Annotated in this window: 92 protein-coding genes and 2 pseudogenes (1 of these 94 running past the window's edge); 34 read left to right on the top strand and 60 right to left on the bottom strand. The window is 66.3% G+C overall.

Translation table 11 applies throughout. The features are described 5' to 3' along the window. The 4 genes from QFZ47_RS03690 to QFZ47_RS03675 form a co-directional block, all read left to right on the top strand. On the top strand, positions 1-457 hold a 457-nt coding region (locus QFZ47_RS03690; RefSeq protein ID WP_307654343.1), incomplete at its 5' end, for a helix-turn-helix domain-containing protein. Next, the gene (locus tag QFZ47_RS03685) at positions 451-741 is read left to right on the top strand and encodes a hypothetical protein (protein ID WP_307654342.1); all 291 of its coding nucleotides are present in this window, start codon (positions 451-453) and stop codon (positions 739-741) included. The genes QFZ47_RS03690 and QFZ47_RS03685, both read left to right, overlap by 7 nt. A 568-nt stretch (positions 742-1,309) precedes the next feature. Further along, positions 1,310-2,323 carry a phytanoyl-CoA dioxygenase family protein gene (locus QFZ47_RS03680; protein WP_307654341.1) on the top strand — a complete coding sequence of 338 codons (1,014 nt, stop codon included), beginning with the start codon at positions 1,310-1,312 and terminating at the stop codon, positions 2,321-2,323. Between the two features lie 341 nt (positions 2,324-2,664). Beyond that, entirely contained in the window at positions 2,665-3,090 is a 426-nt protein-coding gene (locus QFZ47_RS03675) for a winged helix-turn-helix domain-containing protein (protein WP_307654340.1), read from the top strand. A 25-nt stretch (positions 3,091-3,115) separates the two neighbouring features. On the opposite strand, the gene QFZ47_RS03670 is transcribed toward QFZ47_RS03675, so the two are convergent. Then, on the bottom strand, positions 3,116-3,541 hold the full coding sequence (locus QFZ47_RS03670; RefSeq protein WP_307654339.1) for a MerR family transcriptional regulator: 426 nt from the start codon (positions 3,539-3,541) through the stop codon (positions 3,116-3,118). A gap of 69 nt (positions 3,542-3,610) precedes the next feature. Between QFZ47_RS03670 and QFZ47_RS03665 the strand changes: the two genes are divergently transcribed. Both QFZ47_RS03665 and QFZ47_RS03660 read left to right on the top strand, forming a co-directional pair. Continuing rightward, positions 3,611-4,639: a hypothetical protein gene (locus QFZ47_RS03665; RefSeq protein WP_307654338.1), complete on the top strand. Its 1,029-nt coding sequence runs from the start codon at positions 3,611-3,613 to the stop codon at positions 4,637-4,639. Then, positions 4,524-5,135 carry an EAL domain-containing protein gene (locus QFZ47_RS03660; protein WP_307654337.1) on the top strand — a complete coding sequence of 204 codons (612 nt, stop codon included), beginning with the start codon at positions 4,524-4,526 and terminating at the stop codon, positions 5,133-5,135. Before QFZ47_RS03665 ends, QFZ47_RS03660 begins: the two co-directional genes overlap by 116 nt. A gap of 213 nt (positions 5,136-5,348) precedes the next feature. Here the strand turns inward: QFZ47_RS03660 and QFZ47_RS03655 are convergent, their stop codons facing one another. From QFZ47_RS03655 to QFZ47_RS03630, 6 genes are all read right to left on the bottom strand, one after another. Then, complete coding sequence (locus QFZ47_RS03655; RefSeq protein WP_307654336.1) at positions 5,349-5,876, bottom strand: Csu type fimbrial protein; 528 nt, start codon at positions 5,874-5,876, stop codon at positions 5,349-5,351. Beyond that, positions 5,873-8,842, bottom strand: coding sequence for a fimbria/pilus outer membrane usher protein (locus QFZ47_RS03650; RefSeq protein WP_307654335.1), 2,970 nt, complete (start codon positions 8,840-8,842; stop codon positions 5,873-5,875). Before QFZ47_RS03650 ends, QFZ47_RS03655 begins: the two co-directional genes overlap by 4 nt. Before the next feature lie 60 nt (positions 8,843-8,902). Continuing rightward, the gene (locus QFZ47_RS03645; protein WP_307654334.1) at positions 8,903-9,697 is read right to left on the bottom strand and encodes a fimbrial biogenesis chaperone; all 795 of its coding nucleotides are present in this window, start codon (positions 9,695-9,697) and stop codon (positions 8,903-8,905) included. After that, positions 9,694-10,218, bottom strand: coding sequence for a spore coat protein U domain-containing protein (locus QFZ47_RS03640; protein WP_307654333.1), 525 nt, complete (start codon positions 10,216-10,218; stop codon positions 9,694-9,696). The genes QFZ47_RS03645 and QFZ47_RS03640 overlap by 4 nt, the downstream gene beginning before the upstream one ends. A 438-nt stretch (positions 10,219-10,656) precedes the next feature. Beyond that, positions 10,657-11,112: a hypothetical protein gene (locus tag QFZ47_RS03635; RefSeq protein ID WP_307654332.1), complete on the bottom strand. Its 456-nt coding sequence runs from the start codon at positions 11,110-11,112 to the stop codon at positions 10,657-10,659. Between the two features lie 22 nt (positions 11,113-11,134). Continuing rightward, positions 11,135-12,667: an FAD-dependent oxidoreductase gene (locus QFZ47_RS03630; RefSeq protein WP_307654331.1), complete on the bottom strand. Its 1,533-nt coding sequence runs from the start codon at positions 12,665-12,667 to the stop codon at positions 11,135-11,137. 303 nt (positions 12,668-12,970) lie between these two features. Between QFZ47_RS03630 and QFZ47_RS03625 the strand changes: the two genes are divergently transcribed. Further along, a complete protein-coding gene (locus QFZ47_RS03625) occupies positions 12,971-13,264 on the top strand; it encodes a hypothetical protein (RefSeq protein WP_307654330.1) in 294 nt (97 codons plus the stop codon). A gap of 12 nt (positions 13,265-13,276) precedes the next feature. On the opposite strand, the gene QFZ47_RS03620 is transcribed toward QFZ47_RS03625, so the two are convergent. After that, a complete protein-coding gene (locus tag QFZ47_RS03620) occupies positions 13,277-14,119 on the bottom strand; it encodes a YihY family inner membrane protein (protein ID WP_307654329.1) in 843 nt (280 codons plus the stop codon). Between the two features lie 254 nt (positions 14,120-14,373). Between QFZ47_RS03620 and QFZ47_RS03615 the strand changes: the two genes are divergently transcribed. Genes QFZ47_RS03615 through QFZ47_RS03605 form a run of 3 tightly spaced genes read left to right on the top strand, consistent with a single transcriptional unit; the run spans position 14,374 to position 16,947 of the window. Continuing rightward, positions 14,374-15,810 (top strand): cytochrome ubiquinol oxidase subunit I, encoded by a 1,437-nt coding sequence (locus QFZ47_RS03615; protein ID WP_307654328.1) that lies wholly within the window; start codon positions 14,374-14,376, stop codon positions 15,808-15,810. Further along, complete coding sequence (cydB, locus tag QFZ47_RS03610) at positions 15,810-16,817, top strand: cytochrome d ubiquinol oxidase subunit II (RefSeq protein WP_307654327.1); 1,008 nt, start codon at positions 15,810-15,812, stop codon at positions 16,815-16,817. Before QFZ47_RS03615 ends, cydB begins: the two co-directional genes overlap by 1 nt. Then, entirely contained in the window at positions 16,798-16,947 is a 150-nt protein-coding gene (locus QFZ47_RS03605; protein WP_307654326.1) for a DUF2474 domain-containing protein, read from the top strand. The genes cydB and QFZ47_RS03605 overlap by 20 nt, the downstream gene beginning before the upstream one ends. 31 nt (positions 16,948-16,978) lie before the next feature. On the opposite strand, the gene gntR is transcribed toward QFZ47_RS03605, so the two are convergent. Beyond that, positions 16,979-18,010, bottom strand: a complete 1,032-nt coding sequence (gntR, locus tag QFZ47_RS03600; RefSeq protein WP_307654325.1) for an HTH-type transcriptional regulator GntR — start codon at positions 18,008-18,010, stop codon at positions 16,979-16,981. A 187-nt stretch (positions 18,011-18,197) separates the two neighbouring features. Between gntR and QFZ47_RS03595 the strand changes: the two genes are divergently transcribed. The 3 genes from QFZ47_RS03595 to QFZ47_RS03585 are packed head-to-tail and all read left to right on the top strand — an operon-like array spanning position 18,198 to position 22,078. Beyond that, positions 18,198-19,550, top strand: coding sequence for a GntP family permease (locus tag QFZ47_RS03595; RefSeq protein ID WP_307654324.1), 1,353 nt, complete (start codon positions 18,198-18,200; stop codon positions 19,548-19,550). A gap of 12 nt (positions 19,551-19,562) precedes the next feature. Then, positions 19,563-21,122 (top strand): gluconokinase, encoded by a 1,560-nt coding sequence (gene gntK / locus QFZ47_RS03590; RefSeq protein WP_307654323.1) that lies wholly within the window; start codon positions 19,563-19,565, stop codon positions 21,120-21,122. A gap of 53 nt (positions 21,123-21,175) precedes the next feature. Next, entirely contained in the window at positions 21,176-22,078 is a 903-nt protein-coding gene (locus QFZ47_RS03585; protein ID WP_307654322.1) for an AraC family transcriptional regulator, read from the top strand. A 104-nt stretch (positions 22,079-22,182) separates the two neighbouring features. Here the strand turns inward: QFZ47_RS03585 and QFZ47_RS03580 are convergent, their stop codons facing one another. After that, positions 22,183-23,133: a TRAP transporter substrate-binding protein gene (locus tag QFZ47_RS03580; protein WP_307654370.1), complete on the bottom strand. Its 951-nt coding sequence runs from the start codon at positions 23,131-23,133 to the stop codon at positions 22,183-22,185. A gap of 597 nt (positions 23,134-23,730) precedes the next feature. On the opposite strand from QFZ47_RS03580, the gene QFZ47_RS03575 reads away from it, so the two are divergent. Together QFZ47_RS03575 and QFZ47_RS03570 are read left to right on the top strand one after the other, a co-directional pair. Then, complete coding sequence (locus QFZ47_RS03575) at positions 23,731-23,994, top strand: helix-turn-helix domain-containing protein (protein WP_307654321.1); 264 nt, start codon at positions 23,731-23,733, stop codon at positions 23,992-23,994. Between the two features lies 1 nt (position 23,995). Continuing rightward, entirely contained in the window at positions 23,996-25,333 is a 1,338-nt protein-coding gene (locus QFZ47_RS03570; RefSeq protein WP_307654320.1) for a type II toxin-antitoxin system HipA family toxin, read from the top strand. Between the two features lie 225 nt (positions 25,334-25,558). Here QFZ47_RS03570 and QFZ47_RS03565 read toward each other — a convergent pair whose 3' ends face one another. From QFZ47_RS03565 to QFZ47_RS03545, 5 genes are all read right to left on the bottom strand, one after another. Beyond that, positions 25,559-25,996, bottom strand: a complete 438-nt coding sequence (locus tag QFZ47_RS03565; protein WP_307654319.1) for a CBS domain-containing protein — start codon at positions 25,994-25,996, stop codon at positions 25,559-25,561. 45 nt (positions 25,997-26,041) lie between these two features. Then, complete coding sequence (locus QFZ47_RS03560; protein ID WP_307654318.1) at positions 26,042-27,097, bottom strand: 2-oxoacid:ferredoxin oxidoreductase subunit beta; 1,056 nt, start codon at positions 27,095-27,097, stop codon at positions 26,042-26,044. Then, a complete protein-coding gene (locus QFZ47_RS03555) occupies positions 27,094-29,013 on the bottom strand; it encodes a 2-oxoacid:acceptor oxidoreductase subunit alpha (protein ID WP_307654317.1) in 1,920 nt (639 codons plus the stop codon). Before QFZ47_RS03555 ends, QFZ47_RS03560 begins: the two co-directional genes overlap by 4 nt. Beyond that, complete coding sequence (locus QFZ47_RS03550) at positions 29,010-30,809, bottom strand: FAD-dependent oxidoreductase (RefSeq protein WP_307654316.1); 1,800 nt, start codon at positions 30,807-30,809, stop codon at positions 29,010-29,012. Before QFZ47_RS03550 ends, QFZ47_RS03555 begins: the two co-directional genes overlap by 4 nt. 115 nt (positions 30,810-30,924) lie before the next feature. Continuing rightward, positions 30,925-31,386, bottom strand: coding sequence for a hypothetical protein (locus QFZ47_RS03545; protein WP_307654315.1), 462 nt, complete (start codon positions 31,384-31,386; stop codon positions 30,925-30,927). Between the two features lie 129 nt (positions 31,387-31,515). On the opposite strand from QFZ47_RS03545, the gene QFZ47_RS03540 reads away from it, so the two are divergent. Then, positions 31,516-32,061: a DUF4256 domain-containing protein gene (locus QFZ47_RS03540; protein ID WP_307654314.1), complete on the top strand. Its 546-nt coding sequence runs from the start codon at positions 31,516-31,518 to the stop codon at positions 32,059-32,061. 30 nt (positions 32,062-32,091) lie between these two features. On the opposite strand, the gene QFZ47_RS03535 is transcribed toward QFZ47_RS03540, so the two are convergent. From QFZ47_RS03535 to QFZ47_RS03450, 18 genes are all read right to left on the bottom strand, one after another. After that, positions 32,092-33,888: a tannase/feruloyl esterase family alpha/beta hydrolase gene (locus tag QFZ47_RS03535; protein WP_307654313.1), complete on the bottom strand. Its 1,797-nt coding sequence runs from the start codon at positions 33,886-33,888 to the stop codon at positions 32,092-32,094. Between the two features lie 384 nt (positions 33,889-34,272). Next, a complete protein-coding gene (locus QFZ47_RS03530; RefSeq protein WP_307654312.1) occupies positions 34,273-34,407 on the bottom strand; it encodes a hypothetical protein in 135 nt (44 codons plus the stop codon). A gap of 36 nt (positions 34,408-34,443) precedes the next feature. Continuing rightward, entirely contained in the window at positions 34,444-34,653 is a 210-nt protein-coding gene (locus QFZ47_RS03525) for a hypothetical protein (RefSeq protein WP_307654311.1), read from the bottom strand. 16 nt (positions 34,654-34,669) lie between these two features. Further along, the gene (gene paoC, locus QFZ47_RS03520; RefSeq protein WP_307654310.1) at positions 34,670-36,880 is read right to left on the bottom strand and encodes an aldehyde oxidoreductase molybdenum-binding subunit PaoC; all 2,211 of its coding nucleotides are present in this window, start codon (positions 36,878-36,880) and stop codon (positions 34,670-34,672) included. 5 nt (positions 36,881-36,885) lie between these two features. Further along, a complete protein-coding gene (locus QFZ47_RS03515; RefSeq protein WP_307654309.1) occupies positions 36,886-37,836 on the bottom strand; it encodes an FAD binding domain-containing protein in 951 nt (316 codons plus the stop codon). Beyond that, complete coding sequence (gene paoA / locus QFZ47_RS03510; protein ID WP_307654308.1) at positions 37,833-38,474, bottom strand: aldehyde dehydrogenase iron-sulfur subunit PaoA; 642 nt, start codon at positions 38,472-38,474, stop codon at positions 37,833-37,835. The genes QFZ47_RS03515 and paoA overlap by 4 nt, the downstream gene beginning before the upstream one ends. A gap of 219 nt (positions 38,475-38,693) precedes the next feature. Beyond that, positions 38,694-39,656 carry an AraC family transcriptional regulator gene (locus QFZ47_RS03505; protein WP_307654307.1) on the bottom strand — a complete coding sequence of 321 codons (963 nt, stop codon included), beginning with the start codon at positions 39,654-39,656 and terminating at the stop codon, positions 38,694-38,696. 133 nt (positions 39,657-39,789) lie between these two features. Beyond that, a complete protein-coding gene (locus QFZ47_RS03500; protein WP_307654306.1) occupies positions 39,790-40,779 on the bottom strand; it encodes a Bug family tripartite tricarboxylate transporter substrate binding protein in 990 nt (329 codons plus the stop codon). A 22-nt stretch (positions 40,780-40,801) separates the two neighbouring features. Further along, a complete protein-coding gene (locus tag QFZ47_RS03495; RefSeq protein WP_307654305.1) occupies positions 40,802-42,040 on the bottom strand; it encodes an SDR family oxidoreductase in 1,239 nt (412 codons plus the stop codon). Further along, positions 42,040-42,585, bottom strand: coding sequence for a nuclear transport factor 2 family protein (locus tag QFZ47_RS03490; protein WP_307654304.1), 546 nt, complete (start codon positions 42,583-42,585; stop codon positions 42,040-42,042). The genes QFZ47_RS03495 and QFZ47_RS03490 overlap by 1 nt, the downstream gene beginning before the upstream one ends. Continuing rightward, the gene (locus QFZ47_RS03485; protein WP_307654303.1) at positions 42,582-42,962 is read right to left on the bottom strand and encodes a VOC family protein; all 381 of its coding nucleotides are present in this window, start codon (positions 42,960-42,962) and stop codon (positions 42,582-42,584) included. The genes QFZ47_RS03490 and QFZ47_RS03485 overlap by 4 nt, the downstream gene beginning before the upstream one ends. Then, positions 42,959-43,717: an SDR family NAD(P)-dependent oxidoreductase gene (locus tag QFZ47_RS03480; RefSeq protein WP_307654302.1), complete on the bottom strand. Its 759-nt coding sequence runs from the start codon at positions 43,715-43,717 to the stop codon at positions 42,959-42,961. The genes QFZ47_RS03485 and QFZ47_RS03480 overlap by 4 nt, the downstream gene beginning before the upstream one ends. Then, on the bottom strand, positions 43,714-45,852 hold the full coding sequence (locus QFZ47_RS03475; RefSeq protein WP_307654301.1) for an acetate--CoA ligase family protein: 2,139 nt from the start codon (positions 45,850-45,852) through the stop codon (positions 43,714-43,716). The genes QFZ47_RS03480 and QFZ47_RS03475 overlap by 4 nt, the downstream gene beginning before the upstream one ends. A gap of 159 nt (positions 45,853-46,011) precedes the next feature. After that, positions 46,012-46,773 carry an enoyl-CoA hydratase/isomerase family protein gene (locus tag QFZ47_RS03470; protein WP_307654300.1) on the bottom strand — a complete coding sequence of 254 codons (762 nt, stop codon included), beginning with the start codon at positions 46,771-46,773 and terminating at the stop codon, positions 46,012-46,014. Further along, on the bottom strand, positions 46,770-47,879 hold the full coding sequence (locus tag QFZ47_RS03465) for an acyl-CoA dehydrogenase family protein (RefSeq protein ID WP_307654299.1): 1,110 nt from the start codon (positions 47,877-47,879) through the stop codon (positions 46,770-46,772). The genes QFZ47_RS03470 and QFZ47_RS03465 overlap by 4 nt, the downstream gene beginning before the upstream one ends. Before the next feature lie 3 nt (positions 47,880-47,882). Beyond that, positions 47,883-49,043 carry an acyl-CoA dehydrogenase family protein gene (locus QFZ47_RS03460; RefSeq protein ID WP_307654298.1) on the bottom strand — a complete coding sequence of 387 codons (1,161 nt, stop codon included), beginning with the start codon at positions 49,041-49,043 and terminating at the stop codon, positions 47,883-47,885. Positions 49,044-49,072: 29 nt separating this feature from the next. Further along, positions 49,073-50,008, bottom strand: coding sequence for a flavin reductase (locus QFZ47_RS03455; protein ID WP_307654297.1), 936 nt, complete (start codon positions 50,006-50,008; stop codon positions 49,073-49,075). A gap of 21 nt (positions 50,009-50,029) precedes the next feature. After that, on the bottom strand, positions 50,030-51,121 hold the full coding sequence (locus QFZ47_RS03450; RefSeq protein WP_307654296.1) for an LLM class flavin-dependent oxidoreductase: 1,092 nt from the start codon (positions 51,119-51,121) through the stop codon (positions 50,030-50,032). 102 nt (positions 51,122-51,223) lie between these two features. Between QFZ47_RS03450 and QFZ47_RS03445 the strand changes: the two genes are divergently transcribed. The 3 genes from QFZ47_RS03445 (at position 51,224) to QFZ47_RS03435 (ending at position 52,986) form a co-directional block, all read left to right on the top strand. After that, the gene (locus tag QFZ47_RS03445; protein ID WP_307654295.1) at positions 51,224-52,132 is read left to right on the top strand and encodes a LysR family transcriptional regulator; all 909 of its coding nucleotides are present in this window, start codon (positions 51,224-51,226) and stop codon (positions 52,130-52,132) included. 185 nt (positions 52,133-52,317) lie between these two features. Beyond that, positions 52,318-52,554 carry a DUF2281 domain-containing protein gene (locus QFZ47_RS03440; protein WP_307654294.1) on the top strand — a complete coding sequence of 79 codons (237 nt, stop codon included), beginning with the start codon at positions 52,318-52,320 and terminating at the stop codon, positions 52,552-52,554. Positions 52,555-52,566: 12 nt separating this feature from the next. After that, positions 52,567-52,986, top strand: a complete 420-nt coding sequence (locus QFZ47_RS03435) for a putative toxin-antitoxin system toxin component, PIN family (RefSeq protein WP_307654293.1) — start codon at positions 52,567-52,569, stop codon at positions 52,984-52,986. Between the two features lie 91 nt (positions 52,987-53,077). Here QFZ47_RS03435 and QFZ47_RS03430 read toward each other — a convergent pair whose 3' ends face one another. Then, positions 53,078-53,959, bottom strand: coding sequence for an SMP-30/gluconolactonase/LRE family protein (locus QFZ47_RS03430; RefSeq protein ID WP_307654292.1), 882 nt, complete (start codon positions 53,957-53,959; stop codon positions 53,078-53,080). A 138-nt stretch (positions 53,960-54,097) separates the two neighbouring features. On the opposite strand from QFZ47_RS03430, the gene QFZ47_RS03425 reads away from it, so the two are divergent. Continuing rightward, a complete protein-coding gene (locus QFZ47_RS03425) occupies positions 54,098-55,054 on the top strand; it encodes a Bug family tripartite tricarboxylate transporter substrate binding protein (RefSeq protein WP_307654291.1) in 957 nt (318 codons plus the stop codon). 75 nt (positions 55,055-55,129) lie between these two features. On the opposite strand, the gene QFZ47_RS03420 is transcribed toward QFZ47_RS03425, so the two are convergent. The 7 genes from QFZ47_RS03420 to QFZ47_RS03390 form a co-directional block, all read right to left on the bottom strand. Further along, positions 55,130-56,338 carry a CaiB/BaiF CoA transferase family protein gene (locus tag QFZ47_RS03420; RefSeq protein WP_307654290.1) on the bottom strand — a complete coding sequence of 403 codons (1,209 nt, stop codon included), beginning with the start codon at positions 56,336-56,338 and terminating at the stop codon, positions 55,130-55,132. A 41-nt stretch (positions 56,339-56,379) separates the two neighbouring features. Further along, positions 56,380-57,546, bottom strand: a complete 1,167-nt coding sequence (locus QFZ47_RS03415) for an acyl-CoA dehydrogenase family protein (protein WP_307654289.1) — start codon at positions 57,544-57,546, stop codon at positions 56,380-56,382. 278 nt (positions 57,547-57,824) lie between these two features. Next, positions 57,825-59,123 carry an aspartate carbamoyltransferase gene (locus tag QFZ47_RS03410; RefSeq protein ID WP_307654288.1) on the bottom strand — a complete coding sequence of 433 codons (1,299 nt, stop codon included), beginning with the start codon at positions 59,121-59,123 and terminating at the stop codon, positions 57,825-57,827. 113 nt (positions 59,124-59,236) lie between these two features. Continuing rightward, on the bottom strand, positions 59,237-59,572 hold the full coding sequence (locus QFZ47_RS03405; RefSeq protein WP_307654287.1) for a cupin domain-containing protein: 336 nt from the start codon (positions 59,570-59,572) through the stop codon (positions 59,237-59,239). 389 nt (positions 59,573-59,961) lie between these two features. Continuing rightward, a complete protein-coding gene (locus tag QFZ47_RS03400) occupies positions 59,962-61,230 on the bottom strand; it encodes a type II toxin-antitoxin system HipA family toxin (RefSeq protein WP_307654286.1) in 1,269 nt (422 codons plus the stop codon). 4 nt (positions 61,231-61,234) lie between these two features. Beyond that, a complete protein-coding gene (locus tag QFZ47_RS03395) occupies positions 61,235-61,927 on the bottom strand; it encodes a helix-turn-helix domain-containing protein (RefSeq protein WP_307654285.1) in 693 nt (230 codons plus the stop codon). A 576-nt stretch (positions 61,928-62,503) separates the two neighbouring features. Then, positions 62,504-63,400, bottom strand: coding sequence for a LysR family transcriptional regulator (locus QFZ47_RS03390; protein WP_307654284.1), 897 nt, complete (start codon positions 63,398-63,400; stop codon positions 62,504-62,506). Between the two features lie 123 nt (positions 63,401-63,523). On the opposite strand from QFZ47_RS03390, the gene QFZ47_RS03385 reads away from it, so the two are divergent. Next, a complete protein-coding gene (locus QFZ47_RS03385) occupies positions 63,524-64,159 on the top strand; it encodes an FMN-dependent NADH-azoreductase (RefSeq protein ID WP_307654283.1) in 636 nt (211 codons plus the stop codon). A 32-nt stretch (positions 64,160-64,191) separates the two neighbouring features. On the opposite strand, the gene QFZ47_RS03380 is transcribed toward QFZ47_RS03385, so the two are convergent. After that, complete coding sequence (locus tag QFZ47_RS03380; RefSeq protein WP_307654282.1) at positions 64,192-64,395, bottom strand: hypothetical protein; 204 nt, start codon at positions 64,393-64,395, stop codon at positions 64,192-64,194. A 180-nt stretch (positions 64,396-64,575) separates the two neighbouring features. Continuing rightward, the gene (gene fusA, locus QFZ47_RS03375) at positions 64,576-66,636 is read right to left on the bottom strand and encodes an elongation factor G (protein ID WP_307654281.1); all 2,061 of its coding nucleotides are present in this window, start codon (positions 66,634-66,636) and stop codon (positions 64,576-64,578) included. Positions 66,637-66,800: 164 nt separating this feature from the next. On the opposite strand from fusA, the gene QFZ47_RS03370 reads away from it, so the two are divergent. Next, positions 66,801-67,715 carry a bestrophin family protein gene (locus QFZ47_RS03370; RefSeq protein ID WP_307654280.1) on the top strand — a complete coding sequence of 305 codons (915 nt, stop codon included), beginning with the start codon at positions 66,801-66,803 and terminating at the stop codon, positions 67,713-67,715. Positions 67,716-67,743: 28 nt separating this feature from the next. Here the strand turns inward: QFZ47_RS03370 and QFZ47_RS03365 are convergent, their stop codons facing one another. Continuing rightward, complete coding sequence (locus QFZ47_RS03365) at positions 67,744-69,969, bottom strand: tetratricopeptide repeat protein (protein WP_307654279.1); 2,226 nt, start codon at positions 69,967-69,969, stop codon at positions 67,744-67,746. Next, on the bottom strand, positions 69,944-70,135 hold the full coding sequence (locus QFZ47_RS03360) for a hypothetical protein (protein ID WP_307654278.1): 192 nt from the start codon (positions 70,133-70,135) through the stop codon (positions 69,944-69,946). The genes QFZ47_RS03365 and QFZ47_RS03360 overlap by 26 nt, the downstream gene beginning before the upstream one ends. A gap of 20 nt (positions 70,136-70,155) precedes the next feature. On the opposite strand from QFZ47_RS03360, the gene QFZ47_RS03355 reads away from it, so the two are divergent. The 3 genes from QFZ47_RS03355 to QFZ47_RS03345 all read left to right on the top strand — a co-directional run bounded on the left by QFZ47_RS03355 (position 70,156) and on the right by QFZ47_RS03345 (position 76,444). Continuing rightward, positions 70,156-70,623 (top strand): DUF4019 domain-containing protein, encoded by a 468-nt coding sequence (locus QFZ47_RS03355; protein ID WP_307654277.1) that lies wholly within the window; start codon positions 70,156-70,158, stop codon positions 70,621-70,623. A 786-nt stretch (positions 70,624-71,409) separates the two neighbouring features. After that, the gene (locus tag QFZ47_RS03350) at positions 71,410-75,576 is read left to right on the top strand and encodes a YadA-like family protein (RefSeq protein WP_307654276.1); all 4,167 of its coding nucleotides are present in this window, start codon (positions 71,410-71,412) and stop codon (positions 75,574-75,576) included. 31 nt (positions 75,577-75,607) lie between these two features. Then, complete coding sequence (locus QFZ47_RS03345) at positions 75,608-76,444, top strand: OmpA family protein (RefSeq protein WP_307654275.1); 837 nt, start codon at positions 75,608-75,610, stop codon at positions 76,442-76,444. A 42-nt stretch (positions 76,445-76,486) separates the two neighbouring features. Here QFZ47_RS03345 and QFZ47_RS03340 read toward each other — a convergent pair whose 3' ends face one another. Then, on the bottom strand, positions 76,487-77,263 hold the full coding sequence (locus tag QFZ47_RS03340) for a metallophosphoesterase family protein (RefSeq protein ID WP_307654274.1): 777 nt from the start codon (positions 77,261-77,263) through the stop codon (positions 76,487-76,489). A gap of 130 nt (positions 77,264-77,393) precedes the next feature. Here QFZ47_RS03340 and QFZ47_RS03335 point away from each other — a divergent pair, with 130 nt between their 5' ends. From QFZ47_RS03335 to QFZ47_RS03315, 5 genes are all read left to right on the top strand, one after another. Then, positions 77,394-78,227 (top strand): nucleotidyltransferase, encoded by an 834-nt coding sequence (locus tag QFZ47_RS03335; RefSeq protein WP_307654273.1) that lies wholly within the window; start codon positions 77,394-77,396, stop codon positions 78,225-78,227. Positions 78,228-78,481: 254 nt separating this feature from the next. Further along, positions 78,482-79,126 (top strand): hypothetical protein, encoded by a 645-nt coding sequence (locus QFZ47_RS03330; protein WP_307654272.1) that lies wholly within the window; start codon positions 78,482-78,484, stop codon positions 79,124-79,126. Between the two features lie 22 nt (positions 79,127-79,148). Continuing rightward, positions 79,149-79,898, top strand: coding sequence for a Crp/Fnr family transcriptional regulator (locus QFZ47_RS03325; RefSeq protein WP_307654271.1), 750 nt, complete (start codon positions 79,149-79,151; stop codon positions 79,896-79,898). A gap of 503 nt (positions 79,899-80,401) precedes the next feature. Further along, complete coding sequence (locus tag QFZ47_RS03320; protein ID WP_307654270.1) at positions 80,402-80,749, top strand: type II toxin-antitoxin system prevent-host-death family antitoxin; 348 nt, start codon at positions 80,402-80,404, stop codon at positions 80,747-80,749. Further along, positions 80,749-81,396 (top strand): ATPase, encoded by a 648-nt coding sequence (locus tag QFZ47_RS03315; protein WP_307654269.1) that lies wholly within the window; start codon positions 80,749-80,751, stop codon positions 81,394-81,396. Before QFZ47_RS03320 ends, QFZ47_RS03315 begins: the two co-directional genes overlap by 1 nt. A 72-nt stretch (positions 81,397-81,468) precedes the next feature. On the opposite strand, the gene QFZ47_RS03310 is transcribed toward QFZ47_RS03315, so the two are convergent. From QFZ47_RS03310 to QFZ47_RS03285, 6 genes and pseudogenes are all read right to left on the bottom strand, one after another. Continuing rightward, on the bottom strand, positions 81,469-81,699 hold the full coding sequence (locus QFZ47_RS03310; protein ID WP_307654268.1) for a LysR substrate-binding domain-containing protein: 231 nt from the start codon (positions 81,697-81,699) through the stop codon (positions 81,469-81,471). Between the two features lie 85 nt (positions 81,700-81,784). Further along, a pseudogene (locus tag QFZ47_RS03305) lies at positions 81,785-82,357 on the bottom strand (LysR family transcriptional regulator); the annotation flags it as partial. Positions 82,358-82,385: 28 nt separating this feature from the next. Then, positions 82,386-82,475: pseudogene (locus QFZ47_RS03300) on the bottom strand (oxidoreductase); the annotation flags it as partial. 47 nt (positions 82,476-82,522) lie between these two features. Further along, positions 82,523-85,600, bottom strand: a complete 3,078-nt coding sequence (locus tag QFZ47_RS03295) for an efflux RND transporter permease subunit (protein ID WP_307654267.1) — start codon at positions 85,598-85,600, stop codon at positions 82,523-82,525. Beyond that, positions 85,597-86,715 carry an efflux RND transporter periplasmic adaptor subunit gene (locus QFZ47_RS03290; protein WP_307654266.1) on the bottom strand — a complete coding sequence of 373 codons (1,119 nt, stop codon included), beginning with the start codon at positions 86,713-86,715 and terminating at the stop codon, positions 85,597-85,599. The genes QFZ47_RS03295 and QFZ47_RS03290 overlap by 4 nt, the downstream gene beginning before the upstream one ends. Before the next feature lie 82 nt (positions 86,716-86,797). Then, positions 86,798-87,415 carry a TetR/AcrR family transcriptional regulator gene (locus QFZ47_RS03285; protein WP_307654265.1) on the bottom strand — a complete coding sequence of 206 codons (618 nt, stop codon included), beginning with the start codon at positions 87,413-87,415 and terminating at the stop codon, positions 86,798-86,800. Between the two features lie 105 nt (positions 87,416-87,520). On the opposite strand from QFZ47_RS03285, the gene QFZ47_RS03280 reads away from it, so the two are divergent. Then, positions 87,521-88,978, top strand: a complete 1,458-nt coding sequence (locus QFZ47_RS03280; protein WP_307654264.1) for an efflux transporter outer membrane subunit — start codon at positions 87,521-87,523, stop codon at positions 88,976-88,978. Between the two features lie 89 nt (positions 88,979-89,067). Here QFZ47_RS03280 and QFZ47_RS03275 read toward each other — a convergent pair whose 3' ends face one another. Continuing rightward, positions 89,068-89,763: a Crp/Fnr family transcriptional regulator gene (locus tag QFZ47_RS03275; RefSeq protein ID WP_307654263.1), complete on the bottom strand. Its 696-nt coding sequence runs from the start codon at positions 89,761-89,763 to the stop codon at positions 89,068-89,070. A gap of 102 nt (positions 89,764-89,865) precedes the next feature. Here QFZ47_RS03275 and QFZ47_RS03270 point away from each other — a divergent pair, with 102 nt between their 5' ends. Next, entirely contained in the window at positions 89,866-91,455 is a 1,590-nt protein-coding gene (locus QFZ47_RS03270; RefSeq protein WP_307654262.1) for a tannase/feruloyl esterase family alpha/beta hydrolase, read from the top strand. 27 nt (positions 91,456-91,482) lie between these two features. Here QFZ47_RS03270 and QFZ47_RS03265 read toward each other — a convergent pair whose 3' ends face one another. The 7 genes from QFZ47_RS03265 to QFZ47_RS03235 form a co-directional block, all read right to left on the bottom strand. Continuing rightward, positions 91,483-92,400, bottom strand: coding sequence for an oxidoreductase (locus tag QFZ47_RS03265; RefSeq protein ID WP_307654261.1), 918 nt, complete (start codon positions 92,398-92,400; stop codon positions 91,483-91,485). Between the two features lie 50 nt (positions 92,401-92,450). Next, a complete protein-coding gene (locus QFZ47_RS03260) occupies positions 92,451-93,020 on the bottom strand; it encodes a TetR/AcrR family transcriptional regulator (protein ID WP_307654260.1) in 570 nt (189 codons plus the stop codon). Positions 93,021-93,128: 108 nt separating this feature from the next. Continuing rightward, positions 93,129-93,809, bottom strand: coding sequence for a glutathione S-transferase family protein (locus QFZ47_RS03255; RefSeq protein ID WP_307654259.1), 681 nt, complete (start codon positions 93,807-93,809; stop codon positions 93,129-93,131). A 4-nt stretch (positions 93,810-93,813) separates the two neighbouring features. Then, a complete protein-coding gene (locus tag QFZ47_RS03250; protein ID WP_307654369.1) occupies positions 93,814-94,026 on the bottom strand; it encodes an isocitrate/isopropylmalate family dehydrogenase in 213 nt (70 codons plus the stop codon). Positions 94,027-94,071: 45 nt separating this feature from the next. Then, a complete protein-coding gene (locus QFZ47_RS03245; RefSeq protein ID WP_307654258.1) occupies positions 94,072-95,004 on the bottom strand; it encodes a Bug family tripartite tricarboxylate transporter substrate binding protein in 933 nt (310 codons plus the stop codon). A gap of 79 nt (positions 95,005-95,083) precedes the next feature. After that, positions 95,084-97,078, bottom strand: coding sequence for an aconitase family protein (locus tag QFZ47_RS03240; RefSeq protein WP_307654257.1), 1,995 nt, complete (start codon positions 97,076-97,078; stop codon positions 95,084-95,086). An 80-nt stretch (positions 97,079-97,158) separates the two neighbouring features. Beyond that, on the bottom strand, positions 97,159-98,055 hold the full coding sequence (locus tag QFZ47_RS03235) for a LysR substrate-binding domain-containing protein (RefSeq protein ID WP_307654256.1): 897 nt from the start codon (positions 98,053-98,055) through the stop codon (positions 97,159-97,161). A gap of 214 nt (positions 98,056-98,269) precedes the next feature. Here QFZ47_RS03235 and QFZ47_RS03230 point away from each other — a divergent pair, with 214 nt between their 5' ends. Both QFZ47_RS03230 and QFZ47_RS28925 read left to right on the top strand, forming a co-directional pair. Then, a complete protein-coding gene (locus QFZ47_RS03230; protein WP_307654255.1) occupies positions 98,270-98,590 on the top strand; it encodes a hypothetical protein in 321 nt (106 codons plus the stop codon). 18 nt (positions 98,591-98,608) lie between these two features. Then, positions 98,609-99,023: the 5' portion of a TetR family transcriptional regulator C-terminal domain-containing protein gene (locus tag QFZ47_RS28925; RefSeq protein ID WP_307654254.1), read on the top strand. It continues 227 nt past the right edge of the window; 415 of the gene's 642 nt are visible here — the first part of the coding sequence; its start codon is at positions 98,609-98,611; its stop codon lies off the right edge, out of view.

The following is a 99,023-nucleotide window of genomic DNA, read 5'->3' as shown; positions in this document are numbered from 1 at the left end:
GGCCATGGCGACACTTGCTGCGACGATCACTATGACGATGCGCGGAGCCGATCGGCTCAAGACGATTCAGGCGGTGGTCGACCGGATGCTGTGGGTCGGCCAGGCCGCGCAGCGACTGGGCCTGAGTCGCCGGCAGCTCGAGCGTCTGGTCCAGCGGTACAAGGACGAAGGTGTTGCCGCGCTCGCTCGTGGTCGAGCCAGGCATGTCCGGGCTGTCGTCGCGCGCGCGCAATGCGCCGCCGCTGTTGACGCAGCCGGCGGCGCAGCAAGGTCGCTGACGCGGCCGGGATCGTCACGCATGGATCAGCTGACTCTCTCGATGCCCGGCATTCGGCGTATCGATCCAAAGGTCTCGGCTTCGGCGCCACCCTCGCCTTCGAGCCGCGCACCGCGCTACGTCATGCGCGGCGACGTGCCGCCGCAGACGCTGCGAGAGCCGCCACCGCCTATGTGCTGACGGCGCAGCGGGCCGGTGTTCCCGCCTGGCTGCTGTTCGGCATCGCCTTGCAGGAATCGCAGCTCGCATTCGGTAAGGCGACCGTGCCCTTCCCTTGGACGCTGTGTGTGCGCGGTCGCGGCGAGCGCCACAACAGCTACCAGGCCGTCAGGGATGCGCTCCAGGGATATCTGCGCGCGGGCGTGACGAACGTCGACTGCGGCGCCATGCAGGTGACTGGCACTGGCATATCGGTTGAGCGTATTTCTGGGTTTGCAGATGCAGTCCATCGCCGCCACGCGTGACTGCAAAAGGGGGATACACGGGCTGCTCCGAGTCAGCCTTGAGTACGCCCGGCGCCCTGATGCCGGTGCACCATGGATCCATCGAAAGGACTTGGCAATGTTCCTGCAGACGATGCCGTGTAGTCCAGCCAAACCTCCAGTCGGAAGAAAGCAGCCATTTGGGGTTGGCCTGCGTGACAGCTCTGAGTTTGGGGCGCGCCTTCGCGGCCCGCGAGCGGAAATTCTCGATTCCGTTTGCGAAATTCATTTTCAAGAAAAATAAGCACTAGCACGACGCAACGTACTCGTATCTACATTTTGTAAACCAAAAAAGAGTTGGCATCTTGGGCACAGCAGAGCTCTCGATCAACTCGAACAAAGAAAGATCGCACCCTACGTTCGGTACTTTGATTGCAGCCTCTAGAGCCACAGTCCTTGATGGAATTTGCTGTTTCGTATCGATGCTTACACACGCAAACCCAATACGTTGTTCCAGTCAAAATCCAAGGCGTGACGAGTTCGGTGACAGCCAACATAATCTGTGTTGGTCGTCCATATGTTGGGCGGCAGCCCATATACCGAAGCCAGCATGGAAACGCAGAACCTACTCAGCGTCGAGCAAAAACAATTCTTCGACACCAACGGCTATATCATTCTTGAGCGGTTTTTCAATGAAGTGCAGGTCTCGGAATTCAAGCAGCGGATCGATCACTTCTGGATGGATCGAGGCAAAGGAAATCCGCTCACCATTGACTGCTATTTGGATCGAAAAGACCCCAACAGCCGGTGGCTGTTTCGTGAGGTGCATGGCGATGCAAGAAACCACCCCTACAAGCTGAACGACACCCACTTGGTTGATGGCTTGATTCAAGAATTTTCGATCAGCGAACGGCTTGCGAAAATCTTGAAAGAACTCTTGGGTGCCCCTGCCTCCGTCTGCAATTCATTGCTGTTTGAAAGGGGAAGCCAACAGGGCCCGCACTTTGACACGTTCTACATGCCGTCGAAGACGCCCAACAAGATGTGCGCATCGTGGATAGCTATCGACCCCGTCACAGACGCGAACGGCCCGCTGTTTTACTACCCTGGTTCTCATCTGATGGAGCCCTACAAATTCAGCGACGGAACGCTTCGCGCGACGCAGGAGGAATTCCCCAAGGCGATGGATTTCATCCGCAAGAAGCTCGAAGAGCACGATCTGAAGGCGGTTCACTTCTATCCGAACCCGGGTGACGTGTTGATCTGGCATGCGCAACTTCTCCACGGTGGAAGCGCGATCAAGGATATGAGCCAGACTCGGGCGTCGCTCGTGACTCACTACTGGACGACACTGGATTTCCCTGATCCAACGCAACATATCGACCTTGGCGACGGGCGCCTGATACTGAAGAAGCCCCACCAAGCAGCGATCTCCAGGGAAGAACACAAGATGGTCGACGAATTTGTCAATGGACTGACGACTCCAAAGGAACATCGGGTGGGGCTGCCCTTGAACTTTGATCCTCGATCGTATTTGCTCATGAATCCAGACGTTTTCCGCGCCGCATGGGATCCGTACACTCATTACAAGCTCCACGGGCAGGCAGAGGGACGGAAATGGTAGAAGTCGCTGGAACATGCCGGCTGAATAAGCAGGGCCTGGGTCCATCGAAGAGGACAGCCCTCCTCTTCTGGATGCCCGAAGCACCTGATTCAGTCGCATGCAGCGCCCGGATTGGCACGGCCTCGCGCTCGCCGTGCACAGCAGCCAGGGAAAACCCGCTGATTTCGCGATCCCTGGAGATGGCTGCTTCGGGCTTTGTATGCACCCGTGTCACCTCGCGCGTTGAGAGCTCAGGCTGCATTTGCACGCGGCGATCGCTTTGTGGGGCAGCCAGAGAAAACTCCAAGGAGATTCAAAGATGAAGTTCCAGTTTTCGGTCGCCAAACATTCTGGTCGCCCCAGTGATCTTCGTCGTTGCTCCCGTGATGGTGCAAGGCGCATCGCCCACCGCCCAAACGGACATGCCACCTTGGAGAGCAATCGTGCTTCGGTTTGCCGATCTCAAGCTTGATCAAATCAAGCGCACATGCTTGCGCGGGAGGACGGGCTTGAATCTCACCACGAAGGAGTTCGACCTGTTGCTCGCATTGCTGCGCCGCCGGGACCAAACCGTTTCCCACGCCACATTGGCCAAAGTAGTGTGGGGCAAAAAGTTGGAAGTCAACGCAAACGTGATACAGGTGACCATCCAACGCCTGCGCAGCAAGCTCGACGACCCGTTCGACATCAAATTGCTGCATACCGTGCACGGTGCCGGCTATGTCCTGGGAGACAACCTTCGGGCTTCGAGTTGGCCTCACGATGCGCATCCCAGGCACGCGTCGTAGATCGCCGGGTGTCCGCCCCTCCCTGTCAATCGCGCGTTGCGCAATGGCAGCTTTGCAATGCCGCGATCAGCGCGCAAGATCGCTTGTCGAGACTCGCGTCGCAGTCCTGAACCAACTTCTGCAGGATCGTCTCGAGCTTGTGGAGTTGCGCCAGCTCGGCGCGCACATCGCCGAGCTTCTGCTGCGCGAGTTCGCGCGCTCGCGCACAGTCCGATTCTTGGTCCAGCCGGAGCAGGCCCGCGACTTCATCGAGGCTGAAGCCCAAGCGCTGGGCGCTCTTGATGAAACGCAAGCGCCCTATGTCTGAGTTGTCGTAGCGCCGGATGCGACCTTGGATGCGTTCCGGTTCCGGCAGCAGGCCCTTGCGTTGATAGAACCGGATCGTCTCCACACCGACGCCCGTTGCCTTGGCAAAGGCGCCGATGCTCAGAGAACCTTCTTGCTCGTCCATTTGACTTGACTCCGTACACGGGTACGGAACTAAGCTTACATCAAGTTAACATTTTGAAACGAGTTCATCATGAAACTCAGCCCTGCGTTGTCGAGGCCGTCATCTGTTGCAGGCTCTCCCGCTATTCGCGCCTCACGCAGCACGAGTGAGGAAAGTCCGGGCTTTCATCGACCGCCCAGCGTCGCCGACATCGATGCGAGCCAGTATGTCGGCATTGAGATCGAAGCCTTGGTTGTTGTCCCGTCGCGTGTAGGTGTTGGAGAGGCATTGAAGGTTTTCACATCGGCGGACGAGGATCCCGTCGCGACGTATTCGGTGTTCCTGCGTTCCGGGCCCGATGCTTCCAAGCGGATCGGCGACTTTGCCACCTGCCTGGAGGCGGTCGAGTACGCCGAATCCGCCATGGCGTACCAAATGGCCCAAGGGGTTCACTGGACACGCGGCGGCAAGATCTTTGATCTCTACTGCGTGTCCGGCCACCCGGACGATCTGCGCTTTCTTGGACGAGAGTCAAAGAATGACTCGCTGCAGTGGGTGTCGGACCCGGCCGAAGCCATGGTGTTCAACCGGTGTGCAGGCCACGGCAAGTGCCCCGAGACTTTCTTGCCGGACGACGGGTTTCGCAAGCATCCGTGGCTGGCAGCACAGGTGCGGTTCGCACGGCACCGGAAAATGGAAGAAACGTCAGCGACGGCGGTATTCATCAAAACCATGCCCACGCATCGATTCGGCGCCTCGTTTGCAGAGGTGCAGGTGGACCAGGGATTCACCCTGCGGCTTCTGCGATTGCAGCGGCTGTGCATCAGCAAAAGGCTCAGCGAAGTTCGCGTGGATGCCGCGCCAAGAAGGTGGGGCCCGGGCGATGTCCGCGCCGACTTGGCCCTTTCGCACGATCAATTGATCGTCACTCAGGCGACGTTCCGATTCGCGGCGCGATCCGCGGGAGCGTGCGCCAGCGTCGAGACCTGCCCGCAGAACATCGTTGCATTTCTTCGAACGGTGCGCGCACATCGTCCAGAGAGCGGAACGCTGGTGGTGGAAGAGGACGACTGCGGCGGCCTGGCAAAGGGTACGGGCTGGAAGGACTGGCCGGCTTAATGCGCGGCGCAGAAGGCTGCGCGCTATCGAACAGGTCGCCAAGGCGCTCGAGGAAAGCGGGCTCGAAGCCCGGTTTCTCGAACTGGAACTGACCGAAAGCATGGTCATGGAAGACCTCGAGAAAGCCCTGCTGTCGATGAAGGCCCTGCAGGCGATGGGCGTGCAGTTCTCCATCGACGATTTCGGAACCGGCTATTCGAGCCTGAGCGCGCTCAAGCGCTTTCCCATCGCCAGGCTCAAGATCGATCGCGCTTTCGTGCGCGACATTCCCGGCGACGAAGAGGACAAGGCCATCGCCAAGGCCATCATCTCGCTGGGTCACGAGCTCAATCTCAAGGTCATCGCCGAGGGCGTCGAGACCGAGCAGCAGCTGGAATTCCTGCGCGCCCACGGTTGCGACGAAATGCAGGGCTATCTCTTCAGCCGGCCCGTGCTGCCTGCCGAGCTTGCAGCCCTGGTCAAGGCGCGATCTGATGGATTCAGCGGCGCAAGCTAAAGCCACGGCCAAGGACGGCATCAGCAATGGCGGATTGCCCTCGAGCCTCGTGCTTCGGTCGGTCGAACGAAGGTTCGACTGGCTGGCGCAATGCAATGCTCCAGAGATCGCCGCAGGCCGCTGCGTGAGCAGCCGCGGGCGCTCCACCCCCGCGGCGTCAAGCGCAAGATGCGCAACTTCAGCGTGCGCCATCGGGGCGCGCCGCTTCATGGGCTAGGGGTTGTACGTCAGCGTCACGGTCAATGAGTCAGAAAAGCTGCCCGCCTTCAGGGTGCTTTGCCCAGCGGGAATCTGGCCGTAAACCGTGTGCGATTGGTTGCTGTCACCGGTGGCAATCGTGCCGTTGAGCACCGCGCCAGTGAAGCCATTGCCCCAGACCGTGGTGTAGCTGGCGTTGGTGAACACGTTGAATGCCATGAGGTCGCCGCCGTTGGGGGTGTTGTTCAGGTAGCGAATGCTGAGGCGGTCACCAGAGCCATAGTTGCTGGCCCCCAGGCCGATGGTGTAGCCGCCACCGGCCGCGATATTGGTGCACACCACCGACACGGTGGCCGTGCTGGTTCTGTCTATCGAGGTCAGCTTGCCGGCAAAGGTGATCGGCTCGTAGGCACCAAACATGAGCCCGCTGGAACTCACCGAACAAGAGCCGGCCAGCGCCGAACTGGCGACGGCCGACAGGCCAACACCCATTGTCAGCGCGATGCAGTATCGCGTCGCCCGAACGCGCACTGATTTCTTCATGGTTGTCCTTCGTCGCAGGCCAACGGCCCGATTTTTTCTGGGGTGCCATCCGGGCTGGCCGGTACGGCCAACTCGAGCGTGCAACCCCCGTTGGGCCAGCTCGCCTGAAGGCGCTGACGGCTCTCGGCCAGGTCGGTCAGCCAGACCTCGCCCCGGCGGCCGGTGATGAACTCGGGGCCGGCGGGCAGCAGACGCACCTTGGCGCCCACCGGTACCGGCGCGCCATTGCGCTGCTGCAATACCAGCAGTACCTGACGCGTGCGCCGCACGGCAAAGTCCATCACCACGCCGCTGCGGGCGAAGGGTGTGACCTCCTGGCTGACGTTGGCCATCTCCACGTCCAGCGGCAAATCCGCCGGGTCGATCTCGATCTGGTTTTTTTGCCACGGCAGCAACCCGGGCACAAAGGCCAACCCACGCGCATCGGTGAGAGCGACCACCTGATTGCTCCGCTTGACCGGCACGCCCTCGATGCCATCCACCTTGACCACCGCGACGCTACCCTGGCCCACCGGCCGCGAAGCAAAGGCAACCCCTCCGAGCCAGCCCACGGTGCCCCGGGCGCCTGCGCGGGTGGCCATTTGGCCCTGTGCGTCCGAGACCACGTCCAGCGCGAATTCGGCCTGGCTGGTGTTGTACTGCAGCCCGGCTTGCGCGCGCTGGCTCTCGGTCGTGGCGGCCTGCACCCGCCAGCCTAACCCCGGCCCGGATGGCGGATTGCGCATGGCCGAGACCGCGCCGGTCAGGCGGCCGTCTGTGCGGCGATCCACCTGAGTGGAGATCGAAACGCCATCGTCGAGAGGCAGGTTGAACGACAGCCCGACACGCCAGCTTCGGACGCTATCCAGCCGCTTGTTGACCGACAGGCTCAGGCTGGCGCGCTGCCAGATTGGAACGCTCAATGACATGCCCAGCAATTTCACTTGATCTCCGTCCCAGCGGGTCTGGTGTACATAGCTCGCGCCACCGGTGATCCGCCCCCACAGAGGGCCACCCACGCTTGCCAGCCAGCGCGACCGGGCGCGCTGGCTCGCAGCCGCGGGTCCGATGGCTTCGCCAAACGGCGCGAATCCCCGGCTCGCGCGTTCGTACTGCAGCGCGCCACCGCCCCGGGGCGTGCTGCGCTCGATGCCCGCCTGCAGCAGATACCCGCTTTCGCGCGGGCCTTGTGTGTCGCCACTGGATGCCGCCAGCCCGCCACGCGCGACGCCCCAGGCACCCAGCAGGCCGCTCAGCTCCACGCCGAAGGCACGGCGCCGCCGCTGCAGTTCCAGACGGGTCTCGCCGGTGAGGCTGTTGGTCAGCCCCTGCCGCCAAGCGGCGGCGCCAAAGCTGTCGCCATAAGCACTGTCGCGCCCGTAACCGGTGCGCAGCCAACCCGCTTCAAACGAAAAATCCGTCAGTCCTGGCGCCAGCAACCGGGGCGAAGCGTAGTAGCTCTGCCGCACCATGGTTTCGCGTCCCAGCAGGTCGCGTACCACCAGACCGATCTCTCCGGCGCCGGTAACGATGGGCACCTGGGTCAGGTCGAACGGGCCGGGCTGCACCGGCAGGCTCAAGCGGCGCGCATTGTTCACCAGCAGCTCCACTGTGGAGGGCAAGGCGGCCTGACCTTCCAGCGCGAACTGCGGCAGGGTGACGAAACTCGGCAGTAAGCCGAAGTCGCGACCGAAGCGAATGCCCCCGTAGCGGGCCGGACGGCTCCACCCACCGCCCGCACTGACGGTGTCACCCACCACCAGGGTTTCCAGCCGCTGCGGCAGGTCATAGCGCCAGTAACTGTCGAGTCGCGTGGCCTTGTAGCCGCTGCCGCTGCCTGCGTTACTGACCAGGGCCGAGGTCACGAAGTTGCCCAGGCTGCCGAAAGCCACTGCTTCCAGCGCGGCACCGCTCGATGCGCTGCCTCCGTTGCGGCTGTACGAAACATCGTAGTTGAGCATCACGCCCGGACGCGGCCGCAGCGGTAGCACTGCCGCGTTGCCTTGCGCCCCCAACGCGGAGCCGACAAAGGCGGCGGCGGGGGCATTGATTTCCAGACTCAGACTCTGGCGATCGATGCGATAAGTGGCTCCGGGCAGCGCGTCCAACGCATAGCCCGGGGTACCGTCACTCAGCGTGGCGGCTTGCGCCAGCGGTGCCAGCCGGGCCTCAGCCCAGGCCTCGGCCGGCAGCAGCAGCGGACCGCTCGGCAATTGCTCGGCGCGCACCACGTCTTTCAGGCGCTGGCCATTGATGGAGACGTCGACCAGCAGCAACTCGGGGCTGGGCTTGGTGTGGATGTTCGCGGCGCCGGGACGGCGGGGTCGTGGTTCCGGGCGCGGCGGCGCCTCGTCAAGGGTTGGCGCAACAGCAGGCAATGCAAGGGATCGCGGCGGTGACGGGTCGATGGAAGCAATTGGGGCCATCGCTGACGGGCCCCCAACAGGCGTGAAAAGCTCGACAGGTGCGATCGCGGAGGCACCGGCGGGGATCGCAGGGCTCGCCCGGGCGACAGGCTCCAGCCGGAGCACCCAGGAGTCGCCGATGCGGCGCAGGTGGGGCCGCACCGCTTGGCTAAGCTGCAGCTCCAGCCTGGTTTGGTCCGGCGTACTGTGCAGAGCCAGGGCCCGCAGCGGGCCCGCGCTATCGGGCGGCAATCGCGGTAGCGCGCGCTCCAGCGTCATCGCGGCGTCATTCCAGATCAGCACCAGCCGGTAAGGACCGGGCACCGGAGTTTCCGACCAACGCACTACGGGCGCCACATCGATGCCCGTACGCACCCGCAACTGCACGGTGGCGCCATCGGGCTGCAGCAGGCTCACGGCCAACGGCATTCCCAAGGCGGGCGATGCCCAGACCAGCGACAGCGCCCCCAGCCACGACAAAGCCTGCGCGTGGTGCACCTGGGCGCAATTGCTGCGCGTGGCCGGAGCCAGAACGTCGACAACAGGGCGCAGGGTGCTATGGCACAACACAATCAAAAACACGCGGTTGCATAGGCTGGCGTCATGGACAACGGACGCCAGCCGCAGAGGGCGACACTTCCGTCAAAAGCCGCCTGCTTCGGCCTGCAGCGTCTCGCCGAGCGCCGTCTGTACCTGTACGCCGCGCAGCGCGCCGGCTTGGCCGTTCGCCAGCGGGACACGCCACTCTCGCTCCGCGCCCGCCAGCACGTTTTCTCCGTCTTTCAGCGTCAACACCTGTTGCCAGCCATTACCGTCCAGGGTCAGCGCCTGCACCTTGACGCGCCGGTTGCCGGCATTGAGCAGGCGCACGCAGGCTTGCGAGCCCCCGATGGCTTGCGGCTTGACCGGCGCAGGGGTTGCGGACGCGGGAACTGCTTGGGTCGGACACGGCTTCCAATGCATGGCGTTCACGACCTTGCCAGACGGCGCGACGAGGACCGGCAAGTTGTGAGTGAATTTGAAAGCCACCGAAGCCTGCCCGCTGCCCGCCGCCTGCTCCTCGGTAATGTCTTCCAGCATGACCCGGTAGCTTCTTTCCACCGGAGACGGGGCGCGGCTGCGCAACATCACGCGAAAAATCTGGCTGGTCTTGGCAGGCACTTCGATAATTGCCGGGACCACCAGCAGATCCGCGGTGGGTTCATAACGGTCCACACCCTTGGCCTGCAGCCAGACCATCGCCTCGGTCTGAAAGGTGGCCGGCTGATCGCTTGTATTGGTCACCGTGACGGCGATGGCCTTGCGCGGCGAGCCGATCTCGAGCACGACCGGCGAGATCGTGACACCGGCCGCCTCTGCCACTGCAGCCCACGCGATCCCACATGCCAGCACGGCCCCTGCCAACGCATGGCGCCGAACCGGCTGCACGACTGTCACGGCGTGTAGGTGATCGTCATTGCAACCGTATCCGCATAGGTCCCCTTCTTGGCGGCTGCGAGATCGGCTCCGAGAATCCGCCCGTAGATCGCCGTGGTCGTGGTTGCAGCCCCGGTGCCCGTATAGGCAATCGAATTGGTGGCATTGAATACCGTGGCGCGTCCGGAGGACGTATACAGTTCATAGGGAAGAAGGTCGGCTCCCGAAAGCATGTTCCGAACGCTACCCACAGCATTCGCGCCCCCACCTCCCGTGATGGCCGCCGAGGCGCCATTGGTGCAAATGATGGATATGCTCGTTCCGGAATCGGCGTCGACGTCAGCCGTCGTGCCCGCGGTGCCAGCGCTTGCAACAGCAGCCGACAAGGCACCGCCGAACGCCAGCGTGCCCGGTCCGATGGCGCACGCATTCACGACAGTGGCGCCGACCGTCAGATTGGCCTCCTCCGTAGCCGCCATCGATGCCCCGGCCATCACCGTCGCACCGACCGCCAATGCCACTTTGATCATCTTCTTGTTCATATTGAACCCCTGCGTTGCAAAACGGAGCAAAAGCGCCCCAACCGTCAACTTGTCGTGGAACCTAGCGGGCGAGCAAGACAAGCACGCTGTACCCACTGCATCTACCAACTCACCCAACCTCGTTGTGCGTCCGTCGGCGGGCGCGCAACAGCAAAAAGCAAACCCCGTATCCACTTCTCGCCGCTACAGCACTAGTAACATATATTGATTTTTGTGACATGGTTGTAACTTTATTGACGAGTAATGAATATTGAGTAGTTTCCTGTCGGACTTGTGCATGAGCAAAATCGACTCAAGGACACTTCCGATGGATGCGCTCAAGCAGCAGCTCGCGAGCTTGGCGCGCGAGGCCGATGTCCGGTTCCCGGACGGGGCACGAGAGCGCCCTGCAGGCGAGGAGGCCATAACCGCGCAGCCTATGAAGCCACGCGCGGAGGGTCAGTTCGGCTGCGGCGCCGCGCAACCATCGAGCAGCCCGGGCTGGCGCAGCAGTTCGGCTGTCCTACCCTCCTCGAGGGAGTAGACGCCTCGCTTCTCCTTCCAGACCAGCGACTTCTCCTGCAGTGCAGTGAGTGCCTGCTGGACATTCGACACCTCCGGCGTGAGCGTCTCATCCGGCGCGATCGCTTGCAGCATCGCCGACTGCAGCGGCGTCAGCGCGTGAATGACGCGCGGGGTCTGAACGTCGGCCTCCTCGATCTGCCCGTCGACTGCTTTGGCGAAGGCCGTGCCGACGTTCGCCGGATCGAGGCCGAAGTCGAATCGCAAGGTGTCGGCAGCAGCGCCGATGATTTCAGGGATAGCTGCATGCGCTCTTTCATGAGAGCGGCTCCGCAGCGCATGCATCAGTTGATTCTCTCTTGCCGGCAATGGCTTCAGCGCCGCGTGCATCATTCCGGCCCCGCGCATCGCAGGGCTAGGACCCCCGAAATTTTCCAGGTCCCAAGGGCGCGGCCGCCGGCCCGTGCAGCACTTCGCCATCCACACCGAAACGAGATGCGTGGCACGGGCAGTCCCAGGATTTCTCGGCCGAGTTCCACGCAACGACGCAGCCCAGGTGCGTGCAGATGGCCGAACGCACGTGCAACGTGGCCGATTCATCCCGGTACACGGCCAGCTTGCTCGCGCCTTGCCGCAGCACCGCGCCCTCGCCCGGCTTGATCTGGTCGGCTTCGTCGACGTCGCCGCCGGTCACGAGCTCCTTGTATTGCGCGAGCGTGTTGGCCTGCTCCTTGACGAAGTCTCCCAGGCCATGGGTCGCCTTGCGCGAGGGGTCGTAAAGGTCTGCCCACGCATTGGGTCGCTCCATGATCATGTCCGTGATGGCGATGGCACCCGCGGTGCAATGCGTCATTCCCGTGCCCGAGTCTCCCGTGATCAGGTAGACATTGCCCTGGTCCATGGGATTGCGGCCGAAATAGGCCACCTTGTCCGCTGGCTCCATCACCTGCCCGGACCAGCGGTGGGTCACTGCTCCCGCCATGGGAAACCGGTCGCGCACCCACTGTTCGATCTCGCCGTACCGATGCTCGGGATGAGAATCCTGGCCCACCTTGTGGTCCGCCCCGCCCACGATCAGCGTATCGGTTGAGGAGGCGGACGGCGGTGAATCCAGCCGCAGGTAATGGTAGGGATCCCCCGTGTCCCACAACAGGATGCGCGGGACCGACCCCCTGGGAACCTGGATGCCGATGACATAGGTCCGATAGCCCGACTGCTTCGTGTGCATGACGACGCGGTCCATGAACGGTGTGTTCGTGGCGACCACGACGGCGTTGGCCTGGATGTCGCCATGCGCGGTCTGGACGATCTGATTCGCACCGTTCCCTTGGATGTCCAAGGCGCGTGTATTGCAGTGGATGGCAACGCCTTGGCGTGAACATGCGTTGGCCACACCGGCCAGGTACCGGACCGGATGGAACTGGCCCAGTCCAACATACTTGACGCAGGGCCCGGTGTCGAACGGGAGTCCCGGGACATTCGCCAGCCGTTCGACCTCCACACCCGGCTTGGTGGCGGAGTCGAGCTCCTGCGCCAACACCTTCATGTCTTGCCCAGGCAGGCAATACAGGTAGCCGTCAAGCCGCTCGAAGCCGCAGTCAGGCGCTTCGGTCTTGGCGATGGTCTCAGCCAGATCGGTCGCGACGTGGAAGCTTGTCGCGACCTTGCGCGCACCCTCGGCGCCGAAAGACTTTTCGATCTCGCAATAGAAGTCGTCCGGCGGCACGAACTGCGCGGTGGTGCGGCCGCTTTCCCCGGCGGCGAGTTCGAAAGCTTCTATGAGAACCACGCTCTTGCCCTCGCGCGACAGCAGGTAGGCGGTCGTCAGGCCGGCCATGCCACCGCCGATGACGCAGACATCGGCCCGCGCCGGCCCGGCCAGTGGCGCAAAGGAAGGCATGGCGGCCGAAGCCAGCCAGAACGACGTGGACGCACCATTGGTTTTCATTGTTGCCTCCTACCGTTGCGTTGCTTCAATGAACCGCAAGAGCGCCTATGACCGGTTCGTTGCAATGGAACGCCAAGGCGGGTTGCGATGCACATCCAGAAAAAGCCTGTGGCTCAGAAGTGGCACCACTTGTCGGCCGCAGCACGAAGTCCATGTAGGGCGCTACCAAACGATCTGGTCCTTGAATCGCGACACCTGGGCGCAACTCCTACAGCGGCAGTCCCGTTCGGCCCACAGGACACCACCGCGTCGCAGCGAGCATTGGATCTTGGCGTTTTTGCCGGAATGACGAAAGGAGCAGGCATGCCAAAGCGAGCACAGGATCCTGGCGATGAGGCGGGCCGTCTTGACCCGATCGGCCCTCACGGCCCCAATCCGCCGTCGCGCGGCCGCGTGAGCCGCGGCGACGCCGGCGCGGAAGCCGAAGTCAATCTCGACGACGACGAGATCTACTCTGGCACTGGCAACAATGCCCGGCGCGGCGGGACTTCAAAAAGCACGGGAGCCGACAGCGGCGAACTCGGCCCGCCATCCGAGCAGCTGTCGGACAGCAACCAACCGCGCGAGAAGAGTCCGAACGCGACGCGCCGAGGCTGAAGCAGTGGTCCATCATTCGATTTTCCTTCCGCTGCGGTCGAGCGAACGTGCCTGCGGCCGCCGCCGCGTGAGCGCCAGGTTGGCCGTCATCATGGCCGCGACCAGCGTGACCAGCCACGAGAAGTACACCCACAGCAAGAACATGGGCAGCACCGCGAACGTCCCGTACAGCGCCTTGTACGTTGGCACCTTGACGAGATAGGTGGTGAAGCCGCGCTTGCCGAACTCGAACGCCACGCTGGCGATCAAGCCGCCCGCGAAGGCGTCGCGCAGCCGGACTCTGGTGTTCGGAACGAGGTAGAACATGCTCGTGAGCACAGTGACGCCAAGCATGAGCGGACCGAGGTCGAGCACGAATGCGAGCGAGCGGGGCAGCGCGCCGATCAGGCCCATGGAAATGCCCAGCAGATACGACGTTGCCCAGAGGCTCAAGCCCAGCACGGGCGGACCGACGGCCAACATCAGCAGGTACAGGCCGACCCTCCTGTAGAACGGCCGGTTCTTCCTGATCTTCCACATCTGGTTCAGCGCGTTCTCCACGGTGAGCAGCATCGCGATCGCAGTGCCCAGCAGGAAGAGCGAACCGACCCAGGTCAGGCCGCTGGCATTCGCGGCGAACTGGTTCAGGTACTTCAGCACTGTGCGTGCGATGTCCGCCGGAAGCAGCCTGCTGAGCAAGAACTCCTGAAGCGCGTCCTTGAATCGCCTGAAGACCGGAAATCGCGTGAACAGCGCGAAGCTCGCCGCCAGCAGGGGCACGATGGACAGCAGGGTCGTGAACGTCAGGCTGCCGGCGACTTGCGGCAGGCGCTCTTTCCTGGCGCGTTGGAATGTCGAGCGGATCAGGGTGAACATGTGGTCGCCGAGGAAGGCGGAATCGAGAGAGAGCTTCGTGGCGCCTTCAGGCCGGGATTGAATTGAGGTCGAGCTCCCGATCCGGGCTGGTGGGTGCCTCCGGCATTTTCGTGCCGAATGACTGGCGCCTGGCGGGGCATTCAGTCTGAATTGAGTTCCCTGGACGATGTGTCCTATTCCCATCGGCCGCGGCCTGATGTTGAATGAGGGTCGATGCAGCACCGCTGCAACCAACTCAATGGAGACGCCCGGAGATGGATTCACTCACGCTCGCCCGTGTCCAGTTCGGGTTCACCATCTCGTTCCACATCATTTTTCCGGCGCTCACCATCGGCCTGGCGAGCTACCTGGCCGTGCTGGAGGCCCTGTGGCTTCGCACCGGCCGCAAGGTCTATATCGATCTCTATCAATTCTGGATCAAGGTGTTCTCGGTGGCCTTCGGGATGGGCGTGGTGTCGGGGCTGGTGATGGCCTATCAATTCGGCACCAACTGGAGCAACTTCTCGCGTTTCGCCGGCGGTGTGACCGGGCCGCTGCTGGCCTACGAGGTGCTCACCGCCTTCTTTCTCGAGGCAGGCTTTCTCGGCGTGATGCTCTTCGGGCGTGAACGGGTCGGGCCCGGCCTGCACTTCCTGTCGACGCTCGCGGTGGCGGTCGGCACCCTGGTGTCGGCAACCTGGATCCTGGCGTCCAACAGCTGGATGCAGACACCCCAGGGCCACGAGATCATCGACGGCCGTGTGGTGCCGGTCGATTGGCTGAAGGTGATCTTCAATCCCTCCTTCCCCTATCGGCTTGCGCACACCGTGGTCGCCTCGTACATCGCCACCGCGCTGATGGTTGGCGGGGCGGGCGCATGGCATCTGCTGCGAGGGCGCGACAACACCCGCGTGCGAACGATGTTCTCGATGGCGTTGTGGATGCTGCTGGCGGCCGCACCGATCCAGGCGCTCATCGGCGACCAGCATGGACTGAACACGATGGAACACCAGCCCGCCAAGCTCGCCGCCATCGAAGGCCACTGGGAGCGCACGCCGGACGGCGAAGGCGTTCCGCTGGTGCTGTTCGGCTGGCCCGACATGGAGGCCGAAGTGACGCGCTATGCCATCGAGATCCCGCGAGCGGGCAGCCTGCTGCTCGCCCACAGCTGGGACGGCCAGATTCCCGCATTGAAAGACTTCGCCAAGGAAGACCGGCCGAATGCGACCATCGTGTTCTGGACCTTCCGCGCCATGGTCGGCCTGGGCTTGCTGATGATCGCACTGGCATTCTGGGGACTGTGGTTGCGCCGCGGACGGCAACTCTTCAGCCACCGCTTGTTCCTGCGTTTCGCGCTGATGCTCTCGCCGGCCGGCCTGGCGGCGATCCTGGCCGGTTGGTACACCACCGAGATCGGGCGGCAGCCTTGGGTCGTCTATGGCCTCATGCGCACCGCCGACGCGGCTTCACCGCAGCATTCGGCTTCGCAGGTGGGCTTCACGCTCGCGCTGTTCGTGCTGGTCTATTTCGTCGTGTTCGGTGCCGGCACGGCCTATGGGCTGCGCCTGATCGGCAAGGGCCCGTCGAGCGACGAGGGCGACCTGCCGCTGCACGGTGGCCCGGGTGAGCTCCACCAGCCGATGCGCCCGCTGTCCGCCGCGCACCAAGGCCTTGACGCAGAAGGCGATCTCGCCGCACCGGGAGCCAAGTGATGGGTATCGACCTTCCCCTGATCTGGGCAGTGATCATCCTGTTCGGAATCATGATGTACGTGGTGATGGACGGCTTCGACCTTGGCATCGGCATTCTCTTTCCGTTCTTTCCCGCCAAGGAAGACCGCGACGTCATGATGAACACGGTGGCGCCGGTATGGGACGGCAACGAGACCTGGCTGGTGCTCGGCGGCGCCGGTTTGCTGGCGGCATTTCCGCTGGCCTACGCCGTGATTCTCAGCGCCTTCTACCTGCCGCTCATCCTGATGCTGGTGGGGCTCGTGTTCCGCGGCGTGGCCTTCGAGTTCCGCTTCAAGGCGCGCGCGGGCAAGCGCCGCTGGTGGGATGCAGCCTTCATCGGCGGCTCTGTCACCGCCACCTTCTTTCAGGGCGTGACACTGGGCGCCTTCCTCAACGGGCTGAAGGTGGTCGACGGCAATTTTGCCGGCGGCCCCTTCGACTGGGTGTCGCCCTTCGCGATCTTCACCGGCTTGGCGCTCGTGGCGGCCTATGCGCTGCTTGGCGCCACCTGGCTGATCATGAAGACCGAGGGCGAGCTGCACGACCGCATGCGCACGCTTTCGCGGCCGCTGGTGTGGGCCATGCTCGGCGTCATCGGCGCGCTGAGCGTGTGGACGCCGCTGACGCATGCGGCCATCGCCGCGCGCTGGTTCACGCTGCCCAACTTGTTCTACTTTGCACCGGTGCCACTGCTGGTCGGCGGCGTCGTGTGGCGGCTGCTGCGCGATCTGCGCGGGTCCGGGCACGCGTCACCCTTCGTGCTCACGCTGGCCTTGCTCTTTCTCGGCTACACCGGGCTGGGCATCAGCCTGTGGCCGAACGTGATCCCGCCCGACATCTCGATCTGGCAGGCCGCCGGTCCGCCTCAGAGCCTGGGCTTTGCGCTGGTCGGCGCATTGATGATCATCCCGGTCATCCTGATGTACACCGCCTGGAGCTATTGGGTGTTCCGCGGCAAGGTGCGGCATGGCGACGGCTACCACTGAGCGCGCGCCGCGCCGCTGGCTGCGGCGATTCGGCTGGCTGGTGGCCATCTGGATCGCCAGCGTCGGCACGCTCTTCTTGCTGGCATCGCTCGTGCGTTTTCTCATGGCCTCGGTTGGCTTGTCACTGTGACGCCTGCGATGGACTTCGTCGCTCGTCCACCTCAACTGCTCTGCCGAACCACCAGTTGGAAGCCCAGGTCCACCGTGCGTTCGGCCACCGTCTCTCCGCGCATCAGCGCCAGCAGCATCGTTGCCGCGCGCTCGCCGATCTCCCGGCGTGGGGTGCGCACGGTGGTCAGCGGCGGCAGCATCTGGTCGCTGCCGCCAAGATCGTTGAAGCCGGCGATCGCCACCCGCTGCGGCACCTGCACGCCGGTGCGCAGCGCGGCCAGCAATCCGCCCTGTGCGAGATCGTCGTTGCAATAGAAGATGGCATCCACGTCCGGATGGCGCGCGAGCAATTCCTCGAACTGCCGGCCGCCCAGCGCGATGGAGGTCGGGCCCGGCACCAGCAGTTCGAGCGCCGGATCGTGGCAGCCGGCAGCGCGCAGCGCCTCGCGATAGCCCTCCAGGCGCAGCAGCACGCGCGGATCGAGCTGGCCGGCGGCATAGGCGATGCGCCGGCGGCCGCGCTGCAGAAGATGCAGGGCGATGGCGCGGCCCGCGTCCTGCTGCGAAAAGCCCACGCTGTGGATTCCAGGTGCGGCCGAGGTTTCCATCAGGTACACGCAAGGGGCATGGCTGCCCTCGAGCAGGCGCGACGCCGCGGCGCTGCGGTCGAAGCCGGTCAGCAACACACCGGCCGGCCGCTGCGAGAGGTAACTGCGCAGCAGCGCCTCTTCCTGCGCGGGGTCGTAGTGCGTCACGCCGATGAGCGACTGGAAGCCATGGGGCGCCAGCGCATCCTGCACCGCCTCGAGCAGTTCCACGAAGAGCTGATTGGTCAGCGACGGGATCAGCACCGCCACATGAGAGCTGCGCGCCGACGCCAGCGCGCGCGCCGCCACGTTGGGCACGTAGCCCAGCTGGTCGACCGCCGCCTGCACGCGCGCCTGCAGTTCGGGCGCCACGTTGCGCGCGCCGCGCAGCGCGCGCGACACCGTGATCGGGCTCACCCCTGACGCGCGGGCCACGTCGTCGAGGGTCGCGTGGCTGGAAGAACGGGCGCGCGGGCGCTCGGGAGCTTCGGACATGGTCGATTTAAGGGTTTATACGGAGTTTGAATTGGACAGCGCTGTCCTAGGATAGCGCTGTCCCAGACTTTGCCGACCCGGAGAAACCCGAGGAGCGCCAGAGCTGGCTTTTTTTGGATCGCGCGGGATAGCGCTATCCCATCCACCCCGGCGGCAGGTGCACCGCCCGGATTCAGGAGACAGACAAATGTTTGGAATGAGCAAAGAGGTGTTCTTGCTCGTCGACGCCCTGGTGGCGATCCTCGGGCTGATTTTTCTGATCACGCGCTGGCGCGTGCATCCCTTCATCGCGCTGACGCTGGCTGCCGGCTTCCTGGGCCTGACCTCCGGCATGCCGGTGGACCAGGTGATGAAGTCCTTCCAGGAAGGCTTCGGCGGCGTGCTGGGCTTCGTGGGCATCGTGCTGGGCCTGGGCACGATGCTCGGCAAAATGATGGCGGAGTCGGGCGGCGCCGATCGCATCGCGCGCACGCTGATCGACGCCTTCGGCCGCGAACGCGTGCACTGGGCAATGATGTTCGCGGCCTTCCTGGTCGGCATCCCGCTGTTCTTCGAGATCGGCTTCGTGCTGCTGATCCCGCTGGTGTTCATTGTTGCGCGCCGCACCGGCGTGTCGCTGATCCGCGTCGGCATCCCGCTGCTGGCGGGCCTGTCGGTCGTGCACGGCCTGGTGCCGCCGCATCCGGGGCCGCTGCTGGCCATTGGCGTGTTCAACGCCGACATCGGCAAGACCATCTTCTACGGACTGATCGTCGGCCTGCCGACGGCCATGATCGCAGGGCCGGTCTTCGGCAAGTTCATCTCCAGATACGTGCCGGGCGAAGCCTCGCCCGAGCTGATGGAACAGCTGGCGCACGAACCCGAGGCGCGCGAGCTGCCGGGCTTCGGCATCACGCTGTTCACCGTGCTGCTGCCGGTGGCGCTGATGCTGCTGAAAACCTTCGCCGACGTGGCGCTCGACGAGAAGAACGCCGTGCGGCATTGGATGGACTTCATCGGCCACCCGATCACCGCGCTGCTGGCGGCGCTGCTGCTGTCGCTCTACACCTTCGGCACCGCGCGCGGCTTCACCGCCAGGCAGATCATGAAGTTCGTCGACGACAGCCTCGCGCCCACCGCGGCCATCGTGCTGATCATCGGCGCGGGCGGCGGCTTCAAGCAGATGCTGGTGGCCAGCGGCGTGGGCAACGCGATCGGGCAGATGGCGCTGCATGCGCAGGTCTCGCCGATCCTTCTGGCCTGGCTGGTGGCGGGGCTGATCCGCATCGCCACCGGTTCGGCCACGGTCGCCACCATCACCGGTGCCGGCATCGTCGCGCCGCTCGCCACCATGGTGCCGGGCGTGAACCGCGAGCTGCTGGTGCTGGCCACCGGCGCGGGTTCGCTGATCCTCTCCCACGTCAACGACGCCGGCTTCTGGCTGGTGAAGCAGTACTTCAACATGACGGTGGCCGAGACCTTCAAGACCTGGACCGTGATGGAGACGCTGATCTCGGTCGTGGCCATCGTGTTCATCATGCTGCTGAGCATGGTCGTGTAAGGAGACAAGCCCATGGGCCGCATCGTCATCGGCGTCGACATCGGCACCACCAGCACCAAGGCAGTGGCCTTCACGCCGGCCGGGCGCGTGCTGGCGCACGACACGGTCGAATACCCGCTGCTGCGGCCCGAGGCCGCGGCCGCCGAGCAGGACCCGGAGCAGATCTTCCAGGCGGTGCTTTCGGTCATCGCAAAGTGCGTGAAGGACAGCAAGGCCGCGCCCGCCGAAGTGCTCGCCGTGTCCTTCAGCGCGGCAATGCACAGCCTGATCCTGGTCGACGGTGCGGGCACGCCCATCACCCACAGCATCACCTGGGCCGACCACCGCGCCTCGGCCTGGGCCGAGCGCATCCGCAGCGAATGGGACGGCGACGCAATCTACCGCCGCACCGGCACGCCGATCCATCCGATGTCGCCGCTCGCCAAGCTGGTGTGGCTGCGGCACGAGCGCCCCGAGCTCTTCGCGCGTGCCGCGCGCTTCGTCGGCATCAAGGAGTACGTGTTCTTCCGGCTCTTCGGGCAATGGAAGATCGATCACTCGATTGCCTCGGCCACCGGGCTCTTCAACATCGAGCGGCTCGACTGGGACGAAGGCGCACTGGCGCTCGCCGGCGTGCGCGCCGAACAGCTCCCGCAGCCGGTGCCGACCACCTGGCATGTCGAGGGCCTCGCGGCCGATGCCGCCACCTTGCTGGGCCTGGCGCGCGACACGCCCTTCGTCATCGGCGCCAACGACGGCGTGCTGTCCAACCTTGGCGTGAACGCGGTGGCGCCCGGAGAGGTCGCCGTGACCATCGGCACCAGCGGCGCGATGCGCACCGTGGTCGACCACCCGATGACCGACCCCGAGGGCCGCACCTTCTGCTATGCGCTCGCAGACCGGCGCTGGGTGGTCGGCGGGCCGGTGAACAACGGCGGCATCATCCTGCGCTGGGTGCGCGACGAGTTCGCCTCGGCCGAGGCCGAGACCGCCAAGCGCCTGGGCATCGACACCTACGAGGTGCTCACGCGCATCGCCGAGCGCGTGTCGGCCGGCTCGGAAGGCCTCGTGTTCCATCCCTTCCTCACCGGCGAACGCGCGCCCTACTGGAACGCCAACCTGCGCGGCTCCTTCTTCGGACTGGGCATCCACCACCGCAAGGAGCACATGATCCGCGCGGTGCTCGAGGGCGTGATCTTCAACCTGTACAGCATCCTGCCCGCGGTCGAATCGATCGCCGGCCGCAGCGCCCGCATCAAGGCCACCGGCGGTTTCGCGCGCTCGGGCATGTGGCGCCAGATGATGGCCGATGTGTTCGACCGCGAAGTGGTGGTGCCGGAGAGCTTCGAGAGCTCCTGCCTCGGCGCCGCCGTGCTCGGGCTCTATGCGCTGGGCCACGTCGATTCGCTCGACGTGGTCGCGGGCATGGTCGGCGCCACGCACCGCCACACGCCCAATGCCAAGAACGCCGCGCTCTACCGGCAGCTGCTGCCGGTGTACCTCTCGCTGCCGCGCAAGCTCGGCGAGGAATACCGCTTGCTCGCCGCGTTCCAGCAGCAGACGGCCGCGCCGCCGCCAGCGCCCCACCGCTGACGGCCTGGGTTCGCCGTCGTCGTCCATCGTCTATCGTCCGTTGGAGATCCGTCTTGCTGAACACGCTCCCGTCCGCCCCCGCCACCCGTCTGCACCGGAACCCCGCCCCGGCGCCGGACACCCGCGCCACGGTCCACCATGAGGCGGCCGCCCTGCCCCCGGCCCCCCGGCACGATCCACGCTGCCTGCATGACCACGAGCTGCACCTGATCGGCGCCATGCCCGCGCGTCTGCGCATCGGCAGCGGCGCGGACGAAGAGGTTCTCAGTCTGGCGCCCGGCACTGTCGTTCTGCTCGGCCCTCGCCTGCCGCACAGTCTCGCGCTCGAGCATCGAAGCCCGGCCAGCGGCCATCCGGACGGCCTGGTGCTGCGCTTCGGTGAAGAGCCGCTGCGCCGCGGCAGAGAGCTCTTTCCCGAACTCGGCGACGCGCAACCGCTCCTGGCTCGCGCCCGGCAATGCGTGCAGTTCGTCGGCCTTGGCGCAGGCACGCTCACGCGCCTGCGCCGTATCGAGACGCTGAGCGGCCTCGCGCGGTTCTCCGAATTCATCGCGCTGCTGAACGAGCTCGCGCAATGGACCGACTACCGCGTGCTCGCCGGCGCCGCCCTGCCCGACGGCGGCGCCGACGAACCCGGCCGCGCGTGGCGCATCCACAAGGCGCTCGACTACATCCGCGACAACTACGCCGAGGAGCTGTCCCTGGCCAAGGTCGGAGCAATCGTGGGCATGCGCGCGAATGCCTTCGCACGCAGTTTCCGCCGCGCCGTCGGCCAGACCTTCACCGACTTCGTGATCGGCCTGCGCGTGGCAAAGGCCTGCCGCCTGCTGGCATCGACGCGCCAGCACGTGAGCAGCATCTGCTACGAGGTGGGCTTCAACAACATCTCGAATTTCAACCGGCACTTCCGGCGGATCCAGGGAATGACGCCGGGCGAGTTCCGCGCTCGCCAATAGGCCATGTTCGTGCCATTGGCGGCATGCGGTGCGCCGCCAGGCAGGAAATTCACCCCGGAAAGATGGCGTCGAGGCGACATCGGCCGCCGCGCCGCCCTGAACCCTTACTGGTTGCCGACGATGGCGAACAATGCGCCACGGGTTGCCGGGTCCGCCATGTATTTGGTGTAGAGCGGCGACATCTTTCGGATGTAGGGGGAAAAGTCCTGCACGTTTGCAAACTGGACGCCCTCTTTTGTCACCGCGGCACGCGCAGCGACGATGCGTTTCTCCCAGAGCTCGCGCATCAGGATCGCCGATTTCTTTCCGGCTTTCTGGAACACGGCCTGTTCCTCGGCGCTGAGCCGGCTCCACAGCTTGCTGGACACGACCAGTGCTTCGGGAGAGATCATGTGGCTGTCCAGCAGCATGTATTTGGCCGCCTTGTAGTGGCCGGTCGCTTCGTACGAGGCCATATTGCCTTCGGCACAGTCGATGGTGCCCTTCTGGAATCCGTCGAGCACTTCCTTGTAAGGCACAACCACCGGAATGGCGCCCAACAATTTGACCATCTCGATGTACACCTCGGATTGCTGCACCCGGACTCTTTGCCCGACCAGGTCGTCGCGCTTGGTCATCAGCTTGTTGGCGCAGTAGAACGAGCGGGCGCCGCCGTCATACCAGCCAAGCACCACATAGCCCGAAGCCTTCAGGGCCTCCGCCAGGCGCGCCCCCGTCTCACCATCCAGGTAGCGAAACATGTGGGCCGAGTCGGTGAACAAGAATGGAAGATTGAAGGCCTTCAGACCCGGTGCAGCCTCGGACAGCGGCGCCGAATTGAACTCGGCGACATCGATCTCGCCGGCCTTGAGCATCGCGACCGCCTTGGTCTGGTCACCCAGCACGGCGTTGGAAAACAACTCGATCTTGTATTTTCCTTTGGTGGCCGTATCCACTTCCTGGATGAAGCTCTTCATGGCCTCCGTGACCGGATAGCCGTCGGGGTGAGTGTTCCAGGCCCGCAAGGAGGTAGGTTGGGCTTCAGCGACAGAACCTGCCAGACAGAGAGTGGTCACAACAAAACTGCAGAAGCCTGAACGCATGATTACGCCCCGTAACAAATGTGTTGCGCAGATTAGCAGAGAGGGTTACCAGAGTCCTGACGATTTGGTCAGGTTGGTCGCTTTTTTAATAAATTAGTACCCCTTTACAGCCTGACTCGCGTGGAGTATGCCGTGCGAGTCAGGCTGGCCTCGCTGGTTGTGAGAAGGCCGGTTGCCCAGCGTAAGACAACGAAAATGCGGGATTCGAACGGCCAGCCTGCGCGTTAGTCGGTGGAGTTCGACAACCCGCGATTCCGACCCTCCGCTCCTCGAAACGGCGTCCATGAAGCCAGGCCCGGATGGTTCGCTCACCCTTGCCCAGGTGAAGCGCCTGGGCGCCATCGGCAACCGAGCATCGAAGCCCTCAGCCAGCGAATGTCCATGAGTCGATTGGACGTAGCCAGATTCGCCGAAGCCTGCTTGCTCCTTCGAGTCCACGAGAGCCACGACGAGACGCGATCGTCCGTCGAGTAGCTGCATCTATGCCATTCGTCATTTAGCCTGATTTCAGCTGTTTGACATATATCTGGATTCGAGATAAATTGCAAATATCATAAATACGGCTAAGTCATGGACGCACTTCCCGCCCAAACTCTGGTATCTGACGATCAGTTGGGGCAGCTGCTGCGCAGCGCGCGCAAACGACTGAAGTTGAACCAGACGGCCATCGGCGCCAAGCTGAATCTCAGTCAGAACCGGGTTTCCTACCTCGAACTCCATCCTGGCGAACTGAGCTTCAAGCAGCTCCTGAGCTGGTGCTCAACGCTCGGCCTCGAGTTGAAGCTGGGCGCGCGCGGCGCGGCGGCGGTCAAGCCACGCACGACGGAGTGGTGAGATGGGCCGTCGATCACACAGTCAGTCCCTCGGCCTCTGGTCCAACGGCGAGCGCGTCGGCCGCTGGACGATCCCTGCGCGCGGCGAGATGGAGCTTCACTACGACGATGCCTGGGTTCGCTCAGATGTCGGCCGACCGCTGTCGCTGTCTCTGCCCTTCAATCCACACAACGAACCAGTCAAAGGGCCCGCCGTAGAGCATTACTTCGACAACCTGCTGCCCGACAGCAATGCCATTCGCAAGCGCGTGGCCGCGCGCTTCAAGACGGGCTCGGTCGACGCCTTCGACCTTCTACGCGCCATCGGGCGCGACTGCGTGGGTGCCATTCAACTGCTCGATGAGGCCGAGACACCGACGGCAGTCGATCAGGTGGAGGCGGTGCCCGTCGACGACGAGTCCATCGAGCGACACCTGCTGAGCGTCGTCAACCTCGACAAGTTCGACGCGTCGCTCGACCCGGACGACGACTTCCGCATTTCGCTGGCCGGTGCGCAGGAAAAGGACGCCTACTTGTGGTGGAACGGCGCTTGGCACAAACCTCGGGGCGCTACGCCGACCACGCACATTTTCAAGCTCCCACTGGGCCTGATTGGCGGGCTCCAGGCCGACTTCTCTACCTCTGTGGACAACGAGTGGCTATGCCTGAAGCTGCTGCAGGCCTACGGGCTACCCACAGCAGACGCGACCATCACATCGTTCGGGAAACAGCGCGTCCTTGTGGTCGAACGGTTTGACAGGCGGTTTTCGAACGGCCGCCTCCTGCGACTGCCCCAGGAGGACTTTTGCCAAGCCACGGGGACCTCGCCCCTGGTGAAGTACGAAAACGAAGGCGGCCCCGGCCTGCGCAAGCTCTTTTCGCTGCTGCAGCAGTCCGCAACTGCTGCGGATGACATGCGCACCTTGATGGCTTCACAGGTCCTTTTTTGGCTGCTGCGCGCACCGGACGGACACGCGAAAAACTTCAGTATCCACCTGCTGGCCGGCGGCGGTTTTCAGCTGACGAAGATGTATGACGTGATGTCGGCCTACCCTATTCTCGGTAACGGCCCAAACCGGTGGTCGCCACGCGATATCAAGATGGCGATGGCGCTTCTCGGCAAGAACAAGCACTACGCCATGGCCGCCATCCAGCGCCGGCACTTCAACAGCACCGCCCAGCAGGTGGGCTATGGCCACGACGCCGAAGCAATCATCCAGCAGCTGATCGAACGCACGCCAGGCGCTGTCAGCGAAGTGCAGGCGCAACTGCCGAAGGATTTCTCGCCATGGGTGGCCGAGCGCGTGCTAGGGGGGCTGCAGGCCGCGGTGGATACGCTCAAGAGCATGCCTTCAAACTGACCCCCTTGCAGGTGGAACGAGGCCCCGCGCCCTTGTGCAGAAGCAGGCTGTAAGTTGGCAGGAGGGATGGTGCGACAGTCACGAATATCCAGGACTTCGGCACTTGAGTTGGATGATCTCAAACCCCGGCTTGCACAGCATGGCGGCCTGCCGCTTTGTCGCTGCGGCCGGCCCACTCCCCGGATTCAATGCTTCGCGACGAGACGGGACGCCCGTCCCAGCGGCTTAGCCCAGCGCGTCGTTCACCTGCTCGCGGAACTCGGTCAGGCTGACCGCCGCGCCGATCTCCCGCGGCAGCGCGTCGCGCACCGAGAACACGCCGAGGATCTTCGTTCCCGCCACCAGCGGCAAATGGCGGAAGCCCCGTTCGAGCATCAGCACCACGGCGTCGGACACCAGCGTTTCGGGCGGCACGCAAATGGGGTTGGGCGTCATGACTTCGCGCACCGCCGTGCGGTCGGGGTCGAGCCCCCGGGCCAGCACGCGGGTCATCAGGTCGCGCTCGGTCAGGATGCCCAGCAGCATGTCGGGCAGCTCCAGCACGAGCACGCTGCCGCAGTTGGCGCGCGTCATCACGCATGCGGCATCGCGCGCGCTGGCCTGCGGACCCAGGCTGATCACGTGCGTGCGGGAGATGGATTGGAAAACGGTGCGCTCGGCCATGGTGCGCCCTCCGGAAGGAACGTGAATGGTGCCCCTGTCCGCCGCTCAGCGCAAGGAGGCGTTGAGCCGCGCGAGCGCCTCGGCGCCGGGACACAGCTCGGCCGGCCCCAGCGCATTGAGCGGCCGGTCGCTGGTGTTGAGCGCGGTGTGCAGGTCGCTGGCCAGCGGATCGACGAAGAGCAGCCCAGTCACCACCTCACCCATCTCCTGGTGCCGCTGCATGTGGGCCATGGCGGCATGGCGGTCGCCGGGGTCATAGCCGGGATGCAGGCTGCGCAGGCGCAGCAGCGTGCCGTCGTGCTGGCGCACGTCGACCACTTCGCCCGGCCCCATGTCGACGGTGATCTCCTCCCGTCCGCTGATGAAGTCGATGCGGCTCACCGCCTCGTTGTGCTCGCGCACGTAGTCGTAGCTCTTGGTGCTGCCCGGGTGGTTGTTGAAGGCGACGCAGGGGCTGATCACGTCGATGAACGCAGCGCCGCCGTGGCTGATCGCGCCCTTGATCAGCGGCACCAGCTGCGCCTTGTTCCCCGAAAAGCCGCGCCCCACGTAGCTGGCGCCCAACTGCAGCGCCATGGCCACCAGGTCCACCGGGCTGTCGGTGTTGACCACGCCCTTCTTGCTCTTGGAGCCCTGGTCGGCGGTGGCCGAGAACTGGCCCTTGGTCAGGCCATAGACCCCGTTGTTCTCCACGATATAGGCCATGCGCACGCCGCGCCGCATGGCGTGGGCGAACTGGCCCAGGCCGATGGAAGCCGAATCGCCGTCGCCCGAGACGCCCAGGTACAGCAGGTCGCGGTTGGCCAGGTTGGCGCCGGTCAGCACGCTGGGCATGCGGCCGTGCACCGTGTTGAAGCCATGCGACGCGCCCAGAAAATAATCGGGCGTCTTGGAGCTGCAGCCGATGCCCGAGAGCTTGGCCACGCGGTGCGGTTCGATGTCCAGCTCCCAGCAGGCCTCGATGATGGCGGCGGAGATCGAGTCGTGGCCGCAGCCGGCGCACAGCGTGGAGATCTTGCCCTCGTAGTCGCGCCGCGTGTAGCCGACCTTGTTGGTGGCCAGCGTCGGGTGGTGCAGCCGGGGCTTGGCGAGGTAGGTCATGCGGGTTCCTTCGTATCGGCGGCGCCCGACGCTTGCGTCTTGTGCACATGCGTGCCGATGGCCTCGACGATGAAGCGCGCCGTGATGGGCGTGCCGTCGAAATGCAGCACCCGCACCAGCCGGGCGGGATCGATGTCCAGCTCGTTGACCAGCAGGCTGCGCATCTGGGCGTCGCGGTTCTGTTCGACCACGAACACCTGCCTGTGCCGCGCCAGGAACTGCACCACGCTGTCCGGGAACGGAAAGGCGCGCAGCCGCAGCGCATCGAGGTGGATGCCGCGTGCTTCCAGCGCCTGCAGCGCCTCGTGCATGGCCGGGCTGGTCGATCCGAAATAGATCACGCCCAGCTCGGTCTTCTCGGCGGCCGGATGCAGCACCGGCTGCGGCACCAGCGTGGCCGCGGTCGCGAACTTCTTCAGCAGCCGCTCCATGTTGTAGATGTAGTCGGGCCCGCGCTCCGAATAGCGGGCGTAGGCGTCGCGCGTCGTGCCGCGCGTGAAGTAGCTGCCCTTGGTCGGATGCGTGCCCGGCAGCGTGCGCCAGGGAATGCCGTCGCCGTCCACGTCCTTGTAGCGGCCGAAGTCGCGGCCGGCCTCGAGCTCTTCGGCGCTCATGACCTTGCCGCGGTCGTAGGCCACGCTGTCGTCCCAGGCAAAGGGTGCGCACAGGCGCTGGTTCATGCCGATGTCCAGGTCCGTCATCAGGAACACCGGCGTCTGCAGACGGTCGGCCAGGTCCAGCGCCGCCGCTGCCTGCTCGAAGCACTCGTGCGGGTCCTCGGGAAACAGCAGCACGTGCCTGGTGTCGCCGTGCGAAGCGTAGGCGCAGGCGAGGATGTCGGCCTGCTGCGTGCGCGTGGGCATGCCGGTGGAAGGGCCGCCGCGCTGCACGTCGATGATCGTGACCGGAATCTCGGCAAAGTAGGCCAGGCCGATGAACTCGGACATCAGCGAAATGCCCGGACCCGAGGTCGCCGTGAACGCGCGCGCGCCGTTCCAGCCGGCGCCGACCACCATGCCGATGGAAGCCAGCTCGTCCTCCGCCTGCACGATGGCGAAGCGGTGCTGGCCGGTGGCCGGGTCCACGCGGAATTTGGTGCAGTACTTCTGGAAGGCCTCGGCCACCGAGGACGACGGCGTGATCGGATACCAGGCCGCGACCGTGGCGCCCCCATACACGCAGCCCAATGCCGCGGCGCTGTTGCCGTCCACGAAGATGCGGTTGCCCACCTTGTCGGCCCGCCGAACCCGAAGACCGAGCGGCTCGAGGTTTTCCCTTGCAAAGTCGCAGCCCAGGTGCAGCGCCTGCACATTGGAGGCCAGCAGCTTCTCCTTGCCCTTGTACTGCTCGCCGAACAGCTTCTCGACCACCTCGGGCTCGATGCCGAGCAGGATGGCCAGGGCGCCCACGTAGACGATGTTCTTGAACAGCTGGCGCTGCCGCGGGTCGTGATAGACCGCGTTGCAGATCTCGGTCAACGGCATGCCGATCACGCGGATGTCGTCGCGGAACTTCGAAGGCGGCAGCGGCCGCGTGCTGTCGTAGAACAGATAGCCGCCCGGCTCCAGCTCGGCCAGGTCGGCGTCCCAGGTCTGCGGGTTCATCGCCACCATCATGTCGGTGCCGCCACGCCGCCCCAGATGGCCCGCTTCGGTCACGCGCACCTCGTACCAGGTCGGCAGGCCCTGGATGTTGCTCGGGAAGATGTTGCGCGGACTCACCGGCACGCCCATGCGCAGGATGGCCTTGGCGAACAGCTCGTTGGCCGAGGCCGACCCCGAGCCGTTGACGTTGGCGAACTTGATGACGAAATCGTTGACCGCTTCGATGGGGATGACCCCCACGCTCGCCACTTCGTGCGCTTCGCTGCCCCCCGAGGGGGCCTTCGCGCCTTCGGGCGGCCGTACGGCGCTCATCGGGCCACCCCCTGCCCCGCCGGCGTCATCTTCAGCAGGAACTTCTGCATGTCCCACGCCCCCGTGGGACAGCGTTCGGCGCACAGGCCGCAGTGCAGGCAGACGTCCTCGTCCTTGACCATCACGCGGCCTGTCTTGAGCCCGCCGGACACGTACAGGTCCTGCGCGAGGTTGAGTGCCGGCGCCTTGAGCCGGGGCCGCAACTCCGCTTCCTCGCCATTGACCGTGAAGTTGATGCAGTCCATGGGGCAGATGTCCACGCAGGCATCGCATTCGATGCATGCGGCCTCGGTGAACACGGTCTGCACATCGCAGTTCAGGCAGCGCTCGGCCTCCTTGAAGGCCATGGCGGCGTCGAAGCCCAGCTCCACCTCCACCCGGATGCTGGCCAGCGCCGTCTCGGCCTTGGCCCACGGCACCTTGTAGCGCAGGTCGTTGGAGGTGTCGTTGTCGTAGCTCCACTCGTGGATGCCCATCTTCTGCGACACCAGGTTGGTCATGGGCGCCGGGCGCACATAGACCGGCTCGGCGCGCAACAACTTGTCGATCGACACCGCCGCCTCGTGGCCGTGGGCCACGGCCGTGATGATGTTCTTGGGGCCGAAGGCCGCATCGCCGCCGAAGAGCACATGGGGCACCGTCGATTGGAAGGTGTTCTTGTCGAGCACCGGCAGGCCCGACTTGTCGAAGGCAATGCCGCAATCGCGCTCGATCCACGGGAAGGCGTTCTCCTGGCCGACCGCCACCAGCACCTCGTCGCATTCGAACCAGGCGTCCGGCTCGCCGGTGGGCACCAGCGTGCGGCGCCCTTGCGCGTCGTACTCGGCGCGGACCACCTCGAAGGTCATGCCCAGCAGCCGGCCCTCCTCGTGCACGAAAGCCTTGGGCACGTGGAAGTCGATGATCGGAATGCCTTCGTGCTGCGCGTCTTCCTTCTCCCATGGCGAGGCCTTCATTTCCGCAAAGCCGCTGCGCACGATGACCTTCACGTCGGTGCCGCCCAGGCGGCGGGCCGACCGGCAGCAGTCCATCGCCGTGTTGCCGCCGCCCAGCACGATCACGCGCTGTCCGATGCGGCTGACGTGGCCGAAGGACACTGAATTGAGCCAATCGATGCCGATGTGGATGCTGGCCGCCGCTTCGCGGCGCCCGGGAACGTCCAGGTCGCGCCCGCGCGGCGCGCCGCAGCCGACGAAGATCGCGTCCCACCCCTCGGCCATCAATGCCTTCATCGAGCCGATGCGCTCGCCGCCGCGGAACTCGACGCCCAGGTCCAGGATGTAGCCGGTTTCCTCGTCGATCACCGACTCCGGCAGCCGAAAGCGCGGGATCTGCGTGCGGATGAAGCCGCCGGCCTTGGCCCCCTCGTCGAACACCGTCACCTCGTAGCCCAGCGGCGCCAGGTCGCGCGCCACAGTGAGCGAGGCCGGCCCCGCACCGATGCAGGCGACACGCTTGCCGTTCTTCGGTGCGAGCTTGGGCATGCGTGCGCGCACGTCGTCCTTCATGTCGGCCGCCACGCGCTTGAGGCGGCAGATGGCCACCGGCTCGGGGTTCTTCGAGTTACTTTCCTCCACCCGCCCGCGCCGGCAGGCCGGCTCGCAAGGCCGGTCGCAGGTGCGCCCCAGGATGCCGGGAAAGACGTTGGAGACCCAGTTGATCATGTAGGCGTCGCTGTAGCGGCCCTGCGCGATCATGCGGATGTATTCGGGGACGGGGGTGTGCGCCGGGCAGGCGTACTGGCAATCGACGACCTTGTGGAAATAGGCCGGGTTGGCAATGTCGGTTCGCTGCAAGGCGTGCCTCCTGACGGTCGCCCGGAGCCCCGGAGGGGCCGGCGAGCGGCGCTTCGGCGAGTATGCGCCGCGCCGGCCGCCGCAGGGCCTTGGTGAAATCCCGCAGGTCGCCCCGCTACCGGCGATACATGTAGGCCTGCCCTTCGACGCCGTGTCCGAGGTGCGTGGCAGCCGACGAGACCGGGTCGAGCCTGCAGCACGCCTCGACCGAATCGGCATGCGATTGCGGCACCACGATCATGACTTCGGACACGCCCGAATCGAAGGCGTAGTCGACCAGGACATCGGCGACCTGCGTCAGCAGCTCTGCGGAGGCATGCGCCTCGTTCAGCGTCACGCAGACATGCCCGATGCCCGCGACGGCCGCGGCATGCGGCTCGAGGATTGCATTGGCCATGCCGATGCGCTCGCCGTCGTCGGAGAGGACGTCGAAGAAGACCACGGGCGCGCCGGTGGCCACGAAGGTCTTCTGCGAGCGGGCGGCGATCTGGAACCCCTCGCCCACCATCCTGGCCGGAAGACCGATCTCTTCCTGCGGCGCCGGGGCACGAAGCAACGAACGGGCTGGACTGGTCATGATGAGAGCTCCATCGGCGAGCCATTTCCTGCACGGACCAAAAGCATAATCCCGCGCGCCGCGCATGTCATCTGGCAAACTGTCACGCGCACGGCACAGCTGCAACCGATCCGGACTCATCGAGAAACCATGAAGGCGCAAGAACGCGAAAAGCTTCTCGAGGCGCTGCAGGCTCGCTTCGAGAAGCACATGCACCGGCATCAGGCCATCGCGTGGGCCGGCGTGCGAAGCCGGCTCGAGGCCCATCCCGGCGCGCTGAAATCGCTGCGCGAAATGGAAGCCACGGGCGGCGAGCCCGACGTCATCGGCCGCGACGAAAAAACCGGCCTCCTCACGTTCTGCGATTGCTCCGCGGAGACGCCCGCAGGCCGCAGGAGCCTCTGCTACGACCGTGAAGCGCTCGACGCCCGCAAGGAACACAAGCCCGAGAGCAGCGCGGTCGAGATGGCCGCGGCCATGGGCATCGAGCTTCTCACCGAGGCGCAGTACCGGGCGCTGCAGACGCTCGGCGAATTCGACCTCAAGACCTCGAGCTGGATCAGGACACCACCTGAGATCAGGGCGCTCGGCGGCGCCCTCTTCGGCGACCGGCGCTATGGCCGGGTGTTCGTCTATCACAACGGCGCGCAGTCGTACTACGCGGCCAGGGGCTTGCGCGGAGCGCTTCGGGTGTGAGGCCGCCCCTGGTGTCCAGCCGCCCGCCTACTACCTGCAAGCGAAGCTGGCCGCCGATTCGAGGTCGCCGCCGACATAGGTCGCCACCTTCGGGTAGGGGCACAGGGGCCGCGTCCGCGCGGCCGACCAGCCGGCGGGCAGCTCCGCGTTGACCACATTGGCACCCGCCCCGCGCGCGGTGGCGACCACCGAATCCGGCGCCTTGCCCTTCTCCACCCAGGCGACCAGCGGCGTGAGCATGTCGAACTGGTCCGTCGCCGGGCCCCGTCCGCAGTGGTTCATGCCGGGCACCGGGAAGAAGCGCGCAAAGCCGGAGGCATCGCCGCCATTGGCCGCGCGCAGCTCCTCGTACCAGCGCGTCGTGTCGTCCGACGAGAACACCGCGTCGCTGGTGCCGTGGTAGACCATGAGCTTGCTGCCGCGGTCGCGCAGCGCCGCGAGGTTGCTCGGGTTCGGCGGCGTCATGAAGGACATGGCCGATTCCGTGTAGAGCGCCGTGGTCGCGAAGATGGCCGGCGCATCGGCGTCCATGCTGAAGCCCAGCGCAAAGTCGATGCCCGAGGGGCGGCTCGTGCCCAGCGGCGGCGAGCTGAACACGAAACCGACCGCGGCCGTGTCCAGGTTCTGCGAGTTGGAGAACTTCCATTGCCGCCAGTCGGCGCCGTTGATGCCCGCGTCATAGGGAAAGCCGCTGTAGAGCGCGGTGCCCGCGGTGTTGCGCGCACCGCTGAAGACGTTGTCGAGCACAGTCTTCTGTGCGGCCGTGAGGCAGCTGCCGTCGCGCGCGCCGCTGCAGGTGGGCACGTCGGTGGCCAGCTTGAAGACCGTCTTGCACGCCTGCACGTTCGCGATGATGCCGTCGGCCGCGCCGTCCAGTGCGTCGCATTTGGACCGCACCGCGCCGGCGACCGTGTCCATCTCCGCCTGCGTGAAGGCCGTCTGCAGGTCCGGCTTGCCCGCCGAGGTGTTGGCGGTCGTCACCTGGGCGTACTGCTGCACGCCGTAGAGCTGCGCGACCGCGGCCTTCGGCAGGTTGAAACCGGGGTCGCCCGCCAGGATGCCGTCGTACGCGTTGGCGGACCGCGCGGCCGCCACCATCGCATGGCGGCCGCCGTTGGAGCAGCCGCCGAAATAGGAGCGGTCGGCCGCGCGGCCATAGGCCTTGGCGATCAGGTTCTTGGCCATGGGCGTGAGCTGCGCGACCGCGTTGTAGCCGTAGTCCAGGCGCGCCTGCGGATCGATGCCGAAGACCGGGATCTGCGCGCCCGAGTGGCCCGCATCGGCGCTGATCACGGCAAAGCCCATGTGCAGCGCCGTGGTGGTGGGCGACCCTCCCCCGACGCTGCCCGATGCCGGCGCCACGTTCCCGTCCAGCCCGCCGTTGGCCTGGTAGAAGAAGCGCCCGTTCCAGTCGACCGGCAGGCGCATCTCGAAGCCGATCGCATAGGTGCGGCCGTCGACGCTGCTGGTGCGTTCGTTCATCTTTCCCTGCACCAGGCAATGCGCTGGCGTGGGCGTGCTCACGCCGGCCACGGTGAACGTGCCGGCCGCCACGGAAGTGATGCTGGTGTAGGCCGTGCCGCTGAAGGCGGCCTTGCCCGCAAGATCGCTGCACGACTGCAGCGTGCCGGGACGAGCCTCCGGCGAAGAGGTGGGCGGCGGGACCACGGGCGCCGGGGCCGGCGTGTCAGGTGCGGCCGGAACAACCGGCAGGAACGAAATGCCACTCCCACCGCCACCGCCACCTCCACCGCACGCCGCCAGCAACGCGGCCGCACCCACCACGGCCCATGCCGGCCGCCATGACGATGACACGATGTGATCCATGCTTGTCTCCTCGGCCGGCGGCGTTTCGTCGGCCTTAAAGGTTATTGAAGATAACCAATGTAGTTTTAATCAATAACCAAAAAACGAGGAAAAACCCGGATGCCAAGGATTCGAGCCCGAGGCCGAAGCAATAAGTGTTAGTTCGACCGCGACCCCCTACAAGCGTTACTTCAAGGCGGCCGACTTGCAGCTGCCGCGCGATACGTTGAAAGACAAGGACGTGTCGGTGAGCCTGGCGCTCTACTGCGTATGAGCTGCTTTACTCGGGCGTCTCTCGGCTTGCCGCGCCGTTCTGATGGGCCAAGCAACTGCGCGAGGGACGGGCATAGCCAGCCTCAGCGCAGGCACGCAGGCGAGCTGCGCGAGTTCCCGACAGGTGCAGCGTCATCCTTGGCGATCAGATTCCGGCTGAATTGCCAGGCACACGAGCAGGCGCACATCGCCTTGCGCAAAATCGTTGTCGAACCAGAACGCTTCGATGCGTTCGCGGTCTGAGGCAAAGTTGCGCGCGTAGTGCACGCGCCAGCGACGCCCTCTTCTTTGCGGCCAGCCGTTTCAGCCGGCAGTGCCGCCGGAACGCGCTTTGCGCTTCAGTTTCAGCTCCGCCAGACCTTCCAGCGCATCGACCGTGCGGCCGGCCTGCACATCCGCCAATCCCTGATCGACCTCGTCCAGCAACAGCAGGTGGTAGACCGATGCATCGTCTTCCCAGGCGCACTGGACTGCCCGATGTGTTGAATATCGGTCATGCAGGACGGCTGGCAAGACCGCGCTTCCCACCTCACACCACCGGCGGCAACCGATCCAGCAGCTTGTCGAGCGTGATCGGATAGTTGCGCACCCGCACGCCGGTGGCGTTGTAGACCGCATTGGCCACCGCGGCCGCGACGCCGCAAATGCCCAGTTCCCCGACCCCCTTGGCTTTCATCGGCGAGGAGATCGGGTCCGTCTCGTCCAGGAAGATCACCTCCTGGTGGGGGATGTCGGCATGCACCGGCACCTCGTAGCCCGCCAGGTCGTGGTTGACGAAGAAGCCATGCCGCTTGTCGAGCGCCAGGTCCTCCATCAGCGCCCCGCCGACGCCCATCGTCATCGCTCCGATCACCTGGCTGCGGGCGGACTTGGGATTGAGGATGCGCCCGGCGGCGCACACCGCGAGCATGCGCCGAACACGGATCTCGCCGGTGGCCGCGTCGACGCCGACCTCCACGAAATGCGCGCCGAAGGTGGACTGCTGGTACTTCTTGTCCAGGTCGCCGTACTCGATGCCGTCCTCGGCCGCGAGGCCGTTCGCGCCCGCCGCTTCGGCGAGCGGCACCGCACGCTCGCCGGCGCGCACCATGCCGTCCGAGAACTCCGCGTCGGCCGCGGAGAAGCCCAGCTTGCTCGCCACCGCTTCGCGCAGCTTCATGCACGCCGCATAGACGCCCGAGGTCGAATTGTTGCCACCCCATTGCCCGCCGGAGCCGGACGACACGGGATAGGCCGAGTCGCCCAGGCGCACGAGCACCCTGTCGAGCGGCACCCCCATCGTCTCGGCGGCGGTCTGCGCGATGATGGTGTACGACCCGGTGCCGATGTCGGTCATGTCGGTTTCCACCGTGACCATGCCCCGGTTGTCCAGGCGCACGCGCGCGGCCGACTTCATCAAGAGGTTGTTTCGGAACGCCGCGGCGACGCCCATTCCCACGAGCCAGCGCCCGTCGCGCTGCTGTCCGGGTGCCGCGTTGCGCTTGCTCCAGCCGAAGCGCTCGGCCCCCGTGCGCAGGCATTCGATCAGCCTGCGCTGGGAAAAGGGACGCTCGGGCTTCTCCGGGTCGACCTGCGTGTCGTTAAGCACCCGAAACTCGACCGGGTCGAGCGCGAGCTTCTCCGCCATCTCGTCCATCGCGATCTCCAGCGCCATCATGCCCGGCGCCTCGCCCGGCGCGCGCATGGCGTTGCCCTCGGGCAGATCGAGCACGGCCAGCCGCGTGGTCGTCAGGCGGTTGGCGCCGGCATACAGCAGCCGGGTCTGGTTGACCGCGGTTTCGGGCTGTCCGTCCGGCAGGTCGCCGGACCAGCCTTCGTGCGCGATGGCGGTGATCTTGCCGTCCCTCGCGGCGCCGATGCGGATGCGCTGGATGGTCGCCGGCCGGTGCGTGGTGTTGTTCATCATCAGGGGCCGCTGCAAGGCCACCTTCACGGGCCGCTTGGCCGCGCGCGCGCCCAGCGCGGCCAGCAGCGCATCCGCGCGCACGAACAGCTTGCCGCCGAAGCCGCCGCCGATGAAGGGCGAAACCAGCCGCACGTTCTCCTTCGGAATGCCGAGCGTCTTGGCGACGTCGCCGACGCCCCAGTCGATCATCTGGTTCGAGGTCCAGATGGTGAGCTTGTCGCCCTTCCACTGCGCAATGGAGGCGTGCGGCTCCATCATGGCGTGCGACTCGTCGGGTGTGGTGTAGGTCGCATCGAGCTGCACGGCGGCCGCGGCGAACACGCCGGGGAAATCGCCTGTCTTCGTCTGCGGCGCGCCGGAAAACGGACTGGGCTTGGGCATCGGCGCCGCATCCTTTTCGGCCGCCAGGTCGAAGCGCCCCGGCGTACGCGCGTACTCGATGCGCAGCAGCTGCGCCGCGGCGCGCGCCTGTTCGAAGCTGCTGGCCACGACGAGCGCGACCGCCTGGTGGTAGTGGTCGATCCCGGGCCCGCCCAGGAGCTTGGCCGTATTGAATTCGCCCTTGCCGAGCTTGCCGGCATTGCGCGCCGTGACGATGGCCAGCACGCCCGGCGCCGCGCGCGCGGCGTTCAGGTCCATCGAGGCGATGCGGCCCTTCGCGATGCCGGCGCCCACCACCCAGCCGTAGGCGGCATTGGGCACCTCGGTGTTGCGTTCATAGGCATAGCGTGCAGTGCCGGTGGTTTTCATCGGGCCGTCGATGCGGTCGGTCGGCTTGCCGATGATCTTGAGCTGGTCGATGGGATTGGTGGTGGCGGGCGTGTCGAATTTCATGATGATCAGCTCCTTGCCTGCACCAGCGCCGCGGCCAGCGTGCGCTCGGACAACGGCAACTTGAATGCGTTCTCGTGCGTCGGCTGCGCGCCGGCCAGCAGTTGCGCGGTCACGGCCTTGGCGCCCTGCGGCATCGCCGCCTCCGCGGCCTCCACGCGCCACGGCTTGTGCGCCACGCCGCCCAGTGCAACGCGGCCCGAGCCATCGCGCTGCACGATGGCCGCAACGGAAACGAGCGCGAAGGCATAGGAGGCGCGGTCGCGCACCTTGCGGTAGATCTGCGTGCCGCCGATGGGCCTGGGCAGCGTGACGCCGGTGATCAGCTCGTCCCGCTCCAGCGCCGTCTCGATGTGCGGCGTGTTGCCGGGCAGGCGGTGGAAGTCGGCAATCGGGATCACGCGCGTGCGGCCATCGGGGCGCACCGTCTCGACCGCCGCGTCGAGCACGCGCATCGCCACGGCCATGTCGCTCGGATTCGTCGCGATGCAGGCCTGGCTCGTGCCGACCACCGCATGCTGGCGCGTGATGCCGCCGATGGCGCTGCAGCCGCTGCCGGGCTGGCGCTTGTTGCAGGGCTGGGCGGTGTCGTAGAAGTAGGGGCAGCGCGTGCGCTGCAGCAGGTTGCCCGCGGTCGTGGCCTTGTTGCGCAACTGGCCGGAGGCGCCGGCCAGCAGCGCGCGCGACAGCACGCCGTAGTCGCGCCGCACGCGCTCGTCGGCGGCCAGGTCGGTGTTGCGCACCAGCGCGCCGATGCGCAGGCCGCCTTCGGGCGTGGCTTCGATCCGGTCCAGCGCCAGGCCGTTCACGTCGACCAGGTGCGGCGGCGCCTCGATCTGCAGCTTCATCAGGTCCAGCAGGTTGGTGCCGCCGGCAATGAACTTGCCACCGGGGCTGCGCGCGACCGCGGCCGCGGCCTGCGCCGGCGACTGCGCTTTCTCATAGGTGAACGGCTTCATGTGCGGCTCCCGGCCACCTCGGTGATGGCATCGACGATGTTGGAGTAGGCGCCGCAGCGGCAGATGTTTCCGCTCATGCGCTCGCGCAGCTCTTCGGCCGACAGCAGAGGACGCGCGGTGAGATCGGCGCTCGCGTGGCTCGGCACCCCACGCTTGATTTCGTCGAGCACGGCCACCGCCGAGCAGATCTGGCCGGGCGTGCAATAGCCGCACTGGTAGCCGTCGTGCTTGACGAAGGCGGCCTGCAGCGGATGCATGTTCTGCGGCGTGCCCAGGCCCTCGATGGTGGTGACCTGCCCGCCGTCATGCATGACGGCGAGCGTCAGGCAGGAATTGATCCGCCTTCCGTCGGCAATGACCGTGCAGGCGCCGCACTGGCCGTGGTCGCAGCCCTTCTTGGTGCCGGTGAGGTTCAGGTGCTCGCGCAGCGCATCGAGCAAGGTGGTGCGCGTATCGAGCTGGAGCGAATGAGCCTGCCCGTTGACGTTCAGCGAAAGCTTCACGCGCGGTCCTGCCGCCGCCGCGGGCGCAGCCTGCGCCGCCTCGGCAGGCGCAGAAGAAGAAACCGCCGCAGCGGTGGCGGCGCCGGCGATGAGCGCGTCGCGCCGCGAGATCAAGGGGGTCGTGGGACTGTCCATGTCGGCTCCAGTGGTTCGAAGTTCGGGTACGTCGGCCATCGTTGCTGATATCACGAGCCATCGGCGGTCGCAATAGGAGAAGGGAGGCGGTGCACCTGCGAACAGTTTCATCGTGTCTTTGGCTCCTCATTTTTCTAGCGCCATGCGGGGATGGATAGCGCATTTCGCTTCTTTTCTTGCCCAATCCGCTGAGGTCGCAACCTCCTGTGAACGGAAGTCTTATGCCAGGCTCGCCAGCCCTTGCCTCTGCGCACCGGTGCCCCTGGCGGTCTCTCGCAGCACCTCGATGTCTCGCTTGGGCGGGGCACCGAACAACCGGCTGTACTCGCGGCTGAATTGGGAGGGACTTTCGTAGCCGACCCTGAACGCCGCACCCGCCGCATCGAAGTGTTCGCTCAGCATCAGTCGTTTCGCTTCGTTCAACCGCAGCCATTTTTGATACTGCAACGGGCTCATCGCGGTGAGCTGGCGAAAGTGGTGATGGAAGGTGGGTGCACTCATCTGTATGCGCGCTGCGAGTTCGTCGATGCGAAGCGGCAGGGCGTAGTTCAGCTTCAGCCAGTCGATGGCCCGCGCGATCCGGTAGCCCTGCCCGTCCACCGAGGCGATCTGCCGCAGCCTCGCGGCCTGGTCGCTCATCAGCAGCCGGTAGTGGATCTCGCGCTGGATCAGCGGTGCGAGCACGGGAATCGCGTGGGGCTCGTCCAGCAGCTCGAGCAGGCGCACGAACGGGTTCAGGATCGCAGGCGTTGCCGCGCCGATGCCCACCCCCACGCCGATCGGACGGTCGCGCGGCGGCGGCAGGCCGCCCTGTGCGATCAGCTCGGCCAGCATGCGCACATCGAGCTTCAGCATCAGACCCAGGCAGGGCTGCCCGGGGCTTGCCACCTTCACCTCCGAATTGGCAGGCACGTTCAGCGAGGTGATGAGGAAACGCGAGGTGTCATAGGCATAGGCTTCGCCGCCGACCCACATCTGCTTGGCGCCCTGGGCAACGAGCAAGATGCTCGGCTCGATCATGCAGACGACGGGCGGCGCGGGAACATCGCGCCGAAAGAAGCCGAGGCCGGCAACGGTCGTGTCATGGTCGCCCGCGCCCGGCGTGTGCGCGCCGATGATCTGCGCCATCGCCTCCTGCGGCGGCCCACACAGCGCCGCCGTGTCGTGATGTCTGGATGCCATGCTGCTTGGAGCCTCCGCGAAAGACTCTACCTCGCCAGCCCAAGCCTCATTCCCCAAAAAAGGGCAAAGCCAGAGGATCAGGCAAGAAATCCAGCGAAATGCGCAATCGATGGACTGTGGACCCCGCCAACACTCAGTCGAGCCGCAGCTTCGCGACCTTGGCCAGAGACTGCCAGGCCGCGAGGTCGCGGCGCACCGTGGCCGCGAACTGGTCTGCGTCCTTGATCGGCGGGCGCGGCATGTTCTGCGCGGCGAACTTCTGGATGATCTCGTCGGCCGAGAGGATGCGGTTGATCTCCTGGTTCAGGCGCACGACCACCTCGCGCGGCGTGCCGGCCGGTGCAAAGACGCCGTACCAGCCGTCCGCATCGAAGCGGTAGCCCTGCTCGGTCAGGGTGGGCACGTCGGGCAGCGCCGGCCCGCGCGCTGAGCCCGTGCAGCCCAGCGCCCGCAGCTTGCCGCTGCGGATGTGGGGCACCGGCGAAGCGATGTCGACAAAGCCCACGCCGATGCTGTTGCCCAGCAAGTCGCTCAGCAGCAGCGAGACGCCCTTGTAGGGCACGTGCACCATGTCCATGCCGTACTGGGCCTTGATGCCCTCCATCACCAGGTGGCCTGTCGATCCGCTGCCCCAGGAGCCATAGGCCAGCTTGCCGGGGTTGGCCTTGGCATGGCGCACCAGATCCGCCAGCGTCTTGATGCCGGTGGCCGGATTCGCCACCAGCAGGATGCCCGCGGCGCCGACCTGGGCGACAGGCAGCAGGTCCTTCTGGGCGTCGTAGGGCATCTTCGGCTGGATGACCGGGTTGATGGCGATGGCCGAGGACGGCGACAGCAGGATCGTGTAGCCATCGTGCGGCGCCTTGGCGACGGTGTCGTTGCCGATCAGGCCGTTGGCGCCGGGCTTGTTGTCCACCACCACGGGCTGTCCGAGAGCCTGCTGCAGCGGCCCTGCCAGAAGGCGCGCGAAGATGTCCGAACCCGCGCCTGCGGGGCCGGACACGACCATGCGGATAGGGCGTGCCGGCCAGCCGCCGGCTTCGCTGGCGCGCAGCGGCGCTTGCAGCGCGAGCAGGCCCGCGCCGGCGAGCAGGCTGCGGCGGGAAATGACGGTTTCGATCATGCGGTGTCTCCTTGTTTCTGTTTCAGCGTTCGGCCGCGCCGGCGCCGGGCCGCAGCACCTGCCCGGTCATGAACTGCGCGCGCGCGCCGGCCACGTAGCCGAGCAGCGGCAGGCAGGCCTGTGGCGCGAGGCCGGGCGTCGGTTCCAGCGCATTGATGCGCAGTCCATGCGCACCCCATTCGGCGGCCAGCGTGGCCACCAGCATGCGGGCCGCTTCGGCGTCGCCGGCCAGCGCCCAGGGAAGATCCGGCGCGGGCCGCGGCAGCAGCAGCGTCAGGCTGGCCAGCGCCGCATGGCGCGCCCGGAAGCAGCGCGCCGCATCGAGCACGGCATCGAGCTGCGCACCCGGCGGCGCATCGAGTGCACGGCCGTCGACGACGGCGGGGTAGCTTCGGCGGCCGGGGCTGCCCGCATGCGAATGCGCCCACCCAGCCAGTGCGGCTTGCCAGCCCGGCTCGCGCACCGCCTCGCCATGCGGCTGCAACGGCAGCTCGAACGGCAGTGGCCGATGCTCGCATGGCGGCAATGGCTGGCTGCCGCCGCAGATGGAGGAGCCGCCATCGAGCATCAGCAGCTGCCCGGTGAGCACGCGCGCGCCCGCGCTGGCCAGGAAGCACAGCGCCTCGGCCATGTCCTCGGGCTCGGCCATCCGGCCCACGGGAATCTTCGAGATTGCCTGCGCCGGATTCAGCCGGCCGCCATCGATCAGGCGCTGCACGAGCTCGGTTCGCACGAAACCCGGCGCGAGCGTGGTCACCGTCCAGTCGGGCCGGGCTCGCGCCAGCGCCCTGCCCTGCGCGATCAGCCCGGCCTTGCTCGGGCTGTAGAGTCCGCGCCACGGAATGGCGCGCAGCCCCGCGCCGGACGCCACGTTGACGATGCGCGCCCCCGCCCGAAGCCGCGGCGCACAAGCCTGCACCATGCGGGCCGGGGCCGCCAGGTTGAGCGCCAGCAGGCGTGCGGCCGTGCCGTCGTCGTGGCCGGAGGTGGCCTCGGCGCCGCCGGCCGACAGGCCCGCGTTGTTGATGAGGGCATCGAGCGGCGGAATCTCCTGCCCCAGGCGCTCGATGCGGGCGGCATCCGTCAGGTCGGCCACCAGGCTCAGCGGCCGCTCGGCCCCGGCGGGCCAGAAGGCTTCGAGGCGCTGCAGCGCGTGCGCATCCGCATCGACCAGGACGCAGCGCCATCCCGCACGCGCGAGGCCCAGTGCCGCCGCGCGGCCGATGCCGCCGCCGGCGCCGGTGAGCAGGACCGTGGCCATCAGGCGCCCCGCATTGCGCGCAGCAGCGCGTACATGGCATCGTGCGGTGCCGCGGTGCCGACCGGCTGGCGCGCGCCGAACAGAGCGGCATCGGCCTGCTTCAGTTCGGGCCGGGTGCGCTCCTCGATCCAGTCATAGATCACCGTGCGTGCGGCCACGCGCCACTCGCCGCCGCGGCGCTCGAAACGGTCCGCATAGCGGCCGCACAGGAAGGTCTCGCGCTCGGGCTGCGCGGCCGTGGCCTGCAGCGCGAAGAAGCTGCTTTCCACCGCCGCGGCATCGCCGTGCAGCTCGATCAGCACATTGGTGATCTGGTGGACGCGGCGTCCGCCCTGCCGCAGCTTTTTCAGCGCCTGCTCGATGAAGCCGGTGGCGCTGCCGTTCCAGGCGCCGTGGCAGTCCGTGGCGTCCTCCCAGTAGGCCGAGCGCAGGGCCGCCTCGTCGCAGCGGTCGATGCCGCGGCAATAGCGCAGCAGGCAATCGCGGATCGCCTCGCGGTCCAGCAGGGCCTGCAGCGTGGCCGGCGCTTGCACGGATGCACTCATGCGGCCGCAGGCGCAGCGCGCCGGAACAGTTGCACCAGGTTGCCTTCGGGATCGCGCAGCGACAGCACGGCGCCGTGGACGCCCATGTCGCGCAGGCCCAGCACCTGCCCGCCGGCCGCGCCGATGCGTTCCGCTGCGCCCTCGAAGTCGTCCACCTCCAGCACCATCACCAGCCCGCTGGTGGCGGGCGCTGCCTCCTCGAGGCAGGCCAGCGCCACGCTGGTGTTGCCCACGCCGTACTGGATCCAGCGGTCGCCATCTCGGAACTTCATCGGCAGGCCCAGTGCGCCTTCGTAGAAGGCATGCAGGCCGGCCGGCTCCTTCGCCACGACGAACACGTTCTGCACCCGCTTGGGCGGCCGGATCGCGGCGCTCACAGAGAGGTCTCCGAAGCGCCGCCGTCCAGGCGCAGCACGTCCGCGTTGAAGAAGCGCGAGGCGTCGCCGGCCAGAAAACAGATGGCGTCGGCGATGTCTTCCACCGTGCCGAGGCGCCCCAGCGGCGTGCGTCCGATGCGCCGGGCGTCGAGCTCCGCATTGCGATGCTTGGCGGTACCTTCGGTGGGCACCGCACCGGGCGCGACCGCGTTCACGCGGATGTTGCGCGAACCCAGGTCGGCGGCCGATGCGCGCGTGATGCCCAGCACGCCGGCCTTGATGCCGCTGTAGACCACCGAGCGCATCGGCGACTTGAACGCCGCGATGGAGGCCACGTTGATGATCGAGCCGCCGCGCTGCGCATCCATGGCCTCGGCCGCGGCCTGGATGCCCCAGATCACCGACTTGAAGCCGATCTCCACCATGCGGTCCATGACCTCCGGCGTGATCTCGGCCAGCGGCTGGTAGCGCACCCAGGCGGCGTTGTTGACCATGACGTCCAGCCGGCCGGCCTCGCGTGCGAACTGCGCCACGGCCTCGCGCATGCCGTCGCGCGTCGAGACGTCGCAGGGCAGGCCGATGGCTTGGCCGCCGAGCGCGCGGATCTCGGCCACGGCCTCCTCCACGAACTCCGGCTTCAGGTCGTTGATGCCGACGGTCGCGCCCAGGCGCGCCATGGCGCGCGCGGTGGCGCGGCCGATGCCGTGGCCGGCGCCGCTGATGAAGGCCGTGCGGCCTGAAAGAGACGTGGTCATAGGTGGGCTTTCGTGAGGGGTTCCTCGGGCACCAGCAGGGCGTCCAGCGCATGAGCGCCTCGCCCTTGGTCCAGCACCATCAAGGGATTGATATCGATCTCGGACACGCTTTCGGCATGGCGCACGGCGAATCGCGACAGCGCCACGATGGCCTTCGCCGCCGCCATCACATCGGCTTTCGGCCGGCCGCGCGCGCCGTCGAGCAGCGGAAAGGCCTTGAGCGAGCGCAGCATGGCGGTGGCCTGCGCCTCGTCGACGGGCGCGGGCTGCAGCGCCACGTCCTTGAAGATCTCGGCAAAGATGCCGCCCAGGCCGACCATCACCATCGGGCCGAACACCGGGTCCTTCTTGGTGCCCAGGATCAGCTCGACGCCGCCCTGCACCATCTGCGCGACCAGCACGCCGGCGATGCGGGCGCCGGGCGCCTTCAACGCCACGCGCGCCAGCAGCTGGTCGTATTCCTCGCGCAGCTGCGCTTCGGAGCGCACGCCGACGAACACGCCGCCGACCTCGGTCTTGTGCGCAATATCGGGCGAGACGATCTTGAGCACCAGCGGAAAGCCCATTGCGCGCGCGGCGGCCAGCGCCTCGTCGAAGCTGGCCGCGATCGCCTCCCGCGGCACAGGCAGCCCCGCCTCGGCCAGCACGGCCTTGGCGCTGGCCTCGGTCGCGAAGGCCTCGGCGGCCAGCGGCGCGCGCGCGATGGCCGGCGCAGCAGCCCGTTCGGCATCGCGCGCACCGAAGCGCAGCAGCGCAGCCACCGTCGCGCAGGCCGCATCGATGCCCTCGACCACCGGGAAGCCCATCGCGTTGAGCCGTGCGCGCACGTCGTCGGGGGCCCGCGCGCACAGCAGGATCAGCCGCACGGGATGGTCCTTGCGCACCTGCGCGAGCGCCTCCAGGAACACGTCGCGCAGCCGCGGCACGTGGAAGGCATTGGCCGACTGCAGGATCAGTGCGTCGCAGCTGTCGTCGCGCGCCACGGCATCGAGCATCTGCGCCAGCACCTCGGGCCGGCTCGACACCTGTGCCGTCATGTCCACGGGATTGGATGGCGCGGCGAACGGCACGGCCGACAGGATGCGCGCCTGCGTCTGCGCCGCCAGCTTGGGCAGCGCGAGGCCCTGCGCGCTGGCCGCATCGGCCAGCAGCACGCCGAAGCCGCCGGAGGCCGTGAGCACTGCCACCCGGCGGCCGCCGGGCACGCGCGCCGGACCGACCACCGACAGCGCATGGCCGACCTCGAGCAGCAGCTCGATGCTGGGCACGCGCAGCGCGCCGCCCTCGCGCAGCACGGCATCGAACACGGCGTCCGAGCCGGCCAGCGCGCCGGTGTGCGAGGCCGCGGCCGCGCTGCCGGCCTCGGAGACGCCGACCTTGAGCACCACCAGCGGCTTGCCGGCCGCGCGCGCCATCGCCATGGCCTGCCTCAGCTTGGCGCCGTCGCGGCAGGTTTCCATGCAGCACAGGATCACGGACGTGCCAGGGTCGGCCGCCAGCGACGCGATCGCGTCGGCAATGTCCACGTCGCATTCATTGCCCGTGGTCAGCATGCGGCTCACGCCCAGGCCTCGCTCGCCGGCCAGCCGCAGGGTGAAGCTGCCGAGGTTGCCGCTCTGCGAGACGATGCCCACGGAGCCCGCCGCGGGAAAGGATGATTCGAGTGCCACCGAGAAGGTGGCGATGCTCTTGTCGGGCACGCCGATGGCGCCCAGGCAGTTGGGGCCGACGATGCGCATGCCGGTGGCCCGCGCCACCTCGCCGATGCGTTCCTGCAGCCGGCTGCCCTCCTCGCCCATTTCGGAGAAGCCGGCGGACAAAATGACCGCGGCCTTCACGCCGCGCCGCGCGCAGTCCTGCACCGCCTCGAGCACGCCCGCGGGCGGCACCGCAATCACAGCCAGCTCGGGCACCTCGGGCAGCTCCGCCAGGCTCGCATAGGCCTGCAGCGACTGCACCAGGCCGGCCTTGCGGTTGATCGGGTAGATGCCGCCCGCATAGCCATACTTCTGCAAAAACTGCAGCGGCCGGCCGCCGATCTTGGTGACGTCGTCCGAGGCGCCGAAGATGGCGATCGAGCGCGGCTTGAACAGCGCGTCGAGGCCGTAGCCCACTGGCACATCTTGTTGCTGCATCTCAAATCTCCATGACACTGCGTGACTTCCGCAACGCATGAAACCGGCGCGTCCGAAGCCAGGGACACCGTGGAACCGGCTTTGCCGGGCCACTGGTGTTGCCCCCTTGAGGGGGGAGTCGAGCTACACGAAGTGAGCGAGGGACGGGGGTGGGTTTCATCAACGCCCCTGGTAGACAGGCTTGCGCTTCTCGAGGAAGGCCTTGCGGGCTTCCTGCGCATCCTCGGTCCTGGCCAGCGCCATGGTGAAGTTCTGCTCGAAGCGGTAGCCGTCGCGCTGCGGCATCAGGTCCATCATGTTGGCGGCCTGCTTGGCATAGGCAATGGCCAGCGGCGCCTTCGAGGCGATCTCCTGCGCGATCTCCATGGCCAGCGGCATCAGCTGCTCGCCGGGCACCACCTCGTCGATGACGCCGCGGCGGTACAGCTCGGCGGCGGGCACCTTCATGCCGGTGAAGAACATGCGGCGCGTGAACGAGCGGCCGAACATGGTGCGCAGCATGGAGACGCCGCCGGCCAGGCCGACGTTGATCTCGGGCATGGCGAAGGTGGCATCCTCGCTCGCGAGGAAGATGTCGCACGCGGCCATGAGCCCGAACCCCGCGCCCAGCGCGGGACCGTTGACGGCCGCGATCACGGGCTTGGCGCATTCGCGGATCGCATTGCCGGTCTCGCGCGTCCAGCGGTTGTGGTCGAGGAAGTCGCCCGCCTTCTGCGCATCAGGGCGGTCCTTGAGGTCCGCGCCGGAGCAGAAGAATTTTCCGGTGCCCGTGAGGATCGCGACACGCACGTCGGCGCGCTCGGAGACCTCGTCGAAGATCTCGATCAGGCGGCGGCGCGTGGCGCGGTCCAGCGCATTGACCGGCGGCTTGTCGAGCCGGACGACGGCGATGTATTCGGAAACTTCCAGTTCGATGCTCATCGCACACTCCCGGTTTGGTTGGAAAGAGAAACTCGTTCGGCGGACTGCGGTGGCGCCAGCAGCTGTGCGGCATGCATGAGCCGGTCGCCGTAGCGGAACTCGGAGGCGATCAGGCGCTGCGCCGTGCGGGTGGCCAGCACCTCTTCGCTCACGCCCATGCCGCCGTGCATCTGGATGGCCGCTTCCGCACAGGCGCGGGCCGACTCGGCCAGCGACACCTTGGCCAGGCGCAAGGTGCGGCGCAGGTCGGCCGCACCCTGCTCGTATTCGTGGAAGCAGTGGATCACCAGGCCCTTGGCGCCCAGGTACTTCACGTACATGTCCGCCACGCGATGGCGCAGCACCTGGAAGCTCGCGAGCGCCACGCCGAACTGGCGCCGCTCCTTCAGGTGGGTGACCGTCTGGCGGATGAGCGTAGCCAGCGCGGCCACCGTGTCCGCGGCGGTCAGCAGCAAGGCGGCGTCGGTCGCCTTGGCACGCGCCTCGCGCACGGCGGCACCGCGTGCGAGGCAGGCGCCCTCGGGCACTGCGAGCCGCTCCAGCGCGAAGTCGGCGCCCAGGCGCCCCTCCATCGTCCGGTAGCGGGCCTTCGGGGCGCCGATGCGTTCGGCATCGACCAGGAAGATGGCGTCGTCGCCATCCATCTGCACGGGCACGAGATAGTGCGTGGCGGGCAGGGTCAAGTCGACGCCCTCCACCACGCCGCTCAGTTCGTAGCCGATGTCCAGGTGCCTGGCCGTGACGGCATCGTGCTCAGGCGTGGCGGACAGCGCGACCATCGGCGCGATCCGCGCGCTGCCCTCGGCCACCGCCTCCAGCCAGCGATGGGCCGTCTCGGCGCCGGCCGCCTGCAGCAGCAGCGGCACCACGGCGCAGGTCTCGACCACCGGCAGCTGCAGGCCATGCGTGGCCAGCCCTTCGACGATGGAGGCCAGGTCGCTCAAGGTTCCGCCCGCTCCTCCGGCCTCCTCGGGCACGAGGGTGGCGGTCCAGCCCAGTTCGCGCACGGGGTCGCCCTGGATCTCCTGCGCGATGTGGTCCTCTGCATAGCGGCTGGCCGCGTCCAGCAGCATGCCGGGAAACAGCGATGGAAAAGAAGTGGCCATGGCTCAGGCTCCCAGCAGTTCGTTGGCGACGACATTGCGCTGCACCTCGGAGGTGCCGCCGGCGATGGTGCGGGCGCGCGTGAACATGTAGTTCTGGATCCAGGTGGCGTCGGGCACGTCCTGCCCCGCGTCGGCGAGAAAGCGGTGGGCCGCGTCGGGTCCTACGGCGTCGAGCGCGATGGTCGTCAGGCGCTGCGCCACGTCGGCGCAGGTCATCTTGATGGCGGAGGGCTGCACGCCCAGCGGACGCTGGTGGATCAGGTCGTCGGTGGCCTCGGCCATCATCACGCGCGCGCCCTTCACGTCGGCCTCGCACAGCAGCAGCTTGTGGTGCAGGCCGCTGAAGTCGCGCTGTCCCGCGGCAGCGCGGCTCGCCTGCTCGACCAGCTGCGTGACCTGCCGGCGCATGAGCTCCAGCCGCGCCACGTTGGCCGGCGGAAGGCGTTCGCGCTCGAGCAGGAACTTGGCACAGGTCCAGCCCTTGCCGACCTCGCCGACGAGGTTGTCGGCGCGCACGCGCACCTCGTCGAAGAAGACCTCGTTCAGGTGGTGCCAGCCGTCGATGGTCTTGATCGGGCGCACGGTGATGCCCGGGGTGTCCATCGGCACCAGCAGCAGCGAGATGCCCTCCTGCTTCTTCGCTTCCTTCGAGGTGCGCACCAGCATGTAGATCATGCTGGCCTCGTGGGCATGCGAGGTCCAGATCTTCTGGCCGTTGACGACCCACTCGCCGTCCTCCAGCCGTGCACTGGTGGACAGCGAGGCCAGGTCGGAACCCGAGCCGGGTTCCGAATAGCCCTGGCACCACCAGTCGGAGCCGTCGAGGATGCGCGGCAGGAAGCGGGCCTTCTGGTCCGGTGTGCCGAAGCGGATGATCACCGGGCCGATGTGGCCCAGGCCATGGTGGTAGAGCGGCGGGCAGTCGTTCTCGGCCATCACCTCCTCGAAGATGAGGCGCTGGCGGATGTCCCATCCGGTGCCGCCCGCTTCGCGCGGCCAGCTCGGCGCGCCCCAGCCCTGGGCGTTCAGGATCTGCTGCCAGGCCTGGTATTCGCGCTTGGTGATCTTCTGGCCGGCCGCGACGACGGCGCGGATATCGGGCGGGCAGGCGCTGCGCGCGAACGCTTCGAGTTCGCGCCGGAAGCCGGCGTAGTCGATGGACATGTTGTCTCCTGTTGAATTATGGAAAGGGCTCAGCCCTTGCGCAGCTGCGTGATCAGCTCGTCCAGCGCGGCGGCGGCGCCCTCCGGGTTGCGCTGGCGCAGGTTGTGCGCCACCTTGCGGCGCAGCGGAAAGAGATCGGGGCGCGCGCGCACCGAGAGCACATGCGTCATGCGCTCGCGCAGCACGCTGGTCATGGTCTGTGCCATCAGCGTCAGCGCCTCGTTGTGGCCGGCGGCCGCAATCGAGGCGAAGAAGGCGCTGGCCGACGCGATGCGCTCCTTGAGCGGGGCGTCGTCGGGATGCGCCTCGATGGCATCGGCGGCCTGCTGCACGGCGTCGAGCTCGGCCTCGCTGGCGCGTTCGCTTGCCAGGTGCAGCAGGGTGCCGTAGAGCGTGCGGTAGGCCTCGTCGATGTCGGCGTCGCCGAGCCGGCCCTCGACGACCAGCTTGCGCAGCGACTCGGCCAGCATCATGTAGGCGCCCTTGTAGAACACCAGCGCCTGGTCGGGCACGCCGGCGCTCAGGTGCCGGACCTCGCCGATGAAGATGGTGTGGTCGCCGGCCGCGTGGGTGGCATGCACGCGGCATTCGAAGCTGGCCAGGCAGTCGTCGATCAGCGGCATGCCCAGCCGGCCGGCGCGCCAGGCCACGCCGTCGAACTTGTGCTCGATCCTGCTCGAGGCGAAGCGGCCCGACAGCGCGTCCTGCTGCTGCGAGAGGATGTTGATCACGAAGCCGTCCGCGGCCTGGAAGGTCGGCAGCAGGCGGCTGGCATTGCGCAGACTGAACAGCACCAGCGGCGGATCGAGCGACACCGAGCTGAAGGAGTTGCAGGTCAACCCGGCGGGCTGACCGTCCGGCGTGCAGGTGGTGATGACGGCCACGCCGGTCGGAAAGCATCCGAGCAGCTGGCGCAGCTGCGCGGGCTCGATGGCGCGGCGGATGTCTTCGGCGACTTCAGGCATGGCGTCTCCCAGCGCGCGGCCTCAGGCCGCGGCAAGCTCGGGCCGCGCCGCGGGCCGGTGCGGCGGATCGTTGGCGATCTCCTGCTGCACCGCCGGGATGATGACCTTGCCCCAGGTCTCGAGCTGGCGCAGCATGGCTGGCTGGTCGAAGTCGCCCATCTGCGTCTGGAAGCAGTAGTGCACGGGCTTGAGGGTGCGGATCTCCTTGACCACGCGTTCGATCACGGTGTCGATGCTGCCCACGGGCAGCAGCGCGCGCATCTCGTCCAGGCTCGGCTCGCCCTCGACGATGCCTTCCTCGACCTGGTAGTCGTCGGCGATCTGCGCGGTGCGGCGCTTCAGGCTGACGGCGATGCGGCGCTGGTAGCGGGCGCACTCGAGGTAGCTTTCCACCTCGTCCCTGTTGTTGCTCGCATAGGCCGCGCGCAGCAGGCCGACCTGCACCCCGGCGGGGTCCTTGCCCTCGGCCGCCGCCACCTTGTCGATCAGCGCGCGGGTGCCGGCCAGCTTCTCCAGGCCGCCGTCGCCGCCCGAGACAAACACGTGGTGGCCGGACTTCACGGCGCGCGACAGGAAGGCCGGGTCGACGCTGGTGATCCACATCGGCGGCATCGGGCGCTGGACTGCCCGCTGGCTGATGGCGCTCATGGGCTGGCGGTAGTACTCGCCCTCGTAGCTGAACTTGGGTTGCGTGAGGCCCGCCTCGAGCATGTCGAGCATCTCGAAGGTGCGGCCCTTGGCGGACTCCAGCGAGACGCCGAAGCGCTCGAACTCGAAGTGCTGGTAGCCCGAGCCGATGCCCAGGTTCAGGCGGCCGTCGGACAGCTGGTCGACCATGGCCACATCCGCAATCAGGCGCGCCGGCGTGTACAGCGGCGCGACCACGATGCCGGTGCCCAGCCGGATGTTGCGGGTGACCGCGGCGCAGTGCGCGATCATGGTCAGCGGCGAGGAGCACAGGCCGTAGTTGCTGAAGTGGTGCTCGGCGTACCATGCGGCACCAAAACCCAGTTCGTCCGCCAGGCGAGTCTGCTCGACGGCGTCGCGCAGGATCTGGTGGGAGGTTTTGTGCTTGTTCCGCTGCTGCATCAGAATGAAGATTCCGAAATCCATCGCTGTCACTCCTGGTTGGCTGGTTTTGATCGAAGCCCATCGTAGGAACTCGGGGCCCCTGCGGATCACCAGCGAACGCACACCTTCTTTGCGTCTTTCGAAATGAAGGCCCTCGATTCGCTGCGCATCTTCGTGGCCACCCAGAAGAAGGGCAGCCTCTCGGCCGCGGCCCGCAGCCTCAGCCTGTCGCCGGCCACCATCTCGCGGCGCATCAGCGCGCTGGAGGAAGAACTGGGCGTGCAGCTGGTGGACCGCACCAGCCGCAACCTCAAGGTGACCGAGGCGGGCCAGGCCTTCCTGGAGCGGGCCGAGGCGGTGCTGGAACTCATGAGCGAGGCCGAACAGGTCGTGCACAACGCCCGGCAGCGGCCCGAGGGCCGGCTGCGCGTGCATTCGCGCACCCACATCGGCCTGCGCGTGCTGGCACCGCTGCTGCCGCGCTTTGCGGAACTCTATCCGGACATCCGCGTGGAACTCGAGCTCTCCGAGCATCCGGTCAACCTGGTCGAGCACGACTTCGACGTCGACATCCGCACCGGCGAATCCACCGATTCGGGCTTCGTCATCAAGCGGCTGCTGTCGAGCGACGAGGTGCTGGTGGCCAGCCCGGCCTTCGTGAAGACCTACTCGCGCATCCGTCATCCCACCGATCTGCCGCAGGTGCGCTGCCTCACCTACCGGCGCGAGCGCGAGGTCATCACCTGGAAGTACATCGACGAGGCGGGCGAGCAGCAGGAGCTGGCCATCCAGGGCGTGCTGAGCGCCAACAACGGCGAACTGCTGCGGCTGGCCGCCATCGGCGGCATGGGCGTGGCGCTGCTGTCCGAGGCCACCGTGCGCAACGACCTGCAGGGCGGCACGCTGGTGCGGCTTTTGCCTGAATACCGCTTTGCGGTGCGCGCTTTTTCCAATGGCGTCTTCGCGGTCTTCCGGCAGAGCCGCGTGCTGCCGCTGAAGGTGCGTGCCTTCGTGGACTACGTGGCGGACGCACTCCGGAGCGAAAAACGCTAATTCACGGGTCGGCTGGGAGCGGCGCCGGCAGCGGAACGGCGTCACGATGCGGGTGCGATGGGCAACGCCGTCCGGTTTTTCACTACCACGGCCAAGGCTTTTCGTGGCAGGCTTGAGCAAGTTGAATTGAACCTGTTGTACAACTGAAAATCCAACCGACGCATACCCTGAGCGAGGAACCACACATGACTGCCATCGAGACTCGCCTGATCGAGCGCCTGAAGCAACTGCCGCCCGGCCGCGTGGCCGAAGTGGTGGACTTCGTCGAGTTCCTGGCCGCACGCGAGGAGCGCGCGGCGGCCGCTGCGCGCCTGGGTGAAGCAATGTCCAAGCTCGATGCACTGAACTTGGCGCCGCTGTCGGAGGACGAGATCGAGGAAGAAGTGCAGGCCGCCCGCCAGGCACGCCGGCAAGGCGCCTGAGGCCCGGGCACCGTGCGCTTCGTCATCGACACCAATCTGCTCGTCTCGGCCATCATCTCCACCGGTCTGCCGCGCCAACTGCTGGACGCTGCGCGTGCAGGCGAGTTCGAACTGTGCACCAGTGAAGTCCTGCTGGCCGAGCTGCTCGACGTGCTCGGGCGCGGCAAGTTTGCTGATCGCCTGGCCCGGGCCGGGTTGAGCCCGAAGACCCTCGTTGACGATCTGCGCGGGCTCGCCGTCATGGTCGCACCCGCGAAAGTGCCGCGTGTGGTGCCCACCGACCCCGACGACGACCACGTGCTGGCCGCAGCCCTGGCTGGTGCAGTCGACCTGATCGCCTCCGGCGACCGGCGCGACCTCCTGCCCTTGGGCAGCTATGCGGGCATTCCCATCGTCACCGCGCGTGAAGCCATGGAGCGCATCGCCGGGTAATGCCGGCCCCGCCCTTTCTTTTGGGCCAGATCTGTCAGCGACATCCGCACGAATATCGAGCGATTTTGTCTTTAGCTCCCAGCTCGGCGCGCTAGCAGCCTCCGTAGCGGTCGGGCAGGCGCCCCGGCGCGGGCATCCCCTCGATCCGGAACAGCCCGCCGTCCTGCGCCTTGTCCCCCTGCAGGCGCGTGCTGCGGGAAATGCTGGTCAGGTACATGTGCGCAAGGCCCGGCCCGCCGAAGCAGATGCTCGTCGGATAGCTCGCGGGCAACTCGATCAGGCGTTCCAGCGCACCGTCCGGCGCGTAACGCGCGAGCCTGGCAGCGCGGGTCATCACCGTCCAGAAGAAGCCCTGCGCATCGACCGTCGCGCCGTCGGGGCCCGAATCGAATTCATGCGTCCTCGCGAACACGCGCTTGTTGCGCAGCGGGCCATCCGCGTCGTAGTCGTAGGCCCAGATGGTGCGCTCCAGGCTGTCGGCCAGGTACAGCGTGCGGCCGTCCGGGCTGAAGCAGGGGCCGTTGGCAAAGCCGATGTCGTCGGCCAGCTGTTCCACGCGGCGATCGGTACGCAGCCGGTAGAGACCTCCGATGACCGCCTCGCCGGGCTGGCGGTCGACATGCATGGTGCCGGCCAGGAAGTGGCCCGCCGGATCGCACTTGCCGTCGTTGAAGCGCACCTTCGGGTGGTCCACGGGGATGCCGGCCAGCGGCTCCAGTGTGCGCGTGGCGAAGTCGTAGCGCGCGAAGCTGTTGCGCAGCGCCACCACCACGGCCGCGCCGCGGCTGGGCGCGATCGAGCCCACGGGCGCGGGCAGCTCATGCCGCTCAGGCCGCTCGGCGCCCGCGTGCAGTCGCCACAGGGTGCCGCCGAGCGCGTCGATCCAGTTCAGCGCCTGCGCATCGGCATCCCAGCAAGGGCTTTCGCCCAGCTGGTCCCGGCTCGTTCCGATTCTGGTGATCTGCACGGTCATCGGCGAAGTGTGCAGGGCCGGGCTGCGCCCTGCCGGCGCTTCCCGCAAAGCTGCTTTTCATTTCGTGCAGCGCAGCGCCAAGGGCGGCCACCTAGACTGGCTCCAGAGCCCGATTCCGGGCCGGAACAGGAGACAAGAATGAGCTATCGAAAACTCGTCATCGGGCTGGCGCTGGGCGCCTGCGCGCTCGCCCCCGCACTCGCCCAGCAGGTGACCCGCATCGTCGTGCCCTTTGCCGCAGGCGGCGGCACCGACCAGTACTGCCGCATCCTGGCCCAGGAGCTCAACAAGCAGGGCCTGAACGTCATCATCGAGAACAAGCCCGGCGCAAGCGGCATCCTTGCCGCCGACTACGTTGCGCGCGCCAAGCCCGACGGGCAGACGGTGCTCGTGTCCTCGCTGGGCACGCTCGCCAACAACAGCGTGCTCTACGACAAGCTGCCCTACGACCCGGCGAAGGACTTTGCCGCCGTCACGCAGATCGCCTACCAGCCCGCCATCGTCGTGGGGCGCACGGACCTGCCCTACAAGAACATCAAGGAAATGGTGGCCTATGCCAGACAGAACCCCGGCAAGATCAACCGCGGCTCGCCGGGCGCGGCCATCCTGACGAACCTGGCACCCATCGCCTTCGAAAAGGAACAGGGCTTCAGCACGCTGCACATTCCCTTCAACGGCGATGCGCCCGCGCTCCAGGCCCTGCTGGGCAACCAGATCGACATCCATGGCACCTCCATCACGGGATCGCTGCCTTACGTGAAGGCCGGCAAGCTGCGCGTGCTGGGCGTGATGGACTCGAAGCGCCTGCCGCAGGTGCCCGACGCACCCACCTTCAAGGAGCAGGGTTTCGACATGGAAGCCACGCTCTGGTATTCCCTCTCAGTGCCTGCCAGCACGCCACGGCCCGCGATCGATCGCCTGAACAAGGCCGTCAACCAGGTGATCGCCGACCCCGACTTCGTGGCGCGCGCGCGCGCCATCGGCATGGAGCCGCGCGGCGGCACGCCCGAGGACCTGGACAAGTTCATCAAGGCCGAGGCGGACCGCTGGCTTCCCGTGCTGCGCGGCCTGAACCTGCCCAAGCAGTCGCACTGAACGGAACGGTCCATCGGCAAGGCCCGGACTCATCGCCCTCGGTCGGCAATGGGTCCGGGCCTTGTCCCATTTTCCTCATCTGATGACGCTCCTCCGGGCCAGGGATTCAAGCTGACCGTCGTCCATGTCCAGCAGTTCACGCAGCACCTCGGCCGTGTGCTCCCCCAGGTGCGGCGGAGGGTGGCGCACGCCCGAGCGCGCGCTGTCAATGATGTAGGGCGGTGCGTGGACGGCCTGCGCCCCCGCTTCGGCGTCCTCGAACCGGTGCCAGACGCCGGTCTGCGCCGTCCGGTCGGACTGCAGTGCCTCGTACAGGCCCAGCACCTCGCCGCACGGAATGCCGGCCTTGCTCATGCGCGCGAGGAGATCGACGCGCGAGAACAGCGCGATGTGGCCGAGCAGGATGGGCAGCAGCTCATGCCGGTGCTTCGAGCGCTCGGTGTTCGTGGAGAACTTCGGATCGACGGCCAGTTCGGGGCAGAAGATCACCTCGTCGCAGAACTTCTTGAACTGACCGTTGTTGCCGACGGCGATCACCAGCGGACCGTCCGCAGCCTCGAACACGCCATAGGGCACGATCGACGGATGCGAGTTGCCGAACTTCGCGGGATCTCCCTTGTTCAGCCAGGCGGTCAGGCCGTAGTAGGACGTGATCATCATGCCGCTGTCGTAGAGCGACATCTGGATGTGGCGGCCCGCGCCGGTGCGCGTGCGTTCGTACAGCACGGCCAGAATCGCCTGCGCCGAGTACATGCCGGTGAACATGTCGACCGCGGCGATGCCGAACTTCAGCGGCCCCTGGCCCTCCTCGCCGTTCATGGCCATGAGGCCGGTCTCGCCCTGGATCACCAGGTCGTAGCCCGGCCGCGCCTTCTCCGGGCTCAGCACCGAATAGCCCGAGATTGAGCAGTAGATGATCTTCGGGTTGAAGCTGCGCAGGTCCTCGTAGCCCAAGCCCATCTTCTGCGCGCCGCCGTACTTGAAGTTCTGGATGACCACGTCGCACTGCGCGGCGAGCTTGCGCACGAGCGCCTGGCCCTCCTTGTCCTGCAGGTCCACGCAGATGGAGCGCTTGTTGCGGTTGCAGCTGTTGAAGTAGGAGGTGTTGTGGCTGCCGATGCGCACGCCCCAGTCGCGCGTGTCGTCGCCGCGCTCGGGATGCTCGACCTTGATCACATCGGCGCCCAGGTCGGCCAGTGCCATGCCGCACAGCGGGCCTGCCATCACCCGTGACAAGTCCAGCACGCGCACGCCGGCAAGGGGTTGCATGGAAGAGTGGTTCATTCGATGGTCCTCGGGACTTTCTGGTCTTTGGTGCGAGTCGCTCAGTCGCCCAGGCGATGGCCGGCCGCCGCGATGGTGCGCTTCGCGATGTTGAGCTGATGAATCTGGCTCGTGCCCTCGTAGAGGCGGAACAGCCGCACGTCGCGGTAAAAGCGCTCGATGGGATGGCCCTGGATGAAACCCGTGCCGCCCAGCATCTGCACGCAACGGTCCGCCACGCGGCCGCACATCTCCGAGGCGAAGTACTTGCAGATCGACGCCTGCATGGCCACGTCCTCGCCGTCGTCGCGCTGGCGCGCGGTCTGCAGGATCAGGGCGCGCGCTGCCTGGATCTCGGTCTGGCAGTCGGCGATCAAGGCCTGCACCAGCTGGAAGCCCGCCACCGGCTGGCCGAACTGCCGCCGCTGGCAGGTCCATGCCACGGCCTCGTCCAGCATGCGGATGGCCGGCCCGGTGCACAGGGCCGCAAGATGGATGCGCTGCTTGTTCAGCACCTTCATCGCCGTCTTGAAGCCCATGCCCTCGGCGCCGCCGATGATGCTGGTGGCCGGCACGCGGCAATCGATCAGGTGGACTTCGGACACCGGCGATCCGGCCTGGCCCATCTTTCGGTAGGGCTCGCCCGTCGAGAGGCCGGGCGTTGCGCGCTCGACCAGGAAGGCCGAAATGCCACTGGCGGAACGGTCCGAGGGATCGGTGCGCGCCATCACCGTGAACAGGCCCGCGATGGGCGCGTTGGTGATGAAGCATTTGGTGCCATTGAGCACGTAATGGTCGCCGTCACGCACCGCGCTCGTCTTCAGCGCGGTCGCGTCCGAGCCGGCATCCGGTTCGGTCAGCGCGAACGCGCCGGTCAACTCGCCGCTGGCCAAGAGCGGCAGGTAACGGGCCTGCTGCGCCGGCGTGCCGTCGGCGACCAGTGCCTCCGAGCCGATGCCGGTGTTGGTGCCCACCCGCGCCCGGAAGGCGACCGAGGCCTGCGACAACTCCATCGCGCCCAGCACCAGCTCCTCGGTCGTCATGCCCGCGCCGCCCCAGGCCTCGGGGATGGACCAGCCGAAGAAGCCACGCGTCGCCAGGTCCTCGACGACGTCGGCCGGCACCTCGTCCAGCCGTTCGACCTCCGCCTCGCGCGGAATCAGCCGCTCGCGCACATAGCGCCGCAGCGCGCTCAACGTCTCATCGAATGCGGAAGGATCTCGGATCACGTGTTTTCCTCGAAATGAAGGAGGGCGACAGCTGCGGACCCGGCCTGGGTCGCTCGAGCCTTGCCTGCAAGCCACCCGCTCATGGCCCGGGCAGAAAGCCGCCGAAGCGCTTCCGGACAGGCATGGCGATGTCTCCTGGATGGGGGTGCGGAATGGCTGCCCAGTCTAGAAGCGTGCGCCTCACGGCATGCATCAAGGCATGAAAAGGTGCTTTGTAATTTCGGATGGAGAAACCGCAATCTGGTTGCCCCGATCGCGCGCCCGGCCGGACGCCCTATTCAGTCCAGCCCATCGAAGTCCGCATCATCCGGCCCGATGTGCGCCGGCGAACGCCAGCTCGCATCGCGCATCGAACGCGCCACCTGCTGCTCCACGCCCATCAGCACCGCGAAGATCGCCATGCGCACCGGGATGCCGTTGTCGGTCTGCCTGAAAATCGCCAGTCGCGAATCGTGGTTGAGGTCCACGCTCAGGTCGTTCGCGCCCGGGCGCCCGTCGCGCGGCAGCGGGTGCATGAGGATCGTGTCGGGCTTGCAGGCCGCATCAACCAGGGCCTTGCACACCTGGAACTCGGGCGTGTAGCCCTCCAGCGTTTCTCCATTCGCGAACCGTTCCTTCTGCACGCGTGTGGCGTAGACCACGTCGGCGCCGCGCAGCCCCTGCGCCAGCGAGGAGGTCTGCTCGATGACATGGCCGTTGCGTGCGACCAGTTCGACCAGGTAGGCCGGCATCTCCAGCGACGGCGGCGCAATCAGCGTGAACTTCAGCCCGCGGTAGAGCGACAGCAGGCGGATCAGCGAATGCACGGTGCGGCCGTACTTGAGGTCGCCGACCATCGCCACATGCGTGCCGTCGACCAGCTTGCCCATGCGCGAGAACTCGCGCTGGATGGTGTACAGGTCGAGGATGGCCTGGCTCGGATGTTCGCCGGGACCGTCGCCGGCATTGATGACCGGGATGTTGGTGGCGCGCGCGAACTCGGCCACCGAGCCCTGCTCGGGATGGCGCACCACCAGCGCATCGACATAGCCGCTCATCACGCGGCTGGTGTCGTAGATCGACTCGCCCTTGGCCATCGACGAGAAGGTGAAGCCGGTGGTGTCGCACACCGTGCCGCCGAGCCGGCAGAAGGCCGCACCGAAGCTCACGCGCGTGCGCGTGCTGGCCTCGAAGAACAGGCTGCCGAGCACGGCGCCTTCGAGGATGCGCGTGACCTTCTGCCGGCGCGCGATCGGCTGCATCACGTCGGCGACGTGGAACAGGTCCTCGAGGCTGCCGCGCTCGAACTGCGCGACCGACAGCAGCTGCGGCTTGCCTTCGGCCGCGATGCGCTGCGCGAGCGGGCGCTGCGGCCCTGTGCCCGCCGGGCCGGCGCCGGCGTCGAACGCCTCGCGCTGAAGAATCTCGGCAACGAACTTGCCGACCATCTCCGGCATCGCCCGCGACTCGCTCGACTCGGACGGCAGCAGCCAGGTGTCCAGCGCGCGGCGGCGCACACCCAGCCGTTCGGAAAACGCATCGCGCGTGAGATTGAGGCGGCGCATCGCGTCGCGCAGGAGGTCTTGTTGCTGACTCATGCGTGAAATATACGCTATGCGCAGCATTTCTCAAAGATGAGATACTCAATGCGTATATTTTCTGCGCACCGCCTGCGTCCAGGTGCCCATGAAGGCCCCAGCTGGCAGCTGACTCAGTCGGTGCGGCTGGCCGGCAGCACGACGGTGATCAACAGCCTGGCGTCCTCCAGCGCATGCAGGCCGTGCGGCACGCCGCCCGCCAGGTACATGACCTGGTCGGCCTCGAGCAGCTTCACGTCGCCGTCAAGGTGCACCTCGACCTTTCCGCGCAGGCACTGCAAGGTCATTGAGGTCGAGACGGCATGCGAGGGCACCTGCTTGCCGGCCGGCAGCACCAGCCACATGAGCTCGATGTCGCGGGCCTTCAGGAGCGCGCAGGTTTCCGTTGCCTGCCCGTCGAGCGCGCCCAGGTGCACGACCTGGCCGGAGGATGCGTGAGAAAGTGCCATACGGGCAGTTTGGCAAGGCGCCTGGCCGCTGTCCAGGGGGCGGATCGCGGATCGCCCCGGACGATTTTGGCGGCTGATTACCCGCATCTCCAATGGAAAAGGGCGTCCGGTGGATGAAACCGACGCCCTTGGACGTTATGCGCCCGAAAGGCGCGCCAGCGGAGTTTCGCGTGTGAGCCGCCGCGTACAGCAGCGATGCGTCCGTTGCAGCCGGTCGTTCCGCACTATCGACAGGTCTGCACACTGACCAGACGGCCATGGGCTCAAAGCCACAGCCTTCGACCAAAGAATTGGAAAGAAGACCAAAGCTCCCGGGTAACATTCTTTGGTGAGGCAACATGCCGCTCAAGATAATTGAGCGCTGGCCGTGAGTACCTCAAATAGATCAATCAGCCAGCGAGTCGAAATGCCGCAGCCATCTGCTCCTGCTCCCGTGCACGAACTTTCAGGCTATCGGCGATCTTTGGCCACTGCCTCACCACGGTCTGGCTGCGCGCGATGATCTCGTCGGCCAGCTTCTTGGAAACCCGAAAGTACGGCGCCACCGAACGCGCCAGACCCAGGTCCATCGCATTGTCGGCCTCGCTGACGTTGAGCTTCAGTCCTTGCGACCCGGGCACGGGATTCATGTCGTAGGCATCGGACAGACGCCAGCCCTTGCCGGGCACGAGGATGAAGCCGTGGTTGCGCAGGTGATCGTCCGTGTTGGAGATCAACATGTTGAACACGATGCGCGACCACAGCTCACGCAGGTCGGCGACGGTGTTCGCACCGTGGTCGATCAGAACACGGGCGATCTCCAGATAGCTCGCACCTGTCGATGCATCGTCGCCATCCAGGCGTCCGGTGAGCGTCATCGCCGAGGCGAAATGAAGCCTGCCCGCTGGAGTTCGGTCGAAGCGCCTCACCAGGAAGGTGTGCTGTCGGCTCGCGAACTTGCGAGCCAGGCTTTGCGGCACAGCGAGACCGCAGCTCTGCGCGAGGGTCTGCACCACCAGTTCCCAAGCACCCATATCGTGCTCGTCGCGCACGCTGGGGAACTTGGCAATCCACAGTTGCCCCTGCGGATCAACGACGCTGGCTTTAGGCCGCGCACCGCCCAGCGAACCGCCAGGCGCGATCAGCATGCGCAGCCATTCGTCGCCCGCCGCCGACATGTTGTCCTCATCGCGCTCCAGTGCCAGGCTGGCCGCCTCCAGTTCGCGCAGTTGCACGAAGGGCGGCGCTGCCGCGCCGTGCTGGTTGTCCAGGAACTCGCCGGCGTCATCGCGCCGCAAGCGCAGCGCTCCGGAGCGATAGGCGTCGTGCACGCCCAGCAGGTAGTCTGATTCATGCAAGCGCACGGCCTTGTCTATCTGCCCTGCCCTCTGCGCGCGCTCCAGCCGGCGCCGCATGAGCAACCTGCCCCAGCGATCCGGACTCGCATCGGCGAACATGCCGAAGGTCTCGTGACCCTGCGGCGGATGCTGCCGCCCCTCGAAGAGGCCCAAACGGGGATCCAGGTGCAAGTTCCCGGCGACTGAATGGGCCAACGCCGCGGCGTCGAACTCGAACTCGAAAACTTCACGGCCTGCTCCACGCCTGGCATGCAGCCATCCCAGCCGCAGCGGCTCTGCGAGGCCGACCCAAGCCGCATAGACGGCGATCGTCGCGGCCATGGGCTCAATGCCCCTTCTTTTTCAGCGACGCCAAAGGCTCGATCAAGCCGGCAAGGGTATCGGCACTGGCGAAGCCGCCCTTCTCGATCCAGTCCCGCGCGTCTTCCGAAGGCTTGAGCAGCTTCTTGATCTCCCGGCGGGGTGCATCCGGCCGGTCCACGGTTTCACGTGGTTTCACGGACGGTATGGCGGCCAGTGCCTTGCGCATCTGTGCTTGCGGCAGTGCTTCCAGCGCCTTGCGCATCTTCTCGCTCGGCAGGGAGTTGAACAGCTGGCGCAGTTGTTCTTCCGGTGCGCTTTCCATGGCATGCCGAAGCTCCGACGCAGCGCCTGCAACCGGCAGCGGCCCCTTGCCCGTCGCCAGCCGCCTGTCTGACGGCAGCACGCTTGGTCGTGGCGCCTTGGTGGGCGCTGGCAGCCGTGCATCCTGGAGTTCTCGGCCGACAGGATCGGCTTTGCCGAGCAAGTCGAGGTCCTTTTCGATGCCCAGCACCTGCATGACGGCGAGGTAGGCTCCCATGGTCACCCCCGATCCACCGCGCTCCAGGCTGCGCAGTGTCATGGGCGCCATCCCGGCTCGCTCGGCAACCTGCTTGGCCGAGAGCCGTCGACGCAGCCGCGCCAGGCGCAGACGATCGCCGAACTGGCGCAGCAATTCGTCGGTGGCGGGAAGCAAAGAGGCAGTCTTATTGGCCATGAAGCCATTATTTTACTCATTATCGCGAAAAAACGCCAGAATATTTACACATTGACCGCCCCCATCCAGATCACTCATGATAAGTGTCACTATTTTGGCTTTATTTGCCTGAGGAAGCCATATTTCTAGCATCCAACGATCCGACCGGACACGGCGCCACAGGACATGCAGTAGGGAGCCATCGCCCCGGCCGGGACCGACCAGCAAGACGGGACTTCCCTCGGAACGCGATCTGCACCTCGCCACCTGTCAGTCGATCAACAGCGAGGGAGGGGTCAGTCTTAGACGGAAATTAATGCGTCCAAGTAGTTGATTTCTTCGGGTTTCGGATTTATCAGTCGAAGTCCGCGTCGTCCGGCCCGACGTGCGCCGGCGAACGCCAGCTCGCATCGCGCATTGAACTGCGGGTTCAAGCAGTCTCTCGGGCGCGTCGACGCAGGTTCGAAAGAAGTCTCGCAAGTCCTCGACGAACAATTCCGATTGCTCGAAGGCCGCGAAATGACCGCCTTTGGGCATGTCGCGCCAGTAGCGAATGTTTCGGAGTCGGCCTGCCTTCATGTCGAAACGCACGAGCGGTCACGAGCAAAGACGCCGCTGGAGTTCGTCGAGCAGCCAGCGCCCTGCTGGGCCAAGCGCACGGTCTCGCTTATGGGCTGCATAGATCGTCAGTCCCTCACGCGGTGTGGGATCGTCTTGAATCTCGAGCGCCTTCAGCAGCCCGGTTCTGAGCGGGTCCGTCACAAGATGCTCGGGCATCCGGCACCAGCCGAACCCCGCGAGCAGGAAATCGAGTCGACGTCCCAGGTCAACGAAGCGCCACAGCCTTGCGCTGGACAGCCCGTAGTTCGCGCTGCCAGGGTCAACCGGATCAGACAGCACGAGTTGCACGTGCGGCTCGAGGTCGCTCGGGGTTGCCGGATGCCCGAGCGAAGCGAGGGCGTGCCCGGGCGCGACGACAGGTCGCATGCCGACCCGCAGCAACGGGTAGGCGACGATGTCGTCAGGCACGGCAGGCAAGAGCAAGCACATGGCCAACGCTGCCGAGCCGCTGCGCAAGCGCCGCAGTGAGCCGCCCAGTCCCTCGGTCGAGAAGCTGACCGGAAGATCAGGAAAGGTATCGCCGAGCGCGCGCAGGCTTTCGATCAGTGGCGCTGTCGGGACCAAGGGATCGATCGCGATCGCCAGCTCTGGCTCCAGGCCCGCCCGGTTGCTTGCCGCCACAGCTTCGAACCGAGCCGCGCTCGCCAATACCAGTCGAGCCTGCTCGACGAGCACGCGTCCGATGCCGGTCAACTGTGGTCTGTGGCTTCCCCGGTCGAACAACTCGACGCCCTGTATGGCTTCCAGCGTGCCGATGGCTTGGCTGATCGCTGATTGCGCGCGCCTGAGTTGGCGGCCAGCAGCCGAAAAACTGCCGGCGTCTGCGATCGTCACGAGGACGCGCAGCTGATCAAGAGTAAGGGAGCCGATCACGATCCATCATAAAGGCAGATGGAAAGTATCAATTTTTAATCTCTTCCAGAAGAGGGTCGGCGCACTTAGATTGGGGCAGATGCAACCAACTCCGGCCGACCACTTTTCCTGAAGAGACCTTTGATGAACAAGCTTCTTGTCGTACAGACCAGCCCGCGTGGCGAAAACTCCATCTCGCGTCACATGACCCGGTGTTTCGTGCAGGCGTGGCAGGCAGCACGTCCACGCGGCGAAGTCGTCCACCGCGATCTCGTGGAAACCAAGCTTCCATTTGTCACCGGTCCTTGGCTGCAGGCCTATTTCACGCCGCCCGCGCAGCAATCGGTCGAGATGAAGGAGGAACTTCGCTTGTCCGACGAATTGGTCGCTGAACTGCTTGCGGCAGACCACATCGTGATTTCGACGCCGATCCACAACTACAACGTGCCGGCCTCGCTGAAAGCATGGGTCGATCACATCGTCCGCAAGGGGCTGACGCTCGGTTTCGAAGGACAAGGCCTTGTCACCGGCAAGAAGGCGACGTTGCTGCTCGCTTCGGGCGGTGTCTACACGGAGGGCTCGCCGATCCGCAGCCGCGACATTGCGACGCAGTATCTGCGCCTCATCCTGAACGTCATCGGCGTCGACGATGTCACGGTTGTGGCCGGCGGCGGTGCCAAGGCCGTCGACCTGCGTGAGCAGACCATGGACGCCTTCCTGGCCAAGCTGCGGCCCGACATCGAGCACGCCGCAGCCATCGAATCCGCGGTGCTGCAATGACCGGCGTCGCCGACCTCGCGGATAGAGAAGGCTCAGGCTGCGTTCCAGGCAACCTCTGGCAGCATGGAGATTCGTTCGAACTGTTCGGTTGCGATGGCCGCCTGCATGTTGCGCTTGACGAAGTACAGCGCTGCGGTGGTCACGCCCAGCGTCGTCAACAGAACGATCGCGACCACGCCCACAGACAGCCGGGCTCGCAGGCCGAGGCGAGAGAGGCGAAGAATTGGCACGCGCATCGTGTGGAGCTCAGGTCAGAGCAACTGCAGCACGATGCCGCAGACTGGAGGCGTTGCGTTGTGCCGGGCCTGCACACGGCCAGCGCGCTGCCCGAGCATACCGATTGAAGGTCTTCGGACATACAGGGAAAGCGACTGCAAGCGTTCAAACCGTAGCTCAGGCCCCTGGCCGTGGCACCACTAGTCTTCGTCGCGCACCCGATACTGCCCCACCAGCGCCTGCTGCACGGCCGGTGGCACCGCTTCGTAGTGCGACAGCGCGATGGTGTAGCGGCCCTGGCCGCTGGTCATTGCATTGAGCCGCGACTGGTAGCTCGCCAGTTCGGCCTCGGGCACCTGCCCGCCGATCGCCACCGTGCCGCCTCCCAGGCCCGACGTGCCGGTGACCAGGCCGCGCCGCGACGACAGGTCGCTCGTGACATCGCCCACAGCATGCTCGGGCACGGCGATCTCGATCTGCACGATCGGCTCGAGCACTGCCGGCCGGGCCTCGCGGATCGCGGCCATGAAGGCCTTGCGGCCGGCGGTCGCGAAGGCGATGTCCTTGCTGTCGACGCTGTGGTGCTTGCCGTCGTACACCACCACACGCACGTCGACCACGGGGTAGCCCGCGATCGCGCCGTACGCCAGCACCTCGCGCACGCCCTTCTCGACCGCGGGGATGAACTGGCCCGGGATGGCCCCGCCCCTGACTTCGTCGGCAAACTCAAAACCCGCGCCGCGCGCGAGCGGCTCGATGCGCAGGAAGACCTCGGCGAACTGGCCGGCGCCGCCGGTCTGCTTCTTGTGGCGGTGGTGGCCCTCGGCCGGCGCGGTCACGGTCTCGCGGTAGGCGATGCGCGGCGGCCGCGTCAGGACCTCGAAGCGGTACACCTCGCGCAGGCGCTCGAGCACGATGCGCAGGTGCAGCTCGCCCAGGCCGTAGAGCACCGTCTCGTTGGTGGCGGCCACGTGCTCGATGCGCAGGCACGGGTCCTCGGCCGCGAGCTTGCCGAGGATCTCCCAGGCGCGCTGCTCGTCGCCATGGCGCTTGGGTTCCACGGCCAGGCCGTGCACCGGCACCGGGAACGCGAGCGGCGCAAGGTGCACGTGGGCGTCTTCCGCCGCGTCGTGCAGCACCGCATCGAAATGGATCTCCTCGACCTTGGCCACCGCCACGATGTCGCCCGGCACCGCGTGCGACACCTCCACATGGTCCTTGCCCTGCAGCATGAACAGGTGCCCCACCTTGAAGGGCTTGCGGCCGTCGCCGATGTAGAGCTGGCTGTCGCGCGTGAGCGTGCCCTGGTGCACGCGAAAGATGCCCATCCTGCCGACATAGGGGTCGACCGTGACCTTGAACACGTGCGCCAGCACGTGCAGCGACGGGTCGGGCTTGGCCTCCATGGGCTTGGCCTCTGCGCCCTCGCCAACGATGAAGTTCGGCGGGTTGGCCTCGGTCGGGTCGGGCAGGAGTTTGACGATCACGTCCAGCAGCTCGGCCAGGCCGGCGCCGCTGCGCGACGAGACGAAGCACACCGGGATCAGGTGGCCTTCGCGCAGCGCCTGCTCGAGCGGCGCATGCAGCTCGGACGGATCCACGTCGCCCTCCTCGAGGTAGCGGTCGACGAAGGCCGCGTCGACCTCGACCACCTGCTCCACCAGCGCGCGGTGCGCCGCTTCGACGGGGCCGAAGTCGGACTGCCCGAAGCGGTTGAAGAAGCAGTCCACCACCTGCCGGCCGACCCCGTCGGGCAGGTTCAGCGGCAGGCATTCGCGGCCGAAGGTCGCCTGGATGTCGGCCAGCAGGCCCGCCAGCGAGACGCCCTGCGAGTCGATCTTGTTGACGATGATCATGCGGGCGAGGTGGCGCGAGGCCGCGTACTCCATCATGCGCACCGTCATCGGCTCGATGCCGGTGGCGGCATTGATGACCACCGCCGCCGTCTCGACCGCCTCCAGCGCCGGCAGGCTCTGGCCGAGGAAGTCGGGCCCGCCGGGCGTGTCGATGAAGTGGATGCGCGTGCCGGCGTGCGTGAGGTGCATCACCGACGCGTTGAGCGAGTGCAGCATGCGGCGCTCCAGCGGGTCGAAGTCGCTGACGGTGCTGCCGCGCTCGATGCTGCCGCATGCTGCGATGGCGCCCGCCTTGTGCAGCAGGCTCTCGGCCAGCGAACTCTTGCCGGCGGCCGAGGCGCCCACGAGCGCCAGCGTTCGCACTGCCTCCATTTCGGCCGGGAGGCCGTTCGATCGGCTTGGCATGGCATGCACTCCTTTGCGCGCCCGCAAGGCGGCCCGGCGGCCCGCTGGGGCTCGGGTGCTGCACATGGACGCCGGGCCAGCGTACGGGATTGGCGGGGGCGATGCAAGCTGGTGGCATGGCGCCTGCCCAAAGTGCCGTGCCCCGCGCGGATAATCGCCGCTCGATGATCGTTCGACCCCGCCCCCACTGGCTGCGCATGCTCTTTGTCTGGCGCGGCTCGGTCCTGCTCGACATCACGCCGCAGCTGCTGTGGACCACCGCGTTCGCGCTGCTCGTGACGGTGCTGCACGGCCGCCTGTTCCAGTGGAAGGTGCCGCTCAACTTCGTGCCCTTCTCGCTGATCGGGCTCACGCTCGCGATCTTCCTGGGCTTTCGCAACAGCACGAGCTACTCGCGCTACTGGGAGGCGCGCACCCTGTGGGGCGCGCTGCTCAACGAGAGCCGGTCGCTGGTGCGGCAGCTGCTCACGCTGACCGATGCGCCCGCGGCCCCCGATCTCCCGGTCGCCCGCCTCATCGCGTTCGTGCACGCGCTGCGCCACCAGCTCCGCGGCAGCGACCCGGTCGTCGATCTCGCGCGCCTTCTTCCCCCGGAAGACTGCACGCGCCTGCAGGCCGCGCACTTCAAGCCGGCCATGCTGCTGTTGATGGTGGGAGAGTGGCTGCGAGACCGGCGCCGGCAAGGGCATTTCGACCCGGTGCTGGCCCAGGCCATGGAGGTTCCGCTAGGACGGCTGACGGACGCGCTGGGCGGCTGCGAGCGCATTGCCGGCACCCCCATCCCTTTCACCTACTCGGTCATCATCCACCGCACCATCTATCTCTACTGCGTGCTGCTGCCTTTCGGCCTGGTGGATGCCATCGGCCCCATGACGCCCGTGGTGGTGGCCTTCATTGCCTACACCTTCTTCGCGCTGGAGGCGCTGGGTGCCGAGATCGAGGAGCCCTTCGGCACCGCGGCCAACGACCTGGCGCTGGATGCGATGTCACGCACGATCGAAGCGAGCTTGCGCGAGATGATGGGCGAGCCGCCATCGACCGCCTCCGCCCCGGCGCCCGGCCTCTACATACAGACCTGAGGACGACCGGGCGCAGAGCGCCGCATGCTCAGTGCCCCGTCCAGGCGATGGGTGCCGGCGCCTCGCCTCGCAGATGGCGTTCGTGCATGCGCCGGTACGCGTCCTCGATGCCGCGCCGGTAGCGCTCGACATTGAAAAGCGGCGCCCGGGTTCTTGCCTCGATGAGCTGCTCTCGCTGGCGTTCCAGCACGCCGGGCGTGGCTGCCAGGCTGCACGCCATGGCTTCGTACTGCTGCGGCGAATGTGCCACCAGCTCGGGCAGTCCGACAGCACAGAGAAGGCTCGCCGCTACGCGGCCCGCGAAGGTTTCGCCAAGGCAGGTGAGCATGGGCAAGCCCGCCCACAGGGCATCGCTTCCCGTGGTGTGTGCAGTGCACGGAAAGGTGTCCAGGAACAGATCGGCCAGCGCATGCCGGGCCAGATGAACGGGCAGCGGCTGCCTGGGCGCGAAGACCAGGCGCTGCGCCGCCACGCCCTGCTTCACTGCATGCGCTCGCAGCCTCGCTGCGACGTGGCCGTCCGGCTCGTAGAGCCACAGCACGCTGCCGCTGACCGCGCGCAGGATCCGCATCCACAGCTCGAAAACGGACGGCGTGATCTTGTAGGTGTTGTTGAAGCAGCAGAACACGAAGGCCTCGGCCGGCAATCCGGCGGCGTGCCGCTGCGAGGCCCTGTCGCCCGGCATTGTGGCGATGGGCCGCATGCCGGGGCTGTTGGGCTGGTAGCAGCCGGGCAGCGTCACGATCTTCTCGCTGTAGAACGGCGCATGGTCGATGGGCGTGACGATCGCGTCCCCGATGATGTAGTCGATGAACGCCGCCCCCATGCTGCCCGGATAGCCCAGGTAGTTGACCTGGACCGGGGCCGCGCGTCCCGCGAAGATGCCCGGGCGGCAGTCCTGCGTATAGCCTTTCAGGTCGATCGCGATGTCGATGCCCCGCTCGCGCGCAAGCGCGCAGATCGCCGCATCGGAAATGTCGACGACATCGAGAAAGTGGTCGGCGGCCTTGGCCAGGCGAGCCGCCACGCCGTCGCGGTGCCGCACGCCGAACGAGAACAGGAAAATCTCGAACTGCGTCCGGTCGTGCTGCTCGATGAGTTCGGCCATGAGCACGGCCGTCGCGTGCGCATGGAAATCCGCCGAGAAGTAGCCGATCCGGATGCGCTCGCAGCGCACCGGCCCTGGCATGGGCAGGCACACCACGTTCGCGCACATGTCCTTGGCGAAGGTCTCGCCGGCCTGCCTGACCGATCGAGGATCGTCGCTGCAAACCGCCATGACGAACGGGGTCGCGGACGGCTGGCCGCTCGCGACAGCCGCGCGGACCTTGGCGCGTTCATGCCCGAAATCGTCCCATTGGACCGTCTGCAGCATCGCCAGCAAATGGTCGCCTGCCGCGTAGGCGGGCATCGGAACGGATTGCGCTGCCTGCTGGAAGTGCAGGAACGCTTCTTCATGCCGGCCCACGCACACCAGCGCTCGCCCCGCATGGAGATGATCGAGGCCATCGCCCGCTTCCGACGGCGCACGCACAGCGATGGCCTGCCGGAATGCATCGGCCGCCCTCGCCGGCTCGCCCATTCCCATCAGGACATAGCCGCGCGCCTGGTGAATGCCGGGCGAAACCCTTCCGCGCGCCACCGCGTCCTCGCTCGCAGCCCATGCGTCCTGGTAGCGATGCAAGCCGCACAAGGTATAGATGCGCCTGATCTGCGCATCCTCGTCGTTCGCCGAATGAAGAAGGACTGCATCGAAGTCGTCGAGCGCCTCTGCATGGCGCGATCGCCTGAGCAGTTCGATCCCGCGGTTGTAGCGCGTGTCGGGCGACGAAGGCTGCATCTCCAGCGCGCGGTTGTAGCAAGCGAGCGCCTCGTCGTGGCGGCCCAGTCGCACGAGCGTGATGCCGCAGTTCGTCAGCACGTCGTAGGCGTTCGGGTTCAGGGCAAGTGCGGTCTGGAAAGCGTCCACGGCCTCTTCGTACTTTTCGAGGCGGTGCAGCGCATTGCCGCGCGTCGCGTGCGCATTGGGCACCCGTGCTTCCCTGGCAATGGAAAGATCCGCGTAGTGCAGCGCGATCTCGGGGCGATTCTTTTGAAGATTCAGGATAGCGAGCATTGCGAGACTCGCGTGATGCGCGGGCCTGCGCGCCAGGAGCGCTTCATAGGCAGCTTCGGCCTCTTTCAATTGCCCGTCTTGGTGCAGGCGCAAGGCGGCATTGAACTCGCGGTCATTGTCGATCTCTGGCTTTTCCATCTTCTCTTTCTCGAGGGCGCTTTTTTGCACCAAATTGGCGCGCGGAGCCATTAAATGCAATAAAAAAGTTTTCACAAATCAATTCAACAGCCTTGGATCGCGTTCCTGCCAGCCAGGGAGCAGAAAATCGACTGGCATCCAGCGGCAACACTTTAGAGGGCTGCATGTAACTTCGGACATACTTGCATGTCGAAATTCAAAACACTCCTCGAAACTCAGATGACCTCAAAAAGCAAACTGCTGCTCGGCACGGCCCTTCTGGCCAGTTGGATGGGCCTCGCCTCGGCCCAGGACGCCGATCCGACGAACATGGTCCGCGGGGGCCTGCAGGCCATCCAGTTGGTGGATCAGGGCAAGATCGGCGAGATCTGGGACGGTGCGACCTCGGTGACCAAGAAGCGCGTGGCACGTACCGAATTCGTTCGCCAGGTCGAGGCCTCGCGTTCGCCGCTCGGCGCGGCCCAGCAGCGCACCTGGGTCTCGGTCAATCGCCAGATGGTCGCAAATGAAGATGCCGACCTGTCCGGCCAGTACATCAACGTCGAGTACGAAACCCGTTTTGCCAACGCCGCCAACCGCGTGGTGCGCGAGATGGCGAGCTTTCGCCTCGAGCGCGACGGCACGTGGCGCCTGAGCGGCTACGTGCTGCGATAAGCCGGCGCCAACGCGCCGCCACTGCGCGGCGCCTCCTTGCGCGAATGCCGCCGTGCCGCAGGCATTCGCAGCCCATTGCTCCCGCTCGAACAGGCGCCGCCTTGTTTCTTGAGCCATCGTCAGGGCACTAGCCCATCGGCGCAGTTCGCGCCGAGACAGACCCCACGACACGCCCAAAACGGCCTCCAGTTCTCGTGCTGGCAGCGGCCGCCCTCCCTCGGCAAAGCCATCCAAAGCGAACCGTCCAGCGCCTGCGGGCGTATGGGTTCGAACGCTCGCGCCGGGGGCCCGCTGCATTCATGGAATTGGCTCCTACCGCCAAGAAGCAGCCGATTTGAAATTTCAATCAATCAGTCTCGGAATTTATGGCATGGCGAGCGAATTATATAAAAACTTCGTATTACTATTTGTATAAAAAAGATGATAGATATTTAAAATTCAATTACTCGATGGACTATGTTAGGCGAGATCAATTAATAATTAATTAGCATTACTAATCATAGGCCAAGATCAATAGAAATTTCCAATCTCCTCTGCCGCGTTGCAACGACGTTAATTCGCCACACCAGCGGTTGCATCCGTTGACGATCTCTTAAGATCCGCCAAAAAAATGTTTCCGTTTAATTGCAATCTGCTGAATAGTTTTACGACTATTTCTAAAGGTTCTATGGGCGCACCACGGTCGACGCCAATAGCTCGCACTTGAGTAAGACTTTTGGCGTCTTTATTGCCGCATGCGCTGACAGCAGGCGCAGTGGCAGCAAATGAACTATTGAGGAGAAATGCATGAATAAGTCGTACCGCAGTATCTGGAACGAGGCACTGGGCGCCTGGGTGGCGGCCTCGGAACTCGCATCGAGCCGGGGCAAGAAGGGTTCCTCGCGCGCCCCGGCGAGCGGCCCGGATGCCGAGACAACGCGGCGAGCGGAAACCTCAAAGCTCCACGGCAAGTTCGCCAGGATCGTGGTCGCGCTGGCGGCGATGGGCGGAATGGGTTGGGCCTCGTCGGTCCAGGCCCAGGCGCTCTGTTCCACGGCTCCGTACTACTCCTACAGCGGCAGCTCGACCTGTGCAGGTCAGCAGTCCGAAGCGACTTTCGCTGGAGCCACTGCAATAGGTTTCAACGCGTCCAGTGGCGGCATAAATGCCACGAGTCTCGGCATCAACGCCATTGCCTCCGCGACCAATGCCATTTACGTGGGCGCGCGCACAGTCGCTGGGACCGGTGCATTGGCCGAGAGCGCCATTGCAATCGGCACAGACGTGAAGGCCAGCGGGGTCTTCTCCACAGCGATCGGCATCAGGGCAGCCGCCGCCGGACGGGCAGCAGTCGCCATGGGTCAGGACACGGACGCGCAGTCGGCGAACAGTGTTGCCATTGGTTTGCAAGCCGCCACGTCAGGTGTAAGCGGTGCGGTTGCGATCGGCGCCCGCTCGACCACGAGTGGTACTAACGCGACAGCGATCGGGGTCGACGCGAATGCCACGCAGACCAATTCCTTCGCCGCCGGCACCGGAGCCATTGCCGCCGGAGTCAACTCGATTTACATCGGCGCTCGCTCCGCTGCAGGGACCGGCGCGCTGGTCGAAAGCGCGATCGCAATCGGTACCGACGTGCAGGCTAGCGCCACCAGGGCCGTTGCCATCGGCTTTCAAGCCAACGCCAGCGGTGCCGATGCGTTCGCTGGCGGCCGTCAGGCAACGGCAAGCAACGCCGCAGCCACCGCCGTCGGGAACAGCGCCCGGGCGTTGGGGGATAGTTCGCTTGCACTCGGAGCGCAAGCGCTTGCTATCGGGGACAGCACGGTTGCAGTCGGCCAGGGCGCCGGTGCGGGCTCAACGGCCGCCAACACGGGTTCGGTCGCAGTGGGCATTGCCGCAGGAACACTGGTCAGTGGCGCGCAGAACACCGCCATGGGCGGCGGCATTGCGAGCGTGATGCGGGGCGCGGGTTCGGGCGTCACGGGAACGCGCAACGTCGCCTTCGGTTCGGGCGATGGCACGGTCGCCTACGATGGCACCTTGAAGGCTTCGGCAGGCAGCCTGGTCAGCGGCAACGACAATGTCGCCATCGGCACCAACGCGGGCATCGGTGTCGCGGCCAACGCGACGACGTCGATCGGCTTCAACGCAAAAGCGACTGCGGACAACGCGATCGCCATGGGTACTTCCGCAGTTGCCAACACGGCCGAGGCAGTTGCAATCGGCACCAACGCGACCGCCACTGGTGGTCGCTCGGTCTCCATCGGCTCGGGCAACGTTGCCAACGGCAACGGCGCGGTCGCAATCGGCGACCCCAACACCGCAACCGGTGACGGCGCGATCGCGAGCGGTATGGACAACACCGCGACCGGCAACGGCTCGGTCGCAATGGGCAACACCAACATGGTGGGCGGCGGCGGGCAAGGGGTGAGCACGCCCGGCACGGCAGCGCAGGGCGCGGTCGGCATCGGCTACCGGAACACCGTGGTCGGGCAGGGCAGCGTCGCGATCGGCAGCACCAGCAAGGCCCTGGCGGCGGGCGCCGTGGCATTCGGCGATACGGCCTTGGCGAACAACGCTGGCGACGTGGCTTTGGGTTCCGGCTCCACGACGAGCAAGGCGATCGACACGCCCAGTGCAGTGATTGGTGGCACCACCTACAACTTCGCCGGCACCAACCCGCCGAGCACGGTCAGTGTCGGCTCGCTGGGTGCGGAGCGCACCATCACCAACGTGGCGGCCGGCCAGATTACCGGCACCTCGACCGACGCCATCAACGGCTCGCAGTTGTTCGGCACCAACCAGCAGGTGACGGCGAACACGACTTCGATCACCAATCTCAACAACCAGGTCGGCGACATCAACAACGGCGCGGGCATCAAGTACTTCCACGCCAACTCCACCCTGCCCGACTCGCAGGCCGTCGGTGTAAATTCCGTCGCCATCGGCCCGAACGCAGTGGCCAACAACGCCAGCGACGTGGCATTGGGCTCGGGCTCGACGACGGCCGCAACAGTCCAGACTGCGAGCACCGTGATCGGCGGCACAACCTACAACTTTGCCGGCACCACACCGCTGAGCACCGTGAGCGTTGGCGCAGCGGGCGCCGAGCGCACCATCACCAACGTGGCGGCCGGCCAAATTACCGGGACCTCCACCGATGCCGTCAACGGCTCGCAGCTGTTCGCTACCAACCAGCAGGTGACGGCGAACACGACTTCGATCAACAACATCAACAGCCAGATCGGCGACATCAACAACGGCGCGGGCATCAAGTACTTCCACGCCAACTCCGTCCTGCCCGACTCGAAGGCCTTGGGGACCAACTCCGTCGCCATCGGCCCGAACGCGGTAGCCAACAATGCCGGCGATGTGGCGCTGGGCTCTGGATCGACGACGACGGCCGCAGTCGGCACGGCCAGTACCGTCATCGACGGTATCACCTACAACTTCGCCGGCACCACGCCGGCAAGCACGGTCAGCGTCGGTGCCGTGGGTGCGGAGCGCACGATCACCAACGTGGCGGCCGGCAGCATTTCCGCTACCTCGACCGACGCCATCAACGGCAGCCAGTTGTTCGCCACCAACCAGTCGATCGAGAACCTGAGCAGCACGGTCACGGCCAACAAGACCCGCTACTACAGCGTCAACTCCACGGGCGGCGGCAATGAGAACAACCTCGGCGCAACCGGCGCCGACGCCATCGCCTCTGGCAAGGATGCTGCGGCTACGGTCGACGGGGCCATTGCGCTCGGTTCGGGCTCGGTTTCGGACCGCTTCGTGGCGCCCTCGACCGGCAGCATCCCGGCGGGCAGCAGCCTGATCGAATACAACACCACCGACCGCACGCTGCTCGGCGCGCTCTCGGTCGGCAGCGCCACCACGTACCGCCAGATCACCAACGTGGCCGATGGCACGCAGTCGCAGGACGCGGTGACGGTGCGGCAGCTGTCTGGCGCACTGCAGTCGTTCGCGGTGACGCCAACCAAGTATTTCCACGCCAACTCCACCGCGGCGGACTCGCTGGCCATCGGTGCTGAATCGGTGGCGGTCGGCCCTCAGACTGTGGTCAACGGCAACAACGGCGTGGGCATCGGCAATGGCGCCATCGTGCAGCAAAGCGCGCCGGGTGGCATTGCCGTCGGCCAAGGTGCCACGTCGCATCTGGCGGACTCGATTGCAATGGGCACCAACGCCTCGGCCGCCGGAGTTCAGGGCGTGGCACTGGGCGCGGGCACCAGCGTGACGCAGGCCGGCGGCGTGGCGCTGGGCGCGGGCTCGGTGGCCTCCACCGCGGCGGGCGTGGCCGGCTATGTGCCGCCCACGGCCACCGAAGCGCAGCGCATCGCCATCGGCGCCACCACCAGCACGCTGGCGGCGGTGTCCGTGGGCAACGCGGCCAACGGGCAGTTCCGCCAGATCACCGGCGTGGCCGCGGGCTCGGCCGACAGCGATGCGGTCAACGTCTCGCAGCTGCGCGGCGTGCAGGGCCAGGTGGCGGTGATCGACCAGTCGACCGTCAAGTACGACACCAATCCCGATGGCTCGATCAACTACAACAGCGTGTCGATGGGCGGCAGCAACGCGACCGGTCCGGTCACGGTGCACAACGTGGCGCCCGGCGTCGCGGGCACCGACGCGGTCAACGTGAACCAGCTCAACAGCGGCATCGCCGGGGCCAACGCCTACACCGATGCGCGCGTCAACGCGCTGGGCGGCGAGATCCGCAGCATTGCCAAGGACGCCAGCGCGGGCGCGGCCGGCGCGATGGCCATGGCCAACATGCCGCAGGCCTACATCCCGGGCAAGAGCATGGTGTCCGCGGGCGTGGCGGGCTTCGATGGCCAGGCCGCGCTTGCCATCGGCGTGTCGAAGCTTTCGGACAACGGGCGGTGGGTCGTGAAGTTCAGCGGCTCGGCCAACTCCCGCGGAAAAGTCGGCGTGGCGGCCGGTGCGGGCTTCCACTGGTAAGCCGGCGGCATCACAAGAGGAACACAACATCATGACAACGCAATTCCATCGCTTCTCGGCCATTGCAGCGGGCGCCGCGGCACTGCTGGTGCTGCAGGGCTGCAGCTCCTACGTGAGCCGCGGCATCACCGACGACGGCAAGGCCACGGAAGTGGTCTTCCCGAACATCGACAACGACGCATGGCTCAAGGAAGGCACGTTCCCGAACCTGGACAACCTGCGCGCGGTGGCGCCCGGCGTCACGAAGGACCAGCTGTACGACCTGCTCGGCCGGCCTCACTTCAGCGAAGGCATCGCGGGCCCGCGCGAGTGGGACTACATCTTCCATTTCCGCAAGGCCGGCGGCGGGGTGACCACCTGCCAATACAAGGCGATCTTCGACAAGGACTACAAGGCGCAGACCTTCCATTGGCTGCCCGCCGGTTGCAGCGACGTGCTGGCTGCCCGTGCGGTGCCGGCGGTCGAACGGCCGGCCGCCGCGAGCCCGGCTGCTGCGCCGCGCCGCACCACGCTGGGCGCCGATGGCCTGTTCCGTTTCGACGGGGGCTCGATCGCCGACCTGCTGCCCGAGGGGCGCCGCAAGCTCGACGCCCTGGCCGCCGACATCAAGGCGACGGATGCCGTCAAGGTCATCGGCCACACCGACCGGCTCGGCAGCCAGGCCTACAACAACGCGCTCTCGCTGGCGCGCGCCAACACCGTGCGCAGCTACCTCGCGCAGGCCGGCGTGCCGGCGCGCAACATCCAGGTGCAAGGCCGGGGCGAATCGGAGCCGAAGGTGCAATGCACGCAGACCCGTCGCGCCGAGCTGATCGACTGCCTGGCACCGAACCGCCGCGTCGAGATCGAGGTGTCGGGAGAGCGTTGAGCACGAAGCTGGCGCCGGCCCGGGCGAACGCATGCGCTTCGCTCAGATCGCCGCCAGCTCGGCTTCGCCCGCGCTCTCGCGCGGCAGCTCGTAGAGAAAGAACGGCGGCGCCTCGGGCCGGCGGCGCTGCAGCAGGGGCTTGGCGACGTTGTAGACCGGCACACCGTTGATGGTTCGCCCCTCGAACGTGCCGCGGTGCGCGTGGCCGTGGAACACCGCATCGATCGGATAGCGCAGCAGCGGCTCTTCCAGCCGGCTGCTGCCCAGGAACGGAAAGATCTCCACTGGCTCGCCCTGCACCGTGGCGACGATCGGCGCGTAGTGCAAAAGCGCGATGCGGCGCCGTGTGCGCAGCTTGGCCAGCGCCGACTCCAGCTTCATCGCCTCGTCGAGCGCCTGCTGCACGAACAGCTTGATCGCCGGCTCGCCCCAGGCGCCGAGCGAGGCGCGGCCGAAGCCGCCCGCGAAGCCCTTGGTGCCGGCAATGCCCACGCCCTCGATCTCGCAGGCCGCACCATCGAGCACGCAAACGCCGGCGTGCGCGAGCGCCTGCGCCACCAGTTCGGGCGTGCCCGATTCGAAGTCGTGGTTGCCGAGCACGGCGACCACCGGGATGGACACGGCGCCCAGCTCTTCGGCCAGCACCTTGGCCTCCTCGGCGGTGCCGTAGTCGGTGAGGTCGCCGCACAGCAGCAGCGCATCGGCCTCGTCGGCGGCCTGGGCGAAGAAGCTGCGCAGCGTGCCAGCCGAGTCCTTGTGCACGTGGATGTCGCCGACCGCGGCGAAGCGCACGTGCGAAGAAGATTTGGGATGGGGCATGGCAGGAAGACTGCGCCCCGGCACGCCCGGCCGTGATCGGCCTCATCCTGCGGCGGCTGTAGGCGCTTGCCGACGCCTGATGGGGCCGTTTGCCCCGAGCCCTGCTGCGGGTGGGTTCTACATTGCCTGCATGGAGCCCACGACCGCCCCCACGCTTTCGCTCGAAGAAGCAGAAGAAGTCGAGCCGCGCGCGGCCGACTTCTACCGGCAGGCGCTGCGCGCGATGAACGATGCGGGCATTCCGTTCCTGGTCGGCGGCGCCTTCGCGCATGCCTGCTACACCGGCATCCGCCGCGCGACCAAGGACCTGGACCTGTTCATCCGCCGCGAAGACTGCGAGCGCATCGCGCAGGTGGCGCAGGCGCACGGTTGGCGCACCGAGATGAGCCACCCACACTGGCTGGCCAAGATGTACGACCGCCCCGAGTTCATCGACCTGATCTTCAACTCGGGCAACGGCCTGATGCCGGTCGACGAGCGCTGGTTCCGGAACAACCACCGCGCCGAGATCCTCGGCGTGCCGGTGCTGGTGGCCAACGCCGAGGACAGCCTGCTGTCCAAGGCCTTCATCATGGAGCGCGAGCGCTACGACGGCGGCGACATCGCCCACCTGCTGCAGGCCACCGCCGAGCGGCTGGACTGGTCCGGCTTGCTGGAACGCTTCGGTCCGCACTGGCGGGTGCTGCTGGCCCACTTGACGCTGTTCGGCTACATCTACCCCGGCGAGCGGCACCGCATTCCCATCTGGGTGCTGGACAGGCTGCTGGCACGCCTGGCCCACGAGATGCAGCAGCCGCCGGACGCGGGCGAGAACGTCTGCGCCGGCACCTTCCTGTCGCGCGAGCAGTACCTCCCCGACATTGAGCAGCTGGGCTACGTGGACGGGCGCCTCACCCCCGCAAGCACCATGACGGCCGAGGACGTGGCCGCCTGGACCGACGCGATTCCGCCCAGGCGAGAGTAACAACCCCTCCGTGTTGTCGCACGCGGGCCACTCACCATTTTGTGGGAGGGCTTCGCGGGGGCCTCCCGGCACAATCGCTCACGGCCACCATTGTGTCCAATTGTGATTCGGAACACATCCACGACTCGAAACTCGATGTCAGACTGCATGTTGCTCCGTAGCATTCCCCTGAAGGCCGCTTGCGAAGCGGGTCGCAGCGATGGTCCAACGATTCAGGGTTTGCCAAATGCACAGAAAGTGGTGTCACGCAGGCGATGCAACGATCGCTCTGCCGCGGATGGAAAACAGGCGCTTCGGGCCGCGATGGCGCGCGGCGCTGGCGCATTTCCTGCCCGCGCGGCATCGCGGTGCCGCCCCGGCGGCGCCGGAAAACAACCGCGGCGCCCTGCCCGACCGGGTTTGCGCGCTTTTCTACATCGCCAACTTCGCGCAGCGAGATCCGGCGCCGGATCCGCGCGAGCCTGCTGGCCTCGGCGGCCGCCGCCGACCTGACCTGCCTGCGCGACGACTGCTTCCTGTTGCGGACCACTGGCGCCTGCACGGCCGGCTCCGCGGCCGGCGAACCGTCCGGCACCGCCCAGCTCGAGGAACTTCTGGCAGGGCTCGGCAGCGAGCCACTGAAGGTGCGCGGCATGACCGCGCTGCCGCGGCTGCATGCGGACTGGATCGCGATGCACGCGCCGACGCGCATGGGTGCCGCGGAAATCGAGCTCGCGCTGTGGGCCGCGCAGGAGCGGCTTGCGCCGGATGTCGTGGTCGACTGCGTCGACCGCGTGTACGACGTGCACGTCGAGAAAAAGGCCGGCAGGCTCTGGCTGCGCGGCCAGGCGCTGCACGAGACCGAAGAACGAAACCGCATCGAGGCGCTGTTCCGGCTGCTCCAGGCGGAATGCAAATGAGGTGACCGACATCACTTTCGCCATGTACCTCCACCCCCTCATCGCCAGCATGTCGCCCGCCGATCGGGCCGCCTTGATCCGCAGCAGCGAACTTCGCTCCTACCGGCGCAACGAGACCGTGCTTGCTGCGGACACCTGGACCGACAGCATCTACTGCGTGGCCACGGGCCTGCTGCGCGCAGTCGATCGGGACGTGACGACCGACTTCATCCGCCGCGGCGACTTCTTCCTCGGCCCTTCGCTGAGCGAGAACAGCTACCAGGCCACCTCGACGCTGGTCGCGGCCCTGCCCTCCTCGGTCTACCTGATGCCGATCACCGCGATTCGCAGGCTGTGTTCGATCTACCCGGAGGTCACACTCGGCCTGCTCGAAATCGCGATGAAGCGCATCACCATGATTCGCGGCCAGCTGCGCCGGATCTCCTCGCTCTCCGCCGAAAACCTGGTCGGCCGCGTGCTCCACGAGCTGACCCAGCTGGCGCCCGCGGGCACCGGCGGCTACGACAAGCGCATCACCCAGGCGGTCATCGCGTCGTATTCGGGGCTCTCGCGCGAGGTGGTCAACAAGACCATGCGCGACCTGGAGAGCCGCGGCCTGGTCCGCCGCGACGACAATGGCATCCACATCCCGCCGAACTTCGCCTCGACGGACTTCGGCAGCCTGCTGCCGGATGCAGCAGCCGCCGAGGCCCACGAGGACCATCCGATGTTCGAGCCCGAGCTGTTCACCGCGCCGGAAGGCATGGGCGACGCCGAATCCAAGCAAGATTGATTTGCCGCGGCATCGCCAGTCGCGCCGATCAAGGAGCAGGCACTTGCGCCGCCTCTCCTGCACTCCTGAGAGACGTGATCGCGAAGCTGACCGCCCGCTTCGAAGCCAGTTGCGACCTGCCGCACCTGCTGCAGCAATAGAACCGCAGCCAGGCAAGAAGCTTCATCCACCACCGCCGGTGGATGCGCTCCAGGTGCGCGAGACCACATGAACAGCTGAAGAAGGGGCCGCTCGCGGGGGCGTCCGGATGCGCCTGCGAACTCACCGGTTCGCGCGTTGCGTGTCTCGAATCACCGTGATGCGATTGGCGCTTGTAGTTCATGCGCGCCATCGTGCCGACGTGGCTGCGCATCGCGGGGCAGGCTGTGATCTTCTTCACCTGCTGCAGCAAAAAAACCGCCGGCTGCCGCCGCAGCCGCCATCACAGCTCCCGCGGTCCACAATAACCGGCTATTTTGTCCAACTTGGCTATTTTTGCCATAATGGCGCCAAAGGAGCACACCATGGCCGCCGTCCTGCCCAATCTCGATGAACTGCCGCGTCAGAACGCATCCCACGTCAAGAACCGCTGGGGCGACGTGGTTCGCCAGGTCCAGCAGACGGGCAGCCTGGCCGTGACCAACCATTCGACGGTGGAGATGGTGCTGCTGACCGCGGCCACCTACAACCAGCTGGTGGAAGACGCGCAGGCGCTCAAGGCGCGCGAGCAGTCGGTGCTCGACGAACTCGGGCGCCGCTTCGACGAGCGCCTGGGCGTGCTGCAGCAGCCGAACGCGGCGGCGCAGGTGGGCAAGCTGTTCGCGGCCAAGGGCAAGCTCGGGCGCCGTCCCAAGGCAGGCGACACCTTCTGATGGCGGCGGCCGCGCGCCCGTTCATCCTGGTGCTGGCCGGCGTCAACGGGGCGGGCAAGAGTTCGGTTGGCGGCGCGCTGCTTGCCGAGCACGGCCTCAGCTGGTTCAACCCGGACACCTGCGCGCGGGAACTCATCGCGCAGCTCGGGCTCACGCCCGAAGAGGCGAACGCCCGCGCATGGAACCTCGGCCGCGAGCGGCTGGAGGCGGCCATCGCGCAAGGCTCCAGCTACGCCTTCGAGACCACGCTGGGCGCCAGCACCATTCCCGCGCTGCTCGCCCGCGCCGCGTCGAGCCATGACGTGGTCATGATCTTCTGCGGGCTGTCCTCGCCCGAGCAGCACATCGCCCGCGTGCGTGCGCGCGTGGCGCGCGGCGGCCACGACATTCCCGAGGCCAAGATCCGCGAGCGCTGGATCGCATCGCGTGCCAACCTGATCCAGCTGCTGCCGAAGCTCACGCGGCTGCAGGTCTTCGACAACAGCGCCGAAGCACCGCCTGGCGGCGACATTGCCGACCCGGTGCTGGTGCTCGAACTGAGCGCGGGCGAACCCATCTATCCGCAGCCGGGCGACCTGGCCGCGCTCGCGGCAACACCGGCGTGGGCACGGCCCATCGTGCAGGCAGCGATCGAGCTGCTGGGCTGACGCAACGCAAGCCACCCACAGCGAGCGGCCAGCCGACAAGCCGCGCGCCCTGCCCCGCGCTACCGCTTTGGCTCAAGCGCTGCGCGCAGGCCTCACGGGCTTGATCCGGTCCTCGAGAAAGTTCAGGAAGGCACGCTGTACAGCGGTACTGTGCCGCCGCTGCAAGTAGACAGCCGACAGCCACATGTCGCTGCGAACGAATGCCGACAACGCGGGCACCAGCCGCCCACTCTTGATATACGGCGCCAGCATTGCCGTAGGCAAATAGACGATACCCGCTCCCAGTAACGCGGCCTGGATCAACGGGGCGGCCTCCGTGGCATTCAGGCGCCCCTCTCACCGGGACTTCCAGCGGGGCACCGTCAACCTCGAAACGCCACTTCGACTGCGGACTGAGATGTGTGCTGACCAGCGCGTTGTGGCTTGCGAGTTCGTTGGGGTGAACCGGCATCCCGTGCGCCGACCAATACATGGGCGCAGCGCACACACTCAAGTCCATCGCAACCAGTTTTCGGACAATGAGATTCTCGTTGGCTGTCGGCGCGAAACGCAGGGCAACGTCAATGCCGTCCTCGGCCAGATCGACGATGCGGTTGGTGAGGACAAGGCTGATGCTGACTTCCGGATAGTGGCCCAGGAAGGTATTGATAAGCGCTGGAAGCTGCGTCTGCTCCATGCCATGCGGCGCGGACACGCGCAGGCGTCCACGGGGAGTCAGCGCTCGATCCTGGAGTTCCGCTCGAGTTTCTTCCACCAGTTCCAGCATCGGCTTGCTTCTTTCGAGCAGCAATACGCCGGCGTCCGTCAGACTGACAGCATGGCTGGTCCGGTTCAGCAAACGCACACCGAAGCGGCTCTCCAGCGTTGCGATGTACTTGCTGACGGTTCCCCTCGACAGCGCCAGCTGGCTCGCGGCGCGGGAAAAGCTGCCGGAGCCTGCAACCTCGCTGAAGGCTCGCAAGAGATTCAGGCTATCCAAAAGCTGCTCCCTGGCAGCCCCGTTCGGCAAATTTCTCCGCGGTGGCGCATCCGATGCCCGATGACACGCCGGTAACCACGACAACAGTTGAATCCGACATTGCAGTCTCTCTTTTCTAAAGGGGTGAGTAGGGATGAAAAGAGCGGATCAGTGCGCGGATCGCTCCTGGTTGCCCGGCCTGATCCGGAACCAGATCGAATACATCGCCGGCAGGAACACCAGCGTCAGGATCGTTCCCGCAAAAGTGCCGCCGATCAGGGTGTAGGCGAGCGCGCCCCAGAACACCGAGTGCGTCAGCGGAATGAAGGCGAGGATCGCCGCAAGCGCGGTCAGGACCACGGGCCGCGCACGCTGCACGGTCGCCTCGACGACCGCATGGAACGGATCGAGCCCCTCCTGCTGGTTGTGGTGGATCTGCCCGAGCAGGATCAGCGTGTTGCGCATCAGGATGCCCGACAGCGCGATGAGCCCCACGAGCGCATTGATGCCGAAGGGCTGCTGGAACAGCAGCAGGGTCGGCACGACGCCGATCAGCCCGAGCGGACTCGTGAGGAACACCATGACCATCGCCGACATGGAGCGCACCTGGAAGATGATGATCAGCAGCGTGGCCGCCAGCATGATCGGGAAGAGCGGCAGCATCGCCTTGGTCGCCTTTTCCGATTCCTCGATGGAGCCGGCCTCGGCAATGCGGTAGCCGGCCGGCAGCTTCTGCATCAGGGGCTGCAGCTTCGCCGTGATCGCGCTCGACACATCGGGCGGCTGCAGCCCCTCGGCGATGTCGCCCTGCACCGTGATCGTGGGCATGCGGTCGCGCCGCCGCATCACCGGCTCTTCCATGCGCACCTCGATCTCGCCGACCTGGGACAGCGGAATGCGCTGGCCGCCGGCACCGGCGAGCGTAAAGTCGACAAGCTTCGCGGGATCGAGCCGAGTGCCGCCGGCCGAACGGGCCACCACCTGCACGGTGCGGATGTCCTCGCGCACGGTGGTCACCGGCGCGCCGCTCAGAAGGAACTGCAGTTGCTGCGCCACAGCGCTGGAGCTCAGCCCCACGGCCTGCAGGCGGTCTTGCTTCAACGTGAAGTGCAGCGTGGGCGTGCGGGTGCCCCAGTCGGTGCTGACGGTGCGCATCATCGGGCTGGCGTCCATCACCTGCCGCACCTCGGCCGCAATCCTGCGCAGCTCGTTCGCATCGGGTCCGCTGACACGGTAGGCCACGGGGAACGGCGAGTACGGCCCGAACACCAGCTGGGTCACGCGCACCCGCGCCTCGGACGCGAGGCCGTCGGCAACGGCCTGGCGCAACCGGTGCTTCAGGGCCTCGCGCTCCTCCTGGCTGGCCGTGCGCACCACGATCTTGGCGAACGACGGATCGGGCAGTTCAGGCCCCATCGCAAAGTAGAAGCGCGGCGCGCCCTGCCCGATGTAGGAGGTGACGATCTGGGCCTCCGGCTGCGTGGACAGCCAGGCCTCGACCTTGGCCGTGGCCTCGCTGGTCTGCGTGATCGAAGTGCCGTAGGGCATCTGCACCTCGACCAGGACTTCGGGCCGGTCGGAGATCGGAAAGAACTGCTTCTTGACCACCCCCATGCCGAGGATCGACACCACGAACAGGCCGACCACCGCGCCCGCCACCAGCCACTTGCGCGCGATGACGCGGGCCAGCACGCGGCGCAGCCGGTTGTAGTGCGGCGTGTCGTAGATCGCGGCATGGCCGCCTTCGATCTTCTTGAAGCTGGGCAGCAGCTTGACGCCCAAATACGGCGTGAACACCACGGCGACCACCCAGGATGCGATCAGCGCGATGCCGACGATCCAGAACATGTTGCTGGTGTACTCGCCCGCTGTCGACGGCGCGAAGCCGTTGGGCATGAAGCCGACCGCGGTGACCAGCGTGCCCGAGAGCATCGGTGCCGCCGTGTGGCTCCAGGCGTAGGCGGACGCGGCCACATGGCTGTAGCCCTCTTCGATCTTCACCACCATCATCTCGATGGCGATGATGGCGTCGTCCACCAGCAAGCCGAGCGCGAGGATCAACGAGCCCAGTGTGATGCGGTCGAAGTTCTTGCCGGTGGCGGCCATCACCACGAAGACCACGGCCAGCGTCAGCGGCACCGCCGCAGCCACCACGAGGCCCGCGCGCCAGCCCATGCTCAGGAAGCTCACCAGCATGACCACCAGCAGGGCCGCGAAGAACTTCACCATGAACTCGTCGACCGACGCGCTGATGTTCACCGACTGGTCCGTGACCTTGGTGAGGCTAAGGCCCAGCGGCAGCTCGGCGTTGATGGCACGGGCTTCCACATCCAGCGCCTTGCCCAGGTCGAGGCCGTTCCAGCCCTCGCGCATGACAACGCCCACCAGCAGTGCCGGCTCGCCGCCGTTGCGGATCAGGAAGGTGGCCGGGTCTTCATACCCCCGCTTGACATTGGCGATGTCCGACAGCTTCAGGGTGCGGCCCTGCGCCACGATGGGCGTATCGCGGATCTTCTGCAGCTCGTCGAAAGGCCCGTCCAGGCGAATGAACACCTGAGGGCCCTTGGTTTCCACCGAGCCCGCCGGGGTCAGGGCATTCTGGCCGTGGAGTGCGGCGAACACGTCCTGCGGACTGACGCCCAACGTTGCCAGGCGCTCATGCGAGAACTCGACATAGATGCGTTCGGACTGCTCGCCGGCGATGTTGACCTTCTTCACGCCCGCCACGTGCAGCAGCCGCTGGCGCAGCGTCTCGGCGTCGCGCACCAGCAGGCGCTGCGCTTCTCCCTTGGCCTTGAGCGCGAACAGGGCGAAGGTGACGTCCGCGTATTCGTCGTTGATCATCGGCCCGATCACGCCGGCCGGCAGGCTGCCCGCTTCGTCGCCGAGCTTCTTGCGCGCTTGGTAGAACTGTTCCTGCACCTGTGCCGGCGGCGTGCTGTCGAGCAGCGTCAGGGTCGTGAACGCCAGCCCGGGCCGCGTGTAGGTCTCGGTGCGGTCGTAGTAGCGCAGCTCCTGCAGGCGCTTCTCGAGCTTCTCGGCGACCTGGTCCTGCATCTCCTGCGCCGTGGCGCCGGGCCAGGCGGTGATGACCGTCATCACCTTGACGGTGAAGGCCGGGTCTTCGGCGCGGCCGAGCTTGAAGAACGCAACAAGACCCGCCAGCGAGATCAGGAAGATCAGGAACAGGGTGATGGAGCGCTCGCGGACCGCAAGCGCCGACAGATTGAAGCGGCCTTCGCTCACGGGCGGGCTCCCTCTGCCGCGGCGGCGCCCGCCTGGCCGGCCACGCGCACCGGTTCACCCTCGCGCAGCAGATGGGCGCCGAGCGCGACGATCCGGTCGCCCTGCTTGAGCGGGCCAGCGACGATGCGCGCGCCACCGTCATCCAGGTGCTCGACCACGACCGGGCGCCAGTTGACCTTGGCCGGCTCGCCGCTGATGACCCACACGCCCGGCCCCTTGCCGGTGTCGAACAGCGCGCCGATCGGCACCTGCAGGCCACCTTGCGCGGCAGGAAGCCCGTCCGGAATCCGAATGGTGACCGTGGCGCCCAGCGGCGCATTGGCAAGGTCGCCCTTGAGCACATAGCGCGCCTCGAAGGTGCGGGTCTGCCGATCCGCGGCATCCGAGAGTTGCCGCAGCGTGGTCGCCACCGTCACACCTTCCTTGCCGAAGAGCGTGGCCTGTGCGGCGGATCCGACCGCCGGACGCAGGGTTTCCGGCAGCTGGACAACGGCTTCGCGCGGACCGGCGCGGGCCACACGCACCGCCGCTTGGCCAGCGCTCACGACCTGGCCGGGCTCGGCCAGCGTTTCCATGACGACACCGTCGCCGTCCGCCACGAGCTCGGTGTAGCGGCTCGCATTGCGAGCCACGTCGGCCTGGGCCTCGGTCGCCCTGAGCTGGGCCTTGGCAGCGTCCGCCGCAGCCTTGATCTGGTCGTAGGCCGTTGCCGAGATTGCACCGGTGCCGCGCAGGTCGCGATAACGGGCCTCATCCTCCGCCGTCTGCTGTGAGCGCGCCCGCGCAGCGGCGACCGCCTCCTGCTGCGCATGGACCGCCAGATTCAGATCGGCGGGATCAATGCGCATGAGCAGCTGACCGCGTTTGACGGCCTGCCCCGCATCCACCAGCCGCTCCAGCACCTTGCCGGAGACCCGAAAACCCAGGTCGCTCTGGACCCGGGCGGCTACGGTGCCGGTGAAGGCGCGCGATACAGCGCCGGCCCCCTGAACGGTGGCGGCGCGCACCTGCGGCGCCTGGGTGCGCGGATCGGACGGCGCTTGTTCGCTGCAGGCGACCAAGGCAAACGGCAGTGCGCAGATGACTGTAGAGGTAGCAAGGCGGCGCCAGAGCATGAGGGTCCCCGTGACGAAGTGATCAGGACCCGCATTCTGATACCAGTGACCAAATTAGTCAATAGTCACTTAAATCTTCGTCTTATGGAGAAAGGCTGCGCAGCACCAGGCCAGACAGTTGCGCCGGCGCTTCGGCCGTGTGGTCGAAGCTGTGCTGCAGGAGAAGCGGATTGATGTAGGGGTGCATGACGAGGTAGATGGCCCCCGCCGCCTCGTCCAGCGGCGTCTTGCGCTCGAACTCGCCCGCCTCCCGGCCTTCGCGCAGGATCTCCTGGAGCAATTGCCGGATGCGCTCTTCATGGACGACCACCGCCTGCCACCGCTCGGTGGCCGCCGAGATCGCGATTTCGTAGAGCTTGCGATCCTCGGAGAACAGCCGAAGGCTGGCTTCGACCACCGACTTGAACATCCGGCGCAGCTTTTCGGGGGGGCGATCGGCAGCATCGACGGCCGCCCGAATCTCGGCTTCGATCTCGCGCAGGCAGTTCGCGCAGATCATTTCGCCGATCGCCTGCTTGGACTCGAAGAACTTGTAGATGTAGGCCTTGGAAAACCCGATGGCCTTGGCGAGGTCGGAGACGGTCGTCTTCTCGTAGCCATACCGGCTGAAGTGCTCGGTCGCCGCGACAACGATCTGGTCTCGCACCTCGTGGTCGGCAGGGCCGCGCCCCACGGCCGGAGAAGGAGTTGCTTTGCTCATGGCCAACAGCTTACCGCGCGCAGGGAAATTGAACAACGAGTGACCATTTTGAATTATAGTCACAGCTTCCAGTTCGTTTTCTTTCCTCTCTTCCGAAAGAAGCCCATGCGCCAACGCATCCTTGTCCCGCTCATCGCTGCCAGCTTGGCCGCAGGTTGCGCCGTCGGTCCCGACTATGTCCGGCCCGATGCGCCCCTGTCGCAACAGTATCTCGGCCAGGCGGCCGTCCATGCACGATCTGCCTCCACCAGCGCCGACCTTCTCGCGTGGTGGACGGGTTTCGGCGACCCGCAATTGGCTCGATTCGTCACGCTTGCACTGGCGCAGAACCTCGATCTCGCACAGGCGTCGGCGCGCGCCGCCCAGGCGCGTGCGGGGCTGGGGGCGGCGAATGCCGCCTTGCTGCCTTCCGGAAACATCAGCGGACAAGCAGCCCGGGCCTACCAGTCCGTTGAAACGCCGCTGGGGCAAGTCCTGAACGCGAGGCCCGGTTTCGATCGCTACGGCAATGCCTACGAAGCCAATCTCGGCGCGAGCTGGGAACTGGATGTGTTCGGCGGCCTGCGCCGCGGGCGCGAAGCGGCGCTTGCCGACTACCAGGCTTCGGAGGCAGGCACGGCCGCAACAAGACTGACCGTGGCGGCGCAGACCGCCGACATCTACATCAGCATCCGCGGGCTGCAGACCCGGCTCGACGTGGCGCGGCGCCAGGTGCGCACGCAGCAGGAGCTGCTGTCCACGATCCATCTTCTCTACAACAAAGGATTGACCGCCGAACTCCAGGTGCGGCAGACCGAAGGCGCGCTGGCCCAGGTCCGGGCCGCCGTTCCGGTCCTCGAGGCGGGCCTGGACGCGGCCATGAACGCGCTCGATGTGATGCTGGGCTCGTCCCCGGGCACGCACCGGGCGGAACTGGCCGAGCCGGGCACCATCCCGGCCGCTCCGCAGATCGCAGACTCGGGAACGCCGGGGGACTTGCTCCGGCGACGACCCGACCTGATCGCGGCCGAGCGCCGCCTCGCCGCATCGAATGCCCGCATCGGTGTGGCCATTGCCGAGTACTACCCCAAGCTCTCCCTGAGCGGCCTGATCGGCAGTGCGACATCGATGTCCGGCGGCAATCTCTTCACCAGCGGTGCCAGCCAGGCCGCCGGCGTGCTGGGCTTGCGCTGGCGTCTGTTCGATTTCGGCCGCATCAACGCCCAGATCGATCTCGCCAAGGGCCAGGATGCCGAACAGCTCGCGGCCTACCGGCTGGCCGTGCTGCGTGCCACCGAGGATGTGGAAAACGCCTTTTCGGCCCTGGTCAAGCGCGAGGAGCAAGCCAGCATGCTGGCCCAGGGCGTGGATTCGCTCGGCCGCGCGCGAGGCGCTTCATTCGCGGCCTACCAGAAAGGCGTGGTCAGCCTCATCGAAGTGCTGCAGGCAGACGAGAACCTGCTGCGCGCTTCCGATGCGAGAGCCCAGGCGCAAACCGAATCGGCGCGCGCCGCAGTCACCGCCTTCAAGGCGCTGGGGGGTGGCTGGCAGCCCAGCAGAACCGAGGCGGTTGCAATCCAATAGACGCAGAAACCCGGATGTTCAGGATGCGCGATTCACGGCATTCGCCCTGAACCCGGGCAGTGTCGGGCCACACGAATCGCACGAGGCCCTCATTCCGAGTGCTCGCGCGCGTAGAGCCGCAGGCCGTCGACGTTCAACACGTCGATGCTGCTGTAGCGGATGTGAAGCAGGCCCGCTTCCTCCAACTCGTGCAGGGCGCGATGGGCGACCTGGCGGGAAATGCCGGCCAGCCGGCCGATCTCCTCCTGCGATATGTGCAGCACTGGATGCGTCCGGGGGTTGAGTTGGGGATTGAAGAGTTCAGCCAGGCAGCTCGCCACGCGCGAATTGATGTCGTGCATCCGATAGCTCTCGGCAAGCGCAATGAACTGGCCGAGCCTTGCGTTGAGCTGGTCGATCATGAAATGGCAGAAGCTCAAGCTGTTGGCAACCAAGTAGCGGAAGGTCTGGCTCGGCATCAATGCAATGCGGCTGTCGCGCAGCGCGACAACGCCGTAGGGACGCAATTCCCCTTTGAGTATGGCTCCCTCCCCGAGCCAACCGCCATTGGATACCCCCGTCAAGGTGGTGCTCCGGCCGTCCGCCGAAAGCACGTCGACCTTGACCATGCCTTCGACGACGCCGATCCAATGCGTGGCAGCGCTTGATTTCTGACAGACGATTTCACCGGCCGAATAGAAGCGCTCCTGCGTTTCCAGTTCGACACGCTGGAGTTGCTCTTGCGTCAGCCCGCGAGCCCAAGCAGCCGCTCGCAACATGGCAATGGTCTGCACCTGCTTTGTCATTGGAAAGACTTTCTTCCTCGGCCCTACTGCCTAGCATGCGCTGCGCAGGCGACATGCCTGAGGCGCTTGAGTTTATGTGGCAGTACGAACAGGAGACAAATCATGAAAAACCCTCTCTCGATGGCGGGCTGCGCGCTCTCCATCCTGCTGGTGGCCTGCGGCGGCGGTAGCGGTGGAAGCAGCTTCCCGGTGCTGTTTCCGACATCCACGCCAACGCCACCGCCAACGCAAACTCCGCCGCCGGTGCCCGAGCCGGTCGCGTCGGCACAGGACAAGTGTGCGGTCTTCGCCGGCGCTTCGCTTGCCGGTGCGACGCTGAAAGAGGCCGCGCTCGTCCCGGCAACGGCAGGGGCCGCGGAGTACTGCAAGGTCAAGGGCACCCTTCACGGCACGCTCAACTTCGAGGTGCGTCTGCCCACCGCGTGGAACAGCAAGCTCCTGTATGCCGGTGGCGGCGGTTGGGACGGCAGCATCAACATCGCGCCCGCCTCGCCAAGCGGTTCGACCGCCGGCTACGTACTCGTGGCCTCGGACGGCGGGCGCCAGGGCGACGGCCTGGACGCCTCGGTCTTTTTGAACAATGCCACGGCCCAGGCGGACTTCGGCTATCTCTCGATCCACTCGGTCAATGAGGTCACCAAGGAGATCGTTCGCAAGCGTTATGGCTCGGATGCCCAGTTCAGCTATTTCGAGGGCTGCTCCAATGGCGGCAGGGAGGCATTGATTCAGGCCACGCGATTCCCGAACGACTTCGACGGCATCGTCGTGCGTGCACCGGCCTACTCTTTCACCGAACTGTTCCAGGCCTTCGTTGCGAACGGAAAGGCGCTCGCCGCGCCGGGCGGGCAACTCAGCGATGCGAAGGTCTCGCTCATCGGCAAGACCGTCACCGCGCAGTGCGACGCCCTCGATGGTGTTGCCGATGGCATCGTGAGCAACCAGGAAGCCTGCACTTTCAACCCCACGGCGTTGCGCTGCACGGCAGGCGACGCCGACACATGCCTGACCGACCCGCAGATCGCGACCGCCAACACGATCTACTCCGAGCTCAAGCGTGCGGACGGAACAACCGTCTACCCCGGCTGGGGACCTGGTGGCGAGGACCTGGGCTGGCCCCTGTGGGTGACCGGCTCCGCCATCGGCGGCACCGGCCTGCAGTTCCAGTTCGGGAGCGGCCTCGTGAAGTACTGGGTCACGGGCGATCCGACCTTCAACGTGCTTGGTTTCGATCCGGAGTTCTACTCTGCGGGACTGCGGCTCGCGGCCACCACGCTCGATGCGACGCCGGACCTTCGCTCCTTCTTCGGGCAGGGCGGCAAGATGATCCTTGCCCATGGAACGAACGACTGGGCAATCAGCTACAAGGGCTCGATCAAGTACTTCAACGATGTCGCGACCACGGTCGGCGGCGCCTCCGCGCGGGATGCCTCGATGGAGTTCTTCCTCCAGCCGGGCGTCCAGCATTGCGCCGGCGGCGTCGGTCCTGACACCGTCGACCTGGTGGACGCTGTCGCGAAATGGCGAGAGGGTGGCGCAAAGCCGTCCACGCAAAAGATCGTGGCGACGAAGCTGGACGTGACGACCAAAGCCCCCGTCCTGGCGCGTCCCTTGTGCAAGTACCCGACCTTTCCGAAATACAAGGGCAGCGGCGACGTGAACTCGGCGGACAGCTACAGCTGCCAGAGTTCTTGAGCGCCGCCATCGGTGTTCGGCAAGCCTTCAGGCCGGCAGCAAGCCCGGGTCGATACCGGTCATGGCAATGGAGACATCCCACAACCGCTTTGCAAGTTCCGGATCCTCGGCTTGCAGAGCTCGTTTGGCCTCACCTGCCACACCCCGGATGCCGCCGAATCCGATGGGCCCGTAGTAGCCCCCGGGCTTCACGCTTCCCGTCGCCGCAAGCAGTGCGGGCCATGCGCCCTTGTCGGCACTGTTGAGGAGCAGGCCGACGATCGGGCCCGCCCACTGGGCCGGCCCCATATGCCGTCCCAGGCTGGTGCTGGCGACGCCCGGATGGATGCCGACGGCCGTGATGGGAGACCTTGACGCGCGCAGGCGACGATCCAGCTCGAAGAAGAACAGCGCATTGGCCAGCTTGCTGCCGCCATAGCGATCCCCCTTCGAATAACTGTGCTCGGCGTTGAGGTCGTCCCAATCGATCTTGCCCTTGAGATGCGCGATGCTCGACGTGACGACGACGCGCGATCCGGGCGCTTGGGCCAGCTTGGGCAGAAGCAGCGAGGTCAGCGCGAACACGCCCAGATGGTTGACCCCGAACTGCGACTCAAACCCCTGCTTGGTGCGCATCAGGGGCGGGTTCATGATGCCCGCGTTGTTGATAAGGGCGTCGATCCGCGGTTCCGCCGCAACGGCTCTGGCCGCAGCGCGAATGCTCTCCAAATCGCCCAGGTCGAGCGGTAGCCAGCTGACATCCGCCTTCGGCGTGATGCGCTTGATCCGCGTGATGGCTTCCGCGGCCTTCGCCTCGTCGCGGCAACCCAACAGCACGCGCGCGCCTCTCGCGGCGAGTGCCCTCGACACTTCGAAGCCGACGCCAGCATTGGCGCCTGTGACGATGAAGCTCTTTCCCGACTGATCGGGGACATCCGCTTCGGTGAAGCCTTTTCGATTTGACATACAGGTTCCTCATATGAGTGATTACATACTCATTCATTGATAAAAAAAAGTCAGGCCGCCGAACCTTTCCAGAACAGGTCGAACCCGGCCTGCCTGATGGCTTTGGCTTCCCTGGGCTTCGAGGCGATCGCATTGATGGTGATGTCGGCCAGGTCGAACAGGATCGTGTCGATGTAGAAGGCGAGCCTGCCTGGCGCCGCATGCCCCGACAGACATCGCTCCACGATCGCACGTGCATCCCTCAGCATGGCGTGGCAACGGCTGCGGCTCTCTTTCGTCACGCGGTCCGACACCTTCAACTGGCGCAGCGCCTTGCGCGATGTGGAGTGGGCCAGCCCCCAGTCGATCAGGCGATTCCAGACGAGACACAGCAGGTCTCGAGGTGACGCATCCACCGGATACGGCGCCAGCATCGTCGCGGCCAAGTCAGTCTCGATCTCCACGAACAATTGATTGAGGAGGTCATCCTTGGTCGGAAAGTACGTGAATAGCGTTCCTTCGGACACGCCGGCCGCCTGCGCGATCTTCGCTGTGGAAGCGCCAGTGCCGAGGGTGGCGACAAGGTCTGACGCTGCCTCGAGCAAGGCTGCGCGCTTTTCCTCGCTCAGGGGACGGGCCATTCTCTTAACTTTATTTGAGTAAGTGGTCGCTCAATTATACAAGGGTAACAACATCCGGGTCAAGCGCCTGAAGAACAGCGCGCTGGTCCTGGCAGGTGATGACGCTGTCTAAGCCAGCTCTTCGGGCCTGATGTCGGGCGACGGAATCGTGGGCACCCCCTGCGAGATGGCGGCACCGTTCTGGGCCACCATCGCGCGCCGGTAAGCAGGCCTCGCCTGCAGGCGCTCCCAGTAGGCGCGAACCGAGGGCGTGAACTGCTGGTCGAGGCCGAGATGCTGAGCCAGCAGCAGCGCGTAGCCGACCGAAACATCGGCGGCGGTGAAACGGTGCGCACAAAGGAACGCCTGCTCCGCCAAGAGAGGTTCCAGCGTGCGCAACCTCGCGAGGAACCACTTGCCGTAGTCATGGGCCACCTGGGGCTGGCGCCGTTCGCCCGTTTCGAAGTGCAGATAGCGCAGCACCAGCGTCTGCGGGAACGTCAAGGTCGCCTCGCCGAAATGCAGGTAATTCAGGTAGGCGCCGAAGGCCAGCTCATCGACGCCGACATCGAGCTTTCCCGGGGAGAAGCGCGCCGCCAGGTACTGGCAGATGGCGGACGACTCGGTCATGCGAACAGTCCCGTCGACCATGGCCGGCACGGTTCCCAGGGGATTGATCTCCAGGAACGACCGGGCCAGCGCGCGGGGCGGGAACGGCATCATCTTCAGGTCGTACGGAATCCCGAGTTCCTCCAGCATCCACAAGGGACGAAACGAACGTGCGCTCACGCAATGGTGCAAGGTAATCATGGCTTCAGTGCTCGGTGATGGCGGGCGTCGACCCGCTTCTTACAGCGTCGGCGATGAGGTCGCCCATGCGCGTCGTTCCAACCAGCCGGGTGCTGCTGCATTGGATGTCCGCGGTACGGTAGCCCTGGCCGAGCACCGAGCGTATCGCAGCCTCGACAGCGGCGGACAGATCGGGCCGGCGCGCGGAGTGGCGCAGCAGAAGCCCCACGGCCCGGATGTGCCCTCGCCCGGCAGCATCGCGATCCTGAATGCAGGCATGCCCTCAATCCAGGGTGGCGCCAGACTGCTTCACCAGCTTCTGGTGCTTCGCCAACTCGAACTGGAAGAAGGCTGGCGCAAGCTCAGGCCCCGTGTTCAGGACCGTGAGCCCTTGGCCGGCGATGACGTTTCTTGCCTCCGGCGAGACCAAGGCCTCTTGCACCGCCGCGGCATAGCTGTCGACCACGGGTTTGGGCAAACCGGCCGGACCGATCAACGCAATCCAGGCGTCGAAGCTGTACCTGGGCACGCCCGATTCCATCATCGTCGGCACATCAGGCAAGGCCGCGGAGCGCGCCGGCGTCGACACCGCCAATGCGCGCAGCGCCCCGGCCTTGATCTGCGGGGCGACCTGCGAGATCGAAACGAATGCGAGCTGCACCTGTCCGCCGATCAGGTCGGTGATGAGCGGTCCGGTGCCGCGATAGGGCACGTGCTTCATGTCGATGCCGGTTTCGCTCACCATCAGTTCCCCCGCCAGGTGGAGCACGCTCCCGTTGCCGGCGGACCCGTAGTTGAGCTTGCCGGGATTGGCCTTCGCATAGGCCAGCAGCTCCTTCACGCTCTTCACCGGAAGCGCGTTGTTCACCACCAGCACGACCGGCACCGTGGCCAGTACCGCGATGGGCGTGATGTCCTTCATGCTGTCGTAGGGAATCGTCTTGTAGATGCCTGGATTGATGACGTGGTTGGACGACACCAAGCCGAGCGTGAGCCCATCCTTGGGTGCCTTCACGATCTGTGCGGTGCCCGGAATTCCCCCGGCGCCGACCACGTTCTCCACCACGATCGGATGGCTGGTCGCGCGTCCGAAGGCCGGCGCGACCGCGCGGGCGACCGCATCGACCGTCGAGCCGGCGGCCAGGGGAACGACGATCCGGATCGGCCGGTCGGCGTTCGAGGATTGCGCCGCGGCGAGCCATGACGTCGCAAGCAATGCTGTCGCAAATGAATGGGAAATGGCTTTCCGCAGGGAATGTGCACGCATGGGTTTGTCTCTCTGGCCTTGTTGGAATTCATGGATGGCGCGCCTGGAGCTCGGCGAACGAAATGAGTTCGCCCGCAATCGCGCTCGCCGCCACCGTGGGCGGGCTGGCGAGCCAGACCTTCCCGGGTCCGCCCCGGCCGGGGAAGTTGCGGTTGATGGCGCTCACGGTGACCTGGTCGGCCCGCACCGAGCCGCCCGGTCCGCAGTTGCCGCAAGCGCCGCAGGAGGGCTGGAGCATGCGTGCGCCCACGCGTTCGAACGCATCCATGTAACCGGCTGCGACGCAGTGGTCGCGCACCGCGGTGGTCCCGAACTGGAGATACAGCGCCACCCCGGGAGCGACCTTGAGCCCGCGGTCCGCCGCCCACCTGAGTACCGCGTGGTAGTGGTCGAAGTCTTCGCGCTTGCCGGCCGTGCACGAGCCCCCGTAGGCGATGTCGATGCGCACCCGCTCGCCGACCGCCGCAAGCGGCAGGCCGTTGCCCGGATCGCCGGGTGCCGCGACCATGGGGGGAATCGGCGTGCAGTCGACGTGGAGCGTTCTGGCGTAGGCCGCGCCGTCGTCGCTGCGCATCCACGGCTCGACTTCAAAGTCGATGCCGCGGCGCTCGCGCAGGAAACGCACGGTCTCGGCATCGGGAGCGACCAGGCCAGTGAAGCCACCGAGTTCCGCCGTCATGTTGGTGAGCGTGGCGCGCTCATCGGTGGTCATGCGCCGCACCACCTCGCCCGTGAACTCGAACACCTTGCCGACCCCGTCGCCGTCGCGCACGAAGGGCAGCGCCAGCAGATGCAGCACCACGTCTTTGGCGGTCACGCCATCGGCAAGCGAGCCATCGAGCACGATCTTCAGGGACTGCGGCACCGTCAGCCGCACCGCTCCCGTCACGAAGGCATTCGCCATGTCCGTGGTTCCGACGCCGAAGGCCACGCAACCGAGGGCGCCGCTGTGGGGCGTGTGTGAATCCGTGCCCACCACCAGTTGGCCCGGCAGCGCGTAGTGTTCCGCCACCATGGCGTGCGAGATGCCGGCCACGTGGGTGCCGTCGTCCTTGGCGGCCTGTTCCTCCGTGAGCGTGCGGTGCGAGCGCAGTCCATAGGCGGCAGCGAATTTGCGCTGCGCCTCGACCATGCGATGCACATTCGGCACCAGGCCGCCACGCACGTGCGCGGGGCTCTCCTCGACATAGGACGTGTGGTCTTCGAAGACGACGATTGAATCGGCGTCGTGCAGCACGAGCGGACGGCCGAAGGCCGTATGCAGCATGTGTGCGGCCATGGCTGTGTAGTACTCGTGGATGAAGCGAAGGTCGGCGCGTACGAAGGCACCATCGCCGGGTGCGGGATGCGCCTGCGTCAGCTCGGTGGCGAGCGCGTGGCGCGCCACGATCTTCTCGAACAGAGTGCGCGGACGCACGTCCTGGGCGTCGGGCGGCACGGTGATGTCGCGCATGAATCGCTGGCCGAAGCGCAGCAGCCCGCCACTCTTGAGGATCGCCGCGGCCAGCGCGTCGCGACCGGCCACCAGGTCCTCGACCAGGATCGCCCCGCCCGCCTGGATGCGCGCGACCAGGCCGAAGTCGGTCGAGGTGAACAAGCCGATGTTGTCGGCGTTCTGCCGATACAGGCGCTCGAAGCTTTCGGCGATGACCAGCCGCACGCCGGCCGCCTTCTCGGCGGTCGGGCTGTGCTCGCGCGAGGAGCCCTTGCCATAGCGCCTGCCCGCGACCACGACCTCGATGCCCGACTCGCGGACGGCATCGGTGCCGATCGGGAATGCCTCGCCCGCCTTGAAGCCGGTGTAGGGGTAGCGCCCCAGCTTGTCGTCGTAGTGCGTGAGGATCGGAAGCGGCGTGATCTCGTCGGTCGAAACATCGTCACGCAATGGCGACGCGTCGGCGAGTTCGAGGCGCTCTCCTTTCAAACTCAGCTCGACCATGCGTGCGGAACAGCTCAGGAAGAGGACGTGCGGATCGAACCGGATGCTTTCGGCGCTGGCGGCGGCTGGCGTGGAGGCTGGCATGCCCCGATGTTGGCGGGCCGTAGCGGCGCCATAAAGCGCTCGTACGGCACAGGGGATCTCGCCGTCTACGAGATCGGTGATTACCCTTGCAGGCTCTCGATGAGCGCCGCAACTGCGCGAGGCTGCGGGGTCTTGCGCAGGGCGTAGATATTCAGGACGCGGTCAGCCCACTCTTCCGCCAGCGGACGCCTGGCAAAACGGTCCGTTCCCGCATAAGCCGTGACGGCACTTCGAGGCACCACCGCGATGCCCAGGCCTGCCTCCACCATGCGGCAGACGGCGTCGAAGCTGCTGACCGTCACCTTCGGATTGAAACGCTTGCCCAATGCCGTGGCGCGTTCATTCAGGGACCGGTCCATCGCACCGCCCTGATGGATGCCCACCAAAGGATATTCGAGCGCACGCGCAAACGTGATGGCCTGCAGGTCCGCCAGTTCATGTCCCGAAGGCAGAACCACGAGCAATGGGTCGGAGGCAAAGCGCCACGCATCCATGCCCGCCGGCACTGCGACGTCGACGCCCACACCGACGTCGGCGCGATCGTCCAGACAGGCGCGCAGCACGTCGCGCGTGTCTTCCTCGTGCAGGGCGACCTCCACGCCCGGGTACGTCTCCATGAAACGGTGCAAGCGCTCGGGCAGGAAGCCGATCACGGAAGACATGTTGGCATGAAGGCGCACCGTGCCACGCACTTCGCCGCCTTCGCTCTGTACCTCGCGCAACAAGGCCTGCAGCTCGTCGTCGATACGTTCGCCTCGCGCCATCACCAGCCTGCCGGCATCGGTCAGTGCAATGCCACGCGGCGAGCGCACGAGCAGCGGCGTCTCGAAGGCATGTTCCAGATCCGCAATCCTGCGGCTCAGTGCCGAAGGTGCGATGTTCTCCGCGGCAGCGGCACGCACGATGGAGCCGGCGCGGGCCGCCGCCACGAACAACCTGATGCTGTAGGAATCGATTCGACGGGTCACGGGCTTCATCGCTTGGTGGGCTGCCGAGTGTGGCACACGGATTTGCTGCATCGCCTCGTACCCTGCAAGTGCGAAGCACCGTTCGCAAGGAGCCTGGATTCGGTCTTGCGGGGTTCGCGGCGCGTGCTGCGCGGCCGCTACTGTTCATAGGTTTCCGGCCCGATGAAGCGCGCAACCGCATCGCGACTGACGCGTATCAGCGGCGCAGGGCCGCCAACATTCGATGGCCTCGATTTCGCTGATGCGACGAGCAGCGAAGTACGCAAGCAGATCCTTTTCCAGGTTGCGCCTGCATGGGATTGATCCGGGAAGCCTTCTGGGCCTTGGCGGCGCCACGCGCCTTGCGCGCCGCCGCAAGGCTCACTTCGGGATCATTGTTCAAAGGCCAACCCACTCATTGTTGCAATGTGATTTTGGCCGTACTTATGTACTTGCCCCATCGGTCGAACTCCTTCAGAAAGAAGTCCTGGTATGCCGGCTGGCTCATGTGGTCGGTGATCCTCATGAGCTTCTTCGTCTGCTCGACGATCCGGGGCTCGCGTAACGCCGCATCGATCGCGTCATGCAGATGGTTGAGGATGTCGGCAGGCAGGCCGGCAGGTCCGAAAATGCCTATCCAGGGCCCATGTCGATGTCGATCCCGAGCTCGCGCATGATCGGTACATTTCTGGCGTCACGGATACGCGGCTACGACGATCAATGTGCTGACGGAAGCGACCGGCCTGTCGCGTTCGAGCCTTTACCAGCGTTTTCAGGACAAGGATGGCCTGTTCCAGGTCACACTGGCACCTATACGGATCGGGTGCTGCGCAGGATGAAGTCGTACGAGGACGGCAGTTCGCGTGCGCGGCTCGAGGCCCTCCTGCGCGGGCTGCTGCCCACGGGGTCTCGTCGACCGCCGGGTTGCCTGCTCGCACGAAGTTGTGCCGAGCTCGTCGATCTGCCGCCGGAAGGACGGAAAGCGGCAACCTCGGGGA

This window comes from Variovorax paradoxus (assembly GCF_030815975.1).
GTDB lineage: Bacteria > Pseudomonadota > Gammaproteobacteria > Burkholderiales > Burkholderiaceae_C > Variovorax > Variovorax paradoxus_N.
The sequence above is the reverse complement of the archived record's forward strand: the minus strand, read 5'-3'. Positions and strand labels throughout refer to the sequence as shown.

What these genes read in the sequence shown, in the direction of transcription:
- QFZ47_RS03680 (WP_307654341.1), top strand. Translation starts at nt 1,310, where the DNA reads ATGGAAACGCAGAACCTACTCAGCGTCGAGCAAAAACAATTCTTCGAC.
- QFZ47_RS03670 (WP_307654339.1), bottom strand. Translation starts at nt 3,541, where the DNA reads ATGGACGAGCAAGAAGGTTCTCTGAGCATCGGCGCCTTTGCCAAGGCA.
- QFZ47_RS03665 (WP_307654338.1), top strand. Translation starts at nt 3,611, where the DNA reads ATGAAACTCAGCCCTGCGTTGTCGAGGCCGTCATCTGTTGCAGGCTCT.
- QFZ47_RS03655 (WP_307654336.1), bottom strand. Translation starts at nt 5,876, where the DNA reads ATGAAGAAATCAGTGCGCGTTCGGGCGACGCGATACTGCATCGCGCTG.
- QFZ47_RS03640 (WP_307654333.1), bottom strand. Translation starts at nt 10,218, where the DNA reads ATGAACAAGAAGATGATCAAAGTGGCATTGGCGGTCGGTGCGACGGTG.
- QFZ47_RS03635 (WP_307654332.1), bottom strand. Translation starts at nt 11,112, where the DNA reads ATGATGCACGCGGCGCTGAAGCCATTGCCGGCAAGAGAGAATCAACTG.
- QFZ47_RS03630 (WP_307654331.1), bottom strand. Translation starts at nt 12,667, where the DNA reads ATGAAAACCAATGGTGCGTCCACGTCGTTCTGGCTGGCTTCGGCCGCC.
- QFZ47_RS03625 (WP_307654330.1), top strand. Translation starts at nt 12,971, where the DNA reads ATGCCAAAGCGAGCACAGGATCCTGGCGATGAGGCGGGCCGTCTTGAC.
- QFZ47_RS03620 (WP_307654329.1), bottom strand. Translation starts at nt 14,119, where the DNA reads ATGTTCACCCTGATCCGCTCGACATTCCAACGCGCCAGGAAAGAGCGC.
- QFZ47_RS03615 (WP_307654328.1), top strand. Translation starts at nt 14,374, where the DNA reads ATGGATTCACTCACGCTCGCCCGTGTCCAGTTCGGGTTCACCATCTCG.
- cydB (WP_307654327.1), top strand. Translation starts at nt 15,810, where the DNA reads ATGGGTATCGACCTTCCCCTGATCTGGGCAGTGATCATCCTGTTCGGA.
- QFZ47_RS03605 (WP_307654326.1), top strand. Translation starts at nt 16,798, where the DNA reads ATGGCGACGGCTACCACTGAGCGCGCGCCGCGCCGCTGGCTGCGGCGA.
- gntR (WP_307654325.1), bottom strand. Translation starts at nt 18,010, where the DNA reads ATGTCCGAAGCTCCCGAGCGCCCGCGCGCCCGTTCTTCCAGCCACGCG.
- QFZ47_RS03595 (WP_307654324.1), top strand. Translation starts at nt 18,198, where the DNA reads ATGTTTGGAATGAGCAAAGAGGTGTTCTTGCTCGTCGACGCCCTGGTG.
- gntK (WP_307654323.1), top strand. Translation starts at nt 19,563, where the DNA reads ATGGGCCGCATCGTCATCGGCGTCGACATCGGCACCACCAGCACCAAG.
- QFZ47_RS03575 (WP_307654321.1), top strand. Translation starts at nt 23,731, where the DNA reads ATGGACGCACTTCCCGCCCAAACTCTGGTATCTGACGATCAGTTGGGG.
- QFZ47_RS03570 (WP_307654320.1), top strand. Translation starts at nt 23,996, where the DNA reads ATGGGCCGTCGATCACACAGTCAGTCCCTCGGCCTCTGGTCCAACGGC.
- QFZ47_RS03565 (WP_307654319.1), bottom strand. Translation starts at nt 25,996, where the DNA reads ATGGCCGAGCGCACCGTTTTCCAATCCATCTCCCGCACGCACGTGATC.
- QFZ47_RS03560 (WP_307654318.1), bottom strand. Translation starts at nt 27,097, where the DNA reads ATGACCTACCTCGCCAAGCCCCGGCTGCACCACCCGACGCTGGCCACC.
- QFZ47_RS03555 (WP_307654317.1), bottom strand. Translation starts at nt 29,013, where the DNA reads ATGAGCGCCGTACGGCCGCCCGAAGGCGCGAAGGCCCCCTCGGGGGGC.
- QFZ47_RS03545 (WP_307654315.1), bottom strand. Translation starts at nt 31,386, where the DNA reads ATGACCAGTCCAGCCCGTTCGTTGCTTCGTGCCCCGGCGCCGCAGGAA.
- QFZ47_RS03540 (WP_307654314.1), top strand. Translation starts at nt 31,516, where the DNA reads ATGAAGGCGCAAGAACGCGAAAAGCTTCTCGAGGCGCTGCAGGCTCGC.
- QFZ47_RS03535 (WP_307654313.1), bottom strand. Translation starts at nt 33,888, where the DNA reads ATGGATCACATCGTGTCATCGTCATGGCGGCCGGCATGGGCCGTGGTG.
- paoC (WP_307654310.1), bottom strand. Translation starts at nt 36,880, where the DNA reads ATGAAATTCGACACGCCCGCCACCACCAATCCCATCGACCAGCTCAAG.
- QFZ47_RS03515 (WP_307654309.1), bottom strand. Translation starts at nt 37,836, where the DNA reads ATGAAGCCGTTCACCTATGAGAAAGCGCAGTCGCCGGCGCAGGCCGCG.
- paoA (WP_307654308.1), bottom strand. Translation starts at nt 38,474, where the DNA reads ATGGACAGTCCCACGACCCCCTTGATCTCGCGGCGCGACGCGCTCATC.
- QFZ47_RS03505 (WP_307654307.1), bottom strand. Translation starts at nt 39,656, where the DNA reads ATGGCATCCAGACATCACGACACGGCGGCGCTGTGTGGGCCGCCGCAG.
- QFZ47_RS03500 (WP_307654306.1), bottom strand. Translation starts at nt 40,779, where the DNA reads ATGATCGAAACCGTCATTTCCCGCCGCAGCCTGCTCGCCGGCGCGGGC.
- QFZ47_RS03495 (WP_307654305.1), bottom strand. Translation starts at nt 42,040, where the DNA reads ATGGCCACGGTCCTGCTCACCGGCGCCGGCGGCGGCATCGGCCGCGCG.
- QFZ47_RS03490 (WP_307654304.1), bottom strand. Translation starts at nt 42,585, where the DNA reads ATGAGTGCATCCGTGCAAGCGCCGGCCACGCTGCAGGCCCTGCTGGAC.
- QFZ47_RS03480 (WP_307654302.1), bottom strand. Translation starts at nt 43,717, where the DNA reads ATGACCACGTCTCTTTCAGGCCGCACGGCCTTCATCAGCGGCGCCGGC.
- QFZ47_RS03475 (WP_307654301.1), bottom strand. Translation starts at nt 45,852, where the DNA reads ATGCAGCAACAAGATGTGCCAGTGGGCTACGGCCTCGACGCGCTGTTC.
- QFZ47_RS03470 (WP_307654300.1), bottom strand. Translation starts at nt 46,773, where the DNA reads ATGAGCATCGAACTGGAAGTTTCCGAATACATCGCCGTCGTCCGGCTC.
- QFZ47_RS03465 (WP_307654299.1), bottom strand. Translation starts at nt 47,879, where the DNA reads ATGGCCACTTCTTTTCCATCGCTGTTTCCCGGCATGCTGCTGGACGCG.
- QFZ47_RS03460 (WP_307654298.1), bottom strand. Translation starts at nt 49,043, where the DNA reads ATGTCCATCGACTACGCCGGCTTCCGGCGCGAACTCGAAGCGTTCGCG.
- QFZ47_RS03455 (WP_307654297.1), bottom strand. Translation starts at nt 50,008, where the DNA reads ATGCCTGAAGTCGCCGAAGACATCCGCCGCGCCATCGAGCCCGCGCAG.
- QFZ47_RS03450 (WP_307654296.1), bottom strand. Translation starts at nt 51,121, where the DNA reads ATGGATTTCGGAATCTTCATTCTGATGCAGCAGCGGAACAAGCACAAA.
- QFZ47_RS03445 (WP_307654295.1), top strand. Translation starts at nt 51,224, where the DNA reads ATGAAGGCCCTCGATTCGCTGCGCATCTTCGTGGCCACCCAGAAGAAG.
- QFZ47_RS03440 (WP_307654294.1), top strand. Translation starts at nt 52,318, where the DNA reads ATGACTGCCATCGAGACTCGCCTGATCGAGCGCCTGAAGCAACTGCCG.
- QFZ47_RS03430 (WP_307654292.1), bottom strand. Translation starts at nt 53,959, where the DNA reads ATGACCGTGCAGATCACCAGAATCGGAACGAGCCGGGACCAGCTGGGC.
- QFZ47_RS03425 (WP_307654291.1), top strand. Translation starts at nt 54,098, where the DNA reads ATGAGCTATCGAAAACTCGTCATCGGGCTGGCGCTGGGCGCCTGCGCG.
- QFZ47_RS03420 (WP_307654290.1), bottom strand. Translation starts at nt 56,338, where the DNA reads ATGAACCACTCTTCCATGCAACCCCTTGCCGGCGTGCGCGTGCTGGAC.
- QFZ47_RS03410 (WP_307654288.1), bottom strand. Translation starts at nt 59,123, where the DNA reads ATGAGTCAGCAACAAGACCTCCTGCGCGACGCGATGCGCCGCCTCAAT.
- QFZ47_RS03405 (WP_307654287.1), bottom strand. Translation starts at nt 59,572, where the DNA reads ATGGCACTTTCTCACGCATCCTCCGGCCAGGTCGTGCACCTGGGCGCG.
- QFZ47_RS03400 (WP_307654286.1), bottom strand. Translation starts at nt 61,230, where the DNA reads ATGGCCGCGACGATCGCCGTCTATGCGGCTTGGGTCGGCCTCGCAGAG.
- QFZ47_RS03395 (WP_307654285.1), bottom strand. Translation starts at nt 61,927, where the DNA reads ATGGCCAATAAGACTGCCTCTTTGCTTCCCGCCACCGACGAATTGCTG.
- QFZ47_RS03385 (WP_307654283.1), top strand. Translation starts at nt 63,524, where the DNA reads ATGAACAAGCTTCTTGTCGTACAGACCAGCCCGCGTGGCGAAAACTCC.
- QFZ47_RS03380 (WP_307654282.1), bottom strand. Translation starts at nt 64,395, where the DNA reads ATGCGCGTGCCAATTCTTCGCCTCTCTCGCCTCGGCCTGCGAGCCCGG.
- fusA (WP_307654281.1), bottom strand. Translation starts at nt 66,636, where the DNA reads ATGCCAAGCCGATCGAACGGCCTCCCGGCCGAAATGGAGGCAGTGCGA.
- QFZ47_RS03370 (WP_307654280.1), top strand. Translation starts at nt 66,801, where the DNA reads ATGATCGTTCGACCCCGCCCCCACTGGCTGCGCATGCTCTTTGTCTGG.
- QFZ47_RS03365 (WP_307654279.1), bottom strand. Translation starts at nt 69,969, where the DNA reads ATGGAAAAGCCAGAGATCGACAATGACCGCGAGTTCAATGCCGCCTTG.
- QFZ47_RS03360 (WP_307654278.1), bottom strand. Translation starts at nt 70,135, where the DNA reads ATGCAGCCCTCTAAAGTGTTGCCGCTGGATGCCAGTCGATTTTCTGCT.
- QFZ47_RS03355 (WP_307654277.1), top strand. Translation starts at nt 70,156, where the DNA reads ATGTCGAAATTCAAAACACTCCTCGAAACTCAGATGACCTCAAAAAGC.
- QFZ47_RS03350 (WP_307654276.1), top strand. Translation starts at nt 71,410, where the DNA reads ATGAATAAGTCGTACCGCAGTATCTGGAACGAGGCACTGGGCGCCTGG.
- QFZ47_RS03345 (WP_307654275.1), top strand. Translation starts at nt 75,608, where the DNA reads ATGACAACGCAATTCCATCGCTTCTCGGCCATTGCAGCGGGCGCCGCG.
- QFZ47_RS03340 (WP_307654274.1), bottom strand. Translation starts at nt 77,263, where the DNA reads ATGCCCCATCCCAAATCTTCTTCGCACGTGCGCTTCGCCGCGGTCGGC.
- QFZ47_RS03335 (WP_307654273.1), top strand. Translation starts at nt 77,394, where the DNA reads ATGGAGCCCACGACCGCCCCCACGCTTTCGCTCGAAGAAGCAGAAGAA.
- QFZ47_RS03330 (WP_307654272.1), top strand. Translation starts at nt 78,482, where the DNA reads ATGCAACGATCGCTCTGCCGCGGATGGAAAACAGGCGCTTCGGGCCGC.
- QFZ47_RS03325 (WP_307654271.1), top strand. Translation starts at nt 79,149, where the DNA reads ATGTACCTCCACCCCCTCATCGCCAGCATGTCGCCCGCCGATCGGGCC.
- QFZ47_RS03320 (WP_307654270.1), top strand. Translation starts at nt 80,402, where the DNA reads ATGGCCGCCGTCCTGCCCAATCTCGATGAACTGCCGCGTCAGAACGCA.
- QFZ47_RS03315 (WP_307654269.1), top strand. Translation starts at nt 80,749, where the DNA reads ATGGCGGCGGCCGCGCGCCCGTTCATCCTGGTGCTGGCCGGCGTCAAC.
- QFZ47_RS03290 (WP_307654266.1), bottom strand. Translation starts at nt 86,715, where the DNA reads ATGCTCTGGCGCCGCCTTGCTACCTCTACAGTCATCTGCGCACTGCCG.
- QFZ47_RS03285 (WP_307654265.1), bottom strand. Translation starts at nt 87,415, where the DNA reads ATGAGCAAAGCAACTCCTTCTCCGGCCGTGGGGCGCGGCCCTGCCGAC.
- QFZ47_RS03280 (WP_307654264.1), top strand. Translation starts at nt 87,521, where the DNA reads ATGCGCCAACGCATCCTTGTCCCGCTCATCGCTGCCAGCTTGGCCGCA.
- QFZ47_RS03275 (WP_307654263.1), bottom strand. Translation starts at nt 89,763, where the DNA reads ATGACAAAGCAGGTGCAGACCATTGCCATGTTGCGAGCGGCTGCTTGG.
- QFZ47_RS03270 (WP_307654262.1), top strand. Translation starts at nt 89,866, where the DNA reads ATGAAAAACCCTCTCTCGATGGCGGGCTGCGCGCTCTCCATCCTGCTG.
- QFZ47_RS03265 (WP_307654261.1), bottom strand. Translation starts at nt 92,400, where the DNA reads ATGTCAAATCGAAAAGGCTTCACCGAAGCGGATGTCCCCGATCAGTCG.
- QFZ47_RS03260 (WP_307654260.1), bottom strand. Translation starts at nt 93,020, where the DNA reads ATGGCCCGTCCCCTGAGCGAGGAAAAGCGCGCAGCCTTGCTCGAGGCA.
- QFZ47_RS03255 (WP_307654259.1), bottom strand. Translation starts at nt 93,809, where the DNA reads ATGATTACCTTGCACCATTGCGTGAGCGCACGTTCGTTTCGTCCCTTG.
- QFZ47_RS03240 (WP_307654257.1), bottom strand. Translation starts at nt 97,078, where the DNA reads ATGCCAGCCTCCACGCCAGCCGCCGCCAGCGCCGAAAGCATCCGGTTC.
- QFZ47_RS03235 (WP_307654256.1), bottom strand. Translation starts at nt 98,055, where the DNA reads ATGAAGCCCGTGACCCGTCGAATCGATTCCTACAGCATCAGGTTGTTC.
- QFZ47_RS03230 (WP_307654255.1), top strand. Translation starts at nt 98,270, where the DNA reads ATGGCCTCGATTTCGCTGATGCGACGAGCAGCGAAGTACGCAAGCAGA.